Here is a 115,343-nt window from a genome sequence, read left to right on the forward strand (position 1 = left end):
TGCTTCTTTAAAACCAATTCTACGCATTCTAACTTAAATGCATAGTCATACTTTACTTTTCTTTCCATAAAAATGCCCCAAATAGTGTCTAACTTTTTGGGGCATGTTCATTTAGAGGCTTTTTTTTGTTAAAATTTTATTTAACAAAAAGACAGTTTTAATTATATATTAGCAGTATAAATTTAACCTATGAGAAAACTCTACATTTTTTTATTTTTATTAGCTCCATTTTTTATTCAGGCACAAATTGTAAACATACCTGATCCTGTCTTTAAGAGAATTATTTTATATTTTTCTTCACCAAAAGACTTAGCCGGAAATTCAATTCGAACAATTGATATCAATAACGACGGAGAAATTCAAGAAAGTGAAGCTTTGCAAATTAGTTCTTTAACACTAAATAAGGTTAACGGTGAATCTCCTATCTCATCATTAGAAGGGATTTCAAAGTTTCCGAATTTAAAATTTTTAGAATGTAGAAGTAATAATATTACTTCTCTCGATCTAACCAATTCACCTTATCTGGAAGAGCTGGATTGTTCTAGTAATGCATTAACGTCTTTGAAAATTGAAAACTTGATTAATTTAAAAATATTAAAATGTCATTATAATCAAATTACGTTATTGAATATAAGTAAATTAAGTAGTCTGAAGAATTTATTTTGCTATGGAAATCTGATTGAAAATTTAGATTTTTCTTCTGCGAAAGACCTTGAATTTTTAGACTGTGGAAGTAACAAATTGACATTTTTAAACGTAAGTAATCTTAAGGAATTAACTACTTTAAGAGCTTATTGGTGTGGAAATTTGACTTCCGTAAATTTATTAGGATCAACCAATTTAACAGAAATTGATTTTAAAGAAAGTGCTTTAGAATCTTTAAATTTATCAGGTTTAACAAAACTGGTCAATTTAAATTGTAGATATAATAAACTAACTTCATTGGATGTTACAGGTTTGGATAGTCTCTTATCATTAGATTGTGCATACAATAAGCTATCTTCTCTGAACGTAAAAAACATGGCTAATTTAGGAGGTTTGGATTGTAGCTGGAATAAGTTGCCTTCATTAGATTTAACAGGACTGGTTAATCTTGGAAGCTTAGACTGTAGAGGGAATTTGATTGCAAATTTAGATGTGAAAAAGTGCAAAAATATTTCGGTTTTAGCTTGTGGTGGCAATAAGATGACAATATTGGATGTTTCAGGAATGAACAAACTAACTAATTTGTCTTGCGGAGGGAATAAAGAACTTATATGGTTAATTATGAAAAGTGGTTCTACGCTCTCTACAAAAGGGGATTATACGTACGATTTTTTTGAATTCGGCTCGAATCCTAAATTGAGATATATTTGCGCAGATGAAGGACAAATATATCAGACCAAACGTCATATGGCAACTTATGGCTACACAAATTGTGAGATAAATTCGTATTGTAGTTTTACACCGGGAGGCGACTTTAACTCAGTAACTGGAAAAGTAACATTTGATGAAAATTCTAATGGTTGTGATAACGCAGATAGAGTTGTTCCTAATTTAAAGTTATCAATTGATGAAACTTATGGATATAATTATAACTCTATTTCTGATGCATCTGGAAACTATTTTCTTCCAATTTTAAATGGAACTTATAAAATTACTCCTGTAGTTGAAAATCCAAATTATTTTACAGTTTCGCCACCATCGTTTGATGTTAATTTTCAGGCATTAACAGGTTCAATTAGTCAGCATTTTTGTATTACGCCCAATAATACACATACAGATTTAGAAATTGTTCTATTGCCTCTTGAAGCAGCTAGACCTGGTTTTGATGTTAAGTACAAACTCGTAATTAAGAACAAGGGAAATACTACAGAATCTGGAACATTAAAACTTAATTTTAATGATGCAGTTTTAGATTTTCTAAGTTCTAATTCAAATTTTTCGAATAAAACCGAAAACAATATTTTTTGGAATTTCAGTGGTTTAAAACCCTTAGAAAAAAGAGAAATTATAGTTGTATTTAATGTAAATGCACCAACAGAAATACCTGCGGTAAATTCTGGCGATATTTTGAAGTTTGTTGCAACAGTAAATTCACAAAGAACAGATGAGTATAACTTAGATAATATTTTTCAATTCAATCACACAGTCGTAGGATCTTTTGATCCAAATGATAAAACTTGTTTGGAAGGCACTGTTGTTAACCCCTCTCTTATTGGTCAATATTTGCATTATATGATTCGTTTTGAAAATACAGGCAATTATATGGCACAAAACATTGTAGTAAAAGACATTATTGATTCTGCTAAATTTGATATTTCAACCTTAACTCCAACAAGCTCAAGTCATTCTTATGTAACCAAAATTTCTGGAAACATAGTAGAGTTTGTTTTTGAGGACATTCAACTTCCTTTTGACGATGCAAATAATGATGGATACATTGCATTCAAAATCAAAACAAAACCAGCACTTGCGATTGGAAGTTCTATAGCAAATGAAGCTAATATTTATTTTGATTATAATTTTCCAATACTAACAAACAAAGCTATTTCTACTTTTAAAACACTTGGCACTGAAGATTTTATTTTTTCAGATTATTTTACGGTTTATCCAAACCCGGCAAATTCCTTTTTAAATATAAATTCAACTCAAAATATAGAAATATACTCAAGTAGTGTTTACGATATTTTAGGGAGAATACATTTAGCAATTTCTAATCAAAAATCAGGAGCTAAAATTGATATTTCAAGTCTTAAAGCAGGACAATATATCCTTAAAATAAATTCAGATAAAGGAACTTCAAGTGTTAAGTTTATCAAGAGTTAAAACTAAAATAAAAAAAGCCTCTAAAAATTTTTTTTAGAGGCTTTTATATTTGTGTAAATCTGTGTAATTCGTGTTCTAAAACAACCCGTTTAATTCAGCATCAATTCTATTAATGATATCTCCTAAATCTTCTGGATTATCAACAAAATTGATGTTATCTACATCAATAATCAATAATTTTCCTTTTGAGTAAGTCTGAATCCAAGCTTCGTATCTTTCGTTCAAACGGCTTAGATAGTCAATAGAAATTGAGTTTTCGTATTCGCGTCCGCGTTTATGGATTTGACCAACCAAATTCGGAATGGAGCTTCTTAAATAAATCAATAAATCTGGAGCTTTAACCAAAGATTCCATTAATTCAAATAAAGAAGTATAATTTTCAAAATCACGACTTGTCATTAATCCCATTGCATAAAGATTGGGAGCAAAAATATGCGCATCTTCGTAAATCGTTCTGTCCTGAATGATTTTTTTTCCGCTTTCGCGAATTTGCTGCACCTGGCGAAAACGACTGTTCAGGAAATAGATCTGAAGATTAAACGACCAGCGCTCCATTTGATGGTAAAAATCATCCAGATATGGATTATCAACTACATCTTCATAATGGGGTTCCCATTTAAAATGTTTGGCTAATAATTTGGTCAGAGTGGTTTTTCCTGCGCCTATATTTCCTGCTATTGCTATGTGCATTACGGTGTTACGATTTTATAATTTGAAATATCTGTAGCTGTAAAAATAGATAAAATTTGGTCTTTGTAATAAAAATTGTCAAAGGTTTTTTCTAAAACTTTAATTTCAGAAATGTTCTCACCGCCTGTTTTATTAATCTCTTTCAGAAACAATAGATTAGCCTTGCTGAAAATATATTTTGAATTAGTGATGATTTCCATTTTATCAAAATCGCCAACGTTGCCCAGCGAAGTTATTTTTCCGAAAATATCGCAGGAATACCAATTGTTTTTTTTGTCAATCCAATAAAACGTATTAAAATCGGTTTGATAATATTTAATCGGTTCTGTCAAGGGGATTGAAACTGTTTTGTATTCATTTTTTAAATAATCAAACAACCCTATTTGTTGGTTGAGAGTGTTATAAATCCACAATTGATTTTGAGTTGACATTCCGATTGCGCTTACAACAATTGGAGTTGGATTTTGAGAAAAATTAATTTCGGTCATTTTATTGAGTTGGTTATCCAGTAAAATAACGCTATTGAAATCTTCATAAAACAAAACCATTTTTAATGGATTCTGAAGATCGACTTTTGTGATTTTTCCCAACGAAATATTTTTGTATTCAAAGATTTCTTTTCCTTTTATTTTACTAAAAATATTGTTTGTTATTTGATAGGAATATCCAAAAGCGTCATATCCTAAAAATGTATCGGAAGTATTTTTGTATTGCGAAATTAAAGTCGGATTTACATCCAAATCCTGAGCAGAAAGTGCATGAAAAGAGCAGAAAAGAAATAGGAAGTATAAAATTTTTTGCACAGTTTCAAGCATTAAAAATTGATTTACAAGAGTACCAAATTACAAAAAACTCTCCTTAAAATTTCAAATTTAAGACTTAAACCTTTTTTAATTCTAATAGTCTAAAAAATAGCTGATTCTATCTATGTCTTAGTGCAGTTAATAGATTTAGTTTTTAGGAGTTTAAAATAAATAATACATTTGAATGTAAGTTTTCTCGGATTTACTCACTTTTAAAGAAAATGAAATGAAAAAAATAATTTTTTATATGGCATTGATGCTTGTTTCTACGCAAATTCAAGCGCAAAAAGACTTTCAGGGAATGGCTGTTTACGAGTCTAAAACACAAGCTCCCAAGTTTGAAGGAATGCGCGGTAATAGAGACATTACGCCAGAAATGCAGAAAAATATGGAAGAGCGAATGAAAAAATTGCTCGAAAAAACATTTATTTTAAATTTTGACAAATCGGCATCTATCTATAAAGAAGAAGAAAAATTAGAAGCTCCAGGCCAACAACAGGGCGGTTTTCGAGTTATGTTTGGTTCGCTAACAGGCGGTGGCGGAACTTTTTATAAAGATGTAAAAGCAAAATCGTATACGGTAGATAAGGAATTTATGGGTAAAGAATTTCTTGTGGTGGATTCTCTGCCAAAATTAAACTGGAAATTGGAACAGGAAACCAAACAAATTGGTGGTTATAACTGTTTTAAAGCTACAGCGGTAAAACAAGCAAGCAAAACCGATTTTAGAAATTTCAGACCTAAAAAGGAAGACGATAAGAAAGACGAAGCCAAAAAAACTTCTGGAGATACCAAAACAAATTTTGTAGATAACTTCGAAATACCAAAAGAAATAGTGGTAACGGCTTGGTACACACCAGAAATTCCTGTAAATCAAGGGCCGGAGAATTATTGGGGACTTCCTGGTTTAATTCTAGAGATCAACGACGGAACTACGACTATTTTGTGTTCTAAAATTGTTTTGAATGCCAAAGATAAAGTAGAAATAAAACCATCTAAAAAAGGAAAAGTAGTTTCGCAGAAAGAATATGACGAAACGGTAATTAAAAAAATGGAAGAATTTAGAGAAATGAACCGTAATAGACAAGGCGGACCACCACAGATGGGAAGATAAATTTTATCAAATTCCAAATTTTAAATTTCCAAATTCCAAAAATCCAAGTTTCTCATAATGAATAAAATACTTTTCATTTTTATTTTGCTTTTTACTTCTATCGGTTTTTCTCAAAGTGTTCGTTTTGATGGTTTAATTCAGGATGAACAGAAAAATCCGTTGGAAATGGCCAACATTATGGCTATAAATAATGGAACGAAAGCCATGGATTCATACGGAATTACGAATGATAAAGGTAAATTCCAGCTTACGTTAAAACCAAATACTGCTTATACTATAAAAGTAAGTTATTTGGGAATGAAATCGAAGGAAATCACGGTTTCTACCAAAGCCGAAAATATGACGCAAAACATCGTTCTGGATGGAGCGGGAATTGAATTGGAAGGCGTTGAAATTGTACGTGAAATGCCTGTTTCTATAAAAGGAGATACCATTGTGTATAATGCAGATTCTTTTAAAACCGGAACCGAAAGAAAGTTGGAAGACGTACTGAAAAAACTTCCTGGTGTTGAGGTAAATGCCGACGGAGAAATTGAAGTGGAAGGAAAAAAAGTCAGCAAATTAATGGTCGAAGGAAAAGATTTTTTTGACGGAGATACTAAATTGGGCGTTAAAAATATTCCGGCAGACGCAATTGATAAAGTTCAGGTTTTAAGAAATTACAATGAAATAAGTCAGTTGAAAGGCCTTGAAAACGATCAGGATAATCTGGCGATGAATATCAAACTGAAAGAAGGAAAAAAGAACTTTTGGTTTGGAGATGTGACCGCAGGAATTGGAGTTGCAGAATTGGACAGTCGGTATATTATAAATCCGAAATTATTCTATTACAGCCCAAAATACAGTATCAATTTAATTACCAATTTTAATAATATTGGCGAATTACCGCTCACGGCGCAAGATTATTTCAAATTTACGGGCGGATTTAAAAATATGATGAAAAAGGGCGGAAGCAGTTTTAATGTTTCTTCCAATGATTTGGGAATTTCATTGCTAAGAAATAATCGTGCTAAAGAAATTGAAACCAAATTTGGCGCAACCAACTTTGCTTATTCTGTTAATAAAGCTTGGAATTTAAGTGGTTTTGGAATTCTTTCTACTTCAAAAACTCAATTAGAAACCAAATCTCAAACTACGATTTTAGATTCTGGAGATCAGCAGAAAAGAGATGAAAATACAAGTCAGAAAAATAATCTTGGACTTTTTAAACTGAGTTCGACTTATAAACCAAGCGATAAATTTCAGTTCGATTATGATATTCTAACCAAACTGACCAAACAAGAAGAATATTCAGATTTATTTCGAGAACAGATTGTACAAAATATCGCTGATTCGGAAACTATTTTTACCACAAAAAAGCAAGATCCAACTTCCATTAATCAGAATTTGAATTTGTACTACACACAGAGTGCCAAGAATATATTTGCTTTTGAAATGCAACACTTGTACCAAGATGAAAATCCTTTTTATAATGCTAATTTGCAAACACTTCCGTTTGCGCTGTTGGGGTATATTACAGATCCGGCGCAAGCCCGAAATGATTATAATCAGGATCGTTTTGTAAAAACTAATAAACTGGATGCAAAACTGGATTATTATTATATGGTAACGCCAAAAAGCAACATCAATATTACTTTAGGAAATACGTATTCGTATCAAAACTTTAATTCTCATATTTTCCAAATGTTGGATAATGGAGATCGAAATGATTTGAATGATTCTGAGAATAATAATGATGTCGATTACCGTTTTAATGATGCTTTTTTAGGTTTACATTATAAAATTCTAACGGGGAAATTTACTTTAACACCTGGTGTGAGTGTGCATACTTATCAAATGACAAACGGACAATTGGGAAACGATTATTCTCAAAATTTTGTAAAAGTGCTTCCAGATTTCTTTGCTTTATATCAAATCAAAAAATCAGAAACTTTGACGTATAATTTTTCTTTAACGAATGATTTTACCGATATCAATCAGTTGGCGGCGGGATATGTTTTGTCAGATTACAGCAGTTTATTCCGCGGAAATCGTTTCTTAGAAAATGCAACTTCTCAAGTACATACACTTCGTTATTTTAAATACAATATGTTCAATTTCGAGAATATTTTTGCCAATGCCACTTATACGAGAAAAGTAGATGCCATTAAAACACAGGCTAATTTCGACGGAATTAATCAGTCTTCTGTTCCTTATAATTCGAATTTAGCCGACGAAACTTTGTCTGGAATGGGAGCTTACGGACGTTCTTTTTTAAAAAACTATAAAGCCTCGGTTAATGCAAGTTTGAATTGGTCCAAATTCAACAACATTCAAAACAACGATTTGAGAACTACTGAAAGTTTTGTACAGAGTTATACCGTAAGAGCTTCTACAAATTATAAAAATTTACCTAACATTGAATTTGGATATAATCTTTTGGTTAATAAATACAGTGGTTCTACATTTTATACCGACAAACCTTTCGCAAAATTAGATTACTATTTCTTAGACAGTTTTTCTTTTGTTTCAGAATATGAGTTTTACCATTATTATAACGGAGATAAATCGGTCGATAACGAATATGATTTCCTGAGTGCCAGTTTAATCTACCAGAAAAAGAATAGCAAATGGGAATATAAAGTTTCTGCAACCAATCTTCTGAATACAACTTATCTTAATGATGACAGTTTTTCGCAGTTTTCAACCCGTGTTTCTCAATATACGGTGCAACCTAGATATATCATTTTTTCTATAAAATACAATTTGTAGTATTTTTGGTGCCAATATTGCGTGTTTTTGTGATTTGTTTAATGAAGAATCAAATATCTTTGTGATTCTATTATTAACCACCAAAATTTAAATTATGCGCAATTTTATTTGGAGTGTTTCAGTATTTCTTTGTGGAATAGTTTTGTCTTTTTCTCAAACAAAAAATATTGAAAAAGGAACCTATTTGTCAACTAGCAAAGGCCAGAAAATCAAATTAAACTTATTAGACAATAATCAATACGAATTGGTTTTTTATTCTGGCGGTTACAAGATAAAAGGAGATTCTTTAATATTTGCTAAAAATCCATCAGCACAAACTAATTTCGATCTTTCTTTCAAAGCCGATAAAAAAGCAAAAAACATAAAAGTGCTATTTAAAGATCCGGCTTATTATTCTTTCTATATCGGAACTCAAAAAGGAAAAGAAGAAGTTAAATACCAAAGAATTACTGATATTAAAGCTAAAGTTGACCCAGAATGGACCAAAACCGATGCGGAGTTTGAAATTGAAAAAGCAGACTTTATTTATTTAGTTTATGAAGAGTATGGAGGGAAAACTAGTGTCAATAAATATGCTTTACCAAAAGACGTTTCAGAAATAACAATCAATTACGAATTAGCTGTTTTGGGCGATTTACAAATTGCTGGATATTTTGACAAACAAACTAATGAACTGAGAATTTCTGAGAAATCAGGATTAAATCCGTTGGTATTTATAAATGAAAAAGATCCACAGCCAGTTACGAAAACGCCAAAAGTTGCTCCGCTTGAAAGTGAAGTTGTTTCCAATTGGACATATCCAGGAAAAGATAATACATTACTAAATGATGATTTTGGTTCTGCAGTTGCAGTAGATACTGCCGCTGCAATTATTGATGCAACTATTTCTCCGCCAGCTTATACTAAATATGATTTTAAATTAAAAATAGAAGACAATCTTAAAAAAGCCATAGAGTCTACAAAATCAGCCAGCAATAAATTTTTGGTTGTGGTGGTAGATAGCAAAAATAAATCGGCAAAAGAGAGCTTTGACAATTTTGTAAAAGAACAGGAAACGCAGACCGGATATAATATGTACGATTCGTATAATGCGCTTTATGATATTTACAATTATTATTTGGCTGGAGCCGATGATAAAAAATGGCTTAAAAACAATAAAATTACCAGCGATCCAAGTATTATTATTTTAAACGGAGAAGGAAATCAGCTGGCTATTGCAAAATCAGATTTGGCAACACAGCAATATCAGTTTAGCTATTATGGCGATTTCTACAGAAGATTGCAGAGAGCAAATGCTTTTCTTTCTATAAATACTATTTTAAAGAATAAAAAAGCTTCAGATGCCGATTTAATAAATGCTTTTAACAAAGCCGCTTTACTGGAATCATCTTATGATTATGAGAAAGAATATACGCTAAGTGATCCAAATTCGACTGAATTTGTAATTACAAAAACAGCTTTAGATCAGAAAGAAGTGGCGCAATCTTGGAAAAAACTGATTGAAGCGCATCAAAAAGATAAAGCTGTAAACATGTATTTGGTAGAAACGATTTTGAAAGAAATTAAAAACCAGGGATTTACAAAACAGCTTTTTAGTACAGATAGAATTTTGAATGATACCGATTTCTTAGCGATCGATTATGTATTAAAACATTCAGATGAAATTGAAAGTATTCGTTCTGGTTTTAATACTAAAAAAGGAGAGATTCATAGTGTAGGAAATCCAATTACTGAGATTTCAGATGCTCTGCAGCAAAATCTTTACATTTCTCAAGATGGAGTTTCTGGCGAAATAAACCGAGAAAAGGTAAATGCGCTTTATAAAAGAATCATTGCTTCTGGAAAAGGAAATTTTGATGCTTACCGAAACTACTTCTATTATTTAAGCCAGACAGCAGACAAAGACGGTTCTAGCACAACGTATTTAAAAGAGTATAATACTTATTTTGATTCCACTTTAGCAGGAACAAGTCCGATTGAGAAATTAGACACTATTTTTTCAACCTTAGATTCAAGTTCAAGTTATTCTTATGATGGATGGAATATGTTTAAAGAATATCATTCGAGTACGGCAAATACAGCCGCTTGGGCAGTTGTAACAAATCCGCTGAATGCTAACTTTTTAAAAGATGCTATTAAATGGTCAGAATATAGTTTGGTGATAACAAAAAATAGTCCGTATTATTTAGATACTTTGGCTCAGTTATATTATAAAGACGGACAGAAACAAAAAGCAATTGAAACGCAGACTTTAGCAGTAAAGTATTTAAACGATGGTGTTGACGGAGAAAGTGCAAACGAAATGAAAGAAGTGCTGTCTAAAATGCAGAATGGAACATATTAAGATAAAGTGATAAAAATACCGACAGATCTTTAAGGTCTGTTAGGTTTAGATAAGAAGATAAGCCTCAGAGGGGTGTGCTGTTTATAGAAAAAATTAATCACAAGTAATAAACCCCATTGGGGTGACCTGTTTATCTGCATAAAAGTACAGATCGCTCCGATGGAGCTTTTGTAACAATGAAAAATCAACTGATATTTAAAATCTTTCAGATTTATTTTTAAAAGAAATAATAACCAAGAAAGGCTGTCTAAAAATCTTTAGACAGCCTTTTTAATATGTAAGATTCAGATTAAATTATAATCCAAATGCAGCTTTTACTTGGTCAACAAAATCAAGTTTTTCCCATGTAAACAATTCTACAGTAACTGTTTTTTCGTTTCCGCCTGGAGCAGAGAAAGTTTTAGTTACAGTTTCTGGTTTACGTCCCATGTGTCCGTAAGCAGCAGTTTCGCTATACATTGGGTTTCTTAATTTTAAACGTTGCTCGATAAAGTAAGGACGCATATCAAAGATAGCTTCTACTTTTTTAGCGATTTCACCGTTAGTTAAGTTTACTTTAGAAGTTCCGTAAGTTTCAATGAAAATTCCCATTGGCTCAGCAACTCCAATTGCGTAAGAAACCTGAACTAAGATTTCGTCGGCAACACCAGCAGCAACTAAGTTTTTAGCAATATGACGTGTAGCATAAGCAGCACTTCTATCTACTTTACTTGGATCTTTTCCAGAGAATGCACCACCACCGTGAGCACCTTTTCCGCCGTAAGTATCTACGATAATTTTTCTTCCTGTTAAACCAGTATCTCCGTGAGGTCCTCCAATAACGAATTTTCCTGTTGGGTTAATATGGTAGTTGATTTTATCGTTGAATAAATGAGCGTGTTCTGGGTTTTTAGCGATAATTCTTGGAATCAAGATTTCGATAATATCTTTTTTGATTTTAGAAAGCATTGCAGCTTCTTCGTCAAAATCATCATGTTGAGTTGAAATTACGATCGCATCAATACGAGTTGGTTTGTTATCATCGCTATATTCTAAAGTTACTTGAGATTTAGCATCTGGACGTAAATAAGTAATTTCCTTGTTTTCACGTCTTAAAATAGCTAACTCTTGTAATAATTTATGAGATAAATCTAATGCCAATGGCATGTAGTTTTCAGTTTCGTTTGTAGCGTAACCAAACATCATTCCTTGGTCACCAGCACCTTGTTCTTCTGGCTTAGCTCTGTCAACACCTTGGTTAATGTCTGCAGACTGCTCGTGAATTGCAGAAAGAATTCCGCAAGAGTTTGCTTCAAACATATATTCACTTTTAGTATATCCAATTTTACGGATTACCTCACGTGCAATATTTTGTACATCAAGATATGTATTCGATTTTACTTCACCTGCTAAAATAACCTGACCAGTTGTAACTAACGTTTCGCAAGCTACTTTAGAGTCAGCGTCAAATGCCAAAAAGTTGTCAATTAATGCATCCGAAATTTGATCTGCAACTTTGTCTGGATGTCCTTCACTAACAGATTCTGACGTAAATAAATAAGCCATAATAATGTATTAAATTTGTATAATTAAAATTTAGCGAGGAAAAAATAATTGCTAAAAAGGGCTAAAGAAGAGTTTCTGCTTTAGCATTTTTTAATGCCGAAATTTATTTTCCGGCAATCATAATGAACCATTTCATTATGAAGAGGTTGCAATCAGTTCAAATTTTTCCTCTGTATTCGCGTGCAAAGGTATAAAACCATTTTGATTTGCAAATTAAAGTTCAACTTTTTTTATTTTATTCAATAGAAATTTAACACAAGTATAGTAGTTTGATAGGGTAATAGAAAATAATTCACTTTTTGTTTGGCTGTTTGAAAAAAAGTTCTCAACTTTGCCAAACAAAACAAGAAAGAAATGAATTTAGGTATTAAAAATATGTGCTGTATGATGTCGGAATTATCCGCAGAGCGTGCTATTGTTTAGTATTTAAATCTATAAATAACAATGAAACCTCTGCCCACCAGCAGAGGTTTTTTTATGAAAAAAAATTAAACCATATAAGTCATATAAGTTTTAATTAATCAGGCGCAAGCAAAAAAAAACTTAATTTCCTTATATAACTTATATGGTGAAACAAAAAAGCAATATGAAAAATTCAGCAGCAAATAAAATGAAGATGTGTTGTAAGATGCCAATGTGTATCCCGCCTTGCTGTTGCCGAAAGTGAAAGATCGAATCTTTGTTATAGTTTCAACTATAAGCCCTTTTGGTAAGCCATCCGAAAGGGCTTTTTTTATTCCAATATTTAAAAATTAAAAATCATGAAAACACTAGATATCAATACAATCGCATACGAATACTTATTAAGAACAAATTCTGAGGAACAGAATAATTTTTTAGAAGATCAGACAATAGAATTTAATCAGGATCAATATTTAGAAAGTCAGAATTCTTTACTCCTTCAATTATACAATCTTGAAGAAGAAGATTTATATGTTCAGGCGCAATTCAACAATTAATAACAATATATAATAGTATTAACAATACCTAAAAAAACTAAGAAATCATGAGCACACAAAAATTTGCAACAAACGCACTTCACTCAGGACACGATGTTACTAAAAATGCAGGAACAAGAGCAGTGCCTATTTATCAAACATCATCTTATGTATTTAATAATGCCGATCATGCGGCCAATTTATTTGGTCTTGCCGAAGCCGGATTTATTTATACACGTTTAAATAACCCAACAAACGATATTTTAGAACAAAGGCTGGCAGCGCTTGAAGGCGGAATCGGGGCAGTAGTTACCGCTTCGGGAGCATCGGCAATTTCGACTACATTATTAACGCTACTAAAAGCGGGAGATCATATTGTAGCATCAAACAGTTTGTATGGCGGTACTTATAATCTATTAAAGGTTACTTTGCCAAGATTAGGAATTACAACAACATTTGTAGATCCTTCAAAACCAGAAAATTTTAGCAAAGCAGCAAAAGAAAATACTAGAGCATTCTTTGTAGAATCTCTAGGCAATCCAAAATTAGACGTATTAGATTTAAAGGCAATTTCGGCAGAAGCCAAAGCATTTAAAGTGCCATTTATAGTAGACAATACAGTTGCGACACCTTATTTATTAAATCCAATTCCATACGGTGCCGATATTGTAATTCATTCCTTAACTAAATATATTGCCGGAAACGGAACTTCATTAGGAGGTGTTATCATTGATGCTGGAAACTTTGACTGGTCTAATGGAAAATTCCCAGAATTTACCGAACCATCTGCAGGATACCACGGCTTAGTATATCACGAAGCTTTAGGAAATGCGGCTTTTATTGCAAAAGCCCGAATTGAAGGTCTGCGTGATTTTGGTTCTGCTTTAAGTCCGTTTAATGCTTTCCAGATTATTCAGGGATTAGAAACGCTTCCAATTCGAATTAAGAAACACAGCGAAAATGCTTTGGCTCTGGCTGAATGGCTAGAAAAACAAGATGAGGTGGTTTGGGTAAATTATCCAGGACTGAAATCAAGTAAATATCACGATTTAGCAAATCAATATCTTCCAGAAGGACAAAGCGGCATTATTACTTTCGGTTTAAAAGGAGGTTTTGACGCTGCTAAAAAAGTAGTAGACGAAACAAAATTATTTTCTCTTTTAGCTAATATCGGAGATACAAAATCACTGATTATTCACCCAGCGAGTACAACGCATCAGCAATTGACAGAGGCGGAGCAAATTGAAACAGGAGTTTCTAAAGATTTGATTCGACTTTCTGTTGGAATTGAAGATATAGAAGATTTAATTGCAGATCTGCAAGCTGTTTTTGAAAGTGTTAAGCTTTCTCAATACAGCATCAATAAAAATTAGGTTTTTTTGTTTTTTGTTTGAAAGATTGCCTTTAGCGAGTGGTTTTGCTAAAGGTAATTTTTTATGAAAAACATCATTATAAAATTAAACCCTATAAGTCATATAAGTTCATTTTAGTAGAGACGGATAGTTTTAATTGTAAAATAAATAATCCATTTTTATCCGCGTCAAAATATTGAGCTTTTAAATTGCATTCAAAGGATTACAAATGCAATTTAGATGCTAAAATGAACTTATATCACTTATATGGTTAAAAAAAAATAAAAAATCATGTCAAAGCTTAAAATAAACATTGTCCTTTTTGGAATTGGTAATATAGGAAGCACTTTGATTAATCAGATTATCGAAAGTCAGGAGTTTTTTCTTGAAAGCAAAAATGTCGATTTTCATTTTCCAATTATAACCAATTCTACGGTCGCTTTCTTTGAAAAAGAAGGTGTTGGTTATTCTTGGGAAACCAATTTCAGACAATTGGCAGTTCCTTTTAAAGTAGAAGATATTGTCGAATTTGCACAGGAAAATGAATTCGAAAACTTAATTGCTGTAGATGCGACAGCGAGCGACGAATTGGTAAAGCACTACAATACGCTAATCAAAAACGGATTTAATATTGTAGCGGTAAATAAAAAAGCCAATACGCTTCCTTTAGATCTTTATAAAGAACTGCGATCCAATCTTAAAAAATACGACAAAGAGTTTTTGTATGAAACATCGGTTGAAAGTGGAATTCCAGTTTTGCAGACTTTAAGAGATTTGTATTATTCTGGAGAAAAAATTACGAAGATTCGAGGTGTTTTTTCAGATAATCTGAGCTATGTTTTCAATCGATTTTCATCTGAAAAAGTTTCGTTTTCTTCGATTTTAAAAGATGCAAGTCTCTTAGGTTTAATGAAATCAAATTTCAAAGAAGATTTATCTGGAAATGATACAGCAAGAAAGCTTTTGATATTGGCTAGAGAAATAGGAAAAGATTTTGAGCTTTCGGATATTAAAATCAAACCGTTTATAACCGAGGAGCATTTGGAGAAAAATGGAGTGCTCAATAAAGATGCGGTCGATAAGTCTTTTAAAATTGCCAAAATTACTCAAGCAGAAAATCATGTGCTTCGATATGTGGGTGAGTTTGAGTTGGAAAAAGGCACTTTAGAAACCAAATTGATTTCGGAACCCATAAATTCACCAATTGGACAATTGAAAGGCTCTGACACGATTTTTGAAATCTATACTAAATCGTATGCCGAAAATCCAATTGTAATTCAGAGTGCACCACCATGCAAACAAGCAATTTCAAGAGGAATTATAACTGATATTCTAAAAATTGCAGAACGAATTAGGAGTAAAGAAACCGTTTGGCATTAAAATTTTAATAAAAAAAAGAAAAAGGTTCTTTGATAAACTGATTTGTTAATTGGGATCATGAAGAAAAAAGAGTTTGTTTTGTAGGTTTTTTACCTTTGTTATTTCGTTTTCGTTTTTGTAAGATGTTTTTCATCGTTAAAAAACTGATTTTTAACGATTTTTGTAATTAAATTCTTGAATTTAATTTGTGTAATAAAAAAAATAATTGCATATTTGTTATACCCAAAAACTACTAGAAATCAAATGAACTTAAAAGTCAACAAAATGTTTTGTGCCATTTCGGTTAAGACCGAGGCTAGGGTGTCTATTGCTAAAAAATTGTAAGAATACAATACTAATATAGTAAGAGCCTCCTAAGAAATATTTAGGAGGCTTTTTAATTTAACAGAAATGCAAAAATTTAAATTACAATATAAATCACAGATGAATAAATCCTTACAGATAAACAAGATGTTTACTGTCGCGCTTATTTGCGCATACGTCTGTTGATACTAAAAGTATACGTGAGTGTAAAAACTTAAACCCTTTTGGTATCTAAAAATCCAAAAGGGTTTTTTTATTCCAAAAAGCGATTTAACAGAAACATAAAAGAGAAATAAAGATTATAAAACACAACTGAACTAAAACTTAATATCATGAGCACATTGAACTACTTAGCAGAAAAAATTTCTAATTTGAAAAACAGAAGAACAAAAAGAAACAATCCGCCACCGCCAACAAACGAATTGGCTCACCCAAGATTCGGAATAACAGAGGAAGATAAAAGTGCAAAGAAAAAAGCACCAAACTCTTTATTGTTTTTGATGTATTCAACAGAAAATGAAACGCTTTTTATCTAAACGGAAAAGTATCATAAAATAGGTTAAAACCTGCTTAATTTTACTGAGCATTTTTGTTCGGTAAATTTTTGCGTATAATAGTTTTTGCTCAAGTAAATCTCAGAAATTTAACAAACACTTATAGATAAAATTTGTTTGTTAGAGAAATTAGTAGTTAATTTGCACTCGTTAAGTTCAAACAAATATTGAAATGTTATAAAGAAAGGACGAGGGATTAGACCCGATGAAGCCTTAGCAACCCTTCGGTAAAACGAAGAAGGTGCTACATTCTACCACGCCAAACGTGGACAGATAACAACAAGATTTTTTCTAGTTTAAACTAGTTTTTTCTTTCTAATATTTCCATATACAAATCAATAATACAAAAGATTTGAAATTGGAAAATAGACCAAATCCCATTATAATTCAAGATTTCATCACAGAAAGTGGTGCAAATTATCATTCTATACCGTTAAGTTTTACGATTGCAGGGCAACCACTGCACAGTGCGCCTATTGTTTTGGTTAATCATGCCTTGACAGGAAACGCACAAGTAACTGGCGAAAATGGATGGTGGAATGATTTAATAGGCGAAGGAAAAACTATCGATACTGCCGTTTATACCATTCTAGCCTTTGATATTCCGGGAAACGGAACCAATTCTTTCTTAATTGAAAATTATCTTGATTTTACTGCCAGAGATATTGCAAGAATTTTTATTGAAGGTGTAAAAACCTTAAATATCGAAAAGCTTTTTGCTGTTATCGGTGGTTCTGTTGGTGGCGGAATTGCTTGGGAAATCTTAGCTCTTGCGCCAAATATTACAGAAAATCTTATTCCGATTGCGAGCGACTGGAAATCGACAGACTGGCTTATTGCCAATTGTTTTCTTCAGGAACAGATTCTGAATAATTCTTCAAAACCAATCGAAGATGCCAGAATTCATGCCATGCTTTGTTACCGTTCGCCAGAATCATTTAAAGAAAAATTTCAGAGAACTGTCAATCAGGATCTTTTGATATTTAATATCGAAAGCTGGTTGGCGCACCACGGAAAAAAATTGCAGAAAAGATTTCAGCTTTCTTCTTATAAATTAATGAATCAGTTGCTTAAAACAATTGATATCACCAGAAATAGTCAAAGTTTTGAAAACTTATTGTCTAAAACAACCGCTTCAATTCATATTGTCGGAATTAATTCTGATTTGTTTTTTACAGCAAAAGAAAACGTGGAAACTTACGAGGAATTGAAAAAGTTTAAAGACAATGTTTTTTATAGCGAAATTGATTCGGTTCACGGACATGACGCTTTTTTAATCGAGTACAAACAATTAGATCATTTACTTGCCGACATTTTTAAGGCAGAAACAATAAAGAAATAAAATGAAAGTATTAAAATTTGGAGGTAAATCATTAGCGAACGGAGAAGGACTTAATAAAGTTGTTTCCATCATTTCTGATAAAGTAAATCAAGGTGAAAAAATTACCGTTGTAGTTTCTGCACGTGGAAATGCGACAGACGAACTGGAATTTATCTTAAGCATTGCTGCTAAAAACGGCAGTTATAAAGAATTATTAGAAAATTTTAAAAAATATCAAATATCAGATTACCCGCAGGTTGATTTATCTGAAGAATTTAATGTTTTAGACAAGCTTTTTGAGGGCGTAAGTCTGATTGGTGATTACAGCAAAAAAATCAAAGATCAGATTTTGTCTAAAGGCGAATTGCTTTCGGCTAAATTATTGACGGCAATTTTGAAGGAAAAAGGAATTCCTGCCAATTTTGTAGACACAAGAGAATTGCTAAAAACCGATTCTAAATTTGGTGACGCGCAGCCTTTAGAACAGCTTTCAAAGAAAAACGTGGTCAATTATTTTAAAACACATAATGGCGAAACGGTTAATATAGTTACAGGCTTCATTGGTTCCAACAACAACAACGACACAACTACTTTAGGTAGAAATGGCAGTAACTATACCGCTTCGTTAATCGCAAATTATTTAAATGCCGAAGAATTACAAAACTTTACGCATGTAGACGGAATTTATACGGCAAATCCTGATTTGGTTGCCGATGCTAAAAAAATTGAATATTTATCGTTTAATGAAGCAAACGAGCTGGCAAATTTTGGAGCTACAATTCTGCACGCCAAAACTATTATTCCTTTGTTAGAAAAAAATATTCCGTTACGAATTTTAAATACGTTCAATCACGAAAACCGCGGAACATTAATTACTTCAGATTCTTCTAAAGAAGGAATTAAAACGCTTTCTGTTTTAGAAAATGTGTCTCTTGTAAATCTTGAAGGACGCGGATTACTTGGAAAAGCCGGAGTTGATGCTCGTATTTTTAAAGTAATGGGAGATCACAATATCAGCGTAAGTATCATTTCGCAAGGTTCTTCAGAAAGAGGAATCGGATTGGTGGTTGCGACTGATAAAGCCACAACTGCGGTTGTGGAATTAGAAAAAGAATTTGAAAATGACTTTTATTCTAAAGACGTAAATCAGATTACGGTTACAGACAATGTATCGGTAATTTCGATTATTGGTCAGGATTTGAGCACTTTCCACAAACCTTATACAGCTTTAATCAAAAATAAAATTGTTCCGATTTTGTTCAACAACACAGTTACGGGTAAAAACGTGAGTTTGGTTGTCAAAAAAGAAGAATTAAACAAAGCCTTAAACGTAATTCACGGAGAGATTTTTGGAGTTTCGAAAAAGATCAATATTGCAATTTTCGGTCACGGATTAGTTGGAGGAACTTTAATCAACCAAATTTTAGAATCGGCTTCAGCTATTGAAAAACGTAAAGGAATTAAACTGAATGTTTTTGCAATTGCGAATTCTAAAAAACTTCTTTTAAATAAATATGGCGTTACTTCCGATTGGAAAAACGAAATCGCAACTAAAGGAGAAGCTTACACCATTAATGATATTATCGCTTATGCGAATGAGCACCATTTAGAAAACTTGATCGCAATTGATAATACGGCAAGTGCAGCATTTGTGGAAAATTATATTTCTTTAATCGAAAGCAGTTTCGACTTAATTTCTTCGAATAAGGTAGCGAATACTTTAAGTTATGGTTTTTATAAAGAAATCAGAAAAGCTTTAGAAGAAAACCAAAAGAATTATTTGTATGAAACCAATGTTGGTGCAGGGTTGCCATTAATTGATACTATAAAATTATTACATCTTTCTGGTGAAAACATCACAAAAATTAAAGGAGTTTTCTCAGGAACATTAAGTTATTTATTTAATAATTTTTCTGCGAAAGATGTGCCTTTTAGCGAAATCTTACAAGAAGCAATTGACAACGGATATACAGAACCAGATCCGCGTGAGGATTTATGCGGGAATGATGTTGGAAGAAAATTATTAATTTTAGCTAGAGAATTAGACTTACAAAATGAGTTTGAAGAAATCTCAATTCAAAATCTAATTCCAGAACATTTACGTGAAGGAAACGCAGCCGATTTCTTGACTAAATTGAAAGAATTTGATCCGATTTATGCTAAAATAAAAGCAGAACAGCAACCAAATCATGTTTTAAGATATATTGGTGAATTGTCTGGTGATTTGCAGAACGACAAAGGAAATCTGGAAGTAAAATTAGTTTCTGTTCCGTCAGACACAGCGCTAGGCGGATTAAAAGGTTCTGATTCTTTCTTCGAAATTTATACAGAATCTTACGGAGATCGTCCGATTGTTATTCAGGGAGCCGGTGCGGGTTCTGCGGTAACGGCAAGAGGAGTTTTTGGAGATATTTTAAGATTGTCGGATAAAGGGTAGATTTATTTTAGATTTCAGAGTTTAGATTTTAGATTAAAAAAACAAAAAAATAACAACACAATGAAAGTAACCTTAAACAGAGTAAACGACGCTTTTCATTTTAAAGTAAAAAATGAGCGCGGACATATAGTTGACGTTGACAGCAGAGCCGAATTTGGCGGAAGCGATCTAGGTGCAAGTCCGATGGAATTGGTATTAATGGGAGTTGCAGGATGCAGCGCTATCGATATGATTTCTATTTTAAAGAAACAGCGTCAGGAAATCACTTCTTTTAACGCTGAGGTTGAAGGAACGCGCGTTCAGATCGAAGAAGCAAAACCTTTCAAAGAAATCGATGTGGTTTTTTATTTAGAAGGAGAAATCAATCCCGAAAAAGCAAAAAAAGCGGCACAACTTTCTTTTGAAAAATACTGCTCAGTTGCAAAAACGGTTGAGCCAACAGCAACAATAAAATACAAAGTTGTCCTGAATAACGAGGCTTTGTAAAATTAGATAATTAGTCAATTTGATAATTAGATAATTCTTTCAGGACTTATTAAAAATTCACATTTAGCCTTTGTGAACCTTCGTGTTTCGCTTTGTGAATCTTTGTGAAATTTACAAGAAAGCGAATTCGTGCTAATCAGTGGAATTCGTGTTAAAAATAAAATAGCAACACAATGAATATAGAAGATTTGGGTTTTGAAACACAAGCCATCAGAACACATTTAGAAAAAACACAATTTCAGGAACATTCAAGTCCTTTGTACTTATCATCAAGTTTTATATTTGAAGATGCAGAGGATATGAGAGCTTCTTTTACAGAAGAAAAAGTTCGTAATATTTACTCTCGTTTCAGTAATCCTAATACAACAGAATTTGTTGACAAAGTTTGTGCAATGGAAGGTGCAGAAGCAGGTTATGCTTTTGCAACCGGAATGGCTGCGATCTATTCGACTTTTGCCGCTTTATTAGAATCTGGAGATCATATTGTTTCTGCAGGAAGTGTTTTTGGTTCGACTCACGCTTTGTTTATGACCTATTTTCCAAAATGGAAAATTGAAACTTCGTATTTTGACATCAATAAACCAGAAACAATTGAGAGTTTTATTAAACCAAATACTAAAATTTTATACGCTGAAACACCGACCAATCCAGGTGTAGATGTAATTGATTTAGAATTTTTAGGGCAAATTGCAAAAAAACACAATTTGATTTTAATCATCGACAACTGTTTTGCTACGCCATACATTCAGCAACCAATTAAATATGGGGCTCATATCGTAGTACATTCAGCAACAAAATTAATGGACGGTCAAGGCCGTGTTTTAGGAGGAGTTGCAGTTGGAGATGCAGAGTTAATTCGCCAAATCTATTTGTTTTCAAGAAATACGGGACCGGCAATGTCGCCATTTAATGCATGGGTTTTATCTAAAAGTTTAGAGACTTTGGCTGTTCGTGTAGACAGACATTGCGAAAATGCTTTAAAAGTAGCGGAGTTTTTAGAAAGCCATCCGAATGTAAACAGTGTAAAATATCCATTCTTGAAATCGCATCCAAAATATGAGATTGCTAAAAAACAAATGCGTTCAGGCGGGAACATTATTGCGATTGAAATTAAAGGCGGACTGGAAGCAGGAAGAAAATTCCTGAACAAGATTAAATTATGTTCGCTTTCTGCAAATATAGGCGATGTAAAAACGATTGTAACGCATCCGGCATCAACAACGCACAGCAAATTATCTGAAGAAGATCAATTGGCAGTTGGAATCACGCAAGGTTTAGTTCGTGTTTCTGTTGGTTTAGAAACTGTTGAAGATGTAATTGCAGATTTGAAGCAGGCGCTTGAATAATTTTATATTTTTTAATTTATAAATAACGATTTTTAACTGTAAATTTATTACTGTTAAAAATCGTTAATTTTTTTAGAGTAGTTTGAGTAAAAAAGTATATTTTTGTTTAAACCGAAATAAAAATATAAATTAATTAAAAAAAATAACCCAAAAACTATGAGCAATTCTACCTATGTTTTAGATGATACATTATTAGTCTCTGCGGGAGCCCGTTTTGTACATTATATTGTTGATGTAATTATTTTCTTCATTATCATGGTCGTTTTAGGAACTATTATTGGAATAATGTCCGCGCTATTCGGCACGAATTCATTTGCAAACTCCGCTGATAGTTCGAATGAATTAGTATTAAATATCATTTCAATTATTATTTTAATCATTTACTATACAGTAATGGAAGGGCTATTTGGAAGATCAGTTGGTAAATTCTTGACAGGAAGTGTGGTTGTAGACGAAAATGGGGAAAAACCTGATTTTGGAACCATTCTTAAAAGAAGTTTATGTCGTTTAATTCCGTTTGATGCCTTTACCTTTTTAGGAGGCTCAAGAGGGTGGCATGATTCAATTTCTAATACTTATGTTGTAGATAAAAAAGGTTTAGATGAAAGTAAAAAGATCTTTCATGATTTTAAATTAATTGGAGTTCAGGAATTAGAATAACATATTTAAGCGATAAATTGGTAGGGATAGAATATTATACTTGCTAATTTTAGATTTAAAATTAATACAACAAACGATTTTTGATAGTAGATTTGTTTACTATTGAAAATCGTTTTTTCATTTCGAACTAACTCGTTTTTTAAATAAGATAGATTAAGTAGAGTATAAGTCATTTAAAAATCATATTTTTGTTTTCTAATAAAATTTAGATTGTTGAGAAGTAAAATCTATCCCGAGGCTTCGGGACAACAATCTAAAATCTAAAATTATAATTAGTGCTTTCAAAGAAAACAAAATACGGAATTAAAGCTTTGACTTATTTAGCAAGACGCGAAAATAACGAACCAGTTCAAATTGCCGAAATTGCTAAAAGTGAACATATTTCGATTAAATTTTTAGAAAGTATTTTACTCCTTCTAAGAAATTCTGGATTTCTTGGAGCCAAAAAAGGAAAAGGCGGCGGTTATTACTTAATAAAAGATCCAAAAGACATTAGCATGGCAAAAGTCTACCGTATTTTGGAAGGTCCAATTGCATTACTTCCTTGCGCCAGCCATAATTTCTACGAAAGATGTGATGATTGTGATGACGAAACTACCTGCGCAGCAAGACGTTTAATGACAGAAGTGCGCGACAATACGCTTAAAATATTAGAAAGCAATTCTCTGGCAGATATCGCTTTTTAATTTTTTTAAACCATATAAGTTATATAAGTTTATTTTGTAGAGACGCTCAGCAGTGCGTCTAATTATATACGGAATGTATATAAAATGAACTTATATGACTTATATGGTTTATTTTTTTTAGAATATCAATTTATATCCTGCAAGGAAAAGCATTACGGCAATAGCATTTCTAAGAAACTGATCTGGAACTTTTCCGCTTAGCATACTTCCCATATAGATTCCTGGAAGAGATCCCATTAGTAATTGCCCCAATAATCCTAGATCAAGATTTCCCATAGAAGCGTGTCCAATTCCGGCAACGAGAGTTAACGGAACTGCGTGTGCGATTTCTGTTCCCACCAATTTTGGAGTTGGTAATAAAGGATAAAGGAAAAATAAAGTTACCGTTCCTAAAGCTCCAGCTCCAATAGAAGTTAAAGTTACCGTTGCGCCAAGCAAGATTCCGATTCCTATAGTCAGCATATTTTGAGTGGTACTTTCGCTATGAAATTTATCTCCGGCGTGCTTCTGCGAAAACTTCATTAATTTTTGTTTGAATATAATCGCAACAGAAGTAAAAAGCAATGCCCAGCCTAAACTTTGTTTGATAACACGATTTATAGTTTCAATATCTGTTTTAATGCTGTGCAATATCCATAAAGTTAGTAAAGCAGCGGGAACGCTTCCTAAAGTAAGCCAGCCAGTAATTTTCCAGTTGATATTGCCTTTTTTATTGTGAACAAAAATTCCTCCAGCTTTAGTAAAAGCAGCGTAAAGTAAATCGGTTCCTACTGCTGTTGTGGGAGGTATATTAAAGTATAATAAAATGGGAGTCATTAAAGAACCACCTCCAACACCTGTTAACCCCACAATAAAACCAACCACTAAACCTGCAATGACAAGACCAATCTGAAAATCCATGAAAAAATATTTGCCGCTAAAATAATAACATTTTTATAATTATCCTATAGATTTGGTAGAGATTAAATATGTATTTTTGTAAATCACAAAATTAGGATGTGCTGTTACAATATGATAAAGCAGTACATAATTTGTTAAATTAATTATTAATTCCTTTTTAAACGTCTGTTATCTTGGTTTGTAGGGTAATAGCTTCTGCAAAAAAGTAAATATATTATTTTGATATTTCGAAATATGTAGTACATTTGCAAAGTAATCTACTAAGCCGATAGGGTAATGGATTTTTAAGAACAAAACAAATTCTTAAAATATGGAAAATGAGCTTAAGTTAAACAACACTGCAATAAAGTCTGATGCTTTATTAAAAGAAAGATTATGGATTATTATACCTGTTGTTTTGTTGTTAGGTTTGGTAACTACATTAATTTATAACCATCATGCTGAATTTTCGTGGGATGGTTTTGTTCAGGGATTTGATGAAAATCTTTTAGCGTTCTTTTTAATTGGTGTTTTTGCGCAATTGGTAGACGGCGCTTTAGGAATGGGTTATGGCGCAACATCAACTTCATTTTTATTGGCTTATGGGGTTCCGCCCGTAGTAAGTAGCACGGCAGTTCACGTTTCAGAAATGTTTACCACTGGAGCATCGGCACTTTCGCATCATCGTTTTGGAAACATCAATAAAAAATTGGTAAAACATTTGTTGATTCCAGGAGTTTTAGGTTCAATTACAGGCGCTTATTTATTATCTGATGTGATTGACGGCGATATTATCAAGCCTTTTATTGCAATCTATATGATTGTTTTAGCTGCAATAATTATCAAAAAAGCGTTGAAGAAAAATGTTGAGAAAAAGAAAACCAAAAAACTAGGCGTTTTAGCTGTTTTTGGAGGTTTTATGGATTCGGTTGGTGGCGGAGGCTGGGGCCCAATTGTAACTTCAACATTACTAGGAAGAGGAAGAAATCCGAAATATACAATTGGTTCTGTTAATGCTGCTGAGTTTGCGATTTCATTTGCAAGTGGAATTACATTCATGCTTTTTGGCGGAATTCACGGCTGGCAGGTAATCATCGGACTGATTTTAGGAGGCGTGATTGCAGCGCCGATTGCGGCATTTTTAGTAAATAGAATTAAAAGAAAACCAATGATGGTTGCGGTTGGGGTTCTAATTATATTATTGAGTTTAAAAACATTATCTAAATTATTGTAAAAGATAATTTTAGAAAGGAGAGATTATGAGTGCGAGTATTGTACAAGAATTATTAGAAAAAACTGCAGCTCTTTCGCTTGACGAAACCTTAGTTTTTTTAGCAAATGAATTTCCGGGAAAAGTAATTTTTTCGACTTCTTTTGGTCAAGAAGATCAGGTAATTACAGATTTCATTGCAAAGAGTAACACAGATATTACAGTGTTTACTTTAGACACTGGAAGATTATTTCAGGAAACTTACGATGTTTTTCATAAAACATTAAAAAAATACAAAAGACCAATCGAAGTCTTTTTCCCAGAAGCGGCTTCAGTAGAAAATCTGCTTCAGACAAAAGGACCGAACAGTTTTTATGATTCGGTTGAAAATAGAAAAGAATGCTGTTTTATTAGAAAAGTAGTTCCGTTGAGAAAAGCTTTGGCAGGAAATTCAGTTTGGATTACAGGTTTAAGAGCCGAACAGTCAGAAAACAGAAGTGATTTAAATCTATTTGAATACGACGGAGGTTTCGAAATCATCAAATTCAATCCGTTATTAAAATGGACTTTAGAAGAAGTTGAAGCCTATCTTTCAGAAAATAATGTTCCGCAAAATGCTTTGCACAAACAAGGTTTCATAAGTATCGGATGCGCGCCTTGTACGAGAGCAATTTTTCCAGGAGAAGATATCAGAGCCGGAAGATGGTGGTGGGAATCAAGCCACAAAGAATGCGGTTTGCATGGTGCGAAGAAAGGGTAAACTGGCATTAGTTTAAAAGTACTTAGTCCAGAGTCCTTAGTGCTATACAATAGATTTTGAGTTCCGTAGGAACGATTTATGTTGTAGCCACGGATTTTAATCCGTGGGAGAGATATAAAAGAAATCGGAGAAACGGATTTTAATCCGTGGGATAATGAAAAAGAATAGAATAACAAAAGTTTCAGATTTCAATAACATGAAACCTTAAACTTGAAACAAAAAAATAACAACAATAATGAGTTCAGTATTAAAAACAAACGCTTTAGAGAGTGAAGCGATATACATTTTCAGAGAAGTAATTTCACAGTTTGACAAACCGGTTTTACTTTTCTCAGGAGGAAAAGATTCTATTACATTGGTGCGTTTGGCGCAAAAAGCATTTTTCCCTGCTAAGATTCCGTTTCCTCTATTACACGTTGATACGGGACATAATTTTCCTGAAACAATCGCTTTCAGAGATAAATTGGTAAAAGAATTAGGTTTAGAGTTGATCGTTCGTAGTGTTCAGGATGCAATTGATGAAGGAAAAGTAGTGGAAGAAACTGGAAAATATTCTAGTAGAAACAGTTTACAAACGACTACACTTTTAGATGCAATTGAAGAATTTAAGTTTGATGCTTGTATTGGTGGAGCGCGTCGTGATGAAGAAAAAGCAAGAGCAAAAGAACGTATTTTCTCTGTTCGTGATGATTTCGGACAATGGGACGAAAAAAATCAAAGACCTGAGTTGTTTGATATTTTGAATGGAAAAATCGAAAACGGACAAAACGTTCGTGTTTTCCCAATTTCAAACTGGACAGAATTAGATGTTTGGAGTTATATTGAAAAAGAAAAAATCGAGATTCCATCAATCTATTTTTCACATAAAAGAAAAGTTTTTTTGAGAGACGGTTTAATCTGGTCACATTCTCCTTTTGTGTACCAAGAAGAAGACGAACAAATCGAAGAAAGAATTGTTCGCTTCAGAACCGTTGGAGATATGAGTTGTACTGCGGCTGTTGAATCTTATGCAGCAACAATTGAAGAAGTAGTGGGCGAAATCAGATCATCAACCATTTCTGAAAGAGGAGCCAGAATCGATGACAAACGTTCTGAAGCTGCAATGGAGAAAAGAAAACAACAAGGATACTTTTAATTTTTGGTAAGAAGTTAAAAATTAGAAGTAAGAAGAATCAAGAAAACAAAAACATACAGATTTATAAGTTTCGAGAGAACATGAAACATGAAACTTTAAACCTGAAACAATATATAAAATGGACGTTTTAAAAATAGCAACAGCAGGAAGTGTAGATGACGGAAAAAGTACTTTGATTGGAAGATTATTGTACGATACAAAATCATTGACAACAGATAAAATTGAAGCAATCGAGAAAAGCAGTAAACAAAAAGGATACGATTATCTTGACTTTTCGCTTGCAACAGACGGATTGGTGGCAGAAAGAGAGCAAGGAATCACGATTGACGTTGCACACATTTATTTTTCTACAGCAAAGAAAAGTTACATTATTGCCGATACTCCAGGTCACGTAGAATATACTAGAAACATGGTTACAGGAGCTTCAACTTCTCAGGTTTCTATCATTTTGATCGATGCCAGAAAAGGAGTTATTGAGCAAACATACCGTCACTTTTTTATCAATAATTTATTGAGAGTAAAAGAAGTAATCGTTGCCATAAACAAAATGGACTTAGTAGATTATTCAGAAGAAGTTTTCAATAAAATCAAAGCCGATTTCGAAGCATTAAACGCAAAAAGTACTTATAAAGAACAAAACGTAAGTTACATTCCGTTAAGTGCAATCAATGGCGGAAACGTTGTGGACAAATCAGAAAACATGCCTTGGTATGACGGGCAAACTGTTTTAGAACATTTAGAAGGATTACATTCTCATGATGTTTACGAAGCTGGAAAAGCACGTTTTCCTGTTCAGACTGTTATTCGTCCAAAAACAGAAGAATACCACGACTTTAGAGGTTACGCAGGAAAATTATACGGAAACTCGATTAAAGTTGGAGATGCGGTAACGGTTCTTCCTTCTTTAACAGAATCAAAAGTTTCTAAAATTCACTTTTTCGATAAATCATTTGACGAAGCTACGGCTGGATCTTCAGTTACAATCGAATTAGAAAATGATATCAATGTTACGAGAGGCGATATGATTGTAAAATCAGCTGAACTTCCAAAAATTGAAAAAGACATTACGACAACTATTTGCTGGATGGACAGCAAAAAGCTGGTTGCAGGGACAAAATATTTAGTTCAGCACAACACCAACAGAGTTTTAGCTAAAGTAGAAAGCATTAAAAATACAATTGCAACTGATTATTCAGGAACAACAGAAGCTTCTCAATTAGCGATAAACGAAATCGGAGAAGTAACAATCAAATTAAGCAAACCATTGTATTTTGATTCTTATAACGAAAATAAATCAAACGGCGCTTTTATCTTAATTGATACCGCTACCAATACCACAGCAGGAGTTGGATTTATTAAATAGTTGATGGTTTATGGTTTTTTAGAAACCAACAATAAACGACCAACAATAAACCAAAAACAAGAAAGAAATGGAAAGTTTTAGAACAGAAATAGAAAATCCGGTAGTTCAGAAGGAGATTATCGAATTAGAAAAAAAGATTCACTTATTCCGCGGAGGAAAAATTGATGATGAGCGTTTTCGTAGTCTTCGTTTAGCGCGTGGTATTTACGGTCAGCGTCAAGAAGGCGTTCAGATGATTCGTATCAAATTGCCTTACGGTAAAGTTACCAGCGAGCAGTTGAGAAGAATTACCGAAGTATCAGATAAATATTCTACAGGACGTTTACATATTACTACACGTCAGGATATTCAGATTCACTATGTGAGTTTGGACAGAACGCCTGAACTTTGGTCAGAGTTAGCAAAAGACGATATTACTTTGCGTGAAGCTTGTGGAAACACGGTTAGAAATATTACAGGAAGCGAATTAGCTGGTGTAGACGTAAACGAACCATTTGATGTTTCGCCTTATGCACACGGACTTTTTCAATATTTGTTAAGAAACCCAATCTGTCAGGAAATGGGACGTAAATTCAAAATTTCGTTCTCTTCTTCAGACGAAGATACAGCGTTGAGTTATTTACACGATTTAGGATTTATTCCAAAAATCAAAGATGGACAAAAAGGATTTAAAATCATGTTTGGTGGAGGTTTAGGATCTCAACCAGCACATGCAGAATTACTTTCTGAGTTTGTTCCAGTAAACGAAATCATCCCGACAGCAGAAGGAATCATCCGTATTTTTGACAGATACGGTGAGCGTGCCAAAAGAATGAAAGCGCGTATGAAATTCTTAATCAAAGAAATGGGTAAAGACGCGTTCCTTGATTTAGTTGAAAAAGAGAAAAAAGCAATCGCTTTTGAAACATACGAAATTGATACAACTGCTTTTGACGGACCTATTCCAGAACCCGTTTTAGAAGTGCCACAAGTTAAAGTTGAGGATGTTGAAGCTTTTGAAAAATGGAAAGCATCAAATGTAATTGCGCAAAAACAAGCAGGATATTATGCAATTGGAATCAAAGTTTTATTAGGAGATTTTTATACAGATAAAGCCAGATTATTAGCCGATTTAATTAAAAATTACGCAGCAAATGAGTTACGTTTTTCATTGCGTCAAAATATTGTAATACGCCACGTAAAAGAGGAAAATCTTCCATTCTTTTATCAAGAATTGGCCAAATTGGACTTTGTTCATTTAGGTTATAATTCGGTTGGAGATATTACGGCATGTCCTGGTACAGACACTTGCAACTTGGGGATTGCGAGCAGTACAGGTATTGCCGAAGAATTAGAAAGAGTGATCAACACAGAATACCCACAATACAAAAACAACCGCGAAATTGAGATTAAAATTTCAGGTTGTATGAATGCCTGCGGACAACATAATATGTCGGCAATTGGTTTTCAGGGAATGTCTATCAACTCAGGAAAATTGGTAGCTCCGGCATTACAGGTTTTATTAGGAGGAGGAAGATTAGGAAACGGAGAAGGACGTTTTGCTGATAAAGTAATCAAAATTCCAAGCCGTAGAGGGCCAGATGCTTTGCGTACCATTTTAAATGATTTTGATGCGAATGCAAACGGAGAAAAATTCCTGAATTATTACGATGCAAAAGGAGAAAAATACTTCTACGAAATCTTAAAACCATTGTCTGATGTAACCAATTTAACAGAAGCCGATTTTATCGATTGGGGAAATGCAGACAACTACGTAAAAGCAGTTGGAGTTGGAGAATGCGCCGGAGTTGTAATTGATTTGGTTGCTACTTTATTATTAGAGGCAAAAGAAAAAATTAGTTTCGCTCAAGAAGCATTCGACGAAGGAAAATGGGCAGACGCCATTTACCATGCTTACGCAGGATTTGTAAACGGCGCAAAAGCATTATTACTTTCAGAAAACCAAAAAACAAATCACCACGCCGGAATCGTAGATTTGTTTGACACTGTTTTCATTGATACTAATAAAATAGAGTTGAATTCAACTTTTAAAGATTTGGTTTACCAAATCAATAAAAACGAACCATCAGAAGCTTTCGCTAAAGATTACATTGCTCAGGCAGTAGTTTTCTTTGATAAAATCGAAACTTTCAGAGCACAAGAACTAGCAAATGCATAATATAAAACCAAAAATAACTTTAGTCGGCGCAGGTCCTGGTGATCCGGAATTGCTTACGCTCAAAGCTGTAAAAGCGCTGGCTGAAGCCAATGTGGTTTTATACGACGCCTTAGCCAACGAAGAAATTCTGGATTACGCGCCTAAAAATGCCATCAGAATTTTTGTTGGAAAAAGAATCGGAAATCATGCTTACACGCAAGATCAAATCAATCAATTGATTGTAGATAATGCGCTGACGTATGGAAATGTAGTTCGTTTAAAAGGCGGAGATCCTTTTATTTTTGGAAGAGGAAGCGAAGAAGTAGAATTTGCAGAAAGTTTCGGAATTGAAACGATTGTTGTTCCAGGAATTTCATCAGTAATTGCAGTTCCTGCAAGTCAGGGAATTTCAATTACAAAAAGAGGAATTTCAGAAAGCTTTTGGGCGATTACAGGAACAACATCAGATAGAAAATTATCTTCAGATGTAGCTTTGGCAGCGCAATCTTCCGCAACCGTTGTAATCCTGATGGGAATGCATAAACTGTCTCAGATTGTTGATTTGTTTCAAAAAGAAAACAAAGGAAATCTGCCAGTTGCCATTATCCAAAACGGAACAACAGCAGAAGAAAAAGTTGGAGTTGGAACGGTAGATTCGATTATTGAAGTCGTAAGACAACAAAAATTGAGTTCGCCAGCGGTTATTGTTTTAGGTGAAGTTGTCCGCGAAAGCTATAAATTAAAAGGGTTTTACGAAGAATTTTGTCAAAAAAAAGAGTTGGATAAAATGTTCCGTCAGAATCAATTCGTTGGTAAAAAATGATGTTCCGTTAGTAACGAACAATATTGTAGTTCTGGATTTTAATCTAGGGAAATAAAACGACAGATTGAAAACATAGCCCACGGTTTCAACCGTGGGAAAGTCAGATTTTCGTAATTTCGACGAAACAAAAAATTAAAATGGAACAAAACGAATTATATCCAATATTTCTAAAGCTTCACAATTTAAATGTATTAATTGTAGGCGGAGGAAATGTAGGTCTGGAAAAGCTTTCTTTCTTGCTGAAGTCAAGTCCGAATGCCAATGTTGAGGTAGTAGCAAAAGAATTTCATTTAGAAATAAAAATTCTGGCAGAACAGCATCCTTCGATAAAATTGACAAAATCGAAGTTTAAAAAGAAGATGCTCAAAAAGCGTCATATGGTAATTGCCTGTACAGATAATCTTGAAGTCAATAAAAGAGTGTACGACTTAGCTAGAAAACGCTATTTGATATGCAATATTGCCGACACACCAGATTTATGCGATTATTATTTGGGCGGAATCGTAACAAAAGGAAATGTAAAAATTGCCATTTCGACCAACGGAAAATCGCCAACAACGGCAAAAAGGCTTCGGGAATTTTTCGAAGAAGTAATTCCAGAAGATATCAATCAAATGGTTGAGAATCTAAATGAATACCGAAAAACGCTAAAAGGCAATTTTGAAGAAAAGGTAAAAAGAATGAATGAGATCACCTCGTCATTAAAAAATAAAGAATAAAAAGTTCCGGAGGAACGATCAATATTGTAGCCTCGGGTTTTAACCCGAGGATGCGAAGAAACGTCCGACATTGTAGCCTCGGGTTTTAACCCGATGAACGATGAGATTAAAAAATAAAGGAGTAAAAAAGTTTCGTAAAAGAAATAAATGATAAAAATCATTGACAGTACAAGGATTTATTCGTTTCTTTGCGTTATTAAGAATGATTATAAACAACACCATAATGATTAAAACAGATATACTTATAATTGGAGCAGGACCAACAGGTTTATTTGCCGTGTTCGAGGCAGGATTGTTAAAATTAAAATGCCACATTTTAGATGCACTTCCACAAGCAGGAGGGCAGCTATCAGAGTTATATCCAAAGAAGCCAATTTATGATATTCCGGGATTTCCAGAAGTTTTAGCTGGTGACCTAATCGACGGACTAATGGAGCAGATTAAACAATTTGAGCCAGGTTTTACTTTAGGAGAGCGTGCAGAAACAATCGACAAGCAAGAAGACGGAACTTTCATAGTAACATCTAATAAAGGAACTAAATTCCACGCGCCAGTTATCGCTATCGCAGGAGGTTTAGGAAGTTTTGAGCCTCGTAAACCACTTATCGAAGATATCGAGTTTTATGAAGATAAAGGAGTAAAATACTTCATCAAAAATCCTGAGAAATTCAGAGATAAAAGAGTTGTTATTGCAGGAGGAGGAGATTCAGCATTAGACTGGTCAATTTTCTTAGCAAACGTAGCTTCAGAAGTAACTTTGATTCACAGAAGAAACGAATTTAGAGGAGCTTTAGATTCTGTAGAAAAAGTACAAGAATTAAAATCAGCTGGAAAAATTAAACTAATCACTCCGGCAGAAGTAATCGGAATCAACGGAGCTGAGCACGTAGAATCTCTAGATATTGAAGAAAATGGTGCGCACCGTAAAATCGACTGTGATTATTTTATTCCGCTCTTTGGATTAACACCAAAATTAGGACCAATTGGAGACTGGGGATTAGAAATCGAGAAAAACGCAATCAAAGTAAACAACGCTCTAGATTACCAGACTAATATTCCGGGAATCTTCGCTATTGGAGATATCAACACATACCCAGGAAAATTAAAATTAATCCTTTGCGGATTCCACGAAGCGACATTAATGTGTCAAGCAGCATACGGAATCATCAATCCAGGTAAAAAATATGTATTGAAATATACAACAGTTTCTGGAGTAGATGGTTTCGACGGAACACGTAAAGAAGCTCCAAAAGCGGTTGTGAAAGCAATCGTATAAGCTTCTAAGGTGCTGAGATACTAAGCTACTAAGGTTTTTATATAGCAAGCCCAAACTTTTTAAAGTTTGGGCTTTTTTTATTAAACGAAATTTTAACTCAGGAGCTTAGCAACTTAGAACCTTAGTAGCTTAAAAAAACTTATCTTTGTGTTTATATAAATTTTGATTATCATGAATTTAGAAGCTAGAAAGTATCAATTTATCCAAGAGTTGGTTAAGGTAGAAGATGAAAGTGTATTGGAAAAACTAGAATTGGTATTGAAGGCAAATCAAAACGATTGGTTTGACGATTTATCCAAATCAGAACAAGACGAAATCCAATTAGGAATTCAACAAGCTGATAAAGGAGAGTTAACTAGCCACGAAGACTTGATGAAAAGATTCTCAAAATGGCATTAAAAATTTTATGGACAACTCAAGCTATAAAAGGTTTTGATAAAGTTGTTGATTACTTAGAAGCAAAATGGACTGCTAGAGAAATTTTAAATCTTGAAAACAATATCCAGCAAGTTATTAATCAAATCAAAATTAATCCCGAACAATTTCCAAAATCTCTCAAGAAAAAAACATTACACAAAGCAATTATAGATAAAAATAATTATTTGGTTTATAGAGTGATTCACGAAAGTGAAACGGTTGAGATTATTAATTTTAGAGGAACAAAGCAGAAACCTAAACATTAAATTTAGAAGTAAGAAAATATTCAAAGCCCAAACTTTAAAAGTTTGGGCTTTTATTTTAAAATCCCAGCGGGATGACATATTTATGGAATAGAAATGAATATCCCCATAGTAAAGCTCCAACGGAGCGACATAACTGTGAGATGTCGCTCCGCTGAAGCATATTAAACAATCAAATTCAAACATAGCCCACGATTTCAACCGTGGGTACGCAATATAAATCACGTTTCCCACGATTGAAATCGTGGACTATGTTCTTCAATTTTGTGTTAAAAAAAATAATAAATCAAAATATAGATTTTTCAGCTTAGTCCCTTAGTCCCGAAGCTTCGGGATAGCGCCTCAGAAGCTTAAAAAAACATCACATTAACTTAATCTTATTTTCTTTGCCCCAAAATACGGAGAGATTAGCTTTGCATTGTAAAATAATATTTTGAAGAATCAGGGAAAAATGCTAACTTTAAGAAAGTATTAAAATAAATTATCTATTATGAGCAAATGGGATGAAGAAACACTACTCGAAGAAAAGTCAAAAAATGACAATGAAATGAAAATGACAGATAATGAATTTACAGATCATCAAGAAGTCATGGACACTTTTCTAAATTGGGACAGAAGTTTTTAAAAAACTTTCTGATAAGAGAACAACACGCTCAAGTTTATTGAGTCGACAACAAAAAAAATAGACTAAAGCTCAAACTTGTAAAAAAGTTTTGAGCTTTTAGTTTTTAAACTCAGAACCTTTGTTGCTTAGAACCTTAGTGCCTTCAAAAAGAACTTAGAAACTTTAAAAAACACTTGCAATTACCGCCTTTATGTCGTTACTTTGCAGCGTTCATAATTTTATTGAAAGTTATCACGAAAGGCGGAGGGATAGACCCAATGAAACCTTAGCAACCCTTTACCATAAAGAAGGTGCTAAATTCTACTTTACACTGTAAACACAGTATTTAAGATAGATAACACAAATACAATCAGTATTTCTCAAAACTTTTCCTGACAACATTACAACAAAATTTCACCGAATAATATTTAGTGAAAGGAGCGAATCATTGGCGCATTTTTGCCGTCATGGATTCCCGCTTTCGCCTATATCTCTCCACTCCGTTGCGAGGATACCGGCTCAATCGGGGCTAAAAAGCCATCAATTGTGAACTTTTAGAAACATATTAAAAACAAATCAGTCGAGTTCAAAACTAAAAGGTTTATCTCGGAAAATTATAAATAAGCTTAGTGTCTTAGCGTCTTCGTGGCAAAAGGCAAAACAATATGTCTATACAACAAGCAATAAAAGAAAGAATCCTAATCCTCGATGGAGCAATGGGAACCATGTTACAACGCTACAACTTCTCCGAAGAAGATTTCCGTGGCGAGCGTTTCAAAGATTTCCCGCATCCGCTAAAAGGAAACAACGATTTATTATCACTTACACAGCCGCACGCCATTCGCGCTGTACACGCTGCGTATTACGAAGCTGGAGCAGATATCGTAGAAACCAACACTTTCTCTGGAACTACAATCGGTATGGCCGATTATTTCATGGAAGATTTGGTTTACGAATTAAACTACGAATCAGCAAAAATTGCGCGTGAAGTAGCCGACGAATTCACAGCAAAAAATCCGGCAAAACCACGTTTCGTAGCCGGTTCTATCGGACCGACAAACCGTACGGCAAGTATGTCACCAGACGTAAACGATCCGGGTTACAGAGCTGTAACGTTTGACGATTTAAGAATCGCCTACAAACAACAAGTAGAAGCATTGTTAGACGGAGGCTGCGATTTACTTTTAGTAGAAACGATTTTCGATACATTAAATGCAAAAGCAGCACTTTTCGCGATTGAAGAAGTAAAAGACGAACGTAATATCGATGTGCCAATTATGGTTTCTGGAACAATTACCGATGCTTCAGGAAGAACACTTTCAGGTCAGACTGTAGAAGCGTTTTTGATTTCAGTATCGCATATTCCGTTGCTGAGTGTTGGTTTCAATTGCGCTTTAGGAGCCGATTTACTGAAACCGTATTTAAAAACATTAGCACAGCATACACAGTTCAACGTTTCGGCGCATCCAAATGCGGGATTGCCAAACGCGTTCGGACAATACGATGAAACACCAGAACAAACTCAGGCTTTCATCAAAGAATATTTAGATGATAATTTAATCAATATCATCGGAGGTTGTTGCGGCACAACGCCAGATCATATCCGATTAATGGCTGAAGTTGCGAAGGATTATAAGCCTAGAGTGGCGCCGGTTTTTGAATAAAGGAATTCATTTTTTTTATAAAGTAAAAATGATAAAAGAACCTAAAGTTGAGAAATAAAACGAATCAGTGGCAAACGATTTTGTTTTTTGTGATAGTTGCTATTATAATCTATCAAATATATTATAGTAATAAACAGAGTAATTATCGGGATTCTTTTAAAGGTGAAACAATTGCGTTAGTTACCATAAATGAAGGTCCGGAAAGGCACAAAGTTGTAAGATATTATTTTTACGCTGGTAGAAAGATTTTAGGAAAGATTGGGAATAGATCTCGTAATAGTAATTTATATTATGAGATAAATAAGTTCTATAAAGTAAAATATGATTTGAATAAACCTGAAGAAAATGAGATTTTTTTAGAAGAAGAGTTGACCCCTGATTCTATAGCATTGGTTGAAGCGGGTTTTATAAAAACAAAATATTATTTCTATGATGCTGGTGTGACCAACCAATACATAGAGAAATGGAAATGGAAGTAAAGTTCCGGAGGAACGATCCATTTTGTAGCAACGGAATTTATTCCGTTGAATGAAAAAATCATTCAAGAAATAAAGTTCCGTAGGAACGACACATATAAATATTGAGAATTCATTTCAATTGGAATTCAGAAAAATACAAAACGTGTTATGAAACCAATTCTGCGTGAGGGATAGAAGTGGAAAGCCCGCAGCCTGACGAAGGAAGAGCGAGGACTTGCAACGGATAGCCCGACCGGAGGGCACGCCCAAAATAAAAAAAGATTAGAGGTTTAAGAACCTAAAAAAATATAGAATAAAAACTTAGAACCTAAGCCTCTCAGAAGCTTAGCAACTTTAAAAGAAATGACTGAAAAAAGAAGAGACCTTGTATTATCAGGATTAGAACCGTTGATTATTACACCCGAAAGTGTTTTTGTAAACGTTGGGGAGCGTACAAACGTAACGGGTTCGCGAAAATTCCTTCGATTAATCAAGGAAGAGAAGTATGATGAGGCACTTGATATCGCAAGACAGCAGGTAGAAGGAGGAGCGCAGATTATCGATATCAACATGGACGAAGGAATGTTGGATGGTGTAACAGCTATGACCAAATTCCTAAACTTAATTGCAGCAGAACCGGATATTTCGAGAGTGCCGATTATGATCGACAGTTCGAAATGGGAAATTATCGAGGCTGGATTAAAAGTAGTACAAGGAAAAAGTGTTGTCAACTCAATTTCGTTAAAAGAAGGAGAAGAAGCTTTTATTCATCACGCCAAATTAATCAAACGTTACGGTGCGGCAGCGATTGTGATGGCTTTTGACGAAGTTGGTCAGGCCGATAATTACGATCGAAGAGTCGAAATCTGTCAGCGGTCGTATGATATTTTGGTAAACAAAGTAAATTTTCCGCCTCAGGATATCATCTTCGATTTGAATATTTTTCCAGTAGCGACAGGAATGGAAGAACATCGTTTAAATGCTTTGGACTTTTTCAGAGGTACAAAATGGGTTCGTGAGAATTTGCCACACGCGCATATCAGTGGTGGTGTGAGTAACGTTTCGTTTTCGTTTAGAGGAAATGATGTCGTTCGTGAAGCGATGCACTCGGTTTTCTTATACCACGCGATCAAAAACGGAATGACAATGGGAATCGTTAACCCAGAAATGTTGACGATTTACGATGATATTCCGAAAGATTTATTAGAACACGTTGAAGACGTAATTTTAGATAGACGTGACGATGCAACCGAAAGACTTTTAGACTTTGCAGAAAACGTAAAAGGAGAAGTAAAAAGCGACGAAAAAGCCGTTCAGGAATGGCGTTTAGGATCGGTTCAGGATCGTATTACGCATTCGTTGGTAAAAGGAATCGATGCTTTTATTGAAGAAGATGTAGAAGAGGCACGTTTGGCAGCTACAAAACCGATCGAAGTTATCGAAATCAATTTGATGGCTGGAATGAATGTGGTTGGAGATTTGTTCGGAAGCGGAAAAATGTTCTTGCCACAGGTTGTAAAATCGGCTCGTGTAATGAAAAAAGCGGTTGCTTATTTATTGCCTTTCATTGAGGAAAGCAAACAAGCCGGAGACAAACAAGGAAACGGAAAAATCCTGATGGCGACTGTAAAAGGTGACGTTCACGATATTGGAAAAAACATCGTTTCAGTAGTTTTGGCTTGTAATAATTACGAGATTGTTGACTTAGGTGTAATGGTTCCTCCGGAGAAAATCATTGCGGCTGCAATCGAACATGAAGTGGATATCATCGGATTAAGCGGATTGATCACGCCTTCGCTTGACGAAATGGTTTATTTGGCTAAAGAATTAGACAAACAAGGAATTAAAATCCCGATTATGATTGGCGGGGCAACAACTTCGCGCGCACATACAGCCGTGAAAATCGCGCCTCAATACAGAGAAACCGTAATTCACGTAAACGATGCTTCGAGAGCCGTTACGGTTGCCGGAAATCTGTTAGATCATAACCGAAAAATATACGCTGCAGATATTCGCGCAGAATATGACAATTTTAGAGAAACATTCTTAAATCGTTCAAGAGATAAAAACTTCTTAACGATTGAAGATGCGCGTAAAAATAAATTGCAATTAGACTGGAGCGAATATACTCCGACAAAACCAAAGAAAATTGGGGCGCAAGTTATTGAAGTTGAACTAGATGTTTTGGTTCCGTATATCGACTGGACACCATTTTTCCAGACTTGGGAATTGTACGGAAAATATCCAGCGATTTTAACCGATGAGGTTGTAGGTGAACAAGCCACTTCTGTTTTCAATGACGCTCAGGCAATGCTGAAAGTAATTTTGGAAGAGAAAAAACTGAAAGCAAAAGGTATTTACGGAATTTTCCCTTGTAATCAGGTAAACGATGATGATATCGAATTACGTGATGAAAACGGAAAAGTATTAGAAAAGTTCTTGACTTTAAGAGTTCAGTCTCAAAAAACAAAAGGTGCTCCAAATCCAGCTTTAGCCGATTTTATTCTGCCAAAAGAAAGTGGTATCGATGATTATATGGGTGCTTTTTGCGTAACAACTGGTTTTGGCGTTGACGAATGGGCTGCAGAATACGAGAAAAATCTAGACGATTATAATTCGATTATGGTAAAAGCTCTTGCCGATCGTTTTGCTGAGGCTTTCGCCGAATATCTTCACGAGAGAGTGCGTAAAGATTTCTGGGGTTACGATTCAGAAGAATCTTTAACCAACGAAGAATTAATTAAAGAATCTTATAAAGGAATCCGTCCTGCGCCAGGTTATCCAGCTTGTCCAGATCACTTGGAGAAACCAACGATTTGGAAGCTTTTGGATGTTGAAAAACAAACGGGAGTGAAGTTGACAGAAAGTATGGCGATGTGGCCAGCCTCTTCGGTTTCGGGTTATTATTTCGGAAATCCAAAAAGTCGATATTTCGGTCTCGGAAAAATAAAAGAAGATCAGGTTACAGATTATGCCAAACGCCGAAATGTACCGCTGGATTACGCAATGAAATGGTTAAACCCTAATATAGCAGATTAACGAAAAAGTTTCTTTTGTTTCAAGTTTCAGGTCTCAAGTTCTCTACAGCAACTTGAAACTTTAAACCTGAAACTTGAAACAACAACTATTTGATTTAAGTTTTTTGATTTTAGATTTTTTACACAACAGACTCAAAACTCTTAACTCATAACTCATAACTTTAAGAATGAAAGTAACAGAACATATAGAAAACGCCAAAGGAAAAACATTATTCTCATTTGAAATTATTCCGCCTCAAAAGGGGAAAAGTATTCAGGAATTATACGATAATATCGATCCGTTAATGGAGTTCAATCCGCCGTTTATTGATGTAACGACTTCACGCGAAGAATATATTTACATCGACCGCGGTAATGGACTTTTGGATAAAAAACTGACTCGTATGCGTCCAGGAACGCTTGGAATTTGCGCTTCTATAAAACACAAATACAATGTTGACACGGTTCCGCATTTGCTTTGTGGCGGTTTTACCAAAGAAGAAACCGAATATATGCTGGTGGACTGTCATTATTTAGGAATTAATAACGTAATGGCGCTTCGAGGCGATGCTATGAAGGACGAACAGTCTTTTACGCCAAAAGCGGGTGGAAATCATTATGCGATTGATTTGGTAAAACAAATTAAAGATTTAAACTGTGGTCAATATCTGCACGAAGTAATAGATGCTGATAACAAAGCCGATTTCTGTATTGGAGTTGCAGGTTATCCGGAGAAACATTTAGAATCTCCGTCTTTGCAATCAGATTTAAAAAGATTAAAAGAAAAAGTGGATGCCGGAGCGGATTACGTAGTAACGCAAATGTTTTTTGACAATGCTAAATATTTTGTTTTCGTAGAAAAAGCAAGAGAAATGGGAATCACAATTCCGATCATTCCTGGAATTAAGCCAATTGCCGTTCAAAGACATTTACAAGTTTTACCGCAAATCTTCAGAATTGATTTACCCGAAGATCTAATCGATGCAGTAGATAAATGTAAAAACAACGCTGAAATCAAACAAGTCGGAATCGAATGGGCAATTCAGCAGTCATTAGAATTAAAAGCTGCCGGAGTTCCGTTTTTGCATTATTATTCAATGGGTAAATCGGAGAATATTCGTCAGATTGCGAGTCAGGTATTTTAGATTCTTAAATAAAAACGTTTCCCACGGTTGAAACCGTGGGCTATGTTGAAATGCGGAAAATAAGAATGTAAAAACATAGCTCAAGGTTTCAACCTTGGGTACACAATCCAAATCCGAAAGAGTCTGTCATTCGTGATTATTAATTGGAATTTGGATTTTTTTATTTGGAATTTCGTTCAAAGATTTTGTTTAATTTAGATGTTTAAAATTTTCATATCATGGAAAAAGAAGAATTACAAGCCATAGCCTCTCAATTAAAACATCCTTCTGGCGAAAAAGGAATTGAAATGGGAAATATGATGAACGAAACGAACATCAATATGACCAAACATTCTATTCAAAATCTAAATATTTCTGCAGCAAATAAAATTCTCGAACTAGGCCACGGAAACGCGGGACACGTTGAATTTTTATTTGAACAAGCCAAAGACTTAAAATATTACGGACTTGAAATGTCGGACTTGATGTTTCAGGAAGCGCGCAAAATTAACCGAAATTTTGTTTCTCAAAAACAAGCTTTCTTTTCGCTTTATGACGGTAATAAAATTCCGTTTGAAGATGAATCTTTTGAAAAAGTATTCACTGTAAATACCATTTATTTTTGGCAGCATCCAAAAGAATTGCTTTCAGAAATTTATAGGGTTTTAAAACCAAATGGTAATTTCTGTCTGACTTTTGCTGAAGAAGATTTCATGAAAAAACTGCCGTTTACGCAATTTGAGTTTGAACTTTACAGCACTAAAAAAGCGCAAGATTTAATTGGAAAATCTGATTTTAAAATTGTTTACACCGAAATGCAAACAGAAAAGGTAAAAAGCAAAACTGGCGAATTGGTCGATAGAGCTTTTACAACTATTGTCTTAGAAAAGTCTTTTAAATCATTTTAATCTGCTTGTTAATTTTGTAAGATAAATTTTATTTTAATTGTTTATTTTTGTTTTCGGAATTGTAATATTTTAAAATTATGGAAGTAAAAAAAATCAATTTTTTACAAAGTTACAGCAGTATTTTATGGCTTATCGGTGGCATTATAGCCGGTAGTATTCTTGGTTTAGTGTTTGGAGAAAAAGTGTTGGTAATAAAGCCAATTGGCGATATATTTCTGAACTTGCTTTTTACAGCGATTATTCCTTTGATTTTTTTCACGATCGGTTCATCGATTGCAAATTTGGAACAGAAAGAGAAACTCGGAAAATTATTTTTAATAATGATTTCGGTTTTCCTTTCGACGCTTTTGATTTCGGCAATCGTAATGATTTTTGCAGTCTATATTTTTCCAATTCATCAGGATATAGTTATTACTAAAGTTCCGTTTGAAAATATTCAATCAGGTTCTGTAGGCGAGCAGATTGCAAAGTTGGTTACAACAAACGATTTCTTCGAATTGTTGTCCAGAAAAAGCATGCTGGCGCTCATTATATTTTCATTCTTAATTGGATTTGCTACTTTGCAAGCTGGAGAAAAAGGGAATGCCTTCAAAAGCTTTTTGGATTCAGGAAACGAGGTGATGAAACAATTGCTGAATGTCATCATGAAACTTGCTCCAGTTGGTTTGGGAGCTTATTTTGCGTATCAGGTTGGTATTTTTGGGCCACAATTATTTGGCGTTTATGCCAAACCTATGGCAGTTTATTATGCAGCTTGTGTTTTCTATTTCTTTGTGTTTTTTAGTTTATATGCGATAATTGCTGGTGGAAAAAAAGCTTTCAAGGTTTTTTGGAATAATAATATTACGCCATCATTAACCGCTATTGGAACTTGCAGCAGTATTGCAACTATTCCGGCGAATCTGGACGCGGCAGAAAAAATGGGAATTCCGGCGCAGGTTCGAAATTTGGTAATTCCACTTGGCGCACCTTTGCATAAAGATGGTTCTAGTATGTCATCGATCTTAAAAATCACATTCTTGTTTGCCATGTTTGGAAAAGATTTTACAGAACCTTCAACAATTCTTTTGGCTTTAGGAATAACAGTTATAGTTTCTGTAGTCGAAGGAGGAATTCCGAATGGTGGTTACATAGGAGAAGTTTTGGCCATTACGGTCTATGGTTTTCCGATGGAACAAGCGCTTCCAGTTGCCATGATTTTAGGAACTTTGGTTGATCCGATTGCAACGCTGTTAAATGCAAACGGAGATGTAATTTCTTCGATGTTGGTGTCAAGATTCTCAGAAAAGACAAAGTGGTAGCCTCACTTTAAAAACACCTGAAACAATTAATTTAAATATATTTTCCTCTTATGTTAGGCTTCGACTTCGTTCAGTCAGACAAAGAGATCTAATATTATATAATATGAATTTAATACTACAGCAAGATCTCAATGATTTTGATATTATTTTAGAAAAAACAAAACAGCAGGGAATTGATTTTCTAAATGCTATCGAAAATATTCCCACTTCTAATACGTATACATTTGACACAAAAAGTGTTTTAAACGAATTAGGATTAGGTTCGATTGAAGCTTTAAAAGAGTTTAATGAAAGATTAGCGCCTTTGATGGTTTCTTCTTCAGGACCAAGATATTGGGGATTTGTTACGGGTGGTTCTACACCAGCTTCTATCGTTGGAGATTGGCTGACAGCTATTTATGATCAGAATACTCAGGCTGTAAAAGCGCAGGGCGGAGCATCGGCATTGGTAGAATTTGAAACCATCCATTTATTATTGCAGTTATTAGAACTTCCAGATGCATTTTTAGGCGGATTTGTTACAGGCGCTACAATGTCAAACTTTACTGCTCTTGGCGTTGCTAGACAATGGTATGGAGCGCAATTTGGAAAAGATTTTGCTAAAAATGGAATTTCAGAAACCATTAATATTCTAACAGCAACACCACATTCTTCTTCTATAAAATGTCTGTCGCTTTTAGGAATCGGAAGTCAGAATTACATCACTGTAAAAACCATGGAAGGCAATCGTGAAGCTCTGGATATGACAGATTTGGAAGAAAATATCAAGAAATTAAACGGAAAACCTTTTATCCTTATTTCAAGCGCAGGAACTGTAAATACTGCCGATTTTGATGATTTTGAAGCGATTGCAAGTTTGAGAGAAAAATATAATTTTTGGTGGCATATTGACGGAGCTTTCGGCGGATTTGCGGCCGTTTCTAACAAATACAAACATCTGGTAAAAGGGTGGGATGGAGCAGACAGTATTACGATTGACTGTCATAAATGGCTAAATGTGCCTTATGAAAGCGCTTTCTTTTTAATTAAAAAAGAACATATAAATCTACAGATAGAAACGTTTCAGAATTCGAACGCGCCCTATTTGGGAAATCCTTTGGAGAATTTTAATTATTTAAATGTGCTTCCGGAAAATTCTCGCCGTCTTCGAGCGCTGCCAGCATGGTTTTCGCTTAAAGCGTACGGAAAAGAAGGTTTTAGAGATATAATGGAGAATAGTACGGCATTGGCTTTACATTTTGGAAATGCTTTAATAGAAAATGATTTTGAGCTTTTAGCACCAATTCGTTTAAATAATGTTTGCTTTACGCTGAAAGGTGAACACAATCAGGAAAAAGTTGCTCCATTTTTATCTGCCTTGAATGATACTGGAAAAGTATTTATGACTCCAACCGTTTACCAAAATAAGAAAGGAATTAGAGCTTCTTTTGTAAATTGGCGTACAACTGAAAATGATGTGAAACTTGTAATTCAGGAAATGCGAGAAGTGCTTTCAAAAATATAAACTCTATAAATGTAGAAGAGCCTGTTTGAAGGAACAGGCTCTTGACTAACACAAAAAAAAAACAAAAAACAAGGTATTTAAAGAACGAAACTTTATATGCGGTATGTAAATGCAATCGTCGCAATGCGATTGTCTAGATCGTATTTTTTATCAATAGCCGTTTGCGCAACTACAGATTTGATGTAGAAATTATTGGTATTGAAAACATCGGTAAAATTGAGTTTAATGCTTCCTTTTTTAGCTAAAACCTGTTTTGAAACTCCGATGCTAAAATCAAAGAAACCATCTCTTTGGTAAATACCAAGATTAGATTTGGACTGGTATTGTGCATTTCCTTCAGCTTTCAAGGTTTCTGTAATGGTAAAAGAATTTTGAACGCTTACATTAAGGGTCATTATAGGATCAATTGTATTGCTGTTTAAAATGTCTGCCATAAATTTATTCTCAAAAACATTGAATAAAGTGTTTACAGACCACCATTTGTTTAATTCAGCGGTGTTGGTGATATTAATTCCGTAATTGTACGATTTGTCAACATTTATTTGAGTTGTAACGGTCGTATTGGTGTTTGGATTATAGTTATACACTTCCGTAAAAACATCTTTGGTGCTATTAAAATAAACAGAAGCCATAAAATTGCTTTTCCAAGCATAACCAATTTCCATTGCGTGCGTAATCTCAGGAATCAAATTTGGATTTCCCTGCGAATAATTGAATGAGTCATCGTAAAAACGAAACGGATTCAAATCAAATTGACTTGGTCTGTTGATTCTTTTACTGTAAGAAGCATGTGCAGCATGATTGCTGGTAAATTCATATTTTAAAGAAAGACTCGGAAACCATTTTAGATAATCATCTTTATGTTCTTCGTTTAGCGTTTTCTGGTCAATGTTGATTGCAGTATACTCACTTCTTAAACCAACCTGAATATTCAGTTTTTCTAGCTGATATTTATAATTCGCATAAGCGGCATAAATCTGTTCATTATATTCAAAATGATTGGTCGAATTAGGGTCGATTTGCCATTGATTATTTTCATAATACTCATAAACAGAAGGATTGTCATTATTCTTGAGACTTCCTTTAAAACCCCATTCAATAGATTGTTTTTCCTTAAACGGATTTATAAAGTCTACTTTTCCTGTAAAGACTTTCAATTGCGACGGAATAAACCCTCTGCGGTCATTTACAATAGTAGAATTTGCAGTATTATTGGCACTTTGAAATTGATTAGATTTAAACTTAGACGTTTCATATTCAAAATCAAAATTCATATTTTTCCCTTCCTCATTAAATTTATGCGTACCAGAAAAAGCATATGTATAATCATTCCATTTTTCTTTGCTGTCGTTATACGTCAAAGCATCAAAAATAGGCTGATTTGTTGTGTTAAAAACCGTATTGGTTCCGTTGGCCATGTTTTCATAGCGTCCGATTTTAGCATCGACATAAAACTCCAAATTAGTTTTAGGAGAAACTTCATATTGAGTTCCAATTTTGAAGTTATTAGAAGTCAGAGGTTCATCTGTAATTGAGGTCTGATGATTTTTGCTCTCAATTTCCTGACGTGTTAAATTGGTATATTGCGTTTGGTTGAACTCTTTATGCTCTTCTTCGCCACGGAAAGTATAACTATAATTTCCGAAAACGCCCCATTTATCTTTATTATAATTTAAATTAAAACCAGAATTGGTTCTGTTTTTTCGGCCTCTTCCGTAACTCGCAAATGCAGTGCCTTTTAGACCAGAAGAGTTTGGTTTTTTTAGAATAATATTAATGATACCCGCTTTTCCTGCGGCATCATATTTAGAAGAAGGATTGGTAATCACTTCAATTTGTTTAATATTTGATGAGGTTGTAGCTTTTAGATAATTAGCCAATTCTTTTTGAGAAAGCTGTGTCAATTTACCATTTATCATTACGGCAACTCCTTGCTGTCCGCGAATAGATAAATCGCCATCTTGAGATACTACAACGCCAGGCGCACGCGATAAAACATCAAGAGCTGTTCCGCCTTCAGAAACGATGCTGTTTTCTACATTAAAAACAAGACGATCTGATTTTTGTGTGTAAAGTACTTTCTTTTTACTAATCACAATTTCATCTAAAGCATTTATAGTTGTTTCAACAATACTGTCGGTTTCTTTTTCTGTTTGAGAATATCCATATACCGAAAAAGCAAGCATTATGGAGGTTATAATATTTTTCATGCTATTTTAAATTTGGCGATTCTAACCGAGGCTAGAATATAATCTTGTAATTTTTAAATCAGAATTTATTGCAGTACAATTTGTTCTAATTTGTCTGAAAACCTTTTTTGAAGATTTATCGCTTGATTTGAAACAGCTGAAATAAGTTTTTTTAGAATAAGGAGTGTACGTAACATACCGTGGCATTTAAATTTGATTTGCCAAATATAATATTATTTATAACAAGTCTAAATAAAAATAATGAATATTTTTTGAAAAAAAGATAATTGACTGATTTATAAGGAAAAGAATGAAAAGAAAAATTAAAAAGCGGTTTGTTTTGAGCGCAAAACAAACCGCTTTTTAATAAAAGACTTAAAATCTAAAAAGCTTAGTAACTTAGAACCTTACTTTGTAATTTCTCTAAACACTGCTTCTAGATTTTTATTTTTCTGATTCAATTGTAGTGTTTTTAATCCATTCTCGTTGGCAAAATCAAAAATAGCTGGTCGCATATCTTTTTCGGTAATAAAAGTCAGCTCCCATGTCATGTCATGAGTATTTACGTACGAAGAAATATTTTCGAGTTTTGCCAAAAGCTGTTCTTCAACCTTGTAATCGAACTCAACTTCAATAACTTGCTCTTTATTGGCAGTAACCAAATGGTCTAATTTATTGTCAGCAACAATTTGTCCTTTGTCTATAATTATGACACGATCACAAATTGCTTCTACTTCCTGCATGATGTGTGTAGATAAAAATACTGTTTTATTTTTTCCAGCATTTTTAATCACATTACGAATTTCCATTAACTGATTAGGATCCAGTCCGGTAGTTGGTTCGTCCAAAATTAAAACTTCTGGATCGTGAAGCAAAGCATTTGCCAATCCAACGCGTTGGCGATATCCTTTAGAGAGCTGTCCAATTTTTTTATGGCTTTCTGGTGTCAGTCCTGTCAGTTGAATTACCTCTTCAATTCTAGATTTTGGCACGTTATAAACATCGGCATTAAATGCCAAATACTCACGAACATACAAATCCAAATACAACGGATTATGTTCTGGCAAATACCCAATCGAACGCTGAACTTCCTTTTGATTCGTCATGACATCGTGACTGTTTACAAGGGCCGAACCTTCATCTGCCAATAAATAAGTAGTCAAAATTTTCATTAAAGTAGATTTTCCTGCTCCGTTTGGACCTAAAAATCCAACAATTTCTCCTTTCTTAATAGAAAATGAAATTGAGTTTAATGCTTTTTGTGTTCCGTAACTTTTTGATATGTTGTTTACTTCTATCGACATGGACTTTTTATTTGCTACAAAAGTAATTAGAAATCCTTTCGATTGCTAAATTTTGGCTTTTAAAGTATTTCTTAAAAAAAAACACAAAATCCCCAATTCACGGCATTGTTGTTGTTAAAGGAAACATAAATTTTAAATAAAACCCCAAAAATGAAAAAAATCTTAGTGATGGCTGCTTTAGCTATCTGCAGTTTTGCAAACGCACAAAAAGGTACAGTTTTAGTAGGTGGAAACATCGGATACACTTCTGAAAAATCAGAATTCAGATTTAGTGAAGCTAAAGCAAGTACATTTACTTTTTCTCCTAAAGTAGGTTACCAATTTCACGAAAACTGGACTGTTGGAGGTGAACTTTCTCTTAGCTCATCTGATGTTGATAATGCAGATGTAAAACGTAAAGACAACAAATTTAGAACAGGAGGTTTTGTACGTTATACAAAAGGAATAAGCCAGACTTTTTCTGTTTTTGCAGATATGGGAGTTGGTTTCCAAACTGAAAAAAACAAAATTTATACTAACGGAAACAGTTATGTAAGATATAAAGGAAATGGTGCGTACGTAGATGTAACTCCAGCACTTTTTATTAACATGAAAAAAGGTTTTGGTCTTAACTTCAGTATTGGTGGTTTAGGATACGAAACATTAAGCTTTGATGATAATGGAGAAGATTATAGTAATTTCTACTTTAATTTCGGTAAAACAGTAAATATCGGAATCTCTAAAAACTTTTAATCTTTAGGTTATTATATTCAATTTCAGAAAGCACTCCACCTGGAGTGCTTTTTTTATGCATAATATTATATTAGACGGTAGCTTTTTAAAATCAAAAAATTTATAATCGGTTTGTTTTCATGTGTAGGAGTATTTTATATTTTTTAAGAAAAAATTTACAAGAAAATTAATCTTATTGAGATACTTTAAAACTTTTTGGAGCCTATTTTGTCTTTTTGTAAGCACTATTTTTACGCATCAAAATTATTAAATCAAATAGCCATGAGAATTAGAAATGTTGAAAAAGAAGAAATAAGTAGAGAGAGTTTGATTACCAAAGTGATATGGTTTGTTTTAGGATTTATAGTTTCCTTTATTCTTTGTAAACTTTAAAAATAATGCCAACAGAAGTGAAACCGAAACAAATCATAACTAAATTCGGCCTCACTTGTTGGCATAAAAATAATATAAAGATATAATGTTTAAATAGCTTCTCTCATTTTCTGAGCTGCAGCTACCATTTCAATTAATGCTTTTTTGGTTTCGTCCCAATGGCGGGTTTTTAAACCGCAATCTGGATTTACCCATAATTGATCTACAGGAATTACGTCTGACGCTTTTTCTAATAAACGAACCATTTCGGCACTAGAAGGAACTCGTGGAGAGTGAATATCATAAACTCCAGGACCAATTTCGTTTGGATATTTAAAGTTGGCAAAAGCATCTAGAAGTTCCATTTGCGAGCGCGAACATTCAATCGTGATAACATCGGCATCCATGTCGGCAATATTCTGAATGATATCGTTGAATTCGCTGTAACACATATGCGTATGAATTTGCGTTTCATCGTTTACACCGCTGGCAGAAATTCGGAAAGCTCGAACGGCCCAATCCAGATATTTGGCCCATTCTTCTTTTCTCAATGGCAGACCTTCACGAATAGCCGGCTCATCAATCTGAATGATTTTAATTCCTGCTTTTTCCAGATCAACAACTTCATCACGAATCGCCAAAGCAATCTGCGTACAAGTCTCAGAACGAGGCTGATCGTTACGAACAAATGACCATTGCAAGATTGTTACAGGGCCTGTCAGCATTCCTTTTACCCATTTTTGAGTCAACGATTGTGCGTATTTCGACCATTTTACCGTCATCGGATTTGGTCTTGAAACATCTCCATAAATAACAGGAGGCTTTACACAACGGCTTCCGTAGCTCTGAACCCAGCCATTTTTGGTAAAAGTAAATCCGTCCAGTTGTTCGCCAAAATATTCCACCATGTCGTTGCGTTCAAACTCGCCATGAACCAAAACATCGATTCCAGTTTCTTCCTGAAAACGAATCGTAGCTTCGGTTTCTTTTTCGATTAAATCATTGTATTCTTTGCGTGTTAATTCGCCTTTTTTAAATTTAGCTCTCCAGCTTCTCACTTCAGCCGTTTGAGGAAAAGATCCAATTGTTGTAGTGGGAAACAAAGGCAATTTTAATGCTTCAACCTGGCTTTTTCTTCTTGTAGCAAAAATACTTTTACGTTTATCATCAGAAGCTTTGATTCCTGCAACACGAGCTTTAACTTCATTATTATGAATTAATTTTGAGGTTTTACGATTTTCATTTGCAATTACATTTCGTTCGTAATCAACAGAATTTTTAATGTCAATTTCGTTTGATGCGAATTGTTTTAAAAGTACAATTTCGTTGATCTTTTGTTTAGCAAATGCCAACCATTGTTTGATTTCAGGAGTTAATGTCTCATCATTTGTTTCCAGATCCAAATCACACGGACTGTGAATTAAAGAACATGAAGGCGCAATCAAAATTTGGCTTTCGCCTAAAGCATCAGTCGCTTTTTTGATTAATTCTAACGATTTTTTGAAATCATTTTTCCAAATATTTCTTCCGTCAACCACTCCAAGAGATAAATTTACGTTTTCGGCCAGTTTTCCTGACTCTAAAATATCATCTAACTGAAGCGGACAACGAACTAAATCTAAATGAAAAGTATTAACCGGTAAAGCCAAAGCGGTTTCCAGATTTTCTCCAAAACAATCAAAATAATTGGCTAATATAATTTTAAGTTTCGGGAAACGTTTATTGATTTCATTGTACACTTTCGTGAAAGCGCCTCTTTCTGAATCAGTCAAATTTAATGCTAAAAACGGTTCGTCAAACTGAATATATTCAGCATTTTCGGTTTGTAATTTTTCTAAAATCTCAAAATAAACAGGAAGTAAATTATCAAGAAGATCAATTCGGTGAAAACCTTCTTCTTTTTCTTTACCTAATAATAAATAGGAAACAGGACCAATTAAAACCGGTTTAGTCTTAATTCCTAACTCGTTAGCTTCTTTAAATTCGGTAATTATTTTTTCAGAAAACAATTCAAACTTTTGGTTCTTTGTAAATTCAGGAACAATATAATGGTAATTGGTGTCAAACCATTTAGTCATTTCCATTGCCACAACATCCTGACCTTCTTTTTGAGAGCCTCTTGCCATAGCAAAATACAAATCTAGTGGCGAATTATTTTTTGCTAATTCCTGATAACGTGCAGGAATTGCTCCGAGGGCTAGAGTTAAATCTAAAACTTGATCGTAAAAAGAAAAATCATTAGAAGGAATTAAGTCAACTCCTGTTTCAGATTGTAATTTCCAGTTTTTAAGACGAATCTCTTTTCCGGTTTCTAAAAGTTCCTCTGCCGAAATTTTTCCAGCCCAATACAATTCAGATGCTTTTTTAAGTTCTCTGTTGCTTCCAATTCTTGGGTAACCTAAATTGTTTGTTTTCATTTTTGATTCAGTATTTTTTACTGAACAAATTTACGTTCTTGGTTTTTATAACTTATATTTGATCTTTATTTCAGTAAAATATATTTTTAAAATTGCTTTTTAAAGATTTAATTACTTTTAAAAAATTAAAAACGAACTTTTAGCCGTAAAAAAAACTATGGAAAATCTAGATAAAACCGATTTATTGATCTTAAAACACCTTCAAGAAAACTCCAATATTAATACAAAAGATCTGGCAAGTAAATTATTTCTAACGGTAACTCCGGTTTATGAAAGAATAAAACGATTGGAAAGAGACGGATACATTACTAAATATGTGGCGCTTTTGGATAAGAAAAAAATGAACCGCGGCATGACCGTTTTTTGTAATGTCCGATTAAAAGAACACGCTAAAAATGTGGGGAGCAATTTTGTAAAAGACATTGTGGCGCTTCCAGAAATTATAGAATGTTACAATATAGCGGGCGATTACGATTTTATGCTAAAGATTTTGGTTCAAGATATGGAGCGTTATCAGGATTTTGTAATGAACAAATTATCTACAATCGAAAACATCGGAAACACCAACAGTATTTTTGTAATGGGAGAAATAAAACACAGCACAGCCTTAGAGTTTTAGCCTTTTATTTGATGTAAATCGATTTCGTAAGTTTTTTAATTTTTATCTGAAAACAAGATAAAAATCACATTTTTTATAAATCGCCACTTATACATTTGTTAGCACCACAAATAAATGTATGATTTTATGAAAACAAAAAATAAATGGATAGTGGCGCTGGCCGGAATGTTTTTGCAATTATCCATAGGTTCTATCTACGCTTATAGCGTTTGGATAAATCCTATTTCTACCTTAAATGGCTGGAACAGCAGCCAGCTTAAACTTTCGTTTAGTTTAGCAATTTGTTTTTTAGGACTTACGGCTGCTTTTATGCAAAAGTTTGTTCAGAAAATTGGACCTAAAAAAGCCGGTTTACTTGCTGCTCTTTTTTTTGGCATTGGACTACTAGGAAGCGGATTTGCCATCTCTGCCCAATCACTATTTCTATTTTATCTTTTTTATGGCGTAATAAGCGGTATAGGTTTGGGATTTGGATATATAACACCGGTTTCGATTGTAGTAAAATGGTTTCCAGAAAAACCCGGATTTGCCAGCGGATTAGTAATCATGTCCTTTGCTATTGGATCAATAATTGCGTCGAGGCTTATTTTGCCTTTGGTTGCATCGTTTGGAGTTTCAGGAACCTTTTATGTTTTAGGAACTGCTTATTTTCTGATTATGATTTTGGCTTCGCTTTTCCTTTCTTTACCCGTTTCTAATGCTGAAATAGAAAATTTATCGGTAAAAAAATCTTCTATCCCTTTAAAAGAACTATTGTCAGATGTTCGCTTTTACAGTCTTTGGTTATTTTTATTTCTAAATACAACCTGCGGAATCGCTTTAATATCAATAGCTGCACCGATGGCAAAAGATATTATTCATATTAATGATAGTCAGGCAATAAATTTTGTTGGCTTTATTGGTTTTTTTAACGGATTCGGGCGTTTGTTCTGGTCAAGTATTTCAGATAAAATTGGTAGATGGTCTACCTTCTTTTTATTCTTTGTTATAGGAATATGCTGTTTTCTGATTCTTAGCCAGACACAAAATTCATTTTTATTTCAGGCATTAGTTTTTATAATTATAAGTTGTTACGGCGGAGCATTTGCTACAATGCCAGCTTTTGTAAAAGATGTTTACGGGGCAGATAAAATGAGCGCACCTTTTGGTATTATTCTAATAGCTTGGTCCGTTGCAGCATTTGCGGGGCCTGGCATAATTTCGCTAACTACAGATTATAGTCTTATTTTTTATTTGTTTGCGGCTTTATTAGGTTTTGCGGGAATGTTTTGCTTATTCATAAAAACAAAAGTAATTTACCGATAACGATTGCGTTTTTTGTAAAAAATATACGCGTTTTCTGACTATTATCATGTTTTTTTGTAATTGTTATATCGAAATTTGATTACAAATAAATCTATTAAACCCAATTGTGTTATGAAAGCAAGTGTTGAAAAAATGGAATTTGCACCCGGCAAATGGCAAACATCGGTAAATGTTCAGGATTTTGTAATAAAAAATATTACGCCTTATAATGGAGACGCATCTTTTTTATCAGGACCATCAGCAAAAACTACCAACTTGTGGAATATCTGTAAAGAATCTCTCTTAAAAGAAAGAGCCAACAACGGATGTTTAGCAATAGATGTAGAAACAATCTCAAGTATAAACGCATTCAAACCAGGCTATATTAATAAAGAAGATGAAGTTATTGTAGGTCTGCAAACCGATCAGTTGCTAAAAAGAGCGATGAAACCTTTTGGCGGAATCAAACTGGTAGAATCTGCCGTAAAAGAAAGAGGATTACAAGTTTCTGATCGTGTATTGGATATTTTTAATTATGCTAAAAACCATAACGAAAAAGTCTTTGACGCTTATGATAAAGAAATCAGAGATTATCGTTCTAAACATATCCTGACAGGTTTGCCAGATAATTATGCGCGTGGCCGTATTATTGGAGATTTCCGTCGCGTGGCTTTATATGGAATTGATCAGTTAATCAAATTTAAGAGAGAAGATCACGTTAAAGTTGACGGAGAAATGAACGAGCATAAAGTTCGTTTGCGGGAAGAAATTTCGGCTCAAATTAGTGCTTTGCAGGATATGCTTATCATGGCAGAAGATTATGGTTTTGATATTTCTCAACCGGCTCAAAATGCAAAAGAAGCTGTTCAATGGGTTTATTTTGCTTATCTAGCTGCTGTAAAAGAACAAGATGGAGCGGCAATGTCATTGGGTAATGTTTCTTCTTTCCTAGATATTTATATTGATAGAGATCTTAAAGAAGGATTAATTACAGAAGATGAAGCGCAGGAACTGGTAGATCAGTTTGTAATGAAGCTAAGAATGGTTCGCCATTTAAGACCAGGCGCTTATGATGAAATATTTGGAGGAGATCCAACTTGGGTAACAGAGTGTATAGGAGGAATGTTTAATGATGGCAGAACAAAAGTGACTAAAACGTCATTTAGATTCCTTCAAACTTTATATAATCTTGGAGCATCGCCAGAACCAAATTTAACGGTTCTGTGGTCTGGTGATCTTCCAGATGGTTTCAAAAGTTTTTGTGCAAAGGTTTCTATTGATACTTCTTCTATCCAATATGAAAATGATGATTTAATGAGAACCAATAGAGGTTCAGATGATTACGGAATTGCATGTTGTGTGTCTCATCAGGAAATTGGTAAATCTATTCAACATTTTGGAGCACGTGCTAATTTGCCAAAAGCATTGTTAATTGCTTTGAATGGAGGTAGAGAAGAACGTGGAGGAGCATTAATTATGAAAGATATTCCGTTTATAAATGATGAAATATTAGATTATGATGTGGTAATCAATGCTTTCAAGACTTCTATGAAAGAAGTAGCAAGAGTTTATGCTAAATCGATGTACATTATTCATTATATGCACGATAAGTATTATTATGAAAGAGCTCAAATGGCATTGATCGATTCTGATCCGCATATTGATATTGCTTATGGAGCAGCAGGGATTTCGATTATTGCCGATTCATTATCAGCAATAAAATATGCTAAAGTAAAACCGATTAGAGACGAAAATGGACTAACAGTTGACTTTAATATTGAAGGCGATTATCCTAAATTTGGAAACGATGATGATAGAGTAGATTCTATTGCTCAGGAAATTACATCTTTCTTTATAAATGAATTGCGAAAACACCAAGCTTACAAAAATGCAACGCCAACGCTTTCATTATTAACGATTACTTCAAATGTAATGTACGGAACAAATACCGGCGCAACCCCAGACGGGCGTAAAGAAGGAGAATCGTTTGCTCCGGGTGCCAACCCAATGCATGGTCGTGATTCTAGTGGAGCTATTGCGTCATTAAATTCTGTTGCAAAACTAAGTTATAACGATGCTCAGGATGGTATTTCGAATACTTTTTCTATGATTCCGAAATCATTGGGAGATACCAGAGAAGAGCAGGTAACCAATTTAGTAAATGTATTAAGCGGTTATTTTAAGCAAATGGCACATCATTTAAATGTAAACGTTTTAAATCGCGAAACGCTTCAAGATGCTTATAACCACCCTGAAAATCATCCTCAACTAACGATAAGAGTTTCAGGTTATGCAGTTAATTTTGTTAGGTTATCGAGAGCGCATCAGCTTGAAGTTATTGCACGTACTTTTCATGAAGCAATGTAAAAAAGGCCAATTGTAACATGAAGACGAGGCTGGCTAATAAAAGCCAGCCTTTTTTTAATTTTTATTCAACACAAAATGTATTTTCCATTACAAGATATTGAAGCTGTTAAATTAAACATTGACGATCCGGATCATTTAAGAATCCATTCGCTCGAAACCTTTGGTACTCATGACGGACCCGGAATAAGAATGGTTGTATTTGTACAGGGATGTCAGTTTAGATGTTTATATTGCCAAAACCCAGACACTTTAGATGTTAAAGGAGGGTCTTTGGTCGAAATAGAAGAATTGGTGCAAAGAGCAATCCGTCAGAAAAATTATTTTGGAACAACGGGTGGTGTAACCGTTTCAGGAGGCGAACCTTTGCTTCAGAGAAATAAATTAATTCATTTTTTTAAACGTTTACACGAAGAAGGAATAAATACTTGCCTCGATACCAATGGAAGGCTTAATAATCATCAGGCACAAGAGCTTTTTGATAATACAGATATTTTATTATTAGATGTAAAACATATCAACGACGAGATCCATCATAAATTAACAGGACTAACCAATAAAAATACGTTAGAAGTTGCAGCGTATAGAGAATCTACCGGAAAACCCATGTGGTTACGATATGTTTTAGTTCCAGGCTGGACAGATCAACCCGAATATCTGGAAGAATGGGGACAATATTTCAGCAATTATAAAACTGTCGAACGTGTAGAAATTATTCCGTTTCATCAGCTTGGTTCTCAAAAATGGGAACTGTTGAAAATGCCATATTCATTAAAAGATACTTCTGCCCCAACTACAGAAAGTAAAGAAAAAGCTTTGCAGATTTTCAATAAATACTTCAAAAATGTAATCTTGAAGTAGAGAACTGAGTTTAATTTTACTGCACAACTGTTTATCTTTAAATAGTATATTTTGTTTGAAAGGAATCCCAAATAAAACGTATTTTTGATGTTTAGATTAGTAATCTAAAATCTAATATCAGAAATCTAAAATATAAAAATGAACTGGGAACAACTTTTATCTTTAAAACGTCAGGGCGATACAAGCAAAAGATTACGTGTAGAACAAGACGACACACGTTTAGGATTTGAAGTCGATTATGACCGAATTATATTCTCTGCCGCTTTTAGAAGTTTACAAGATAAAACACAAGTTATTCCGCTTTCTAAAACAGACTTCGTACATACGCGTTTAACGCATAGTTTGGAAGTTTCAGTTGTCGGACGTTCGCTTGGGCGTTTGGTTGGGAAAAAGATTATCGAGAAATATCCTTACCTGAAAGAAGTTCACGGATATCACATGAATGATTTTGGAGCGATTGTCGCAGCAGCTTCATTGGCACACGACATCGGAAACCCGCCTTTTGGGCATTCTGGTGAAAAAGCAATTGGAGAATATTTTTCTATCGGAAATGGTCAAAAATATAAAAATCAGCTGACAGATAAACAATGGCAGGATTTAATTGATTTTGAAGGAAATGCAAACGGTTTTTCGGTATTAACAGCAAGTCGTCCCGGAATTGAAGGCGGACTTCGTATTTCGTATGCAACTTTGGGCGCTTTTATGAAATATCCGAAAGAAAGTCTTCCGAAAAAACCAACCCATAATATTGCCGATAAGAAATATGGTTTCTTTCAAACCGATAAATTATTCTTTGAAGAAGTAGCCAAAGATATGGGGATGATTGCCAATAAATCTGGAGATGATATTGGTTTTGAAAGACATCCTTTAGCCTATTTGGTAGAAGCCGCAGATGATATTTGCTACACTATAATTGATTTTGAAGACGGAATCAATCTAGGTTTGGTTTCTGAAGATTTTGCTTTAGAATATTTGATTAATCTCGTAAAGGACAATATCGGAGTTTCAAAATATAAATCATTAACCACAAAAGAAGATCGAATCTCTTATTTAAGAGCTTTAGCAATTGGAACTTTAATTAATGATGCGGTAAATGTTTTTGTTGAAAATGAAGAAGCGATTCTTGCCGGAAACTTTCCGCATGCTTTAACAGATAAAAGCAAATACAAAGCGCAGATGAATGATATTATCAAACTTAGTGTTGAAAAAATATATCAAAGCCGAGAAGTGATCGAAAAAGAAATTGTAGGTTACCAGATTATTCAAACACTGCTGGATAAATTCATAACAGCATACAACAATAAATATGAAGGAACGGCCTCAAACTACGATAAATTGATTTTGAAAATGCTGCCAGAAAAACATCATTTAGACAAAACCAATCTGTACGAGCGTTTATTGCATATCTGTCATTATGTTTCACTTTTAACAGACGGAAATGCGCTTGAGTTGTATGAAATGATTCAGGGACAAAAAAAGCGTTAAAAAGAAAAAGCTTCTTTCAGAAATATTCTAAAAGAAGCTTTTTTTATAGCGGTATTTTATCTTTTATTTAAAAGCATAAACCAGACCAACACCAAGAACTTGTCTTAATTGCATTTTTGGTCCTTCGGTAACCTGGCTTTTTGCGCCAGTTGTTGGATCAATTACCTCCTTTTTGTTTTTAATATCGTCATCATAAATTAAGTGAACTCCAATATTTGCTTTAACATAGGCATTTACAACCAAGTCCAATCGGGTGTCGTAATCAATATCTACATTTCCGAATCGGTTTAAATAGTCTGTGTATAAGGTAAGTCTGTTTTCATAAAAAACGTTTTTATAGATTTCATTTTTCATGTAAGCAGTTAAAAGTATACCAAATTCGGCTTTTACTTTTTGACCTTCTTCAATTAAAATTTGCTGTGTTGGGTCTAAAGGATCGGCTATATAAACGGCTTTTTTAACACCAAAAGAACCTTGATTCGCCAAATTTTGATCTAATACTAAAGTAGTTTTTAATGTAATTGGAGAGAAATAAAAGGTTCTATTTTTCTCTTTATTCGAATTCTCAGCTCCAGCTCCTAAAAAGACATACGCTGGCGCAAAAGGTCTAGAGATTGGAGTATCACGGTTTGGATAATTATAACCGTTTGTAAATTGTGTGTTGAAATTAAACTTTGCCGAATAATACCAGTTTGAAGCGGTATCTTTTCTAAAACCATAAGTTGAGTTGAATTGAATCGCATCGTCAGTTTTTCTCGTTTCAATATCCTCCTGCTTGTTTAGACCATACTTCATAATAAGTTCGTTAAACCATTTATGATTTCCTTTTAAATATGTTCTAGAAAATTCACCTTTAAATAAACCTGAAATAGAGCTTGTTCCCCCTGCACTCCAGTTAACAAAAGCAATTTGTGAAAGGTCAAAGCCAAGCTGGTTTTTAGCTGACCAATTAGAAGGCGGTTTGGGTGCTTGATTTGGGCTTAAAGTGGTTTGTATAATCTGGGCAAAGTTATTAGAAGTACACAAAAGCAATAACAGCAAAAGGGTAGAACGCAATAAATTCATTTTGGTAATTTTTTTTTGGTGTCGCAAAATAATTATTTTGAACCGTTAGAAAAAAGATTTATTAAACTTTTAACGTCAATTTTACACAATTGTTGCAGTTGATTTACTGTTCCGTGTTCTATAAACTCGTCTGGAACACCCAAAATTTCAATAGAATTTTTAAAATTATTTGATGCTGCAAACTCTAAAATAGCACTTCCAAAACCACCATTTTTAACCCCGTCTTCGATTGTAATTATGTTTTGGAAAGTCTTAAATATGGTGTTTAATGTGCTGATGTCTAATGGTTTAATGAAGCTGAAGTTATAGTGCGCAATCTCATCAGAATTGGTTGATTCTTTTAAGGCTTCTATAACATTATTTCCAATTGTTCCGGTCGACAGTACAGCAACTTTCGTACCATCTTTTAGGCATTTTGCGAGGCCTAAATTTATTTTTTCGTAATGTCCGAAATTTTCTACTTCCCAATTTGGTATAACTCCGCGGCCTCTTGGATATCGAATTGCAATAGGATGATCTATTCCTAATTGAACGGTATACAAAATGTTTTGCAATTCAATTTCGTTTAACGGAGCATAGATAATCATATTCGGAATCGAGCGCAGATAAGCGATATCAAAAACACCATGATGCGTTGCGCCGTCTTCGCCGACCAAACCCGCGCGGTCAAGGCAAAAAATGACAGGTAGATTTTGTAAAGCGACGTCATGAATAACTTGATCGTAGGCACGCTGTAAAAATGTCGAATAAATATTGCAATAGACAATCATTCCCTGAGTGGCCATTCCTGCAGCCAAAGTCACGGCATGCTGTTCGGCAATTCCCACATCAAAAGCGCGATCTGGCAATTCGTCCATCATAAATTTTAAAGAACTTCCAGATGGCATTGCCGGAGTGATTCCGATTATTTTTTCATTCTTTTTGGCTAAATCCAAAATGGTCAAGCCAAAAACATCCTGATATTTTGGAGGAAGATTTTCTTCCGATTTTAAGAGAATTTCTCCAGTCGAAGCATCAAATTTTCCTGGAGCATGATATTTTACCTGATTTTCTTCGGCCTGTTGCAATCCTTTACCTTTTGTAGTTACAATATGAAGGAATTTCGGACCTTTTATTTTTTTTAGACGATTTAATTCTTTGATTAATTTTGGAAGATCATGACCGTCAATTGGACCTGAATAATCAAAATTTAAAGATTTAATCATATTATTTTGCCTCGGATTCTTTCCACTTTTAACCGCTGTTAGATATTGTTTCAAAGCTCCAACACTCGGATCAATTCCGATTGCATTATCATTTAAAATAACTAAAATATTGGCATCGGTAACTCCAGCGTGGTTCAAGCCTTCAAAAGCCATTCCGCTTGCAATCGAAGCGTCGCCAATAATTGCGATATGTTCTTTCTCAAAATCGCCTTTTAATTTAGAAGCAATTGCCATTCCCAATGTTGCAGAAATTGAAGTAGAAGAGTGCCCAACGCCAAAAGTATCATAAACACTTTCGCCTCTCTTCGGGAAACCAGATACTCCACCAATCTGTCTGTTAGTATGGAAAATTTCTTTTCTTTCTGTCAGGATTTTGTGTCCATAAGCCTGATGTCCAACATCCCAAACCAATAAATCATTTGGAGTATTAAAAACATAATGCAAAGCAATCGTAAGCTCTACAACGCCTAAACTAGCTCCTAAATGACCTTCTTTTACAGAAACCACATCAATAATAAACTGACGCAATTCGTGAGCAACCTGAATAAGCTGTTCTTCTTTTAAAAGACGTAAATCAGCAGGATTATATATATTGGAAAGTAGATCGCTTTTCATTGTAAAGGTAAAAAGCAAATTTACGGTTTTAAATTTAATTTCTTGTTCCGTCTTATTTCAATAAAATAGGCACAGAATATTGCATCCTAGTTTTTTTGCCGTTCGATTCGCCGGGTTGCCATTTAGGACACAAACTTAAAACCCTGATAATTTCTTTTTCCAAAGGCTCTTCAACCGCTGGAGAACATTCAAGAAAGGAAACAGAACCATTTTTTTCTACCGCAAAGGCTAGAGTGAAATTGAGTTTCCAATAACTTACGCCTTCTGGTTTTTTGTATTCTTTCATAAAAAAAGTATGAAACTGGTCAATGCCTCCAGGAAATTCTGCATTGGTATTAGAAAGAGGTTTTATAGTTGGTGAAGAATCTTCTTTTTTTGGTTTCTCAGATTTTGAAATTTTGTTTGCATCAATTTCTTTAGATGCGATTGGCGTTGTTTGTTTTAATTCAATTTGCACCGCTTTTGGTAAATCTCTCTGAGTTTGCTCTAATTTTTTCTTGCTTATTGTAATTGTATCTTTAGCAGCTGATTTTGTTGTTGATGAATCAAATTCTTTTACAATTTCGATATCTTCTTTTCTGTCATCCTTTTTGTTGCAGCCAGATAAAATTAATCCTATCAAGAATGCTGTAAAAAACATTTTGATACAGTTTTCAAGGCAAGTTTTTTGCATGGTTATTTTGCCTCGTTCTTTCATGATTCAATTGCTATTGGCAAGCTATATTTGGTTCTTGTTTTTTTTCCATTTTGTTCACCAGGTATCCATTTAGGAGATAGGTTTAAAACGCGTATTATTTCTGCTTTAATCTTGGAATCAACTTCTCTTGGAAATTGAAATGAAGACAGCGATCCATCCCTTTCTATGACAAAACTTACTACAATCCTGCTTTGTGGATTTTCTGCATCTTCAGGAAATTGAAATTCAGTAATGAAGAATTGATAAAAATTATTAATTCCACCTTCAAAATAAGGACTTGTTTCAATTGATTCTCCTGAATAATAGACGGTATGTTCTTCAAAAACAGAATCTTTTTCAATTTCTTTCTGATTTTCGTCATAAGTGATTTCCGAGCAATGTGTTGGGACTGGTTTTACAAATTTTACACGATTAACTTTTGAAGTTTTAGTCCGAATAGAATCATCTAAATTGCTTGATACTTTAGAATTGAAAGATTTTGTTGTTGTCGCAGTGTCTTTTATAATTTCAACCTTATCTATTTTTCTCTTACTACCGTCTTTATCTGCACAACTAAATAAAGTAGTTCCCATTGTAATAAATAGAGCAAGTAAAAATATTTTGTGATAATTGGTTTGAGAGTATAAAATACGATTCGGAACTCGAATAGTAAGAATATCTATTTGAGATTCTTTAAATCGTCCGCAAATCTTCTCATTTCTATGCTGATCAAAATAATGTTTAATTTCTTCTGGAAGCATAGAACTAAAATCAACAACCGTTTTGGAACAGCTCAAACAAAAACGGCCATTTTCGTTTGGCGTCATTTTATCCCAGTCCTCATTGCAAGGTTTTGGTATTATTATTTTAGGTTTTGTTTCCATACTCGAATTTCAAAGTTTAAATGTAATAAAAATTAAAGTGTAAAGTTTTACTTTTGCAACTATGGAAAATCCTTTTACAGACGAATATTTTATGAAGAAAGCTTTGCAGGAAGCCGAAGAAGCCTACTTAAAAGGCGAAATTCCTGTAGGAGCCGTTATTGTTGTGGCCGATAAAGTCATTGCAAGAAGCCATAATTTGACTGAATTGTTAAATGATGTTACCGCTCACGCTGAAATGCAGTCTATTACGGCAGCGGCCAATTTTCTAGGCGGAAAATATTTAAAAGATTGTACGCTTTATGTTACTTTAGAACCTTGCCAAATGTGTGCAGGTGCTTTGTATTGGAGTCAGATCTCCAAAATTGTTTTTGGTGCCCGCGACGAACAGCGCGGATTTCTGAATATGGGAACAAAACTGCACCCTAAAACCACAGTAGTTTCTGGTGTTATGGCAAACGAAGCGGCCGATTTAATGAAACGTTTTTTTCTGGAAAGACGTAAATAAATTTCAATAAACACCTTTCTATTGCACTATAATGAATTTTAAGTATTTGAGAAACTTCAACAAAAGTTAAATAATCATTATTAGAGAATTTTCTTCTTAAAGAACTCAAAAAAAACTTTACTTTTATCGTAATTTATTAACCGATTAACTGTAGATAAAAGTGAAAGTAAAAGGACTATCTCTCGTATTTTTTGTGTTTTTTATTTTTCAATCCTGTGGGCGTAAATCAGCTGCAGATTTCAATTCCGATTTTTCATTATTTAAAGATTACATTACCAGTTTTACAGGCGGTATCGTTTCGGCAGATTCTGATATACGCGTGGTTTTGGCATTCGATAAAAATGATTGGAAACCTAATCAGGAATTAGACGACGATTTGTTTGATATTTCGCCAAGTGTAAGCGGAAAAGTTATTGCGCTTTCGACAAATACTTTAGCTTTTATTCCGGAGAAAAAACTTAAAATGGGTACAGAATATCAAGTTACTTTAAACTTAGATAAACTTACTGCCATTCCGAAAGAGAAAGAAAAGGAGCTTTCTAAATTCAATTTTACAGTTAAAACCGTTAAACAGGATTTTACTATCAATACGGGAGATATTCAATCGTATAGTAAAGAATATCAGTATTTAAACTGCACTTTGAAAGTAGCAGATAATATTGATTTGGAAACGGCAATTAAGCTGGTTAAAGCCAAACATAACGGAAACGATCTTAAGATTAAGTTTGATAAAAATGTGTCTTCAGGAAAAGAATTTCATTTTATAATTGATAGTATTCAGCGTCAGTCTGAAGCTTCAAATTTAGAAATTATCTATGATGGAAATGATTTTGATATCGACCAAAAAGGCCAGATTGATTTTCCAATTACAAGTATCAACGAATTTAAAGTCATAAAAGTTGAAGTTCCAGACGGAAACAATCAGCAAGTTTTAATTAATTTCTCTGAACCTTTAGAAAAAGGACAGGATTTTGCCGGATTGGTTTCTATTCAAAATACTAATAATCTTAAATTTTCTACACAAGGAAATTTACTGAAAGTATATTTTACAAACCCAAATGCTCCTAAAAAAGAAGAATCTGTACCTGTTGTTGTCGAAGAAGAACCTGCTGCCGTCGCAGTAGATTCCGCGGCAGTAGTAGTCGACTCAGCTGCAGTTACTGTGGATTCAGTCGCCGTAGTTGTAGAAGAAGCTGTGGAATATGTTCCTGATGAAGAACCAGAACAAGTGGTGACAGGCGAATTATTATTGGAAGTTTTTCAAGGAATTGAAAGCCAATACGGTAAAAAGCTGGAAAATAATTACAGTGAAAAAATCTCTTTCGATCAGATTAAGCCCAACATTCGCTTCGTTAAAAACGGAACAATTCTGCCAAGTTCAAATAATTTAAAATTAAATTTTGAAGCCGTAAATCTGAGCGCTGTTGATGTAAAAGTGTATAAAATTTATAAAAACAATATTCTTCAGTTTTTGCAGTATAATGAATTAAATGGCGGACAAAACCTCAAAAAAGTCGCGCAGCCAATTGCAAAAACAACGCTCAATTTAAGAGAAAGCACGCTCGTAAATCTCACAAAATGGAATACGTATGCTTTAGATTTATCTAAAATTATAAAGCCAGAACCAGGAGCAATTTACAGAGTTGAATTTGTTTATAAAAAGAAATATTCGCTGTATAAATGTGAAACTTCTGAAGGAAATGATGACGAAACAGAGGAGGAAGAAGTGGATGAAAACGATGTAAACTACAGCGGAAACTCTTACGATGATTACTATTATTATGACGATTACGATTGGAGAGAAAGTCAAGATCCTTGTACGGGATCTTACTTCTACAATGCGAGAATTGCGACCAATATTTTAGCTTCAGATTTAGGAGTTATTGCCAAAAGAGGAGAAAACAAATCGTATTTGTTTGCCGTAAACAACATTGTTACAACCGAGCCGGTTTCTAACGCAAGAGTTGATCTGTACAATTACCAACAGCAGAAAATAGCGACAGAAGCCACAAGCAGTGAAGGTATTGCGTCTTTTCAGTTGGATAAATTTGCTTATTTCGCCATCGTAACTTTAGGCGATCAGTCGACTTATGTGAAGTTGGACGACGGACTTTCATTATCGGTAAGTAATTTTGATGTTGCGGGAGAGACTTTACAGAAAGGTTTAAAAGGATTTATTTACGGAGAAAGAGGCGTTTGGCGTCCTGGAGATAATCTGTATTTATCCTTTATTTTGAATGATGCTGCGAACAAACTGCCGAAATCGCATCCAATCAAATTTAGATTAAACGATCCGAATGGGAAAACAGTTTATCAAACCGTTCAGAAAACAAATGATTTAAATCATTATGCTTTTACAGTTCCAACAAACCAAGATGCGCCAACAGGAAACTGGGAAGCAATGGTAAGCGTTGGAGGTGCGAAATTTTATAAGAGTATCAAGATTGAAACGATTAAACCAAATCGTTTAAAAATCAAAAATACGTTTAGCAGAAAAACACTTTCGGCATCGTACCCAAATACAGATAATCTGGAAGTGACTTGGCTTCATGGAGCAATTGCTAAGAATTTGAATGTAGAAATGCAGGCTAAATTCTCTCAGCAAACCACGACTTTTAAAGGTTTTGAAAAATATACTTTTGATGATATTGTGCGCCAGTTTAGTACAGAAGAAATTAATGTTTTCTCAGGAAAATTAAACGAAAGCGGAAAAGCATCTGTAAACATTCAGCCTCGACTGCAAGGTCAAGCGCCAGGAATGTTGCGCGCTTCATTTATCACAAAAGTATATGAAGAAGGTGGTGATTTTAGTACCGATGTAATGTCAACGACTTATTCGCCATACAAAACCTACGTTGGACTTAAAACGCCTGAACTGAATAAGTATAGTATGCTGGAAACGAGAACAAACAATCGTTTTGAAGTGGTAACGGTTGATGAAAACGGAAGACCAAAATCGGTTCGAAATCTCGAAGTGCGAGTTTACAAAGTAGACTGGCGTTGGTGGTGGGATTCTTCAAGCGATAATCTATCAAATTATAACTCATCAAACTCAACGACTTCATACAAAACTTTTGTAATCAATACCGATTTAAGTGGAAAAGGAAGTTTCCAATTTGCATTATCAGATGAAGAATGGGGACGTTATTTAATTCGTGTTGAAGATCAGCAGGATGGTCACGCAACCTCTTTAACCGTAAATATCGACTGGCCAATCTGGTCTGGAAAAACACGTAATAGAGATGCTTCGACAGCGAATATGTTAGTGTTTTCTACCGATAAGAAAAATTATGCTGTTGGAGAAAAAGCACAGATTTCTTTCCCTTCAAGTGAAGGCGGACGTGCTTTAATTTCTGTAGAAAACGGATCAAGAGTTGTACAAACTATTTGGGCAGAAACCAAAAAAGGAGAAACAAAAGTTGAAGTTCCGATTACGGGAGCAATGGCGCCAAATGTGTATTTCAATATTACGCTGTTGCAACCTCACGCGTCAACCAAAAACGATTCGCCGATTCGTATGTACGGAATTGTGCCAATTGAAGTGGTAGATAAAAATACGATTTTGACACCAACGCTTTCTATGCCTGATGTTTTAAGACCAGAACAAAACTTTACAGTAAAAGTGGGAGAAAAATCAGGAAAAGAAATGACGTATACAATCGCAGTTGTAGACGAAGGGCTTTTAGATTTAACTCGTTTTAAAACGCCAAACGCATGGGATAGTTTCTACGTTCGTGAAGCCTTAGGTGTAAAAACTTGGGATATTTATGATGATGTAATAGGAGCTTACGGCGGAAAAATAAATCAGATTTTCAGTATTGGTGGAGATCAGGATTTAGGTGGCGGAAAAGCTAAAAAAGCAAACCGATTTAAACCAGTGGTATTATATTATGGACCATTTAAATTAGGTAAAGGCGAAACAAAATCACATCAATTAAAACTTCCGAAATACATTGGTTCGGTTAGAACTATGGTTGTGGCGGGAGATGCCAATACAAGCGCTTACGGAAGCGTTGAAAAAGCAACTCAGGTTAAGAGTCCATTGATGGTTTTGGCTTCGTTACCAAGAAAAATTTCACCATCAGAAAAAGTAACTTTACCTGTAACGGTTTTTGCAACCGAAAACAAAATCAAAAATGTTTCGATTCAGGTAAAAACTAGTAACGGATTGAAAGTAATGGGAAGCGCAGTTCAGAGATTGAATTTTGCTCAGCCAGACGAAAAAATGGCGTATTTTAATTTGGTTGTCGGTTCGGCTACCGGAATAGCAAAAGTTCAGGTAATCGCAACGTCAGGAAGTGAGAAATCAGTTTATGATGTAGAGATTGACATGACAAATCCAAATCCCGTTACGAGTACTTTTACCGATGTTGTTTTGACACCAAACAGTTCAAAAACAATTTCATGGAAAACATTTGGAATTGCTGGAAGCAACAAAGCTAGATTGGAAGTTTCGTCAATGCCGTCGATGAACTTAAACGGAAGATTACAGTTTTTGATTCAGTATCCGCATGGATGTGTAGAACAGACAACTTCATCTGTTTTTCCACAATTGTATTTGGGTGATGTCGCAGATATTGATGCGAAACGCAAAGATCTGATTCAGAAAAACATTGCGGCTGGAATTGCAAGATTGGGTAATTTCCAATTATCAAATGGAGGAATGCCTTACTGGCAAGGAAATGCAATTGCAGACGATTGGGGAACTTCTTATGCTGGACATTTCTTAATTGAAGCAGAGAAAAAAGGATATGTCTTGCCAATTAATTTCAAATCAAAATGGCTGTCATATCAGCAAAAAGAAGCGAAACAATGGCGTTTTGAGCCTAAATACGGAAATGATTTAGCGCAAGCATATCGTTTATATACTTTAGCTTTAGCAGGAAATGCCGATTTATCAGCAATGAACAGATTAAGAGAAACAAAAGGTATTTCCAATGAAAGTATGCTTCGTTTAGCAGCGGCTTATGTTTTAGCAGGTCAAAAATCGGCTGGACAAAGTTTATTCTTGAAAACGAGTATCGACGGAAGTTCAGATGGCTACAGCTATTACTATTACGGTTCAAGCGAAAGAAATAGGGCAATGGCTTTGGAAACGATGTTGCTTTTAGCTCAAAAACAAAAAGCATTTGCAACAGCGACAAAATTGGCCAAAGAAATGTCGGCTAATCAATGGATGAGCACACAGACAACAGCATATTGCTTATATGCGATGTCAAAATTTGCAGTGAGTAATGGTCCGAAAGGAATTAATATCCAGTTTAGTAAAAACGGAAAAGGTGAAGTGATAAACACAGGTAAATCAGTTGCAGATCGCAGTTTGTCTGTTGCTTCTGGAACAAATAGCATTACGCTGAAAAATAATAAAGCCAATACGGTTTATGTTCGTGTTCTAAATACTGGAATTCTACCAATCGGACAAGAAAATGCGGTTCAAAGTGATGTTTCGGCTTCTATTGTTTTCAAAAACAGAAAAGGAAGTATAATCAATGTTTCGAAAATTAGTCAAGGAACTGAATTTGTTGCTGAGGTTACGATTAAAAACCAAAGAGGAGAAAGTGTTCAAAACGTAGCATTATCACAGATTCTGCCTTCTGGTTTTGAAATTGTAAATACCCGTTTCACCGATTATGGAGACGCTGTAAATAACATTGCTGATTATATTGATATCCGCGACGACAGAACGAATTTCTATTTCGGAATGAAAGCGAGAGAAACCAAAGTTTTCCGTATTTTGTTAAACGCATCATATTTAGGAAATTATTATCTGCCAGGATTACAATGTGAAGCGATGTATGATAATACATTCTTAGCCAGAACAAAAGGATTCTGGGTTGAGGTTGTGAAGTAATTTATATAGCCACAGATTTCACAGATTAGCAAGATTTTAAAAATCCTTTTAATCTTTATAATCTGTGGCTAAAAAAATGCAGCAAAAGGTTTCCCGCAGATTTTGCAGATCTAGCAGATAAAAAATCTGTGTAAATCTGTGAAATCTTGGATTTAGAAAACTTAGCAAACTTTGAGGCAAAATAAGTTTCCCGCAGATTTTGCAGATCAAGCAGATAAAAATAAAATCTGCCCCAATCTGCGAACTTTGCCTAAATCTTTGCTCCCGATAGCTATCGGGATTGCGGTTAAAATAACAAGTATTGAAAAATAAATTAAAAGCGTTCTTTCAGCGCATTATCAATTGGATAAAAAAAAATAAGATAAAATCAGCAATTGCATTTCTGCTCTTGCTGATTTACTATTTTTCGATACCTCGAACATTATTCAAAGAACCTTATTCAACCGTAATCGAAAGCAAAGAAGGAGAATTGCTTGGAGCCAAAATCGCCCGTGACGGACAATGGCGTTTTCCGGCGCAGGACAGTGTTCCCGATAAATTCAAAAAATGTATTGTTTATTTTGAAGACGAATATTTCTACAAACATCCCGGTTTTAATCCTGGCGCGATGATTAATGCTTTTAAACAAAATAGAAAAGCAGGAAAAGTAGTAAGAGGCGGAAGCACATTAACACAGCAAGTTATTAGGCTTTCGCGAAGGGGAAAAAACAGAACTTATTTTGAAAAACTAATAGAAATTATTCTGGCGACAAGATTAGAATTAGGTTATTCTAAAAATGAAATTCTCGAAATGTACGCAGCGCACGCTCCGTTTGGTGGAAATGTTGTTGGACTCGAAATGGCTTCTTGGCGCTATTTTGGAGTGCAATCCAGTCAGCTTTCGTGGGCAGAAAATGCAGTTTTAGCCGTTTTACCGAATGCCCCAAGTTTAATCTATCCCGGAAAAAATCAGATAAAACTATTAAATAAAAGAAACCAACTTTTATTAAAACTCCATCAGGAAGGTATAATCGACAAACAGACTTACGAACTTTCGATAGAAGAACCTTTGCCTCAAAAACCGTATGATTTGCCTCAAATCGCGCCACATTTGCTTCAAAGAGTCGCAGAAAGCGAAGAAGGAACGAGAGTAAAAACTTCAATTGATTATGCGCTGCAAAACAGAGTCAATCAGATTGCGAGATATTATTACAATCAATACAAACAGAATGAAGTTCACAATCTGGCGATTTTGGTTATTGATGTGCAGAGCAGAAATATAATGAGTTATGTTGGAAATGCTCCAGCCGACGCAGATCATCAAAAAGATGTAGACATTATTGACGCTCCTCGAAGTACAGGAAGTATCTTAAAACCGCTTTTATACGGTGCAATGCTTGATGATGGCGAATTGTTGCCTAATACTTTGATTGCCGATATTCCAACACAGATTTCGGGATATACACCGCAAAATTTCAATTTAACTTTTGACGGAGCAGTTCCGGCGCATCGGGCTTTATCGCGTTCACTAAATATTCCGGCGGTTTTGATGTTGCAGGATTTTAGCGTAAATAAATTTTACGAAGAATTGCAGAAATTCAAACTAAAAAACATTAATAAAACACCTGACCATTACGGTTTATCGCTCATTTTAGGAGGTGCAGAAAGTAATTTATGGGATTTATGCCGAACGTATGCCAATCTTTCGTCTACGCTAAATTACTACACAAAAAATCAGGGAAAATATAGAACAAATGAATTTACAGAACTGAATTATAAAAACGACTTTAAGTCCGATTTTGGCTCAGAAACCAATCAAAAAAATATACTGGGAGCAGGCTCAATCTGGCTGACTTACAACGCAATGGAAGAAGTCAACAGACCGGAAGGAGATGAAGCCTGGAAATTTTATGACAGTTCGCTTAAAATTGCCTGGAAAACAGGAACGAGTTTTGGAAATCGAGATGCCTGGGCAATTGGAACAAATTCAAGATATGTGGTCGGAATTTGGGTTGGAAATGCAACCGGAGAAGGACGCCCAACATTGACAGGAGTTACGAGTGCAGCGCCCATTTTATTTGATGTTTTTAATTTACTACCCAGACAAAGATGGTTTGATACTCCGTACTATGATTTAGCCGAAGTTGAGGTTTGCCGTTTAAGCGGTTATTTGGCAAAAGAAAATTGTCCGAAAATCAAACAGTGGGTTACTAAAAAAGGCAAATCTACCAAAGTCTGTCCGTATCATAAAACGATCCATTTAGATAAAACAGAACAGTTTCAGGTAAATAGCAGTTGTGAAAGTATCGATAATATAGTGACTAAAAACTGGTTTGTACTTCCTCCGGTTATGGCTTGGTATTACAAAAGCCAGCATATTGAATATTTGCCTTTGCCGCCATTTAAAGAAGGCTGTGAAGAAACGCAAACCAAAACAATGGATTTTATTTATCCAAAAGCAAATAGTAAAATCTATTTAACGAAAGATTTTAGTAGTAATGTTCAGCCCGTAATTTTGAAAGTCGCTTATTCTGAAAGAGATAAAGAACTATTTTGGTATGTTGATAATGTCTATAAAGCAACAACAAAAACCTTTCATGAATTACCAATTACGCCAACAACGGGAATACATTATATTACGGTTGTGGATGCTTCAGGTAATGAAATCAGGAGAAAAATTGAGATAGTTAAAGAATAAAATTAAAAGAAATTCCAATTTTTTAAATTCCAAATTCCAAAGATTAAGGTTTTCCGCCACGAATTCACGAATTAATTTTTAAAATAATTCGTGAATTGCTTCGCTTGTTCACTGTCGCTCGGGTCGTGGCGAAAAAAAAAGCCATAAAAAAACCGCCAGTCTTTCGAAAGGCGGTTTTTGATTTTATTCTGTAATAACATTTCCTTTATTATCGTAGAAATGATATTCTAAATACGTGTAAGCGTCACGAGGTATGATTTTCACCCATTTCTTATGTTCAAAAAACCATTTTGAACGTAATGATGGAAAACCTTTGCTGAGGTATGCAGCCACAAACGGATGTGTGTTAAGCACAACTTTATTGTGGGTTTTTAAAAGTCTTTCTAAATCAGAGGTGATTCTGTCAATTATTAATATTGGCGCTTCAATTTCACCATTAACTTTATTAGGATCTTCTTCTCTGGTTTTGATATTCACTTCTGGTCTTACTCGCTGTCTGGTAATCTGGACTAAACCAAATTTACTCGGCGGTAAAATTTTATGCTTTGCTTTATCGTCGCTCATTTCTTCTCGCAAGAAGTCGAACAAAACTTTCCTATTTTCTGGATTAGACATATCGATAAAATCAACTACGATTATTCCGCCCATATCACGCAGACGTAGTTGTCTGGCAATTTCTGCGGCGGCAATCATATTTACTTCCATGGCTGTATCTTCTTGGTTGGTCGCTTTATTAGAACGGTTTCCGCTGTTTACGTCTATAACGTGAAGAGCTTCGGTGTGTTCTATAATAAGATAAGCACCTTTACTCATGGAAACAGTTCGGCCAAATGAAGTTTTGATTTGTCTCTCTATATTGTATTTCTCAAAAATCGGAGTGTCATTTGATTGATAAAACTTAACAATCGATTGTTTTGAAGGTGCAATTTCTTGCAAATATTCCTTCGTTTGATGGTACAACTCTTCATCATCTATTTGGATACCACTAAAAGTATCGTTGAAAACATCTCTTAATATTGAAGAAGCTCTATTAAGCTCTCCTAATACTTTTGATGGATGATGAGCAGTTGGTAATTTTTTACACATTGCAGACCATCTGCCAAGCAGGTTCTGCAAATCTTTTTCTAATTCGGCTACGTTTTTGCCTTCTGCTACTGTACGAACAATAACACCAAATCCTTTAGGTTTGATCGATAGAACAAGTTTTTTTAGACGATCCTTTTCTTTTTTGTCCTCTATTTTTTGAGAAATAGAAACACGATCAGAAAAAGGAACTAGAACAATAAATCTTCCGGCAAGAGAAAGCTCAGCACTTATTCTTGGTCCTTTGGTTGATATCGGTTCTTTAACTACTTGAACTAAAACAGATTGATTGGCACTTAAAATATCAGTAATGATGCCATCTTTGTCAATCTCTTTTTCAAACTGAAAGGTTTTTAGGGAGAAATCTTTTAATTTACCTGCGCTTACAAGTTTTATGAATTTCAGTTGGGAAGCTAAGTTTGGACCCAAATCGTGATAATGTAAAAAGGCATCTTTTTCGAAACCCACATTTACAAAAGCAGCATTAAGTCCAGCAACTGGTTTTCTGATTTTAGCAATAAAAATATCACCAACCTGAAAGTTGCTTTTCTCTTCTTCCTTGTGTAATTCAATTAGTTTTCCATCTTTTAATAAGGCAAAATCTACGGCTTCAGAACTAGATCTAATGATTAATTCTTTATTCACACTGTAAATTTTTATCTGTTTTTTTCAGAAAATAGAGGAAAGAGAGAAGAGTATAGATAATAAAATCTAAAATCTTAAGTCTAAAATCTAAAATCTTATTCTACAGATGGATTAAACAATATTTTAAACAGGTATTATACCCGGCGAAAACTAGCTGGCAGTCTGCAGTTGTAAGTAATCAGTGGACTGAACACTAAAAACTGAGGACTGAATACTAATTTTCAATTTCAATGAACTTTTAAAAAGAAAAAAGTAGTTTAAAACTACTTTTTCTTTTTGTGGCGGTTAGCTCTCGCTCTTTTTTTACGTTTGTGAGTCGCTACCTTATGTCTCTTTCTTTTTTTACCACTTGGCATATCGTGTCAGATTTTATGTTAATTAATATTATTTTGCTTCGTTGTTAGTTTTAACTCCTTCTACAAAAACTTTTGCAGGTTTAAACGCAGGAATGTTGTGTGCTGGAATTTTAATAGTAGTGTTTTTAGAAATGTTTCTTCCAGTTTTTTCAGCTCTAGTTTTAACGATAAAACTACCGAAACCTCTTAGGTATACATTGTCTCCAGTCTCTAAAGAAGTTTTAACTTCTTCCATAAAAGTTTCTACTGTTGCTTGAACGTCTCCTTTTTCAAGACCTAGCTTCTCTGAAATCTTCGCTACGATATCTGCTTTCGTCATTTTCTTTCCTATTTTATTTTATAAATGGTGTACTATTTTTTTGAGTTTGCAAATATAGGAATTAAAAAAATAATTAATCAAGCTAAATCGTTAAATTTTAATTACATAAACATTTACTTTTGCAATCTAAGTATTTTCGAATGGATTTTTCTAACATATTGATAAAATGGTATTTACAAAACAAGCGTGATTTACCGTGGCGAAAAACGGTCGATCCGTACCAAATTTGGCTCTCAGAAATTATGCTTCAGCAAACGCGAGTTGCTCAAGGAATGCCATATTTTTTTTCATTTACGAAGGAATTTCCTACTGTAAAAGATTTGGCAGATGCCTCAGAAGAGAAAGTTTTGAAACTTTGGCAAGGTTTAGGGTATTATTCTCGAGCTAGAAATCTTCATAAAACGGCTCAATATATAAGTAATGACTTAAATGGCATTTTTCCTGATTCTTATAAAGAACTTTTAAAACTAAAAGGAGTAGGAGAATATACCGCCGCCGCAATTGCTTCTTTTTCTTATAATGAATCAGTTCCTGTTGTAGACGGAAACGTGTTTCGGGTTCTAGCTCGTTTTTTTGATATTGAATCGGATATTGCACTTCCAGCAACCAAGAAAGAATTTGCGGCTTTGGCAAACGAGTTAATGCCTATAGATAGTCCGGCTATTTTTAATCAGGCCATAATGGAGTTTGGTGCGCTGCAGTGTGTGCCTAAAAGTCCAAACTGTTCGGTTTGTGTTTTTAACGAAAGCTGTGCTGCATTGCAAAAAGGAAAAGTTAATGCGCTTCCTGTTAAGTCAAAAAAAGTAAAAGTCACCAATCGATTCTTTAATTATCTCATTTTAGAAGATGCTTTAGGAAATACATTAATCCAGAAAAGAACTCAAAAAGGAATCTGGCATAATCTATATGAGTTTCCGCTACTCGAAACTCTATCGATTATAGATTTTGATGCGGTTTCTAAAACGGTCAAGAACGAAATTTTTCCAGAATATACTATTATAAGTATAGAAGATTGCAACGAATCGACCATTAAACATAAGCTTTCGCATCAGCATTTGCATATACAATTTTGGAAAATTAAGATAAAAGAAGAAATTGAAAACGGAGTGGATTCTCAAAAATTAAAAACTTTTCCTTTTCCAATTGTCATATATAATTTTATAGAAAAGCAAGAAATAAATTGCTAAAAAAATGTATCTTTGGGAGAAATACCACCAAAACTATGAACGGAACATTAAATAAAGTGATGCTTATTGGCCATTTAGGCGATGATGTAAAGATGCATTATTTTGATGGAGGAAACTGCATCGGACGTTTTCAGCTGGCTACAAATGAAGTGTATATCAATAAAACGACCAATGAAAAGATTACTTCTACAGAATGGCATAATTTGGTTGTGCGTAATAAAGCAGCAGAGATTTGCGAAAAATATCTTTCTAAAGGAGATAAAATTTATGTCGAAGGAAGAATAAAATCTCGCCAGTGGCAGACAGAAGACGGAACTACAAAATATACAACAGAAATTCAGGTTACAGAGTTTACTTTCCTGACTACAAAAAAAGAAACTGCTTATACGAAACAAAACCAGGATACAGAGTCGGCAAAAAACACTAACTTTGATGCTCCTGAAGGACTTCCGATAAATGATCTGCCCTTCTAAGTGACGTTTAACTAATTTTATACAGTTTGGACCCGGAGCCCAGTTTACTTTTTTCTTCAAATTTTGACGCCAATTTAATTATTGGTTTCGTCGGAATTTTTATTTTGTTATTTCTTTCGGCCATTGTTTCTGGTGCTGAAGTAGCTCTTTTTTCTTTATCGCAGCAAGATATCGATGATTCTTTAAACGATAGTCCTGCAAAAGGAAAAATCATTTCAAATTTACTGGACAAGCCCAAAAAGCTTTTGGCAACTTTACTGGTTGCAAACAATTTTTTTAATATTGGCGTAGTAATCCTATTTGCTTACATGGGGCAGAATATTTTTGTCAATGTAAGTTCGCCAGCATTTAAATTCACTCTAGAAGTAATCGTAGTTACTTTTCTAATTCTATTATTTAGCGAAGTACTTCCAAAAGTTTATGCAAGCAGAAACAGTATTCGTTTTGCAAAGCGAGTTGCTTATCCGTTGGCTTTTCTGGATAAAGTGCTTTCACCTATAAGCTTGCCAATGCGCGCTCTTACCTTATATTTGCAACATAAATTAGGAAAAAAAAAGAATAATTTCTCTATTAATCAGCTTTCTCAAGCTTTGGAATTAACAGATTCTGAAGGAACTTCAACAGAAGAACAGAAGATTCTGGAAGGAATTGTTTCTTTTGGAAATACCGATACAAAGCAAGTAATGAGTCCGAGGATTGATATTTTTGCATTGGAAATATCCGAAACATTTGCAGAGATTTATCCTAAAATAATTGAAACAGGTTTTTCTAGAATTCCAGTTTATCGCGATAATATCGATCAGATTGAAGGAGTACTTTTCGTGAAAGATTTGCTTCCGCATATTGATAAAGAAGAATTTGACTGGACTTCCTTAATTAGAGAAGCTTTTTTTGTTCCTGAGAATAAAAAATTGGACAATCTTCTGAAGGATTTTCAGAGTTTAAAAAGCCATTTGGCGATTGTAGTTGATGAATATGGTGGTACATCAGGATTAGTTTCGTTAGAAGATGTTATCGAAGAGATAGTTGGGGATATTAGCGACGAGTTTGATGATGAAAATTTAAACTTCTCGCAGATTGATGAAAACAATTTTCTTTTTGAAGGAAAAATAAACCTCAAAGATTTCTACAGAATTGTAGATGTTGACGAAGATGTTTTTGAGTCTCACAAAGGAGAAGCAGAAACTTTGGCGGGATTTATTCTAGAGATTTTAGGAAATTTTCCAAAAAAAGATCAAAAAGTGCCTTTTGAAAACTGTATTTTCACCGTAGAAACAGTAGATAAAAAGCGTGTAAAACAAATAAAAGTTACAATAAATTAAAATGTTAAATAAAATACTTTCAATAACGGCAATTTTGCTTGCTCTAACGGTTATAAGCTGTAAAAATGATGTTTTGCCAAAACCAGCGAGTTACCTGCGATTGGATTATCAAGAAGCAAAATATGTGAACTTTGAAAACAATTGTCCGTTTGCTTTTCAGATGAACGAGGATGCCATTATTAAAGGAGAAAAAGAATGCGGTTTTGCAATCACGTACCCGAAGATGAAAGCGACCATTTATTTGACGTATAAGCCTGTAAATGGCAATATTGATAAGTTACTACGCGATGCTCAAAAACTAACTTACGAGCACGTTATTAAAGCCGATGATATTTTAGAACAGCCATATTTAAACCCACAAAAAAAGGTTTACGGAATGTTCTATCAAGTAGACGGAAATGCAGCAACAAATTCTCAGTTTTACGTTACCGACAGTACAAAACACTTTTTAATAGGTTCGATGTATTTTTACGCGAAACCAAACTTTGACTCGATTATGCCTGCTGCGAGTTATGTTAAAAATGATATGCAGAGGTTGATGGAAACGTTGAAGTGGAAATAAATTTTTATTAAGTTTCAAAGTAACAGAGACACAAAGTAATAAAGTTTTAAAAATACTCTTAAAAAAGGAGTTTCTTAATAGATATAAAACTAAAAAAGGTGTTCAAATTTGAAGACCTTTTTTAGTTATTGAATTTTCGAATTTAAGACTTAAAATTCGAAACCTTATATGTTTTTCCATCCCCAGTATCTTGAACTACTTTCGTTAAAGATTCTGGATTTTGGATTGTTTTATCAATTAGATGAAAATGCAGTTTGAAATTCTCAGTTACCGACAGTGCAAAACACTTTTTAATAGAGTCAAAATTTTGTTTTTAGGCAAAACAAAATTTTGACTCTATTATGCCCGCCACGAGTTATGTTAAGAATGATATGCAAAGGTTGATGAAGACATTGAAGTGAAAATGAATAAAAAAAGGAATCCAATTTGGATTCCTTTTAATTGATATTGAGCTTATTTAATTGGATTTTATTGCAAATTTGTTTGATCTGTTTTCTCAAGTATTACTATTCCAGAAATCAAATCACCTAGCTTTTGATTCTTTTTTGTGAAAACGATGAAAAGTATATAAATAAAAGGGCAAACTAATTCAATTATATCAAAAGTTCTTCGGATGATTAATTTGAAATATTTTTTGCGTTTTTTTATTACATTATGGTTTTCAAATTTTATTTCAAATTTAAACAAATATTTTCCAATCGTTTTATTGAATAAAATATCTTGAACAATAAATACGATATAAAATACTAAAAAAAATACACCTGTATGGGTATAAGTTTTACCATCTAAATTGCGATATTGTATAAGCGGCTCTAATGCTTTCATTATCAATGCAAAAAATAATAAATCAACCATTGCAGAAAGAGCTCTTTTTGTTAAATAATTTATTTTTTTCATTAATTAATTATATATGTATTTATCGGTCTGTATACCAGTTATTTGTGTTTGATCCAGAAGGGTTTTGAGGTAATATTGGTCTAAAAAAGGGACCCCATCCATCTCTTAAAAGATAATTTAAGTCTTGAAACCCTTTCTTAAGATCTTCTCCTAATTCTTTAAAGTTTATTCCTACCTCTACATCTACTATTCCAACTTTGAAACTACCACCAACATCATAGCTGTCAGATAATGAAAAATGTTCTCCAGCAATTTTTAAATTTCCAGGAACATATTGAAATGAAGGACCAAACCCTTTATTTCGTGTGTGCGTAAATACATTCATCCCATCGTCAGCTTTCAATTTCCACAATGAATGTGATTGTTTTATTGCTAGAAAATTTGACTTCTGATAGTATACAGGTAAACCCAAAAAAGTTTCCTCATCGTTGAAATTAAATTTAAAAACGTCTACTGATACATTAGTGCTATATTTACCTAAAGTCAAACCTCCTTTACCGGCAAAGAATTTCGTAGTAGTTTCTCCGTCACTATTTGTTCCCGCACTAATAAAATCTACACCAAGAGAAGCCTGTAAATATTTTGTAAGTTTAATTTTGTCTAATCCTACGCCAAAAGTCCAGCCCAGATCCCATTTAAACCACCTAGCAAAACCACCATCAAAATCAATCATTCCAATTGGATTATTTCCCATTCCCAAATAGGGGCTAGCAAATTGTCTAGCAGGATCTGGGCGTAGCCATCTTCCAATTCTACCATCCCAAAGACGAAGCTGGAAAGCTTCCATTCCTATTGCCTGATCAAGTTCTTGTCCTTGAAATGCATAACGTGAATTTGTTATCGACACGCTTCTGCCTGGTAATTGCTCTCCAAAAGGATAGTAATCAATAGATGATTGTGTAATATTACCGCTAGAAGGCTTACGTACTATAGCTCTAATATTTCCTAAATGGTCAGTAATCTCATAATTAAATACATTTGGTATCGTGCTGTTGCAATTCCCTAAACGACTCAAACCATAAATGTTGTTTTCTCTTGAAAGTAATGCCCCACTATTAGAAAAATTATAAATAGCTAGCGCTTTGCCAGAAAGATCTAATGCATAAAAAGTAGTTCTATCTAAGCCATATGGGTTAGCAGTTGAATAATTTTCCTTTTTTACTAACTGTCCTCTTTCATTGTATAAGAACTTTACAAGTGTGTGGTTATCTTTCTGTATTTCATTTACCAATCCTTGCGCGGTGTAAAGATACTTTAAGTTTTCGGAAATATTCTGTGTTAATTGGCCAATTTCATCATATCTGTAATTATCCTGATTTTGGTTGCCAAGATCAGCAGAATTGGTAGGAGAATTTGTAATATTGTCTTTAACATAATTTAATTGATTTTTCCCAGAGTAATAGCCGTAATTTAGATCGTCCTGTGTGCTACCTATAGCATTGGTGCGTTTCATGGATAAAATATTACCATTAGGGTCATAAGTAAGATCACCTTCTTTGTAACTGCCAGAAGGAGTTATTACGGCACTATTTGCGTCTGCGCTTCCATATGTGGCATTAGCTAGCCAATTATTACGATTATAATTATATAAATAAGCTTTTGGTTTGGCAGTCCCTCCAGAAAAGTCCTCATTAAAACCTTTATTGGTCCAACGGACAGCTTTGATATTTCCATTATAATCAGCACCAGCTGTTGGCGAAGAAGTTATATTTCTTCCTGTTCTCAAATAGTCACTTGGATAATAATCTAGTGTTAAACCAAAGACATCATTACCCAGTTAACCAATTGTTGCGATTATAGTTATATAAATAGCCCTTTTGGTTAGCACTGCTTCCATTGTAATCTCCAGAAATGCCTTTATTGGCCCAACGAGCAGCTTTGATGTTTCCATTGTAATCAGATCCTGCGGTTGGAGAAGAAGTTATATTTCGTCCATTTCTTAAGTAATCCCCATTGTAATAATCAAGTGTTAAACCAAATACATCATTGCCATCTCCTCCAGGATCTTTTGAAGCTTCTAAACTTGGATGATTAATGCTTTTTAGCTGCCCTCCCAATGTATATACATAATCTAAGCCTTGTGCTCCCTGCGCAATATTCACTCTTTTTAATTCACCAGTTTTATAATAGCTGTAGTCTGCATGGGTTGTAAAGTTTGCATTGTCTGTTGAAGTTTCTACTTTAGTTAACACATTATTTACGTCATGGGTATATCTATGTGCAAATAAGCCCGATAGCGCAGATTTGTAATCTGTGCCCACAAAGTTGAGTCAACATAAAAGATGACCATTTCAAAATAAGTATAGTAAAACAACATCTAAATCATTTTCTAAATCTGCATAATTCCTTGCCGAACTAAAATAATAATCTTCAGCTGAGCTCACAGTTTTATCTTTGACAGGATTATTATGAATATAATCTATTTTTTGCTTAATAAATTTATTGCTGTAAATAAGTTCTGAATGATAACCATTCTGCCAAACTTTATAAGTCTGATCCTTTTTTAAATGCTCGCATGCTTTCTGGAAATATTCCAACATCCATTCTCTTCTGCTTTCAGGTTCGTCTATTATGGTCTGGACTATTTTTTTGGATGTAAACTTTTTAAAATCTCTTAAAATATCAGATAATACAAAACCATTTGTGCCTTTGCAGAGCAGATGAATATGGCTGCTCATAATACAATACGCATAAATTTCTAAACCTTTATTTTCCTTATAGTATTTTTAAAGCATTTATTAGAACGTTTTTCTCGTTCAGCCTAGTAAAAAACATCAATCCAGCCTACAATAGTTAGAATTATAAAATAAGCTTCCTCAGTTGTCGCTGCTTTGTATTTTGTCGATATATTTTTTTCTTACAAAAATAAAAAGTAAAGTGTAAAACTTTACTTTTATTTTTGGGTTATTAAAGAAATTACTTTGTGGGCACAGATTGCAAATCTGCGCTAACGTTGCGGAAATAAATCTGCGCGATCGGGTTGTAATTTTTGTTGGTAATTCCTTCTTCTCTATAATTGGTGATGAATTTACACCTTTTTTATTGTCTGCATTATTGCAGCTAATTAGAAAAATAAGAATTATAAGTATTTGCAATGCTTTCATAAAATGTTATCTTTTTGATAAATTATTAACATAAGGATTTATTGTTGCTGGATTTGGCTTATCATTTCGATTTCATTTCTTAACGCTGGCGTGAGCGTCTCGCTCGTGCAAAATAAAAATTTGAAAATTATTTTTGACTGTGGTTATCTGATTCTTTGTAATTAGTTAATCGATGAAAAATGTCAACACCTTCATCTCCCATAATTAGAAAATAATTTTCTGACTTCGAGAATCCTAAATATTTTTTTCCTTCGTAATTATTTTGTTGCAACTCTAAAAAATATTTTTTTCCATTCTTATAATTTAAGATAAGAGGTACCTTGATATTCCAAGCAATATCAAAAAATTCTATCTTCCAACTATTATCTTTTGTTAATAAATTTCCGCCGCCACCTCTTAATCCAAAAATAAATACAGTTTCAGACTTACTTTGAAAATAAAAAGTCAGATTGTCATCAGATATAGTTTTTTTAAATGAATTCTCATAATCACTAAATATGATATTCCTTTTAATAATATCATAAATAAAAATTCCATCTCCATTAATTATTAGAATATTATCATCTGAAAACCATCCAATTGCTATTATTCCATTTAGTCGAATAGCCGAATAGTACTCCCAATCAGATGCTTTTCTGACTAAATTTTCGTCTGATAACTCATTAAATATGTTGTCTTCATATTTGTTTTTTAAATCTTTTAATCTCATGATTACGGGGTTATAATTGTTGCAACTAAGAGATATGTTATCGTTTTGAAATATCGAATTCTGTTAAAAAGGTATCTTTGAACTTTTCTTTTAGAAAGAGATGTAATTCAAACATACCATCCTCAAATTCGTCTTCTTCGTACAGTCCGTCGCAGCTAATTTTGTAATTTTTATTATTGTTGAATTGTATTTCTACAGCTTTGATTTGGTAGATATAATAATCTTTATAAATTACATTGATTGACTTAATTTGTTGAAAACCAAATATGATTGTTTTTTTTGATCTTTTGTAATTTAACGTTATGCTTTCATTGCTTATAATTAACGTCTTTGCTTGAAGATAAAAAACAAAAACGGTTATCGAAAGGAATAATATGTAAACTAGTATACCCAGTATCTTAAAAAATATGGAAAAACAAAATAAAATTAGAAATAACCCAAAATTTGAATATAAATAATAGATATATAAAAGTTTATATGTTCTCATTTTTGGAGTCTAAGAGTTGTTATATGTGTCTGTGGTGTATTCACTTTGCTATAACACCCAAGCATCAACAAATATAAACTAAAAAAATGCGCTCAAATTTGAGCGCATTTTTTATAATTGAATTTTCGAATTTAAGACTTAAAATTCGAAACCTTATAAGTCTTCCCATCTCCAGTATCTTGAACCACTTTTGTTAAAGATTCTGGATTTTGGATTGTTTTATCAAAACTTACAGTTGCTGTTTTTTTATCAAAATCAACGGTTGCTTTGTCAACTCCGTCAAGATTTGCTAACTCTTCTTCGATTGTTTTAGCACATCCTACCGCACAAGTCATTCCGTCAATTGTAAAGCTTGCTGTTTGTAAATTTTCGGCAGCAATTGGTTTGTGTTCTTTTGGAGCCGTTTTTTCAGCATTTACAACTTGAAGACTTTTATCTTCTTCTTTTTTGCAGCCAACAAATACTAAACCAGCGATTGTTGCAGCGATTAAGATTTTTGAAATTTTCATTATATATAAATTTTAAATTGCGAATTAGGTTGTTTGCAAAATTAATAAAAAGAGAATGCTCAGTTCGTAAAATAATTACAAATTTGCACTAAATAACAATTTATGGATACAAAACAGTTAAAGTGGATTTACTTAGCGATTCTTTCTCTTATTTGGGGAAGTTCTTTTATTTTAATAAAAAAGGGACTAATCGGACTAACTGCTATTCAAGTTGGTTCGTTCCGAATTATTTTTGCCGCGTTGTTTCTGTTGATTTTTGGTTTTAATAGTTTGAAAAAAATCTCTCGTCGCCAGTGGAAGTATGTTGCTATAACTTCTCTTTTCGGAACTTTTATGCCAGCTTATCTTTTTGCGATTGCAGAAACTCAGGTAAGCAGTTCGATTGTAGCAATTTTAAATTCATTGACGCCCTTAAATACTTTGGTTTTAGGAATTATAGCTTTCGGAATTCAGTTTCAAAAGCGACAAGTTTTAGGCGTTTTTGTTGGGCTTGTAGGCTGTCTGCTTTTGGTTTTAAGCGGCGATTCTTCAAGCGGAACTCAAAATTATCTTTATGTTGTATTGGTTGTAATTGCTACGCTCAGTTATGCAATCAACGTAAATCTGATTAAGAAATATTTGCATGACTTGAATTCGGTTAGCATTACAACAGGAAATTTTGCCGTATTATTTTTGCCTGCTTTAATTATTCTGAGTACGACAGATATTGTTCAGAAAATACATTTTGCAGAAACGCAGCATTCTATACTTTTTGTAATGATCTTAGGAGTTTTAGGAACTGGAATAGCAAATATTCTTTTCTTTAAACTGATTCAGATGTCATCGCCAGTTTTCGCAACTTCAGTAACGTATCTGATTCCGATTGTGGCGTTCTTCTGGGGATTGTTAGATAATGAAGTTCTTACTCCAATTCAATCTGTTGGAGCATTTATTATTTTGATTGGAGTTTATTTGTCGGCTAAGAAGTAGTTGTGAGTTATGAGTTGTGAGTTATGAGTTATGGGTTGTAAGTTATAAATTAAGGAGTTAATTCTAAATATAAAAAAGCTTTGTCAAAGTTTCAAACTTTGACAAAGCCGATAAAAAAAACTTTGTGTCTTTGGGCCTTTGTGGCTAAAAACCTTTTCCTATAAAAAATCCTTCTCAGAAACTCCTTCGTTTATTTTGATATCAGACATTTTAATATCCAATTCGAAACCAACATTCTGAACCAGGTTAAAAGGAACTTTCACGCCTTTTACTTCTTTATAATCGTTAAAATTTGTGATTTGTTCTACTGATTTTCCGCCTTGTTCGCGAACTTTAGATTCAGCAGTTTTTAAACCCGATTTCACATCATAATAATATTTTGTTTTGCCGTCTTTAATTACATAAGCATCGTTCCCGTTAATTGGCTCGATTCCTTCAACTTTTAAGTCGGTTCTTTTTGCAAGCTGTAATTCTTCAAAAGGAGTGGCATTTGCTTTCATATCAGCCAAGTCTTCACCTTCAAGGTTTTTGCGCTGTCCTTGCTGTTCAACGTATGCGCCTTTTTCATTAACCACTTGTTTCATTAAATTTACGGTGCCCATTGAAAGCGAAACCATCATTTTTCCTTTCGAATCCAATTTAGAGGTAAAAGTCAGTGGAGTAGGAGCTTGCGGAACAGTTGTGGAGCCATTCATGTATAATGTTTTTACCGCTGAAACGGCTTTTTCACCACCAATTGCATTAATGTAGTTTTCGAAAACTCTTTTTGCTGTAATGTCTTTTGGAGCTTCTTTTTTAGAGGCTGGTTTTTCAACAGGATTTCCGTATTTGTCAAAATAATTGATCGGAATTTGTAATTTTTCTAAACCAGAAATTACATCAGAACCTTTTCCGACAATTACGATTCGCATGTTATCTAATAAGAAATATTTGTTGGCAACACGGTAAATATCATCTGCTGAAACATTGTTAATAGTCTGAATGTATTTTTCGTAGAAATCAGCAGGAAGTTTTTCTGTTTCGATATTTAAGGCATAACGAGCAACAGCTTGCGGTTTTTCAACCTGCATAACAAATCTTCCAATATAACCGGCTTTTACATTTCTCAAGACTTCTGGATCAACTCTCTCGGTGCGAACTCTTTTAATTTCTTTTATAAACTGTACAACGGCGCTATCTGTAACGGTATTTCTAACGGCAGATGAGGCTTTAAATTTGGTTACGTATTTACCGCTTCCAATGCTTGAATTAGCACCATACGTCCAAGCGTGCTGTTCGCGTAGATTCATGTTTAAATAACTGTTGAAATCGCCTCCTAAAATTTGATTGGCAATAACAGCAGGAAAAAAATCTGGATCACTCATTCTTAAATTTACAGTATTTACTAATGAAATTTCAGATTGAACGGCGTTTGGAACATCAACAAAATCAATTTGTAAGTTGGAAACATTTACTGGACTTGGATAAGTGTTTTTTGGCGCAACCTGTTTTTTCCATCCGCTGAATAATTTCTCGACGGCAGTTTTGATTTCTTTAAATTTAATATCGCCAATAACGACTAAATAAGCATTTTCTGGAACGAAATAAGTATTATAGTTGTTTTGAACATCTGCTAGAGTTACATTTTTTACAGTTTCTTCGGAAAGATATTCGCCATTCGGATGGTTTTTTCCAAAAGCTAAAACGTCAACCACTCGGTTAGAAATTGCAGGAACACTTTTTTCGTCAGCTTTAAGGCCTTCTAAAAGTTTTGCTTTTTCTTTATCAAATTCGGTTTGAGTGAAATTTGGCTGTAAAGCGCCTTCTGCCAAAAGTTCTAAAACGCGTCCTGAATATTTGGATAATGAACTTGCGTAAGCGCCTTGCGATGTAAAATTAATATTGGCTCCGTAAAAGTCAATTTCTTCATTAAAAGCTTCTTTGGTCGTTTTTTTAGTTCCGTTTCCAATTAAACTGCTAGTCAATTCATCAACTCCTTTTTTATTGCCTTCAGTAAATGGAGCATTGTCTAGTGTAAGTGTAAAACTAACTCTAGGCAATTTATGGTTTTCAACAACTAAAACCTTCATCCCATTTGATAAAACAAAAGTCTGCGGTTTTTTGATGTTGACTACTGGGGCATTTCCTGGTTTGGGTTGTGGACGATCTTGTGCTTGCATAATTCCAGTTAGGAAAAAAAGGATTAAAAAAGTATATATTTTTTTCATGATTTCGATATTCTTAGTTCTGAGATTTAGCTGAAGGAATGTAATCTAAAATCAATCGCTGATTCGGATTTAAATATTTTTTGGCAACTTCTCTGATTTCTTCTCTTGTTATAGAGTGATAAATGTCGATTTCGGTATTGATTAGATTGACATCACCATACAGTAAATAATACGAAGCAAGATTCTCTGCAATTCCTTCTACGCTCGAATTGGCATTTACATAATTGTTGTCGAATTTGTTTTGTAATTTCTGGTAATCTTTTTCAGAAATAAGGTCGGTTTGTATTTTTACAATTTCCTCATCCATTTCTTTTAAAATATCGGCAGTCGTGTTTGGAGCCATTGGGAGTCCATAAAGAATATACATTCCGTAATCTTCTTGGCTAAATCCTACCGCGCCAATTTGTAACGCCATTTTTTTGTCGTCAACTATTTTTTTGTAAAGTTTAGAGCTTTTTCCGTCGCTTAAATAAGACGAAATCAAATCTAAAACTCTTGCATCTCTCGTTTTCATTGAAGGCGTTCTGTACGAAGCTACAATCATTGGAATCTGAATGTTCGGATCTTCGTAAGTTGCTTTAATGGTCTGAGTGATTGGATCCTCTGTATAAGTCTGTTTTTTAACAACTTCTCCTTTAGGAATTGGTCCGAAATATTTCTGAATCCATTCTTTTGTTTTTGTTTTTTCAAAATCTCCAGCTACGACCAAAACAGCGTTATTTGGAGTATAGAATTTTTTATTAAAAGCTTGGAATTCTTCTAGCGTTGCAGCGTCCAAATCTTTCATGGAGCCAATTGTGGTCCATCTGTAAGGATGATTTTTGAACATATTCTTCTTAACCTCAGGAAGGATATTTCCGTAAGGCTGATTGTCGTAACGCATTCTTTTTTCTTCTTTTACGACTTCATTCTGAGTATCAACTCCAATTTTATTAATAATAGGATGCATCAATCTTTCAGATTCCATCCATAAACCAAGTTCTAAACTGTTTGAAGGAAAAACTTCATAATAATAAGTTCGGTCATCAGATGTGTTGGCGTTGTTTACTCCTCCGTTTGCCGTAACGATTTTCATCCATTCGCCACGTTTTATATTTTGAGTTCCTTCAAATAATAGATGTTCAAAGAAGTGTGCAAATCCGGTTCGGTCTGGACGTTCGTCTTTTGACCCAACATGATACATTACCGAAGTAATTACAACTGGAGCAGAAGGGTCATTGTGTAAAATGACATGCAGTCCATTGTCTAAATCGTATTCTTCAAAAGCTACTTTTTGGGCATGAGCCACTCCGCCAAGCATTAATGCAGCACTTAACATCATTATTGATTTTTTCATAAAGATTAATAATTTTAAAATATCAACAAGAGTAGGTCGACAAGAGTTGATTTTGGTTACATCAAAAATAGTTTTTTTAATTATGAATTGTAGATTTGTTTTTAAATAAATGCAGTTTTAACAATCTTTTACTTTAAAATAATTTTATTTATCGTGCGAAACTGCTTGAAAAACAAGGTTTTTTAAAGTCAAAATATTTTTGCTTTTATAGATTGCACAGTAAATTTTTAGTTGTATATTTGCAACCTTAAAAATCAATAAATCAATTTGGTATGTATGCAATCGTAGAGATAGCAGGGCAACAATTTAAAGTAAGCAAAGACTTAAAGGTTTATGTTCACCGTTTGGCTAACGAAGAAGGTTCAAAAGTTTCTTTTGATAAAGTTCTTTTATTAGACGATAACGGAAGCGTAACTTTAGGCGCCCCAGCTATAGAAGGTGCTTCAGTAGAAGCTAAAGTGTTACAACACTTAAAAGGTGATAAAGTTATCGTTTTCAAAAAGAAAAGAAGAAAAGGATACAAAAAAAGAAATGGTCACAGACAATATCTTACACAAATTGTAATTGAAGGTATTACTGCAGCAGGTGGAACTAAAAAAGCAGCAGCTAAAAAAGCAGTTGTAGCAGAAGAAGCTCCAGCAGCTACTGAAGAGGCTCCAAAAGCAAAAAAAGCAGCAGCTCCAAAAGCAAAAAAAGAGACTACTAAAGAATAATAACAATATTTAAACTTATACGTCATGGCTCACAAGAAAGGTGTCGGTAGTTCGAAGAATGGTAGAGAATCAGAATCAAAACGTCTAGGCGTTAAGATTTATGGTGGTCAAGCTGCTATTGCTGGGAACATCATCGTTAGACAAAGAGGTTCAAAACATAATCCAGGTGAAAACGTTTACATCAGTAAAGATCACACACTACACGCAAGAGTAGCTGGAGTTGTTAAGTTCCAAAAGAAAAGAGATAACAAATCTTATGTATCTATTATCCCATTTGAGGCATAATAATTCATAGATTACTTTTTATAAAAAACCCGTTCAGAAATGAACGGGTTTTTTGTTTTTGTTTTTTTTACCATATAAGGGATTTAAGAAAATTTAAGCTTTTTTTCTCTATCCAAACAAAATCATGCTTTCAGCTTTTATTTGTAGAAGATAAATATCAAGTCCTTTGACTTCGCTAAAGGAGAATTAGAATTTATATTTAATTCAAACATAGCCCACGGTTTCAACCGTGGGAAACGTATTTACGAAAACGTATTTACGAAAACGTATTTTAGAAAATGTATGTTGCTAATTGACGATTGCGTCCCCACGGTTGAAACCGTGGGCTATGTTCAAATGCAATGAATATATGATTAGACATTTAAAATCTAAAAAAACCTTTGTAAAAGCCTAAAACTTTGACAAAGGTTGATGTATTGTAATTAGAATTGGAATTTGGAATTTTTCAAATCTATTCCTCCGTGTCTTTTGTTTCCTCCAGATCCTCCGTTTTTCTTCCTACTTTTACTTTAGGATTGTCCTGAGTTCCGGTTACAGTTAGCGGAATTCCGAAAATGCCGAAAGGAGGCAATCCTAAACGCATTTTTAAGTTCAATCTGCCGTCTAGGCTTGATGTTCCTTCAATTCTTGGTCTGAAACCTGCAAACTTAAATTTAAAGCGTTCTACTGTAACGATATTATTTTTAACGGTTGTTTTAATATCTACTTTCGAAAGATCCGGATTTTTCATCGACTCCGAATTCGTCTGTTTGCTTACCGCATTAAACATTTTTAAACCGCGAACTTTTACATCTTTTACAGAAAGTGTTCCGCCGCCCGAAAGTGAAGGATAAACAGGATCCATGTTTTTATTTAAACGGCCTTTCAGTTGATAGTCTAAAGAAACGATTCCCTGAGCTTTTTCTGCTGCACTGGCCATTTTTCTGAAAACTTCAATTTCATTATACGCTTTTTTGATATCAAAATCGGTGGCTTTTATCGCATAATCAAAGTTCGCTTTTTGTGGCGTTACGGCTTGGTAATTGGCGTTCATTGAGACTTTGCATCCAATTAAATTAAATCCAGTATTCTGCATCGTTAATTTACCATTTTTCATAGTTAAATGTCCTGTTGCATTTTGAAGGTTTAATTTGTCAAAATTTACTTTTTGAGCATTTGCCAATAATTGTAAGTTTAAATTGTTTGGAATAATGATTACACCTGTTTGGGCATTTTCAGATTGTTTTGTTTCTGTAGTAGAAGTCTGTTTTACAGATGCATTTGGATCTACCTCTGACATGAACTCATCAACATTAATGTATCGCGAAGTCACTTTAAAAGAGCCTTTTAAAACGCTTGTATTGGTGCTGACATAATTAAAAACATTCTGCAAATAACCATTCATCTTAAAATCGGATTGTCCGTAAGCAGCTAAGAAGTTGTTGAAAGACATCTTATCCTGATTAATTTTGAATATTCCTTCTTTGATAATGAATTTCTTTGGAAGATATTCAGAAGCAATTCCGATGTTTCTTAGTTCAAGCGTTCCTTTGTTGTTTAATTTGCTGTAATTTCCTTTTTCAGCGTCGCTTTGTTTTCCTTTCAAAGATAAATCTGCTTTTACAAAACCATCTAGATCAAGACCTTTTTGAGAGAAGACTTTGTAAATTCTGCTCACATCCAATTCGCCTTTGGCTTTAATGTCATAATTTAGATCGTCAAAATTGCTTAAATCAGCTTGTACAAACACGGGTTTTCCTTCAAAAGTAAATTGTGTTGGATGTAAGTTTACTTTCAGATCTTCAAAAGTTCCTTTTTGGTTTTCAATTTTAGATTTAATCGTAATGTTTGTAATTGGATTTGGATAATAAGGTGTTTTTAAATAACCGTTATCCAAATTAATGGTTCCGTTTGTAACGGGAAAGCGTTTGTTTTTCTGATCAAATACTCCGTTTGCTTTTACGTCCCCCGCCAAAGCTCCTTTTAGTTCAATATCAGGAATTCCAAGCGCTTTAGTTAGTTTTTCAAGATCGATTTTGGCTTTAAAATCGGCATTAATATCTGGTGTATTGATTCCTTTAATTAAAAACTTAGATTTTAAATAATCCTGATTAATGTTTAAAGAAAGATTTTTAGCATCGACAATAACTAAATCCGGATTTAAAGACGGAACCGTTGTTTTGATGTCTAAATTTAAGTTTGAAACAGGAAATGCACTTTTGTTATAATTGACAAATCCGTCGTTTAATTTTACATCCAAATTCAAATCTGGAGCAATATTTTCTGATGTAATATATTTTCCTTTTAAAGTAAGCAGTAGGCTAGTATTTCCCTGCAATTCTGTTTTAGAAAGCCAAGTAATATATTTTGGAGGAAAAGCCGTAAAGACATCGTAAAGTTTGCTATTGTCAGATTTAATAACAAAATCCATATTATAGCCATCCTTCAAAATGTCAAATTTTCCTTTAAAGTCAACTAAAAGCTGATTGATTTTTAAGTTGTTTTGCTGAAAAAAGAAAGAAAGCGAGTTGATGTTTACTTTTGTAATCAAATCCGCATCAATCTTTTTGTTCATTAAATACGGCTCATCTTCGTAAACAATATTTAATTTTTCGATTTTTGCTTTAGAAGACAAATCAAAAACAGCTTTGTTTAAATCTCCTTTTCCTAAATAATTAAATCCGTACGCATCAAAATGGACTTTAGTTGATTTGTCATCATAAATAATTTTGCTATTTAAGATTTCAATTCGTTCGAGTTTTAATGCAGTATCAGAACTATCTTTAGTTTTAGAGGCCTGTTCTTGGGATTTGTAAATGTTGTAATTCGCTTCTCCGTTCGGATTCACTTTTACGTTTATAAAAGAATCTGATAAATAAATCTGATCTATTTTTACCGACTTGCTAAAAATAAGACTCGCCACATTTATTCCAAAAGAAACCTCTTTTGCAGTAATGAATTTTTCGTTTTTGTATGGTGCCGAACCGTTCAGACTTAAATTGTCTAAAGTTAAAGTTAGAGAAGGAAAGTGGCGGAAAAAGGAAACAGAAACATCAGAGTAGTTCAATTCTGCGCTTAATCTTTCGTTGGCTGTTTCCTTTATTTGCTCTTTAATTTGATCCTCAAATACGATAGGCGTTAAAAATAATAATCCTAAAATAACCGCGAAAGTTATTCCGAAATACTTCGCAATTTTAAAAACGATTGATCTGGATTTACTCTTCTGCATAGCGAATTGTGGTATTTAAATATAAAATAGAGTCAAAAAAAGAGCGTAATTTATCCGTGAACGGTTTCTTTTTTACCATAATTGGTAATAATAGAACCTTCATATTCGATCCATTCTTTCCAGCGTTTATCGATGTCAATGTTGTCTTGATATTTTCTGGCAAATCCTAAAAAAGTAGTATAGTGTCCGGCTTCAGAAATCATTAAATCACGGTAGAATTTTGCTAATTCTTCATCTTTAATATTTTCAGATAGCACTTTAAAACGCTCACAGCTTCTAGCTTCGATCATTGCCGAAAACAATAATCTGTCGCAAAGTGCGTCTTTTCTGCTGCCGTCTTTTTTCATGAATTTAAAAAGTTCATTCACATAATGATCTTTTCTTTCACGTCCTAAAGTAAGTCCGCGTTGTTTGATTATGTTGTGAACCATTTGAAAATGTTCCAATTCTTCTCTTGCAATTTCCAGCATTTCGGTTACTAATTCCTCTATTTCAGAATTATATGTCACGATGCTAATGGCGTTTGAAGCTGCTTTTTGCTCGCACCATGCGTGATCAGTTAAAATTTCTTCGATATTCGATTCGACGATATTTACCCAGCGCGGGTCTGTAGCTAATTTTAATCCCAACATAATTTCTAAGAATTTAGTTTTGCAAAATTAGTGTTTTTTTACAACCGAAAGTCAGGAAAAATGGTGCAAAAACGTTCAAAAATGTATTATTTTGTAAAATGAAACCAATTAAAATGGAACAGTCCAAAAAACTTTTGATTATTGGCTTTGTCTGGCCAGAGCCAAAGTCTTCTGCAGCAGGCGGTAGAATGATGCAATTGATTTCGATTTTCGCAGCAAACGGATTCGAAATTACTTTTGCAAGCGCTGCGCTGGATAGTGATTTTATGGTTGATTTGTCTGAATTTGGAGTGGCAAAAATGAATATTGAACTCAATGCTTGTTCGTTTGATGATTTTGTTTCAGAATTTAATCCAGATGTGGTTTTATTTGATCGTTTCATGATTGAAGAACAATTTGGGTGGCGCGTGATTGAAAAATGCCCAAAAGCAATCCGAATTTTGGATACCGAAGATTTGCATTGTTTGAGAACAGCAAGGCAAAAAGCTTTTAAAGAAAATCGTACTTTCGAAATTCAGGATTTATTGTCAGAAGAAGTTGCAAAAAGAGAAATTGCTAGTATCTTAAGATGCGATTTGTCTCTAATTATTTCTGATTTTGAAATGAATATTCTAAAAGATGTTTTTAAAATAAATCAGGAAATACTTTTTTATCTTCCCTTTTTGGTTGATGAAATGAATTACGAAAACCTTCTGCAACTACCTTCTTTTGAAAATCGTAAAAATTTTGTTTTCATTGGGAATTTTCTTCATGAACCCAATTGGAATACCGTTCAATATTTAAAAGAAGCTATTTGGCCTTTTATAAAAAAAGATTTTCCAGAAGCCATTTTGGAAGTTTACGGAGCTTATCCTTCGCAAAAAGTATTGCAGTTGCATCAGCCTAAAAATGGTTTTTATATCATGGGAAGGGCAGAAGACGCCAATGAAATTGTGAAAAAAACTAGAGTTGTTTTGGCGCCAATTCGTTTTGGAGCCGGTTTAAAAGGCAAATTATTAGAAGCCATGCAATGCGGAACGCCGAGTGTGACAACTTCTATTGGTTCTGAAGCCATGCACGCTAATTTATTTTGGAATGGTTTTATCGAAGATAATCCAGTAGAATTTGCTAAAAAAGCTATTACGCTTTATAAAGATGAAAATCTTTGGAGAAAATCTCAAAAAAACGGAATCGAAATTATTAATAAATGTTATCAAAAAAGTGCTTATTCTGAGCAATTGCTTTCATTGGTAAATTCACTTTTAGCAGATTCCGAAAGTCATCGTCTTCATAATTTTATGGGGAATCTGCTGCAGCATCATGCCTATAAAAGCACCATGTACATGTCTAAATGGATTGAGGCTAAGAATAAAAATTAAGCGTCCATTTTTCCGAATCCTACCGTTTCGCGATAGATTTGCGGAGAAACATCGGCATTGGTTTTAAAGAAACGGCTAAAATAATGTTCGTCATCGTAGCCCAATTCGTAAGCGATTTCTTTTACGGTTTTACTGGTTAAGTATAATTCTCTTTTAGCTTCAATAATAATTCTTTCCGAAATTAAATTGGTCAGTGTTTTATTGAAATAATTCTTAGCTAACTTGGCCAATGCTTTTGGAGAAATATTTAATAAATCGGCATAATTTGCGGCAGAATGTTTTGTTTTGAAATTCAGTTCAATAGCATCTTTCAAGTTTTGAAGAATAACTGGTTCTTTAGAATCGGGAACTGATTTCATTTCTTCTAACTGTTCGGTTTTTAGACGAGAAGCTGTAATCAAGAAAATCTTTAAATACGAAATAAGCAGTTCATATTGTGCCAATTCTGCATTTTGGATCTCTGCTTTCATTTGGTCGATAACCATATTGAAAGTCAGTGCAGTTTGTTCTGTAACCTTTACATAAGGCGGCTGATAGATATTGTTGAATAAAACACCGTTGCACGAAACTTCTTTTTGATGCATGTGGATGCAATAGAAATCGGAGTGAAAATGAATCGCAATTCCTTCAATCGGTTCGTTTACACAAAGCATAAAAGGCTGATACGGAGAAAAGGCGAGAAGTGAGTTTTCTTCAAAATGATGTTCTGCAAAATCGGCTTTTACTTTGCCTTTTCCTTTGGTTACCCAAATTAGAGAGTAATAATTATTTCGCTGCAAATAATCAAAATGGCTGTTGTCGTCAAACGTAAGAATTTTGAAAGCCAAATTCCCATTTTGCGGATTTATTAAAGTGAAAACATTCTGTGAACTCATAAGTTTCATTTTTGGAAATATAAAGATAGCTATGAAATAAACTCATAGCTATCTTTATACATTGTTTTTTGCTATTGAAAGATTGGCTTATACTGTTGGAAAATCAATTTCAGTATTTGCGAGATTGTTGAAGTAGTTGGTTAGAACATTCAACGCTGTATGTGCCACAGTTTCGGCAATTTCAGCATCAGATACGCCTGCATTTTTTGCTTTGTTTACATCTTCATCGTTTACCAAACCATTTTTACTGATTAAGGTTTTAGCCAATTGTAAAATCGCTTCTGTTTTAGCATCTGTAGAATTTCCTGTTCTAGCTGCGTGTAAAACTGCTGGATCAGCTTTTACCAATTTTTCACCGATAAAAGTGTGCGCTGCTAAACAGTAATCACAAGAGTTACTTTCTGAAACTGCCAAAGCAATTAATTCACCTGTTTTAGCGCTTAATTTTCCATGGCTCAAAGCGCCGCTTAATCCTAAATAGCCTTCCAAAACCGCTGGAGAATTTCCCATTGTTCTCATCATGTTCGGAACAACGCCTAATTTTGCTTGTACTGCGTTGAATAAATCTTTAGTTTTTCCTGTTACTTCTTCTGGGTTTAATGCTGTTAATCGTGTCATTTTATTTAAATTTTAATTTTTATTATTTGTTGTTGTCTTTTGACATTACAAAGGTGCGACGATTACAGATTTTAGAACATGGAGGATTTACGCTATGTGATGGACAATTTTCCCTAGATAGTTTTTAAATGAAAAAATCCCCGATTACGAATGTAATCGAGGATTTGAAAGGTTATGGTTTTATCCCAAAGGGATTACATGTCGGTAGAAAAAAAATTGTGATCATTTCAATTGTCCCGTCAGGGACTACAATTATAAGGAATTTGTTTAGTCCCTAACGGGACAAATGTCTTTGGGGCCTCATATTTTTTCTACCGACATGTAATCCCTTCGGGATATAAAATTGTAAACGGCAAATTTTAATGCTTTCTATTTCAAAATCCCTTCAACAGCCTGAATAGTTGTAGCGTGATAACCAGATTTTGCTTTTTCAAAAACTTGTTTTGCCCAAACTTTTCCTTCAGGAGTTTTAACCATTTCTTTGTAGAGCATCATCACAGAACCCGTTCTGCTGATTCCGATTAGGAATTGCTCAATTGCTGGATACGCAGGTTTGTATTGATGGCGTAATGCCTGAACAAACCATTGACGTTTAATAATGAAGTTTCCGCCTTGTGTAAAGTTGAATTCTTTGTCAATAGCTTCCATTTCTTTTACGGTAATATCAGCTGGAAGATGATCAATAAAGTGTTGTTTTTCTGCAGTGGTCGTGATTTTTTTGCTCAAACCTTCAACGCCAGTTTCTCTCCAGCTTTTTTGAATAGCATCAATCGCATCAAAATCAGCGGAACTAACAGGAAGTATGTTTGACGGAATTCCCGGTTTGTAAATCCAATCTTCCAATTTGATTTTATCTTCTAATGCTTTATCTCCTTTGATCAAATTTTCATTCAAATATTTTACAAAATCTTCTGTTGTGATCGATTGGAAAGCGTGCGAATCAAAATAATTTTTGATAAATGGATCAAATTTTTCACGTCCAACTGCATTTTCAATCACTCTTAAAAAAGCATAACCTTTCACATAAGGAATCTGACTAATTCCGTCATCAGGATTTCTATTTGTTAAACTAACCTTTAATCTTGTGTCTGGATTTGTATCTCCATATTCAGCAACGTTATCTGTCAATTCTTTATTAGTGATAACGTTTTGCATTTCAAATTCTTTCTTTCCAAAAATAGCTTCTCCAATTCGGTGTTCTACGTAAGTTGTAAAACCTTCGTTTAACCAAATATCATCCCAAGTTGCGTTTGTAACTAAGTTTCCGCTCCAGCTGTGTCCTAATTCGTGTGCCAATAAACTCGTTAAAGAACGATCTCCTGCAATTACACCAGGAGTTAAGAATGTTAAGTTTGGATTTTCCATTCCGCCGTAAGGAAAACTTGGAGGTAAAACCAAGACATCGTAACGTCCCCAACGGTATGGACCGTAAAGTTTTTCAGCAGCATCAACCATTTTGCCCAATTCAGCAAATTCGTCAGCCGATTTTTTTAACATTGAAGGTTCTGCATAAACTCCAGTTCTTTTGTCAATTGCTTGAAATTCGATATTTCCAACCGCAATTGCCATTAAATAAGACGGAATTGCTTTGTCTTGTTTGAAAGTATAAACCCCAGTATCATTTTTCTTCTGCGGATTTACAGCACTCATAACGGCTAATAAATCTTTAGGAACCGTAACTTTTGCATTGTAAGTAAAACGAATTCCTGGTGAATCCTGACACGGAATCCAAGTTCTTGACCAAACGCTTTCTCCTTGAGAGAATAAAAAAGGTTTCTTTTTGTCTGCCGTTTGCTCTGGTTTCAGCCATTGTAGCGCCACAGCATCTTTAGTGGTGTTGTAATAAATGTTTACTTTGGTTGTGTTGGGGTCAATAGTGATATGAAGTGGTTTTCCGTGAAATTCGGTGTCTTTTCCCAATTCAAATTTTGTTTCTTTTTCATCGTCGCCTAAAGTTACTTTGGTAATTTCTAAAGTGTTTTCGTCGAAGATAATTTCGTTTCCTTTGCTTTTGTTGTCAATGGTCCAAGAAGCTTTTCCTGAAATGGTTTGCGTGTCAAAATCGACTTTGATATCTAAATCAAGATGTTTTACAACGGCAAGTTCTGGTTTAGAATAGCTGTGTTCGTCTGTAACGGTGGATTTATTTTCTGTTTTATCTTTTTTCTGACAGGCAATTGCTGTCAGGAATAAAGTGACAAGAATTAGTTTCTTCATTTTATGAGGTTTTGAATTTGAGGATGAAAATTAAACAAAAAATCCCGTCCCGAAACTTCGGGACAGGATTTAATTATAAAATTAACAACGATTACGCCAACATGGTAACTGGGCTTTCAATGTATTGTTTTAATGTTTGTAAGAACTGAGCTCCAGTTGCACCGTCGATAGTTCTGTGGTCACAAGCTAATGATAACATCATTGTGTTTCCAACTACGATCTGACCGTTTTTAACAACAGGTTTCTCAACAATTGCACCAACAGAAAGGATTGCAGAGTTTGGCTGATTAATGATTGAATTAAATTCAGTAATGCCAAACATTCCAAGGTTAGAAACTGTAAATGTGCTTCCTTCCATTTCTTGTGGTCCCAATTTTTTGTTTTTAGCTCTTCCAGCAAGATCTCTTACGCTTCCGCCAATTTGAGATAAACTCATAGCATCTGTAAATTTCAATACAGGAACTACTAATCCGTCTTCAACAGCTACAGCAACACCAATATTTACGTGGTGATTGATGATGATAGCATCTTCTTTCCAAGTAGAGTTGATTTTTGGGTGTTTTTTCAATGCTAAAGCACAAGCTTTGATTACCATATCGTTGAAAGATACTTTTGTATCAGGTACGCTATTGATAGCAGCTCTTGCCTGCATAGCTTCGTCCATGCTTACCTCAATCACTAAGTTGTAGTGAGGAGCTGTGAATAAAGATTCAGAAAGACGTTTTGCAATGATTTTACGCATTTGAGAATTTTTGATCTCTTCTGTGTAAACTTCTCCAGCAGGAACAAATACTTTTGGAGCAGCAGCTTTTTCTTCAGCTTTTGCAGCAGGTGCAGAAGCGTTAGATGCAGGTGCAGCTTGAGCAGATGGAGTAAAGTTTTCGATATCGCTTTTTACGATACGTCCGTTTTCTCCAGAACCTTTAACTTGAGATAATTGGATTCCTTTATCAGAAGCAATTTTCTTAGCTAAAGGTGAAGCTAAAATTCTTCCGTTTGAAGTTTCAGCAGCAGCTTCTGGCGCTTTTTCAGCAGCAGGAGCGGATTTTGTTTCTTCAGTAGGAGCACTTGCAGGTGCAGCACCTCCAGCAGAGAAATTATCAGCAATTCCAGAAATGTCAGTTCCTGCAGGTCCGATAATAGCTAATAAGCTGTCAACAGGTGCAGTATTTCCTTCTTGAATTCCGATGTATAATAATGTACCAGCATTGAAAGACTCAAACTCCATAGTCGCTTTGTCTGTTTCAATTTCTGCTAAAATATCGCCTTCGGCAACAGTATCGCCAACTTTTTTCAACCAAGTTGCTACGGTTCCTTCTGTCATTGTATCACTCAAACGAGGCATAGTTACCACTACAACTCCTTTTGGTAATTCAGTTGCAGCTTTTGCAGGAGCAGCAGCTTCTGTTTTTGCTTCAGCAGCAGGAGCATCCGCTTTTGGTTCCGAAGCTTCGGAACTAGCAGCAGGAGCATCACCACCAGCAAGAAAAGCAGAAATATCTTCTCCTTCGTTACCAATGATGGCTAATAATGAATCAACTGGAGCAGTTTGTCCAGCTTGAATTCCGATATGTAAAAGAGTTCCTTCGTTAAAAGATTCGAACTCCATTGTTGCTTTGTCTGTTTCAATTTCTGCTAAGATATCTCCTTCGCTTACTTTATCGCCTACTTTTTTAAGCCAAGTCGCTACCGTTCCTTCCGTCATTGTATCGCTCAAACGAGGCATTGTTACTTTAATTGCCATAATTCTTATAATTTATGAGGTGTAAATGGATAGTCTTCTTGTGCGTATACTACGTCGTATAATTGCTTTAAATCTGGATAAGGAGATTCTTCAGCGAATTTTTGACATTCTTCTACTAAATCTTTAACTCTTTGGTCAATTACTTCAATTTCTGCTTCAGTAGCATATTTTTGATCTAAGATTACGTCTAAAACTTGAGTGATTGGGTCAATTTTTTTGTACTCCTCAATCTCTTCTTTAGAACGGTATAATTGTGCATCAGACATAGAGTGTCCTCTGTAACGGTACGTTTTCATTTCAAGGAAAGTTGGTCCATCTCCGCGACGCGCTCTTTCGATAGCTTCGTGCATTGCTTCAGCAACTTTTACTGGGTTCATTCCGTCAACAGGACCGCAAGGCATTTCGTAACCTAAACCTAATTTCCAGATGTCAGTGTGATTTGCAGTTCTTTCTACAGAAGTTCCCATTGCATAACCGTTGTTTTCAACGATAAATACAACTGGAAGTTTCCATAACATAGCCATATTGAAAGCTTCGTGTAAAGAACCTTGTCTAGCAGCACCATCACCAAAGTAAGTCATAGTAACACCGCCAGTGTTGAAATATTTGTCTGCAAAAGCAATACCAGCTCCCACAGGAATTTGAGCACCTACAATACCGTGTCCTCCGTAAAATCCATGTTCTTTAGAGAAAATGTGCATAGAACCTCCCATACCTTTAGAAGTTCCTGTTGCTTTTCCTAAAAGTTCTGCCATTACGTTTCTAGGATCAACTCCCATACCAATTGGCTGAACGTGGTTTCTGTAAGCAGTAATCATTTTATCTTTGGTCAAATCCATAGCGTGCAAAGCACCTGCTAATACAGCTTCCTGACCATTATATAAGTGTAGAAAACCTCTAACTTTTTGTTGTATGTATAACGCTGCAAGTTTGTCTTCAAACTTTCTCCAAAGCAGCATGTCTTCATACCACTTTAAATATACCTCTTTTGTAACTTCTTTCATCTGAATTCTTTCTTTTGCTAAAGTTGTTTGTGTTATCGATTATTGTGCCTGTAACGCAAAATAGTTTCCTCCCACAAATTTGCGCCCGAAAGGTCGGGATGCAAAAATAAGACATTACATCTAAGAAGTAAAATTTAAACGCTACTTTTTGGCTTTTTTTTACAAGAACTTTTTATCAAACATTAATGGAAGCAAATTTTTCAGGGATGAAGATTTGTAAACCTCGCCAATTTCGCCCATAAAATAGATTTCTATCGGTGTGTCTTGCTTTATTTCGTATTCTGCGATAGATTGTCGGCAGGAACCGCAGGGTGGAATAGGAGCAGTGGTCTGATTGGTGTCTGAAGCGGCTGTGATTGCCATTTTTAAGATTTTAGCTTTTGGATAAGAACTTCCTGCATAAAAAATAGCTGTCCTTTCGGCACAAAGTCCAGACGGATAAGCGGCATTTTCTTGGTTAGAACCTAAAATAACTTTTCCGTTGTCTAAAAGTAAAGCCGCGCCAACTTTAAACTTGGAATAAGGTGCGTAAGCTTTTTTTCTTATCTCGACAGCTTGATTCATTAAATCTTGAATATCGGATGGAAGTTCATTTAAATTTTCAAAAATTGTAAATGAGGTCGTTATATTAATTTCTTTCATTTGTTTTTAAGGGAAAAAAAATCCAAATTCCTAAAATGCCGGAATTTGGATTAAGTTGTTTTTATGTAGTTTTTTCTCTTTAATAGGTTTCGTATTTATCTCCAAAGTTAAACGTTAAAGAGAAACGAAGTGTGTTTTCTAAAGGATTTTTTATTTTAGATGCTGAGAATAAGTACGAAACATCGATTTTCATAATGTTGTATTTAAATCCTGCTCCTAAAGAGAAAAATTGTTTGGCACCTTTTTCTGGGCTTTCGTGATAGTAACCTAAACGCATGGCAAAAGCATCCTGATACATGTATTCTGCCGCTACACTATAGGTAACTTCTTTAATCTCTTCGCTGAAACCACCTGGAGCATCTCCAAAAGATTTAAAAACGCCTTCAAACCAGCCAATGTCGTTATAGTTTCTGTAGCCAATCTCAGTTGCTTGTTGCTGAGAAATATCTTCGGGATCATCAAAATCTCCGTCGCCATTTCCGTCTACTGGTGTTCCAATTCCTGGAGGAGTTGGAACTAAAAGTTTAGTAAGCTCTGCGCTTAAAGTAAGTTTGTTATAATCGTCAAAAATAAAATCAAATCCTCCTCCTAATCTTAAGTTGGCAGGTAAGAAGTTTGAACTTACGTCATCATTGTCATAACTAATTTTTGGCCCAAGGTTCTGAAGGTTGACACCAGCTCTCCATCTACCATTGAAATCTTGATAAGCAATTTCTTCAGACTGATAAAAAGCAGCAACGTCAACAGCAAACGAACTTGCAGAAGTAGCATCAATTTCTTCTGAGGCAACTTTTAGATTCGAATTAATAAAACGTCCGGCAACGGCCATCGAGAATTTCTCGCTTAATTTTAAGGAATACGATCCGTCTAAGGCAAACTCATTCGGATTTACTTCTCTTACCGCTTCGTTTGGATCTCCTGTGTATCTTAATTCAATTCCTCCAAAACCAAAATAACGAAAACTTCCTGCAAAAGCACTTTTTTCGTTGATTTTGTTGTAATACGTAATCTGACCTAATGAAATGTCATTGGCAAGATCTGTTAAATAAGGAGTGTAACTGATAGAAAGACCTTGCGCATCTTCAGAAAATGCATATTTGGCAGGGTTCCATTGTTGTGAGAAAACGTCTGCAGAAGTGGCGACACCTTGGTCTGCCAAACCTGCTGCTCTAGCATCAGCAGCGACTAATAAAAAAGGAACTCCAGTAACAATTGGCCTTGATTCCTGTGCCTTTGAGTTGTAAATGCTAAAAATACAAATTAATAAAAGTGATAGTTTTTTCATTTATGGGACTTATGTTTTTGGTGGTGCAAATATATATAATATTATAGGATGACAAGCTTTTCGTATTTTTCTGCTTTTTTATTTGTTAAATTTGATTTTACAGTCAGTTTGTAAATATACACTCCTTTTCCGATTTTGTCACCAAAATCGTCTCTTCCGTCCCATGTTATTTCGCGTGATAAAAAACCTTCTGTTGTAATGGTCTGGTTTTTTGTCCAAACTACTTTTCCGGTAATGGTCATTACCTGCACTTGTGCTTCTAATGGTTCATAAGGTCTGTTGTGCGAAAACCAGAATTGCGTATAAGTCGAAAAAGGATTTGGATAATTAAGAACGTGCGATAATGTAAGCGAATCGTCTCCTACAACTGTAAATTGAATTTCACTCGTAACAGGATTGTTGTAAACATCCCAAGCGGTAAAACTTATAGTATGCAGTCCAGGAGCCAAATTTCTAAACGGAAAACGTAAATTTCCGTTGGTGTAATCGTCTAATTTTGTCTGATAATAATCATTCAGAATATAAGGATTACTTACATCTCCATCTAGAATAGCGACAATATCGTGTCCGATTCCGCTTGCGGTATTTATTCCATTTTCATCTTCTAAAAATGCCAAAAGAAAAGGCGATTCATTTGTTATTCCGCCAGATACAAAAGTTTCATCGTTCATATATAACTGCACTTTTGGACTTATATTGTCCTGAGGTGCATTTTCGTTAATTCCTCCGATTTTTATGCTATTATTATAGCCAGTTTGATTTTCTAAAGATTCATTTTTCTTAGAATAAAAACTAATTCTTCCGTTGTCTACAGGAATTCGAATGTCTCTAGGAACTACAAAACTAAATTCGAATTGTCCATTAGTAACAGACGCATTTCCTCTAAAAATGGTTTCTCCCAAAGTTTTAAATTGCATTGGAGGGCTAAAACCATCGTTGTTTAAAGTAGTATTTGTAATTAGTTTGTCGAAAATAGCAGTAGCTAATTCGCCATTATAATTGCTCAAAAGGGTGTTGTTTTCGTCTGTGATATCTCCAGAAATTTTAATTTTTGATAATGATTTTAAATCAGGAATTGCCTGCGAAATCACAATGTCATTTACTTTTGTTAAATTGATTCTCGGTTTTGCAATGGCAAGCATTAAAGCGGGATCGCCTATGTAAAAGACTACATTGCTGGCAGAGCTCGGATTTTCGTTTTTGGATATTCTTAAAGATTCTGCAATAGAATTGTACTGATTGGAACCGTAAGAAAGAAGATTTTTGCTAAGGGTTTTATTGAAATCTTCCGCATTGGTCTGGCCAATTTCGCGAACAGTGGTCAGCATCGAAATTGCGCCTCCTTTCGGATTCCAAAAAACATATTCGCCTGCAGTTGGTCTTGTAGGATCGTCGAAACGGGAAAACTCACAGGTAATTGTAATAAATAATGGATATTTATATTGATTGGTAAGATTTTGTCCATCTGATTTCTCCCAGATTCTTTCGCTGGCTAATCCGTCCTCGCCTCCGTGTCCTAAATAATTGAATATTAAAGCCCCTTTTTCAAAAGCATTAAAAAAATCGGTTCTTGCTTTAGGGTATCGCGATCCGCCCGCTGAGGCTTCTTGTGTGTAAGCATCTAAAAATATTTTATCAATATTAAAAAAAGGTTTTTCGGTTGCGATTTGATCTGCAAGAGCGTTTTGGTTAGCCTGCAATGTCCGATCGCTAGCTCTATCAGAATCATCGCTAATTAAGACTATGTTGTTTCTCCAATTCCCGTATGATTTAGTATCGTAATATTCCAGCACTTTATTAACCATTTCTTGTGCCTGTGCATTGTCTGAAACCAGCATTCTTCCTATAGCAATATCAATTCCGGCAAGAGACGGAATAATAACTCCTTCGTCGGAATCCATCAATCCATAAAAATCATCAGAAGGAAATGAAGCTTCTCCGACTGTATTACTTATTAAGGACTGATATATAGGTACAATATTAGTATTGTTTGAAATTCGGTCTTTATAATCAAATGAAGCATCTCCAAATAGATTGACATAACGAACTCTTTTTTCTGAAGAAGAAGCATTGTCATAAATGTATTTGATGCAATTTCTAATAGCGGCGATGTCTTGTTTTCCAGAAGAAAATTCTTGATAGATATTTTCTAATGCAATAACTTTTGTATTTAAATTGGAATTTGTTCTATGAAAACTAGCTAATCTTTCGGCTTGTGAAACTAAAGATTTTGGAGTTAGAATGATGTAATCAATGTCTTGAAAAGTATTTTGATTGTTTCTGAAAATTGTTCCTTTTAAATTCTGATTAGCAATTTTTGACTGATTTTCTTTAAGTGGAACATAATAATCGGATGGATCAATAGCGATGTATTTTCTAATTTCTCCCAAATTAGCCTTAAAGCTAAACGAAGCCTGATTGGCAGTTTCTATTTTAGATACATTATATAGGTCTGTAACATCCCAAATTTGAGTTATTCCCGAGGCGTTTGCAATGGTGTAATTTGCTATTCCTGCTGTAGAGCCGGCAGCGTTGTATTGAAAATGAAATTGTTTGCCTATTCCTAAAAGTTTTCTTTTTGCAGTCAGATTAATGTAATCTAGGTAGCCTTTTGATCCTGGCACACCATTATTATTATAGGTCAGTTTTATATTGATATTGTCTGCTCCAGTAAATTGAGTGTTCGACGGTAATTTGCCTGTAGTATATTTAGTGTCAGAATTTGCTATTAGAGGCGAAAAATTTATAGTTCCTGCATTTTGACCGTTTGCAGTTATCGCAAAAGAAGTGCTGGTTAAGGATGCTGATGCTGCACTAACCTCTATTTTTACTGGGACAGTTGTATCTAAATTTGGAAAGCTAAAGGAGAATTCTTGTTCCTGATTAATTTCAAAAGCTTCTCCGAGCCATTGGCGGCCAAGATGAACAATATTGATTTGATCAATTTCGTGATATTGATAGTCATCAAACGTGTTTAGCTCTAAATTGCTATTGCCAACAGGCTGATTCAGGTTTTGAATTCTTTTTCCATCACTTCCAGAAGCAGTTATATAATAATAAGATTTGGTATCGTATAAATTTAAATTGGTCTGACTTTCTGAACTCCAATTATCAGTTCCTTCTGCATAAAAAAGAACATAGTCTTCATTGTTGAAAACGCCATCATTTTCGCCTGCTATTTGTATCGCGTTTTCTGTTAAATCGTCGGGATAATAAGCATTGTTGGCAAGAGGGAGCATTCTCCCGCCGTTGCCATATATTTTTAGTTTTCTGGGATCAATTCTAGAAGGATCAATTCCTAAGCTTTGTAAAAAAGACCTATCTATTCTATAAACGCCCGATTTTTCGATGTAAAATCGGTACCAATCTCCTGTAGCCAAAACAGAATTTGAAATTGCTGCTGATTTTTGAAAGGAAGAAGCGTTTGAAAGTCTTGTGGTTGTGTTGCTAATAAAGTAAGAAAATGATTTTATACGTTTGTAGCTATTTCCTTCCTTAATTATAGGCGACAAAGAAAGAAAAGTATATTTTATATCTCTTGCATTTGTAACAATGACAGTTTCATTTGGTTTTTCTGGCATATTTTCAGGTGATAAATCTCCTAAATCTGCTCTGGTAATTGACTCGTAAATGATATTACTGATCTGTACAGAACTGCTGCTTGAGACGTTTGATTGGTTCAAGTTCTGGAGGAATGTTATGCTTTTTTTGGTAATGTCAAAGCGAAAACTGCTTCCCGAGAAGTACGGAATTATGATTTTATTTTCGCCATAATTTATCTCTTTTTTATTCTGCCAATCTATCGTAACAGTCCCATTTATCTGGGAATAGGAAAGAATTGGAATAAGGAAAAGAAAGATAAGTATTACTTGTTTCATAGGTTTAAAAAGCGAAATTTAATCAAAAAATAATTAGTAAGTAAAAATATAGTATTTCATGTTACAGTAAATAATAAAAAGTATATTTTTGCGTTCGTAACTAAAGGTTATTTTCTGGGAAAAAACAGCGAAATAAAATTATTAGAACAGATGTTGCCAATTAAATGTTAATTATTATATTGCAGCACCTAAATTTATCACCTAAGAATGAGTATGAAAGTAAACAAAATTGTAGTCTTGCAATTAATGATGTCAATAGTATTGATGTTGGGCACGGCTAGTTGTAGCAAAAAATCGAGTTCCTCTCACGCTTCTCGAGCGACTGGCTGGGATGTTGATAGTCAGAATGGAACTTCTGCCAGAAATGCAGGAAAAAAACAACAGGCTGGTCCTGGTTTGGTTTTTGTTGAAGGAGGTACGTTTACTATGGGTAAAGTACAGGATGATGTTATGCACGATTGGAATAACACGCCAACTCAACAACACGTTCAATCATTCTATATGGATGAAACCGAAGTTACAAACGGTATGTACTTAGAATACCTAGAGTGGTTAAAGAAAGTTTTTCCACCAACAGAAGAAAATTACAAGAATATTTACGAAGGAGCATCTCCTGATACATTAGTTTGGAGAAATCGTTTAGGATACAATGAAACGATGACTAATAACTATTTAAGACACCCATCTTATGCTAACTATCCTGTAGTTGGTGTTAACTGGATTCAAGCAGTTGAGTTTAGTAAATGGAGAACAGACCGTGTAAACGAGGCTGTTTTAGAGAAAAGCGGTTATCTTAAAAAAGGCGCAAAAACAAATGATGTAAGTGCTGAAAGTTTATTTAATACTGAAGCTTACCTTGCTTCTCCATCTACTACTTATGGTGGAAATGAAGAATTAGTATTAAAGAAAAACCCTAACGGAAGAAAACCTAGAGCTGGTAAAGACGGTGTAGTTCCTGAAGAGAAAAATGTTTATGCTCAGCGTTCATCTGGTGTTATTTTACCAGAATATAGACTTCCTACTGAAGCAGAATGGGAATATGCAGCTGCTGCAGATGTTGGACAAAGAGAATACAATATCTATAAAGGACAAAAGAAATATCCTTGGTCTGGAGATTATACACGTTCTAACAAACGTAAAAATAAAGGTGACCAATTGGCTAACTTTAAACAAGGAAATGGTGATTACGGTGGAATTGCAGGTTGGTCAGATGACGGGGCTGATATCACTAATGAAGTAAAAAGTTATGCACCAAACGATTTCGGTCTTTATGATATGGCTGGAAACGTAGCAGAATGGGTAGCAGACGTTTACAGACCTATTATCGATAACGAAGCAAATGATTTCAACTACTACAGAGGAAACCAATACGCTAAGAACAAAATTGGTAAAGATGGTAAACTTGAAATTATCTCTACTTCAAACATTAAATATGATACTTTAAGTAACGGTAAAGTTATTGCAAGAAACCTTCCAGGTGAAATTGCTCAAGTACCGGTTGACGAACAAGAAACATATTTAAGAACAAATTTCAGTACAAGCGACAATATCAATTACAGAGATGGTGATAAACAATCTTCAAGATATTTTGACTTTGGAGATTCTGAATCAGGATCAAAAGCAGATCAAGCAATGTACAATTCTCCAAAACATAATATCACTACTGATAGTCTAGGGAAAATGATCAGAAAGTATGATAACTCTAGTAAACGTACAACTTTAATCGACGATAAAGTAAGAGTTTACAAAGGAGGTTCTTGGAGAGATAGAGCTTACTGGTTAGATCCAGCTCAAAGAAGATACTTCCCTCAAGATATGGCAACTGATTATATTGGTTTCAGATGTGCAATGTCTAGAGTAGGTTCTAAAGCAGAAAAAAGAAAATCTCCTAGAAACTAAATTCTAGAAAATCAATAAAAAAAATTCCAAATTCCAACTGAATTACTCAGCTTTTGGAATTTGGAATTTTTTTATTGCTTATTTATTATAATGTAAATAATTTTTATAAATGAATATTCAAGACATTCATAACTTGTTTTTACAGTGCAGTTCTTTGTCTATAGATACAAGAAAAATCGAAAAGAATTCGATGTTTTTTGCTATTAAGGGAGAGAATTTTGATGCTAATACATTTGCTAAAGAAGCGTTAGATTTAGGTGCTTTATTTGTTGTTATAGACAATGAATCTTATTTTATTGACGATCGGACTATCTTGGTAAAAAACAGTTTGGAAACACTTCAAGAATTGGCAAAATTTCATCGAACTTATTTGGCGCTTCCAATTGTTGCCTTGACTGGCAGTAACGGAAAAACGACAACAAAAGAATTAATCAATGTTGTGCTGTCAAAAAAGTTTAAAACAAAAGCTACTATTGGAAACTTAAACAATCATATTGGGGTGCCTCTAACACTGCTTTCTTTTACAAAGGAAACTCAAATCGGAATTGTTGAAATGGGGGCGAATCATCAAAAAGAAATAGAATTCTTATGCCAAATTGCTCAGCCTGATTTTGGCTATATAACCAATTTTGGAAAAGCGCATTTAGAAGGTTTTGGTGGAGTTGAAGGCGTAATTGCGGGTAAGAGTGAAATGTATCAATATCTTGCAGCAAACCAGAAAACAGTTTTTGTTAATCTGGAAGATCCTATTCAGATCGAGAAATCGAAAGGAATTAAATCATTTACTTTCGGAGTAAAAAAAGAAAATGCAGATTTGAATATTCAGAATATTAAAGCAAATCCTTTTGTTGCTATTGATTATAATAATTTTGGAATCGAATCTCATTTAATAGGCCTTTACAACGCCAATAATATCAATGCGGCTGTAGCAATTGGAAAATATTTTGAGGTCAAAGAAAGTGATATAAAGAGTGCTATTGAGAATTATATTCCGGCAAACAATAGATCTCAAATGATGCAGAAAGGTTCTAATGAAATCATTTTAGATGCCTATAATGCTAATCCGAGTAGTATGGCAGTAGCAATTACCAATTTTCTGCAATTGGACAAGAAAAACAAGATTATGATTCTTGGTGATATGTTCGAATTGGGAGAGGAAAGCCTTTACGAGCATAAAGTTATTGTTGATTCTTTGGTTGTTCAAGATCAGGCATTATGTTTCTTAATTGGAAAATCGTTTTATGCAAATCTTGTTTCAGATGAAAATGTAAAGTTTTTTGAAACCTTTGACGCATTTTCATCGTTTTTAGAAACCTTTCGATTTAATTCTAACATGATATTGATAAAAGGTTCGCGAGGCATGGCCTTAGAACGAACTTTAGAATATATTTCATAAAAAAAATAAGCCATTCTCCGTAGCGAATGGCTTATTTTTTTTAAATGCTCATTAAGAATCCAATCAGGTTTTCTTTTTTGTTTAGCCCTAACTTTTTTCTTAGACGATAACGAGCCAATTCTACACCGCCTGTTGAAATATTCATAATTTCGGCTATTTCTTTTGTAGACATATTCATTAATAAATAAGTCGATAAATCTAATTCTCGAGGCGAAATCGTCGGATATTGTCCCTTCAAGCGTTTCAAAAACTCAAAATGCACGTTTTTAATGTGCTTTTCCAAGTCCTTCCAGCTTTTATCGGTATTCACTTCTTTTACAATGCTTTTGTGCAGTTTGCTAAACTCGGCTTTTGTAGTTTCATCTAATATTCCGGTATCAATATCTTTCAATTTATGAATGATTCCGTTTAATACTTTGTTCTTTTTTACAACCTGTAAAGAGTTGTTTACTAGTTCTTTATCTTTTGCTAATATTTTTATCTGAAGTTTATCGTTCTTCAGTTTTTCAATTTCTTTTTCTAAATCATGCTGTTCATGTCTGATTTTTGATTCCTTTTCTAAATATAGTCTTCTCTGTTCGATGGTTTCATAATATCTGTTTTTTCTAATCTTGAGCTTAACTCTAACCGAAATCAAATAAGCGCCAAGTAAAATGAGTATCAGATAAAATAAATAAGCTAAAAAGTGTCTGTACCAAGGCGGAGAAACTGTAAATTCAACCTCAGTAACGTTCGATTCGATGCCATAACTGTTTCTGGCTTTCAGTTTCATTACATAATTTCCCTCTCTTAAGTTCGTATATTCTTTTATGGCTGTAGACGACCATCCGCGCCAGTTTTCTTCAAAAGGCTCCAGTTTATAGGAGTACATTACGTTTTCTTGATTTTCGTATGTTGGCGATGCAAAAGTAAATTTTACCCTATTGTATTTATACGGTATGCTGTATGAATCCAGTTTGTTGGGCAAATTACCAGTTAAGATAGTATCTCCTGGATTCGAAAAACTTTCGATAAAAGCTTTTGGCTTTGTCATAAAAGTATTTGGTATTGTCGAATTATAATGCGCCAAACGATCTGTTAATCCTATAAAAATATTTTGAGGATCTATTGTATTTACTGAAATATAATTGTTTACCAAATTTCCAGTTAAGTTGGAAAATATGGCTTGTTTTTTTGTAAAAGTGCCGTTTTTGTTTTTAACCAATACCCCTAGCGATTCGTTAAATGAATACCATAGATTTCCTGCCGAATCTTCAATTAAAGTATTAATTGTTGGGATGCCGTTAAATAAATTGGTAATTTTTTTATCTTCAAAAAAGGCTTCCTGCTCTACAGAATATCTGTAAAAGTGGTTTTTTACTTGAAAATAGACTTTATTATTGATGTTCTGGAGACTATTTACTCCTTTGTATTTTTCGGTTATGTTAACGTGTTTTTTAACAAAATCAAATCTCTTTAGATCTTCAGACAATTTTACCTGGTATAAGAAAGGGTTTTTCTTCATCCATAAGTAATTTGCGTCTATTTCTACAGAAAAATTATTGGTTGTTTCGTCAAAACCTTTAACCTGATGTAAAAAATCATATCCAGTGGCAGATCGTTTAAAAACTGAAAATCCATTATAACTTTCGCCTATTATATGATTTTCGTGATCAGGTATTTTCTTGAATCCAAAATATCCCTTATTGTCCAGTATTTTAGATACCTTATTGTTTTCAATAATTAATGCCCCGCTGTTGCTGGCACATATTAGTACATTGTTTAAGACTTGGATGTTCCAAACTTGGGAGATAGTTCCTTCGACTCTTTTAAACGGACTGTCTTTAAAAGAATCTCCCCAAGAATGATAAAATAGTCCTTGGTTTGTTGCTACGTAAAGATTTCCGTTATATGTCGTCGAAGCGTATACTGTACCTATATTATAACTGTAATCAAAGTAAGAAAAGGGAGAATTTTCATTTATAAAAGTAATTCCGTTATCAAGTCCAAGCCAGATATTGCTTTTATTGTCAACAAATGAAGCTAAAATCGTATTGTTTTGAATTCCTTTTTGTCGATTTAAATGTTGAATTATTTTTCCATTTAAATCACAAATAATAGCCCCGTCTAATACCGAATTGAGTATTATAAACTTGTTTTTAATAATTGATCCGCCAAGCGAAGTATTCTTTTTGATAAATTCATTGGCTTCAGTTGCCCACGGTTTAATAACGCCGTTTTCTGAAACAAAAAGCCCTTTTTCTAAAGTTGCGTAAAGTAATTTATTGTTTGATAATGGAAAAAGAGACCATATCTCCTTGTCGTTAAAAACTGTAGTGCCTTTTATTGCTGTAAGCCTTCTGTTTTTATATTCTAGCACGCCTAAGGTCTTGTCTTGAAAGTACAAACGGTTGTTGACTAAAAAGGAAAATTGAAATTTGTGAGGAGCGGTAAGAGTAGTAACTTTTTCATTTTTTAGAAAAAAGACCTTGCTGAACGATTGAAAAATAATTTCTCCATTGAAAATATGAATTCTCCAGATTAAATTAATGTTTTCCTTGTCTATTGGACTTAATAAATTATAGAGAGAGTAGTATTTTAAAATTCCTTTACCATCATTTTTGAAGTATCCAAATTCATTATTACCTCCAACAAATATTCTTCCTAAAGCATCAATTTTTAAGCTTCTAATCTCAGATTTATTCGGTAAAGAGTATTTGTGCCAATTTGAACCATCAAATTGAATTAGACCGCTATTGTTGGCAAAATAGATATTGCCATTTTTATCCTGATCAATACTCCAGTTTTGAGTTCCGCCTTTGTATTCTGACCTTTTATAATTTTTAATATCTGGAATTCCAATGTTTTTTACCTGCGAAAAACCTTTAAAAAATAAGAAAAATAGCAGAATAAATGTAATAAGCCGAACTGTGGATTTCATAAAATTTTAAATATATTTTTATTAGAAATGCTTTATTTTGATTTTAAATTATTGATTTATCAATCGTTACAAATATTGTTTTTTGAATTTTTTTTAAATTACAACGTAATAGTTGTCAATATGCAAATGTAATATACGTTTTTTTTAATTAACATTTTTATAACAAAATTTTCTAAAGTTTAAAATGCAGTAAATTAATTAGTTAAAAAACAAATGTTGTGTTTTTGTAGTGTCTTAATATTTAGTTTGAAGTGTTTTTGTAAAGAATTTTAATCTCAAATTATTGAAATTTAACATTATCATTGCATTAAATTACTAATTAATTAACCAAAATTTTTAGAAAAATGAAATTGACAAAATTATTTATTTTTTGTATTTCGTCTTTACTGTTTTCTGTAGTCGCATTAGCTCAAGATGTGACGATAAACGGAACCATTAATGATGAAAGTGGATTACCCGTCCCAGGTGCGACGGTTTTAGTAAAGGGAACCAATAAGGCCACTGCATCTGACTTTGATGGGAAATTTCAGATTAGTGCTCCCGCTAACGGAACTTTGACAATCACTTTTGTTGGTTTTGAAACTGTAAATGAGGCAATAGGCGGAAGAACAAAGCTTAATATTGCTCTTAAAGCAGTATCTCAAAGTTTAAATGAAGTTGTGGTTATCGGATACGGTACACAAAAGAAAGCCTTAATTACTGGTGCTTCTTCCAATTTCAAAGGAGAAACTTTACAGGAATTAAACACAGGATCTGCAATGGAGGCACTTCAAGGTATTGCGCCTGGTATTAGTATTACAAGAAACAGCGGTGCGCCGGGTGCAGGTACAAAAGTTACGATTCGTGGACTTGGTACAGTTGGAAACTCAAATCCGTTGTATATTGTAGATGGTGTTACTGTTGGTAATATTGATTATCTAAGTCCATCGGATATTGAATCTCTTGATGTTTTGAAAGATGCGGCTTCTGCAGCTATCTACGGTTCGAGAGCTGCAAACGGAGTAGTTTTGGTTACTACTGTTAAAGGTCGTAAAGGAAGACCAGCTAAAATTAGTTATGATTCTTTTTTCGGGATTCAAAATATTTATAAAAACTTAGATCCTTTAAATGCGCAAGAATACATGTACATCATGGACGAAGGGCGTGTTAATGACGGACTTGCACCACATGACTGGCAAGCTATATTAACAAACAATAGCTGGTTAGAAACAAATTACCCAGGAGCTGGAGTTCAGTATGGTACTGAAATTTGGAATAATCTTCAAAATGGTTGGACAGGTACAAATTGGATTAATGAAATGTCTAAAAAGAATGCTCCTGTTGTTAACCATGCACTTAATGTAACAGGAGGTAGTGAAGATATTACTTATTCATTAGGACTTTCTTACTATGATCAAGATGGTATTATTGGAGGTAATCTTGTAGATGCTGGATTTAAAAGATTGACTGCAAGAATCAATACTCAAATGGTGCTAAAAAAGAATGAAAGCCATAGTATAATTACTGTTGGTGAGAATGTTACTTTTACAAGTTCTCAAAATAGAGGAGTTTCAAATGGAAATATCTATGGTAATGATTTACATAATGCTTTAACTCAAAATCCATTACAGCCTGCATATTGGGCGCCTGGGATTGAGAGAAATATAAGCGAATTTGGTTTTTCACCAACTTTAGATGGTTTATCTACTAATCAAACTAATCCTTTGGCGGTATTATATTACAGAAGTAATTATAGCTATCCTAAAGATTATAAAATTGCAGGAAACGTTTTTGTAGAAATTGAGCCTGTTTCTAATTTGAGATTTAAATCGGTTTTTGGTATTGATTCTTGGTTTGGACAAGGCAGATCTATGAACCCGGTTTATCATTTAGGAGTTTTGTATAATGATGCCGTTGACGGCGCTTCACAGAATTCTTATTTTGGAGCAAATTCTACTTGGACCAATACACTTTCTTATCAGAAACAATTTGGAAATCACAATGTGAATGCTGTTATCGGAATCGAGCAGATCAAAAATGTGGTTAACAATGAGATAAGCGGTTCTAGAAATGGACTTTTATATCCTGGTGACCCAAGATATGCTTATTTAAATAATACTAAAAGCCCTACTTCAATATCAGACATTAACACAAACGGGTTTGATTATGCTGCTGGTGGCGGTGGTATTATGTCTTATTTTGCAAGAGCGCAATATGACTACAAAGAAAAATACCTTCTTTCTGCTGTTATACGTCGAGATGGTTCTTCTAATTTTGGTAACGGTTACAAATACGGTAATTTTCCTTCAGTATCTGCGGGTTGGGTTATTTCAAAAGAAGAATTTATGTCTAGCACTTCAA

At 34.0% G+C, this 115,343-nt stretch carries 84 protein-coding genes, 1 pseudogene and 2 riboswitches (1 of these 87 running past the window's edge); of the genes and pseudogenes, 53 read left to right on the top strand and 32 right to left on the bottom strand.

The features are described 5' to 3' along the window. Positions 1-189: 189 nt before the first annotated feature. Positions 190-2,808, top strand: coding sequence for a DUF7619 domain-containing protein (locus tag EG814_RS11625; RefSeq protein ID WP_125722075.1), 2,619 nt, complete (start codon positions 190-192; stop codon positions 2,806-2,808). Positions 2,809-2,883: 75 nt separating this feature from the next. On the opposite strand, the gene EG814_RS11630 is transcribed toward EG814_RS11625, so the two are convergent. After that, positions 2,884-3,498: a deoxynucleoside kinase gene (locus EG814_RS11630; protein ID WP_109191639.1), complete on the bottom strand. Its 615-nt coding sequence runs from the start codon at positions 3,496-3,498 to the stop codon at positions 2,884-2,886. Further along, positions 3,498-4,301, bottom strand: a complete 804-nt coding sequence (locus tag EG814_RS11635) for a hypothetical protein (protein WP_235830966.1) — start codon at positions 4,299-4,301, stop codon at positions 3,498-3,500. Before EG814_RS11635 ends, EG814_RS11630 begins: the two co-directional genes overlap by 1 nt. A 226-nt stretch (positions 4,302-4,527) precedes the next feature. On the opposite strand from EG814_RS11635, the gene EG814_RS11640 reads away from it, so the two are divergent. From EG814_RS11640 to EG814_RS11650, 3 genes are all read left to right on the top strand, one after another. Next, positions 4,528-5,415, top strand: coding sequence for a GLPGLI family protein (locus EG814_RS11640; protein WP_125722079.1), 888 nt, complete (start codon positions 4,528-4,530; stop codon positions 5,413-5,415). 57 nt (positions 5,416-5,472) lie between these two features. Then, a complete protein-coding gene (locus tag EG814_RS11645; RefSeq protein ID WP_125722081.1) occupies positions 5,473-8,166 on the top strand; it encodes a carboxypeptidase-like regulatory domain-containing protein in 2,694 nt (897 codons plus the stop codon). A 94-nt stretch (positions 8,167-8,260) separates the two neighbouring features. Beyond that, positions 8,261-10,510, top strand: a complete 2,250-nt coding sequence (locus EG814_RS11650; protein WP_125722083.1) for a hypothetical protein — start codon at positions 8,261-8,263, stop codon at positions 10,508-10,510. Positions 10,511-10,804: 294 nt separating this feature from the next. Here EG814_RS11650 and metK read toward each other — a convergent pair whose 3' ends face one another. Beyond that, positions 10,805-12,055 carry a methionine adenosyltransferase gene (gene metK / locus EG814_RS11655; protein ID WP_125722085.1) on the bottom strand — a complete coding sequence of 417 codons (1,251 nt, stop codon included), beginning with the start codon at positions 12,053-12,055 and terminating at the stop codon, positions 10,805-10,807. Positions 12,056-12,816: 761 nt separating this feature from the next. Here metK and EG814_RS11660 point away from each other — a divergent pair. From EG814_RS11660 to EG814_RS11705, 10 genes are all read left to right on the top strand, one after another. Beyond that, a complete protein-coding gene (locus EG814_RS11660; RefSeq protein WP_125722087.1) occupies positions 12,817-13,014 on the top strand; it encodes a hypothetical protein in 198 nt (65 codons plus the stop codon). Between the two features lie 47 nt (positions 13,015-13,061). Continuing rightward, entirely contained in the window at positions 13,062-14,366 is a 1,305-nt protein-coding gene (locus EG814_RS11665; RefSeq protein WP_125722089.1) for an O-acetylhomoserine aminocarboxypropyltransferase/cysteine synthase family protein, read from the top strand. Positions 14,367-14,636: 270 nt separating this feature from the next. Next, complete coding sequence (locus EG814_RS11670) at positions 14,637-15,725, top strand: homoserine dehydrogenase family protein (protein WP_125722091.1); 1,089 nt, start codon at positions 14,637-14,639, stop codon at positions 15,723-15,725. Positions 15,726-16,360: 635 nt separating this feature from the next. After that, a complete protein-coding gene (locus EG814_RS11675) occupies positions 16,361-16,564 on the top strand; it encodes a hypothetical protein (protein WP_125722093.1) in 204 nt (67 codons plus the stop codon). A gap of 190 nt (positions 16,565-16,754) precedes the next feature. Continuing rightward, positions 16,755-16,862: riboswitch (SAM riboswitch) on the top strand. A 78-nt stretch (positions 16,863-16,940) separates the two neighbouring features. Further along, positions 16,941-17,924, top strand: a complete 984-nt coding sequence (locus EG814_RS11680; RefSeq protein WP_235830967.1) for an alpha/beta fold hydrolase — start codon at positions 16,941-16,943, stop codon at positions 17,922-17,924. 1 nt (position 17,925) lies between these two features. Beyond that, the gene (thrA, locus tag EG814_RS11685; RefSeq protein ID WP_125722097.1) at positions 17,926-20,340 is read left to right on the top strand and encodes a bifunctional aspartate kinase/homoserine dehydrogenase I; all 2,415 of its coding nucleotides are present in this window, start codon (positions 17,926-17,928) and stop codon (positions 20,338-20,340) included. Positions 20,341-20,400: 60 nt separating this feature from the next. Then, positions 20,401-20,826, top strand: a complete 426-nt coding sequence (locus EG814_RS11690) for an OsmC family protein (protein ID WP_073408333.1) — start codon at positions 20,401-20,403, stop codon at positions 20,824-20,826. A 173-nt stretch (positions 20,827-20,999) separates the two neighbouring features. After that, positions 21,000-22,172, top strand: coding sequence for a trans-sulfuration enzyme family protein (locus tag EG814_RS11695; protein ID WP_125722099.1), 1,173 nt, complete (start codon positions 21,000-21,002; stop codon positions 22,170-22,172). Positions 22,173-22,328: 156 nt separating this feature from the next. Then, a complete protein-coding gene (locus tag EG814_RS11700) occupies positions 22,329-22,832 on the top strand; it encodes an RDD family protein (RefSeq protein WP_125722101.1) in 504 nt (167 codons plus the stop codon). A 275-nt stretch (positions 22,833-23,107) separates the two neighbouring features. Beyond that, positions 23,108-23,518 carry an RrF2 family transcriptional regulator gene (locus tag EG814_RS11705; protein ID WP_125722103.1) on the top strand — a complete coding sequence of 137 codons (411 nt, stop codon included), beginning with the start codon at positions 23,108-23,110 and terminating at the stop codon, positions 23,516-23,518. A gap of 117 nt (positions 23,519-23,635) precedes the next feature. Here EG814_RS11705 and EG814_RS11710 read toward each other — a convergent pair whose 3' ends face one another. After that, complete coding sequence (locus tag EG814_RS11710; RefSeq protein WP_125722105.1) at positions 23,636-24,418, bottom strand: sulfite exporter TauE/SafE family protein; 783 nt, start codon at positions 24,416-24,418, stop codon at positions 23,636-23,638. A gap of 310 nt (positions 24,419-24,728) precedes the next feature. On the opposite strand from EG814_RS11710, the gene EG814_RS11715 reads away from it, so the two are divergent. From EG814_RS11715 to EG814_RS11795, 18 genes are all read left to right on the top strand, one after another. Beyond that, positions 24,729-25,631, top strand: a complete 903-nt coding sequence (locus EG814_RS11715) for a sulfite exporter TauE/SafE family protein (protein ID WP_125722107.1) — start codon at positions 24,729-24,731, stop codon at positions 25,629-25,631. Positions 25,632-25,656: 25 nt separating this feature from the next. Further along, positions 25,657-26,367 carry a phosphoadenylyl-sulfate reductase gene (locus EG814_RS11720; RefSeq protein ID WP_125722109.1) on the top strand — a complete coding sequence of 237 codons (711 nt, stop codon included), beginning with the start codon at positions 25,657-25,659 and terminating at the stop codon, positions 26,365-26,367. 235 nt (positions 26,368-26,602) lie between these two features. Then, on the top strand, positions 26,603-27,502 hold the full coding sequence (gene cysD / locus EG814_RS11725; protein ID WP_125722111.1) for a sulfate adenylyltransferase subunit CysD: 900 nt from the start codon (positions 26,603-26,605) through the stop codon (positions 27,500-27,502). 118 nt (positions 27,503-27,620) lie between these two features. Next, complete coding sequence (locus EG814_RS11730) at positions 27,621-28,865, top strand: sulfate adenylyltransferase subunit 1 (RefSeq protein ID WP_125722113.1); 1,245 nt, start codon at positions 27,621-27,623, stop codon at positions 28,863-28,865. Positions 28,866-28,932: 67 nt separating this feature from the next. Further along, positions 28,933-31,023: a HEPN domain-containing protein gene (locus EG814_RS11735; protein WP_125722115.1), complete on the top strand. Its 2,091-nt coding sequence runs from the start codon at positions 28,933-28,935 to the stop codon at positions 31,021-31,023. Continuing rightward, positions 31,016-31,825 carry a uroporphyrinogen-III C-methyltransferase gene (cobA, locus tag EG814_RS11740; protein ID WP_125722117.1) on the top strand — a complete coding sequence of 270 codons (810 nt, stop codon included), beginning with the start codon at positions 31,016-31,018 and terminating at the stop codon, positions 31,823-31,825. The genes EG814_RS11735 and cobA overlap by 8 nt, the downstream gene beginning before the upstream one ends. A 137-nt stretch (positions 31,826-31,962) precedes the next feature. Next, positions 31,963-32,544, top strand: coding sequence for a precorrin-2 dehydrogenase/sirohydrochlorin ferrochelatase family protein (locus EG814_RS11745; protein WP_125722120.1), 582 nt, complete (start codon positions 31,963-31,965; stop codon positions 32,542-32,544). Positions 32,545-32,767: 223 nt separating this feature from the next. Beyond that, positions 32,768-33,820, top strand: a complete 1,053-nt coding sequence (locus EG814_RS11750) for an NAD(P)/FAD-dependent oxidoreductase (RefSeq protein WP_125722122.1) — start codon at positions 32,768-32,770, stop codon at positions 33,818-33,820. Positions 33,821-33,991: 171 nt separating this feature from the next. Further along, positions 33,992-34,219, top strand: a complete 228-nt coding sequence (locus EG814_RS11755; protein WP_125722124.1) for a hypothetical protein — start codon at positions 33,992-33,994, stop codon at positions 34,217-34,219. Continuing rightward, a complete protein-coding gene (locus EG814_RS11760) occupies positions 34,210-34,503 on the top strand; it encodes a type II toxin-antitoxin system RelE/ParE family toxin (protein WP_125722126.1) in 294 nt (97 codons plus the stop codon). Before EG814_RS11755 ends, EG814_RS11760 begins: the two co-directional genes overlap by 10 nt. Before the next feature lie 487 nt (positions 34,504-34,990). Continuing rightward, positions 34,991-35,125 (top strand): hypothetical protein, encoded by a 135-nt coding sequence (locus tag EG814_RS21255; protein ID WP_262700154.1) that lies wholly within the window; start codon positions 34,991-34,993, stop codon positions 35,123-35,125. A gap of 225 nt (positions 35,126-35,350) precedes the next feature. Next, a riboswitch (SAM riboswitch) is annotated at positions 35,351-35,466 on the top strand. A gap of 303 nt (positions 35,467-35,769) precedes the next feature. After that, positions 35,770-36,768, top strand: a complete 999-nt coding sequence (locus EG814_RS11765) for a homocysteine S-methyltransferase family protein (RefSeq protein ID WP_125722128.1) — start codon at positions 35,770-35,772, stop codon at positions 36,766-36,768. Between the two features lie 47 nt (positions 36,769-36,815). Beyond that, complete coding sequence (locus EG814_RS11770; RefSeq protein WP_125722130.1) at positions 36,816-37,247, top strand: hypothetical protein; 432 nt, start codon at positions 36,816-36,818, stop codon at positions 37,245-37,247. A gap of 342 nt (positions 37,248-37,589) precedes the next feature. Continuing rightward, a complete protein-coding gene (metH, locus tag EG814_RS11775; protein ID WP_125722132.1) occupies positions 37,590-40,265 on the top strand; it encodes a methionine synthase in 2,676 nt (891 codons plus the stop codon). Between the two features lie 166 nt (positions 40,266-40,431). Beyond that, on the top strand, positions 40,432-41,388 hold the full coding sequence (gene metF, locus EG814_RS11780; protein WP_125722134.1) for a methylenetetrahydrofolate reductase [NAD(P)H]: 957 nt from the start codon (positions 40,432-40,434) through the stop codon (positions 41,386-41,388). 218 nt (positions 41,389-41,606) lie between these two features. After that, entirely contained in the window at positions 41,607-42,275 is a 669-nt protein-coding gene (locus EG814_RS11785) for a class I SAM-dependent methyltransferase (protein WP_125722136.1), read from the top strand. 77 nt (positions 42,276-42,352) lie between these two features. Further along, entirely contained in the window at positions 42,353-43,576 is a 1,224-nt protein-coding gene (locus EG814_RS11790; protein ID WP_125722138.1) for a dicarboxylate/amino acid:cation symporter, read from the top strand. Between the two features lie 103 nt (positions 43,577-43,679). Then, a complete protein-coding gene (locus EG814_RS11795) occupies positions 43,680-45,080 on the top strand; it encodes a pyridoxal phosphate-dependent decarboxylase family protein (RefSeq protein WP_125722140.1) in 1,401 nt (466 codons plus the stop codon). Between the two features lie 92 nt (positions 45,081-45,172). Here the strand turns inward: EG814_RS11795 and EG814_RS11800 are convergent, their stop codons facing one another. Beyond that, positions 45,173-47,290, bottom strand: coding sequence for a TonB-dependent receptor domain-containing protein (locus tag EG814_RS11800; RefSeq protein WP_125722142.1), 2,118 nt, complete (start codon positions 47,288-47,290; stop codon positions 45,173-45,175). Between the two features lie 386 nt (positions 47,291-47,676). Continuing rightward, positions 47,677-48,573 (bottom strand): gliding motility-associated ABC transporter ATP-binding subunit GldA, encoded by an 897-nt coding sequence (gene gldA / locus EG814_RS11805; protein ID WP_125722144.1) that lies wholly within the window; start codon positions 48,571-48,573, stop codon positions 47,677-47,679. Between the two features lie 150 nt (positions 48,574-48,723). On the opposite strand from gldA, the gene EG814_RS11810 reads away from it, so the two are divergent. Beyond that, positions 48,724-49,305 (top strand): outer membrane beta-barrel protein, encoded by a 582-nt coding sequence (locus EG814_RS11810; RefSeq protein ID WP_125722146.1) that lies wholly within the window; start codon positions 48,724-48,726, stop codon positions 49,303-49,305. A 461-nt stretch (positions 49,306-49,766) separates the two neighbouring features. Here the strand turns inward: EG814_RS11810 and metE are convergent, their stop codons facing one another. Then, positions 49,767-52,073 (bottom strand): 5-methyltetrahydropteroyltriglutamate--homocysteine S-methyltransferase, encoded by a 2,307-nt coding sequence (gene metE, locus EG814_RS11815; protein WP_125722148.1) that lies wholly within the window; start codon positions 52,071-52,073, stop codon positions 49,767-49,769. A 157-nt stretch (positions 52,074-52,230) separates the two neighbouring features. Here metE and EG814_RS11820 point away from each other — a divergent pair, with 157 nt between their 5' ends. The 5 genes from EG814_RS11820 to EG814_RS11840 all read left to right on the top strand — a co-directional run bounded on the left by EG814_RS11820 (position 52,231) and on the right by EG814_RS11840 (position 58,686). Beyond that, a complete protein-coding gene (locus EG814_RS11820) occupies positions 52,231-52,692 on the top strand; it encodes an Lrp/AsnC family transcriptional regulator (protein ID WP_125722151.1) in 462 nt (153 codons plus the stop codon). A 126-nt stretch (positions 52,693-52,818) separates the two neighbouring features. Further along, positions 52,819-53,997: an L-lactate MFS transporter gene (locus tag EG814_RS11825; RefSeq protein WP_125722153.1), complete on the top strand. Its 1,179-nt coding sequence runs from the start codon at positions 52,819-52,821 to the stop codon at positions 53,995-53,997. Between the two features lie 111 nt (positions 53,998-54,108). Next, positions 54,109-56,343: a formate C-acetyltransferase gene (gene pflB, locus EG814_RS11830; protein ID WP_125722155.1), complete on the top strand. Its 2,235-nt coding sequence runs from the start codon at positions 54,109-54,111 to the stop codon at positions 56,341-56,343. Between the two features lie 75 nt (positions 56,344-56,418). Then, positions 56,419-57,201, top strand: a complete 783-nt coding sequence (pflA, locus tag EG814_RS11835) for a pyruvate formate-lyase-activating protein (RefSeq protein ID WP_125722157.1) — start codon at positions 56,419-56,421, stop codon at positions 57,199-57,201. 138 nt (positions 57,202-57,339) lie between these two features. Further along, a complete protein-coding gene (locus tag EG814_RS11840) occupies positions 57,340-58,686 on the top strand; it encodes a deoxyguanosinetriphosphate triphosphohydrolase (protein WP_125722159.1) in 1,347 nt (448 codons plus the stop codon). 63 nt (positions 58,687-58,749) lie between these two features. On the opposite strand, the gene EG814_RS11845 is transcribed toward EG814_RS11840, so the two are convergent. From EG814_RS11845 to EG814_RS11860, 4 genes are read right to left on the bottom strand one after another with little or no spacing between them, the layout of a single operon-like run. After that, on the bottom strand, positions 58,750-59,751 hold the full coding sequence (locus EG814_RS11845; RefSeq protein WP_125722161.1) for a DUF3078 domain-containing protein: 1,002 nt from the start codon (positions 59,749-59,751) through the stop codon (positions 58,750-58,752). A 32-nt stretch (positions 59,752-59,783) separates the two neighbouring features. Next, on the bottom strand, positions 59,784-61,571 hold the full coding sequence (locus tag EG814_RS11850) for a 1-deoxy-D-xylulose-5-phosphate synthase (protein WP_125722163.1): 1,788 nt from the start codon (positions 61,569-61,571) through the stop codon (positions 59,784-59,786). A gap of 52 nt (positions 61,572-61,623) precedes the next feature. After that, positions 61,624-62,211, bottom strand: coding sequence for a hypothetical protein (locus EG814_RS11855; protein WP_235830968.1), 588 nt, complete (start codon positions 62,209-62,211; stop codon positions 61,624-61,626). 53 nt (positions 62,212-62,264) lie between these two features. Continuing rightward, a complete protein-coding gene (locus tag EG814_RS11860; RefSeq protein WP_125722165.1) occupies positions 62,265-63,131 on the bottom strand; it encodes an energy transducer TonB in 867 nt (288 codons plus the stop codon). A 61-nt stretch (positions 63,132-63,192) separates the two neighbouring features. On the opposite strand from EG814_RS11860, the gene EG814_RS11865 reads away from it, so the two are divergent. The 3 genes from EG814_RS11865 (at position 63,193) to pbpC (ending at position 72,164) form a co-directional block, all read left to right on the top strand. After that, on the top strand, positions 63,193-63,636 hold the full coding sequence (locus tag EG814_RS11865; RefSeq protein WP_125722166.1) for a nucleoside deaminase: 444 nt from the start codon (positions 63,193-63,195) through the stop codon (positions 63,634-63,636). 160 nt (positions 63,637-63,796) lie between these two features. After that, on the top strand, positions 63,797-69,487 hold the full coding sequence (locus tag EG814_RS11870; protein ID WP_125722167.1) for an alpha-2-macroglobulin family protein: 5,691 nt from the start codon (positions 63,797-63,799) through the stop codon (positions 69,485-69,487). A 301-nt stretch (positions 69,488-69,788) separates the two neighbouring features. Further along, complete coding sequence (pbpC, locus tag EG814_RS11875) at positions 69,789-72,164, top strand: penicillin-binding protein 1C (RefSeq protein WP_125722168.1); 2,376 nt, start codon at positions 69,789-69,791, stop codon at positions 72,162-72,164. Positions 72,165-72,347: 183 nt separating this feature from the next. Here the strand turns inward: pbpC and EG814_RS11880 are convergent, their stop codons facing one another. Together EG814_RS11880 and EG814_RS11885 are read right to left on the bottom strand one after the other, a co-directional pair. Continuing rightward, positions 72,348-73,892, bottom strand: coding sequence for an Rne/Rng family ribonuclease (locus EG814_RS11880; RefSeq protein WP_125722169.1), 1,545 nt, complete (start codon positions 73,890-73,892; stop codon positions 72,348-72,350). A gap of 384 nt (positions 73,893-74,276) precedes the next feature. Continuing rightward, the gene (locus tag EG814_RS11885) at positions 74,277-74,567 is read right to left on the bottom strand and encodes an HU family DNA-binding protein (protein ID WP_007805026.1); all 291 of its coding nucleotides are present in this window, start codon (positions 74,565-74,567) and stop codon (positions 74,277-74,279) included. Between the two features lie 140 nt (positions 74,568-74,707). Here EG814_RS11885 and mutY point away from each other — a divergent pair, with 140 nt between their 5' ends. The 5 genes from mutY to EG814_RS21375 all read left to right on the top strand — a co-directional run bounded on the left by mutY (position 74,708) and on the right by EG814_RS21375 (position 78,512). Continuing rightward, positions 74,708-75,754, top strand: coding sequence for an A/G-specific adenine glycosylase (gene mutY / locus EG814_RS11890; protein ID WP_125722170.1), 1,047 nt, complete (start codon positions 74,708-74,710; stop codon positions 75,752-75,754). Between the two features lie 35 nt (positions 75,755-75,789). Further along, a complete protein-coding gene (locus EG814_RS11895; RefSeq protein ID WP_095928033.1) occupies positions 75,790-76,227 on the top strand; it encodes a single-stranded DNA-binding protein in 438 nt (145 codons plus the stop codon). Between the two features lie 26 nt (positions 76,228-76,253). Then, positions 76,254-77,549: a gliding motility-associated protein GldE gene (locus EG814_RS11900; protein ID WP_125722171.1), complete on the top strand. Its 1,296-nt coding sequence runs from the start codon at positions 76,254-76,256 to the stop codon at positions 77,547-77,549. A 1-nt stretch (position 77,550) separates the two neighbouring features. Further along, positions 77,551-78,111: a gliding motility lipoprotein GldD gene (gldD, locus tag EG814_RS11905; RefSeq protein ID WP_125722172.1), complete on the top strand. Its 561-nt coding sequence runs from the start codon at positions 77,551-77,553 to the stop codon at positions 78,109-78,111. A 341-nt stretch (positions 78,112-78,452) separates the two neighbouring features. Beyond that, on the top strand, positions 78,453-78,512 hold the full coding sequence (locus tag EG814_RS21375) for a hypothetical protein (protein WP_449404211.1): 60 nt from the start codon (positions 78,453-78,455) through the stop codon (positions 78,510-78,512). A 67-nt stretch (positions 78,513-78,579) separates the two neighbouring features. On the opposite strand, the gene EG814_RS11920 is transcribed toward EG814_RS21375, so the two are convergent. The 6 genes and pseudogenes from EG814_RS11920 to EG814_RS11945 all read right to left on the bottom strand — a co-directional run bounded on the left by EG814_RS11920 (position 78,580) and on the right by EG814_RS11945 (position 83,817). Beyond that, entirely contained in the window at positions 78,580-79,008 is a 429-nt protein-coding gene (locus EG814_RS11920; protein ID WP_125722173.1) for an RDD family protein, read from the bottom strand. Between the two features lie 19 nt (positions 79,009-79,027). Beyond that, a complete protein-coding gene (locus tag EG814_RS11925; RefSeq protein ID WP_125722174.1) occupies positions 79,028-80,734 on the bottom strand; it encodes an RHS repeat domain-containing protein in 1,707 nt (568 codons plus the stop codon). Positions 80,735-80,777: 43 nt separating this feature from the next. Further along, positions 80,778-81,200: a hypothetical protein gene (locus tag EG814_RS11930; protein WP_164515319.1), complete on the bottom strand. Its 423-nt coding sequence runs from the start codon at positions 81,198-81,200 to the stop codon at positions 80,778-80,780. Positions 81,201-81,299: 99 nt separating this feature from the next. After that, positions 81,300-81,856: pseudogene (locus EG814_RS11935) on the bottom strand (REP-associated tyrosine transposase). A 383-nt stretch (positions 81,857-82,239) separates the two neighbouring features. Continuing rightward, positions 82,240-82,821, bottom strand: coding sequence for a hypothetical protein (locus EG814_RS11940; RefSeq protein ID WP_125722175.1), 582 nt, complete (start codon positions 82,819-82,821; stop codon positions 82,240-82,242). Between the two features lie 618 nt (positions 82,822-83,439). Next, entirely contained in the window at positions 83,440-83,817 is a 378-nt protein-coding gene (locus tag EG814_RS11945) for a heavy-metal-associated domain-containing protein (RefSeq protein ID WP_125722176.1), read from the bottom strand. A gap of 102 nt (positions 83,818-83,919) precedes the next feature. Here EG814_RS11945 and EG814_RS11950 point away from each other — a divergent pair, with 102 nt between their 5' ends. After that, entirely contained in the window at positions 83,920-84,786 is an 867-nt protein-coding gene (locus EG814_RS11950; protein ID WP_125722177.1) for a DMT family transporter, read from the top strand. 158 nt (positions 84,787-84,944) lie between these two features. Here EG814_RS11950 and EG814_RS11955 read toward each other — a convergent pair whose 3' ends face one another. Further along, positions 84,945-86,993: a M16 family metallopeptidase gene (locus EG814_RS11955; RefSeq protein ID WP_206430305.1), complete on the bottom strand. Its 2,049-nt coding sequence runs from the start codon at positions 86,991-86,993 to the stop codon at positions 84,945-84,947. A gap of 13 nt (positions 86,994-87,006) precedes the next feature. After that, the gene (locus EG814_RS11960) at positions 87,007-88,329 is read right to left on the bottom strand and encodes a M16 family metallopeptidase (RefSeq protein ID WP_125722178.1); all 1,323 of its coding nucleotides are present in this window, start codon (positions 88,327-88,329) and stop codon (positions 87,007-87,009) included. 272 nt (positions 88,330-88,601) lie between these two features. Here EG814_RS11960 and rplU point away from each other — a divergent pair, with 272 nt between their 5' ends. Both rplU and rpmA read left to right on the top strand, forming a co-directional pair. Next, a complete protein-coding gene (gene rplU, locus EG814_RS11965) occupies positions 88,602-89,042 on the top strand; it encodes a 50S ribosomal protein L21 (protein ID WP_125722179.1) in 441 nt (146 codons plus the stop codon). A 24-nt stretch (positions 89,043-89,066) separates the two neighbouring features. Then, the gene (gene rpmA / locus EG814_RS11970) at positions 89,067-89,327 is read left to right on the top strand and encodes a 50S ribosomal protein L27 (RefSeq protein WP_012023622.1); all 261 of its coding nucleotides are present in this window, start codon (positions 89,067-89,069) and stop codon (positions 89,325-89,327) included. Positions 89,328-89,778: 451 nt separating this feature from the next. Here the strand turns inward: rpmA and EG814_RS11975 are convergent, their stop codons facing one another. After that, a complete protein-coding gene (locus tag EG814_RS11975) occupies positions 89,779-92,535 on the bottom strand; it encodes an AsmA-like C-terminal region-containing protein (protein ID WP_125722180.1) in 2,757 nt (918 codons plus the stop codon). 50 nt (positions 92,536-92,585) lie between these two features. Further along, positions 92,586-93,167, bottom strand: a complete 582-nt coding sequence (miaE, locus tag EG814_RS11980; protein ID WP_125722181.1) for a tRNA-(ms[2]io[6]A)-hydroxylase — start codon at positions 93,165-93,167, stop codon at positions 92,586-92,588. A gap of 113 nt (positions 93,168-93,280) precedes the next feature. On the opposite strand from miaE, the gene EG814_RS11985 reads away from it, so the two are divergent. After that, positions 93,281-94,525, top strand: a complete 1,245-nt coding sequence (locus EG814_RS11985) for a glycosyltransferase (protein ID WP_125722276.1) — start codon at positions 93,281-93,283, stop codon at positions 94,523-94,525. Here the strand turns inward: EG814_RS11985 and EG814_RS11990 are convergent. The 8 genes from EG814_RS11990 to porU form a co-directional block, all read right to left on the bottom strand. Then, a complete protein-coding gene (locus tag EG814_RS11990) occupies positions 94,522-95,400 on the bottom strand; it encodes a helix-turn-helix domain-containing protein (RefSeq protein ID WP_125722182.1) in 879 nt (292 codons plus the stop codon). The two genes, EG814_RS11985 and EG814_RS11990, sit on opposite strands and share 4 nt — an antisense overlap. 87 nt (positions 95,401-95,487) lie before the next feature. Next, positions 95,488-96,018 carry a carboxymuconolactone decarboxylase family protein gene (locus tag EG814_RS11995; RefSeq protein WP_125722183.1) on the bottom strand — a complete coding sequence of 177 codons (531 nt, stop codon included), beginning with the start codon at positions 96,016-96,018 and terminating at the stop codon, positions 95,488-95,490. Positions 96,019-96,387: 369 nt separating this feature from the next. Beyond that, the gene (locus tag EG814_RS12000) at positions 96,388-98,235 is read right to left on the bottom strand and encodes a hydrolase/aminopeptidase (protein ID WP_125722184.1); all 1,848 of its coding nucleotides are present in this window, start codon (positions 98,233-98,235) and stop codon (positions 96,388-96,390) included. A 91-nt stretch (positions 98,236-98,326) separates the two neighbouring features. Continuing rightward, complete coding sequence (locus tag EG814_RS12005) at positions 98,327-99,979, bottom strand: pyruvate dehydrogenase complex dihydrolipoamide acetyltransferase (protein ID WP_125722185.1); 1,653 nt, start codon at positions 99,977-99,979, stop codon at positions 98,327-98,329. Between the two features lie 5 nt (positions 99,980-99,984). After that, positions 99,985-100,983, bottom strand: a complete 999-nt coding sequence (pdhA, locus tag EG814_RS12010; protein WP_125722186.1) for a pyruvate dehydrogenase (acetyl-transferring) E1 component subunit alpha — start codon at positions 100,981-100,983, stop codon at positions 99,985-99,987. A gap of 159 nt (positions 100,984-101,142) precedes the next feature. Continuing rightward, the gene (cdd, locus tag EG814_RS12015; RefSeq protein ID WP_125722187.1) at positions 101,143-101,625 is read right to left on the bottom strand and encodes a cytidine deaminase; all 483 of its coding nucleotides are present in this window, start codon (positions 101,623-101,625) and stop codon (positions 101,143-101,145) included. A 79-nt stretch (positions 101,626-101,704) separates the two neighbouring features. Beyond that, positions 101,705-102,910, bottom strand: a complete 1,206-nt coding sequence (gene porV / locus EG814_RS12020; RefSeq protein ID WP_125722188.1) for a type IX secretion system outer membrane channel protein PorV — start codon at positions 102,908-102,910, stop codon at positions 101,705-101,707. 41 nt (positions 102,911-102,951) lie between these two features. Further along, complete coding sequence (gene porU, locus EG814_RS12025; protein ID WP_125722189.1) at positions 102,952-106,788, bottom strand: type IX secretion system sortase PorU; 3,837 nt, start codon at positions 106,786-106,788, stop codon at positions 102,952-102,954. A 213-nt stretch (positions 106,789-107,001) separates the two neighbouring features. On the opposite strand from porU, the gene gldJ reads away from it, so the two are divergent. Together gldJ and EG814_RS12035 are read left to right on the top strand one after the other, a co-directional pair. Continuing rightward, on the top strand, positions 107,002-108,687 hold the full coding sequence (gene gldJ, locus EG814_RS12030; RefSeq protein WP_125722190.1) for a gliding motility lipoprotein GldJ: 1,686 nt from the start codon (positions 107,002-107,004) through the stop codon (positions 108,685-108,687). A 109-nt stretch (positions 108,688-108,796) separates the two neighbouring features. Further along, positions 108,797-110,083 carry a UDP-N-acetylmuramoyl-tripeptide--D-alanyl-D-alanine ligase gene (locus EG814_RS12035; RefSeq protein ID WP_125722191.1) on the top strand — a complete coding sequence of 429 codons (1,287 nt, stop codon included), beginning with the start codon at positions 108,797-108,799 and terminating at the stop codon, positions 110,081-110,083. 40 nt (positions 110,084-110,123) lie between these two features. On the opposite strand, the gene EG814_RS12040 is transcribed toward EG814_RS12035, so the two are convergent. Continuing rightward, complete coding sequence (locus EG814_RS12040; protein WP_125722192.1) at positions 110,124-113,003, bottom strand: helix-turn-helix and ligand-binding sensor domain-containing protein; 2,880 nt, start codon at positions 113,001-113,003, stop codon at positions 110,124-110,126. Positions 113,004-113,347: 344 nt separating this feature from the next. On the opposite strand from EG814_RS12040, the gene EG814_RS12045 reads away from it, so the two are divergent. Continuing rightward, positions 113,348-115,343, top strand: partial view of a SusC/RagA family TonB-linked outer membrane protein gene (locus tag EG814_RS12045; RefSeq protein ID WP_125722193.1) — the 5' portion only. Its footprint extends 1,232 nt past the window's final position; only the first 1,996 of its 3,228 coding nucleotides appear in the window; it begins with the start codon at positions 113,348-113,350; its stop codon lies beyond the right edge, outside the window.

Source organism: Flavobacterium ustbae, from assembly GCF_003946915.1.
Taxonomy (GTDB): Bacteria; Bacteroidota; Bacteroidia; order Flavobacteriales; family Flavobacteriaceae; genus Flavobacterium; species Flavobacterium ustbae.

Excerpts from the sequence above, each read along its gene's own strand:
- EG814_RS11625 (WP_125722075.1), top strand. The coding sequence starts at position 190 with ATGAGAAAACTCTACATTTTTTTATTTTTATTAGCTCCATTTTTTATT.
- EG814_RS11630 (WP_109191639.1), bottom strand. The coding sequence starts at position 3,498 with ATGCACATAGCAATAGCAGGAAATATAGGCGCAGGAAAAACCACTCTG.
- EG814_RS11640 (WP_125722079.1), top strand. The coding sequence starts at position 4,528 with ATGAAAAAAATAATTTTTTATATGGCATTGATGCTTGTTTCTACGCAA.
- EG814_RS11645 (WP_125722081.1), top strand. The coding sequence starts at position 5,473 with ATGAATAAAATACTTTTCATTTTTATTTTGCTTTTTACTTCTATCGGT.
- EG814_RS11650 (WP_125722083.1), top strand. The coding sequence starts at position 8,261 with ATGCGCAATTTTATTTGGAGTGTTTCAGTATTTCTTTGTGGAATAGTT.
- metK (WP_125722085.1), bottom strand. The coding sequence starts at position 12,055 with ATGGCTTATTTATTTACGTCAGAATCTGTTAGTGAAGGACATCCAGAC.
- EG814_RS11660 (WP_125722087.1), top strand. The coding sequence starts at position 12,817 with ATGAAAACACTAGATATCAATACAATCGCATACGAATACTTATTAAGA.
- EG814_RS11665 (WP_125722089.1), top strand. The coding sequence starts at position 13,062 with ATGAGCACACAAAAATTTGCAACAAACGCACTTCACTCAGGACACGAT.
- EG814_RS11670 (WP_125722091.1), top strand. The coding sequence starts at position 14,637 with ATGTCAAAGCTTAAAATAAACATTGTCCTTTTTGGAATTGGTAATATA.
- EG814_RS11675 (WP_125722093.1), top strand. The coding sequence starts at position 16,361 with ATGAGCACATTGAACTACTTAGCAGAAAAAATTTCTAATTTGAAAAAC.
- thrA (WP_125722097.1), top strand. The coding sequence starts at position 17,926 with ATGAAAGTATTAAAATTTGGAGGTAAATCATTAGCGAACGGAGAAGGA.
- EG814_RS11690 (WP_073408333.1), top strand. The coding sequence starts at position 20,401 with ATGAAAGTAACCTTAAACAGAGTAAACGACGCTTTTCATTTTAAAGTA.
- EG814_RS11695 (WP_125722099.1), top strand. The coding sequence starts at position 21,000 with ATGAATATAGAAGATTTGGGTTTTGAAACACAAGCCATCAGAACACAT.
- EG814_RS11700 (WP_125722101.1), top strand. The coding sequence starts at position 22,329 with ATGAGCAATTCTACCTATGTTTTAGATGATACATTATTAGTCTCTGCG.
- EG814_RS11710 (WP_125722105.1), bottom strand. The coding sequence starts at position 24,418 with ATGGATTTTCAGATTGGTCTTGTCATTGCAGGTTTAGTGGTTGGTTTT.
- EG814_RS11715 (WP_125722107.1), top strand. The coding sequence starts at position 24,729 with ATGGAAAATGAGCTTAAGTTAAACAACACTGCAATAAAGTCTGATGCT.
- EG814_RS11720 (WP_125722109.1), top strand. The coding sequence starts at position 25,657 with ATGAGTGCGAGTATTGTACAAGAATTATTAGAAAAAACTGCAGCTCTT.
- cysD (WP_125722111.1), top strand. The coding sequence starts at position 26,603 with ATGAGTTCAGTATTAAAAACAAACGCTTTAGAGAGTGAAGCGATATAC.
- EG814_RS11730 (WP_125722113.1), top strand. The coding sequence starts at position 27,621 with ATGGACGTTTTAAAAATAGCAACAGCAGGAAGTGTAGATGACGGAAAA.
- EG814_RS11735 (WP_125722115.1), top strand. The coding sequence starts at position 28,933 with ATGGAAAGTTTTAGAACAGAAATAGAAAATCCGGTAGTTCAGAAGGAG.
- cobA (WP_125722117.1), top strand. The coding sequence starts at position 31,016 with ATGCATAATATAAAACCAAAAATAACTTTAGTCGGCGCAGGTCCTGGT.
- EG814_RS11745 (WP_125722120.1), top strand. The coding sequence starts at position 31,963 with ATGGAACAAAACGAATTATATCCAATATTTCTAAAGCTTCACAATTTA.
- EG814_RS11750 (WP_125722122.1), top strand. The coding sequence starts at position 32,768 with ATGATTAAAACAGATATACTTATAATTGGAGCAGGACCAACAGGTTTA.
- EG814_RS11755 (WP_125722124.1), top strand. The coding sequence starts at position 33,992 with ATGAATTTAGAAGCTAGAAAGTATCAATTTATCCAAGAGTTGGTTAAG.
- EG814_RS11760 (WP_125722126.1), top strand. The coding sequence starts at position 34,210 with ATGGCATTAAAAATTTTATGGACAACTCAAGCTATAAAAGGTTTTGAT.
- EG814_RS21255 (WP_262700154.1), top strand. The coding sequence starts at position 34,991 with ATGAGCAAATGGGATGAAGAAACACTACTCGAAGAAAAGTCAAAAAAT.
- EG814_RS11765 (WP_125722128.1), top strand. The coding sequence starts at position 35,770 with ATGTCTATACAACAAGCAATAAAAGAAAGAATCCTAATCCTCGATGGA.
- metH (WP_125722132.1), top strand. The coding sequence starts at position 37,590 with ATGACTGAAAAAAGAAGAGACCTTGTATTATCAGGATTAGAACCGTTG.
- metF (WP_125722134.1), top strand. The coding sequence starts at position 40,432 with ATGAAAGTAACAGAACATATAGAAAACGCCAAAGGAAAAACATTATTC.
- EG814_RS11785 (WP_125722136.1), top strand. The coding sequence starts at position 41,607 with ATGGAAAAAGAAGAATTACAAGCCATAGCCTCTCAATTAAAACATCCT.
- EG814_RS11790 (WP_125722138.1), top strand. The coding sequence starts at position 42,353 with ATGGAAGTAAAAAAAATCAATTTTTTACAAAGTTACAGCAGTATTTTA.
- EG814_RS11795 (WP_125722140.1), top strand. The coding sequence starts at position 43,680 with ATGAATTTAATACTACAGCAAGATCTCAATGATTTTGATATTATTTTA.
- EG814_RS11800 (WP_125722142.1), bottom strand. The coding sequence starts at position 47,290 with ATGAAAAATATTATAACCTCCATAATGCTTGCTTTTTCGGTATATGGA.
- gldA (WP_125722144.1), bottom strand. The coding sequence starts at position 48,573 with ATGTCGATAGAAGTAAACAACATATCAAAAAGTTACGGAACACAAAAA.
- EG814_RS11810 (WP_125722146.1), top strand. The coding sequence starts at position 48,724 with ATGAAAAAAATCTTAGTGATGGCTGCTTTAGCTATCTGCAGTTTTGCA.
- metE (WP_125722148.1), bottom strand. The coding sequence starts at position 52,073 with ATGAAAACAAACAATTTAGGTTACCCAAGAATTGGAAGCAACAGAGAA.
- EG814_RS11820 (WP_125722151.1), top strand. The coding sequence starts at position 52,231 with ATGGAAAATCTAGATAAAACCGATTTATTGATCTTAAAACACCTTCAA.
- EG814_RS11825 (WP_125722153.1), top strand. The coding sequence starts at position 52,819 with ATGAAAACAAAAAATAAATGGATAGTGGCGCTGGCCGGAATGTTTTTG.
- pflB (WP_125722155.1), top strand. The coding sequence starts at position 54,109 with ATGAAAGCAAGTGTTGAAAAAATGGAATTTGCACCCGGCAAATGGCAA.
- pflA (WP_125722157.1), top strand. The coding sequence starts at position 56,419 with ATGTATTTTCCATTACAAGATATTGAAGCTGTTAAATTAAACATTGAC.
- EG814_RS11840 (WP_125722159.1), top strand. The coding sequence starts at position 57,340 with ATGAACTGGGAACAACTTTTATCTTTAAAACGTCAGGGCGATACAAGC.
- EG814_RS11845 (WP_125722161.1), bottom strand. The coding sequence starts at position 59,751 with ATGAATTTATTGCGTTCTACCCTTTTGCTGTTATTGCTTTTGTGTACT.
- EG814_RS11850 (WP_125722163.1), bottom strand. The coding sequence starts at position 61,571 with ATGAAAAGCGATCTACTTTCCAATATATATAATCCTGCTGATTTACGT.
- EG814_RS11855 (WP_235830968.1), bottom strand. The coding sequence starts at position 62,211 with ATGTTTTTTACAGCATTCTTGATAGGATTAATTTTATCTGGCTGCAAC.
- EG814_RS11860 (WP_125722165.1), bottom strand. The coding sequence starts at position 63,131 with ATGGAAACAAAACCTAAAATAATAATACCAAAACCTTGCAATGAGGAC.
- EG814_RS11865 (WP_125722166.1), top strand. The coding sequence starts at position 63,193 with ATGGAAAATCCTTTTACAGACGAATATTTTATGAAGAAAGCTTTGCAG.
- EG814_RS11885 (WP_007805026.1), bottom strand. The coding sequence starts at position 74,567 with ATGACGAAAGCAGATATCGTAGCGAAGATTTCAGAGAAGCTAGGTCTT.
- mutY (WP_125722170.1), top strand. The coding sequence starts at position 74,708 with ATGGATTTTTCTAACATATTGATAAAATGGTATTTACAAAACAAGCGT.
- EG814_RS11895 (WP_095928033.1), top strand. The coding sequence starts at position 75,790 with ATGAACGGAACATTAAATAAAGTGATGCTTATTGGCCATTTAGGCGAT.
- gldD (WP_125722172.1), top strand. The coding sequence starts at position 77,551 with ATGTTAAATAAAATACTTTCAATAACGGCAATTTTGCTTGCTCTAACG.
- EG814_RS11920 (WP_125722173.1), bottom strand. The coding sequence starts at position 79,008 with ATGAAAAAAATAAATTATTTAACAAAAAGAGCTCTTTCTGCAATGGTT.
- EG814_RS11940 (WP_125722175.1), bottom strand. The coding sequence starts at position 82,821 with ATGAGATTAAAAGATTTAAAAAACAAATATGAAGACAACATATTTAAT.
- EG814_RS11945 (WP_125722176.1), bottom strand. The coding sequence starts at position 83,817 with ATGAAAATTTCAAAAATCTTAATCGCTGCAACAATCGCTGGTTTAGTA.
- EG814_RS11950 (WP_125722177.1), top strand. The coding sequence starts at position 83,920 with ATGGATACAAAACAGTTAAAGTGGATTTACTTAGCGATTCTTTCTCTT.
- EG814_RS11955 (WP_206430305.1), bottom strand. The coding sequence starts at position 86,993 with ATGAAAAAAATATATACTTTTTTAATCCTTTTTTTCCTAACTGGAATT.
- EG814_RS11960 (WP_125722178.1), bottom strand. The coding sequence starts at position 88,329 with ATGAAAAAATCAATAATGATGTTAAGTGCTGCATTAATGCTTGGCGGA.
- rplU (WP_125722179.1), top strand. The coding sequence starts at position 88,602 with ATGTATGCAATCGTAGAGATAGCAGGGCAACAATTTAAAGTAAGCAAA.
- rpmA (WP_012023622.1), top strand. The coding sequence starts at position 89,067 with ATGGCTCACAAGAAAGGTGTCGGTAGTTCGAAGAATGGTAGAGAATCA.
- EG814_RS11975 (WP_125722180.1), bottom strand. The coding sequence starts at position 92,535 with ATGCAGAAGAGTAAATCCAGATCAATCGTTTTTAAAATTGCGAAGTAT.
- miaE (WP_125722181.1), bottom strand. The coding sequence starts at position 93,167 with ATGTTGGGATTAAAATTAGCTACAGACCCGCGCTGGGTAAATATCGTC.
- EG814_RS11985 (WP_125722276.1), top strand. The coding sequence starts at position 93,281 with ATGGAACAGTCCAAAAAACTTTTGATTATTGGCTTTGTCTGGCCAGAG.
- EG814_RS11990 (WP_125722182.1), bottom strand. The coding sequence starts at position 95,400 with ATGAGTTCACAGAATGTTTTCACTTTAATAAATCCGCAAAATGGGAAT.
- EG814_RS11995 (WP_125722183.1), bottom strand. The coding sequence starts at position 96,018 with ATGACACGATTAACAGCATTAAACCCAGAAGAAGTAACAGGAAAAACT.
- EG814_RS12000 (WP_125722184.1), bottom strand. The coding sequence starts at position 98,235 with ATGAAGAAACTAATTCTTGTCACTTTATTCCTGACAGCAATTGCCTGT.
- EG814_RS12005 (WP_125722185.1), bottom strand. The coding sequence starts at position 99,979 with ATGGCAATTAAAGTAACAATGCCTCGTTTGAGCGATACAATGACGGAA.
- pdhA (WP_125722186.1), bottom strand. The coding sequence starts at position 100,983 with ATGAAAGAAGTTACAAAAGAGGTATATTTAAAGTGGTATGAAGACATG.
- cdd (WP_125722187.1), bottom strand. The coding sequence starts at position 101,625 with ATGAAAGAAATTAATATAACGACCTCATTTACAATTTTTGAAAATTTA.
- porV (WP_125722188.1), bottom strand. The coding sequence starts at position 102,910 with ATGAAAAAACTATCACTTTTATTAATTTGTATTTTTAGCATTTACAAC.
- porU (WP_125722189.1), bottom strand. The coding sequence starts at position 106,788 with ATGAAACAAGTAATACTTATCTTTCTTTTCCTTATTCCAATTCTTTCC.
- gldJ (WP_125722190.1), top strand. The coding sequence starts at position 107,002 with ATGAAAGTAAACAAAATTGTAGTCTTGCAATTAATGATGTCAATAGTA.
- EG814_RS12035 (WP_125722191.1), top strand. The coding sequence starts at position 108,797 with ATGAATATTCAAGACATTCATAACTTGTTTTTACAGTGCAGTTCTTTG.
- EG814_RS12040 (WP_125722192.1), bottom strand. The coding sequence starts at position 113,003 with ATGAAATCCACAGTTCGGCTTATTACATTTATTCTGCTATTTTTCTTA.